This window comes from Pandoraea bronchicola (assembly GCF_902459805.1).
Taxonomy (GTDB): domain Bacteria; phylum Pseudomonadota; class Gammaproteobacteria; order Burkholderiales; family Burkholderiaceae; genus Pandoraea; species Pandoraea bronchicola.
The window spans coordinates 226037-327513 of record NZ_CABPST010000004.1; the positions used below are offsets into that span (position 1 = coordinate 226037).

78 protein-coding genes, 3 tRNA genes, 1 rRNA gene and 2 pseudogenes (1 of these 84 cut by a window edge) are annotated in these 101477 nt (G+C 62.3%); 28 read left to right on the forward strand and 56 right to left on the reverse strand.

All coding sequences use genetic code 11. From position 1 onward, the window contains the following. From PBR20603_RS11150 to PBR20603_RS11190, 9 genes are all read right to left on the reverse strand, one after another. Positions 1–996 carry the 5' portion of a FliG C-terminal domain-containing protein gene (locus PBR20603_RS11150; RefSeq protein WP_150559586.1) on the reverse strand. 24 nt of this gene lie to the left of the window's left edge, so only the first 996 of its 1020 coding nucleotides appear in the window; it begins with the start codon at positions 994–996; the stop codon falls past the left edge of the window. After that, positions 980–2623 carry a flagellar basal-body MS-ring/collar protein FliF gene (fliF, locus tag PBR20603_RS11155; RefSeq protein ID WP_150559587.1) on the reverse strand — a complete coding sequence of 548 codons (1644 nt, stop codon included), beginning with the start codon at positions 2621–2623 and terminating at the stop codon, positions 980–982. The genes PBR20603_RS11150 and fliF overlap by 17 nt, the downstream gene beginning before the upstream one ends. A 363-nt stretch (positions 2624–2986) precedes the next feature. Beyond that, complete coding sequence (gene ahpF, locus PBR20603_RS11160; protein WP_150559588.1) at positions 2987–4585, reverse strand: alkyl hydroperoxide reductase subunit F; 1599 nt, start codon at positions 4583–4585, stop codon at positions 2987–2989. A 187-nt stretch (positions 4586–4772) separates the two neighbouring features. Next, positions 4773–5336: an alkyl hydroperoxide reductase subunit C gene (ahpC, locus tag PBR20603_RS11165; RefSeq protein ID WP_150559589.1), complete on the reverse strand. Its 564-nt coding sequence runs from the start codon at positions 5334–5336 to the stop codon at positions 4773–4775. A 168-nt stretch (positions 5337–5504) separates the two neighbouring features. Beyond that, on the reverse strand, positions 5505–6173 hold the full coding sequence (locus PBR20603_RS11170) for an NHL repeat-containing protein (RefSeq protein WP_150559590.1): 669 nt from the start codon (positions 6171–6173) through the stop codon (positions 5505–5507). 44 nt (positions 6174–6217) lie between these two features. Then, positions 6218–7438: a helix-turn-helix domain-containing protein gene (locus PBR20603_RS11175; protein ID WP_150559591.1), complete on the reverse strand. Its 1221-nt coding sequence runs from the start codon at positions 7436–7438 to the stop codon at positions 6218–6220. A 144-nt stretch (positions 7439–7582) separates the two neighbouring features. Continuing rightward, positions 7583–9082: a YfcC family protein gene (locus PBR20603_RS11180; protein WP_150559592.1), complete on the reverse strand. Its 1500-nt coding sequence runs from the start codon at positions 9080–9082 to the stop codon at positions 7583–7585. Between the two features lie 116 nt (positions 9083–9198). Further along, positions 9199–9993: an IclR family transcriptional regulator gene (locus tag PBR20603_RS11185; protein WP_150559593.1), complete on the reverse strand. Its 795-nt coding sequence runs from the start codon at positions 9991–9993 to the stop codon at positions 9199–9201. Then, on the reverse strand, positions 9990–10913 hold the full coding sequence (locus PBR20603_RS11190) for an N-formylglutamate amidohydrolase (RefSeq protein WP_150559594.1): 924 nt from the start codon (positions 10911–10913) through the stop codon (positions 9990–9992). Before PBR20603_RS11190 ends, PBR20603_RS11185 begins: the two co-directional genes overlap by 4 nt. A gap of 376 nt (positions 10914–11289) precedes the next feature. Between PBR20603_RS11190 and PBR20603_RS11195 the strand changes: the two genes are divergently transcribed. Then, positions 11290–12522 carry a porin gene (locus tag PBR20603_RS11195; protein WP_150559595.1) on the forward strand — a complete coding sequence of 411 codons (1233 nt, stop codon included), beginning with the start codon at positions 11290–11292 and terminating at the stop codon, positions 12520–12522. A 45-nt stretch (positions 12523–12567) separates the two neighbouring features. On the opposite strand, the gene PBR20603_RS11200 is transcribed toward PBR20603_RS11195, so the two are convergent. Further along, on the reverse strand, positions 12568–12810 hold the full coding sequence (locus PBR20603_RS11200) for a hypothetical protein (protein WP_150559596.1): 243 nt from the start codon (positions 12808–12810) through the stop codon (positions 12568–12570). A 241-nt stretch (positions 12811–13051) separates the two neighbouring features. On the opposite strand from PBR20603_RS11200, the gene PBR20603_RS11205 reads away from it, so the two are divergent. Further along, a complete protein-coding gene (locus PBR20603_RS11205; RefSeq protein WP_150559597.1) occupies positions 13052–13489 on the forward strand; it encodes a MarR family winged helix-turn-helix transcriptional regulator in 438 nt (145 codons plus the stop codon). Positions 13490–13541: 52 nt separating this feature from the next. Beyond that, on the forward strand, positions 13542–15326 hold the full coding sequence (locus tag PBR20603_RS11210; RefSeq protein WP_150559676.1) for a chloride channel protein: 1785 nt from the start codon (positions 13542–13544) through the stop codon (positions 15324–15326). A gap of 91 nt (positions 15327–15417) precedes the next feature. Here the strand turns inward: PBR20603_RS11210 and PBR20603_RS11215 are convergent, their stop codons facing one another. Both PBR20603_RS11215 and pobA read right to left on the reverse strand, forming a co-directional pair. After that, on the reverse strand, positions 15418–16794 hold the full coding sequence (locus PBR20603_RS11215) for an MFS transporter (RefSeq protein WP_150559598.1): 1377 nt from the start codon (positions 16792–16794) through the stop codon (positions 15418–15420). 282 nt (positions 16795–17076) lie between these two features. Further along, the gene (gene pobA, locus PBR20603_RS11220; protein ID WP_150559599.1) at positions 17077–18255 is read right to left on the reverse strand and encodes a 4-hydroxybenzoate 3-monooxygenase; all 1179 of its coding nucleotides are present in this window, start codon (positions 18253–18255) and stop codon (positions 17077–17079) included. 280 nt (positions 18256–18535) lie between these two features. Here pobA and PBR20603_RS11225 point away from each other — a divergent pair, with 280 nt between their 5' ends. Next, positions 18536–19462, forward strand: coding sequence for a helix-turn-helix domain-containing protein (locus PBR20603_RS11225; RefSeq protein WP_174977883.1), 927 nt, complete (start codon positions 18536–18538; stop codon positions 19460–19462). A 68-nt stretch (positions 19463–19530) separates the two neighbouring features. Here the strand turns inward: PBR20603_RS11225 and pcaD are convergent, their stop codons facing one another. From pcaD to pcaH, 5 genes are all read right to left on the reverse strand, one after another. Further along, a complete protein-coding gene (gene pcaD / locus PBR20603_RS11230) occupies positions 19531–20337 on the reverse strand; it encodes a 3-oxoadipate enol-lactonase (RefSeq protein ID WP_150559601.1) in 807 nt (268 codons plus the stop codon). Between the two features lie 13 nt (positions 20338–20350). Continuing rightward, positions 20351–20776 carry a 4-carboxymuconolactone decarboxylase gene (pcaC, locus tag PBR20603_RS11235; RefSeq protein WP_150559602.1) on the reverse strand — a complete coding sequence of 142 codons (426 nt, stop codon included), beginning with the start codon at positions 20774–20776 and terminating at the stop codon, positions 20351–20353. Further along, positions 20773–22149: a 3-carboxy-cis,cis-muconate cycloisomerase gene (locus tag PBR20603_RS11240; RefSeq protein ID WP_150559603.1), complete on the reverse strand. Its 1377-nt coding sequence runs from the start codon at positions 22147–22149 to the stop codon at positions 20773–20775. The genes pcaC and PBR20603_RS11240 overlap by 4 nt, the downstream gene beginning before the upstream one ends. Before the next feature lie 155 nt (positions 22150–22304). After that, positions 22305–22895: a protocatechuate 3,4-dioxygenase subunit alpha gene (gene pcaG, locus PBR20603_RS11245; RefSeq protein WP_150559604.1), complete on the reverse strand. Its 591-nt coding sequence runs from the start codon at positions 22893–22895 to the stop codon at positions 22305–22307. Positions 22896–22898: 3 nt separating this feature from the next. Then, positions 22899–23609, reverse strand: a complete 711-nt coding sequence (gene pcaH, locus PBR20603_RS11250; protein ID WP_150559605.1) for a protocatechuate 3,4-dioxygenase subunit beta — start codon at positions 23607–23609, stop codon at positions 22899–22901. A gap of 119 nt (positions 23610–23728) precedes the next feature. Between pcaH and pcaQ the strand changes: the two genes are divergently transcribed. After that, positions 23729–24676: a pca operon transcription factor PcaQ gene (gene pcaQ, locus PBR20603_RS11255; RefSeq protein ID WP_150559606.1), complete on the forward strand. Its 948-nt coding sequence runs from the start codon at positions 23729–23731 to the stop codon at positions 24674–24676. A gap of 12 nt (positions 24677–24688) precedes the next feature. On the opposite strand, the gene PBR20603_RS11260 is transcribed toward pcaQ, so the two are convergent. The 19 genes from PBR20603_RS11260 to PBR20603_RS11350 form a co-directional block, all read right to left on the reverse strand. Next, positions 24689–25609: an amidohydrolase family protein gene (locus PBR20603_RS11260; protein WP_150559607.1), complete on the reverse strand. Its 921-nt coding sequence runs from the start codon at positions 25607–25609 to the stop codon at positions 24689–24691. Further along, the gene (locus PBR20603_RS11265) at positions 25606–27354 is read right to left on the reverse strand and encodes an acyl-CoA dehydrogenase family protein (RefSeq protein ID WP_150559608.1); all 1749 of its coding nucleotides are present in this window, start codon (positions 27352–27354) and stop codon (positions 25606–25608) included. The genes PBR20603_RS11260 and PBR20603_RS11265 overlap by 4 nt, the downstream gene beginning before the upstream one ends. A gap of 1 nt (position 27355) precedes the next feature. Continuing rightward, a complete protein-coding gene (locus tag PBR20603_RS11270) occupies positions 27356–29215 on the reverse strand; it encodes a feruloyl-CoA synthase (RefSeq protein ID WP_150559677.1) in 1860 nt (619 codons plus the stop codon). Between the two features lie 103 nt (positions 29216–29318). Then, positions 29319–30770 (reverse strand): aldehyde dehydrogenase, encoded by a 1452-nt coding sequence (locus PBR20603_RS11275; protein WP_150559609.1) that lies wholly within the window; start codon positions 30768–30770, stop codon positions 29319–29321. Between the two features lie 47 nt (positions 30771–30817). Continuing rightward, positions 30818–31648 carry a p-hydroxycinnamoyl CoA hydratase/lyase gene (locus PBR20603_RS11280; RefSeq protein ID WP_010804527.1) on the reverse strand — a complete coding sequence of 277 codons (831 nt, stop codon included), beginning with the start codon at positions 31646–31648 and terminating at the stop codon, positions 30818–30820. A gap of 139 nt (positions 31649–31787) precedes the next feature. After that, entirely contained in the window at positions 31788–32930 is a 1143-nt protein-coding gene (locus PBR20603_RS11285; RefSeq protein WP_150559610.1) for a porin, read from the reverse strand. A gap of 156 nt (positions 32931–33086) precedes the next feature. Beyond that, positions 33087–34343, reverse strand: coding sequence for a 3-(3-hydroxy-phenyl)propionate transporter MhpT (gene mhpT, locus PBR20603_RS11290; protein WP_246174545.1), 1257 nt, complete (start codon positions 34341–34343; stop codon positions 33087–33089). Positions 34344–34646: 303 nt separating this feature from the next. Beyond that, positions 34647–35189: a MarR family winged helix-turn-helix transcriptional regulator gene (locus PBR20603_RS11295; protein WP_150559611.1), complete on the reverse strand. Its 543-nt coding sequence runs from the start codon at positions 35187–35189 to the stop codon at positions 34647–34649. 188 nt (positions 35190–35377) lie between these two features. Further along, on the reverse strand, positions 35378–35743 hold the full coding sequence (locus PBR20603_RS11300) for a response regulator (RefSeq protein ID WP_039372237.1): 366 nt from the start codon (positions 35741–35743) through the stop codon (positions 35378–35380). A gap of 47 nt (positions 35744–35790) precedes the next feature. Then, positions 35791–36432: a chemotaxis protein CheX gene (locus tag PBR20603_RS11305; RefSeq protein ID WP_150559612.1), complete on the reverse strand. Its 642-nt coding sequence runs from the start codon at positions 36430–36432 to the stop codon at positions 35791–35793. 29 nt (positions 36433–36461) lie between these two features. Then, a complete protein-coding gene (locus tag PBR20603_RS11310; protein WP_150559613.1) occupies positions 36462–37043 on the reverse strand; it encodes a hypothetical protein in 582 nt (193 codons plus the stop codon). Between the two features lie 16 nt (positions 37044–37059). After that, the gene (locus PBR20603_RS11315) at positions 37060–37788 is read right to left on the reverse strand and encodes a methyl-accepting chemotaxis protein (RefSeq protein WP_150559614.1); all 729 of its coding nucleotides are present in this window, start codon (positions 37786–37788) and stop codon (positions 37060–37062) included. 98 nt (positions 37789–37886) lie between these two features. Beyond that, entirely contained in the window at positions 37887–40310 is a 2424-nt protein-coding gene (locus PBR20603_RS11320) for an MCP four helix bundle domain-containing protein (protein ID WP_150559615.1), read from the reverse strand. A gap of 317 nt (positions 40311–40627) precedes the next feature. Beyond that, a complete protein-coding gene (locus PBR20603_RS11325; protein WP_150559616.1) occupies positions 40628–42265 on the reverse strand; it encodes a gamma-glutamyltransferase family protein in 1638 nt (545 codons plus the stop codon). An 85-nt stretch (positions 42266–42350) separates the two neighbouring features. Continuing rightward, positions 42351–43274, reverse strand: coding sequence for an ABC transporter permease (locus tag PBR20603_RS11330; RefSeq protein WP_217425954.1), 924 nt, complete (start codon positions 43272–43274; stop codon positions 42351–42353). 13 nt (positions 43275–43287) lie between these two features. Continuing rightward, positions 43288–44232: an ABC transporter permease gene (locus PBR20603_RS11335; protein ID WP_150559617.1), complete on the reverse strand. Its 945-nt coding sequence runs from the start codon at positions 44230–44232 to the stop codon at positions 43288–43290. A 24-nt stretch (positions 44233–44256) separates the two neighbouring features. Further along, entirely contained in the window at positions 44257–45759 is a 1503-nt protein-coding gene (locus PBR20603_RS11340) for an ABC transporter substrate-binding protein (protein ID WP_174977884.1), read from the reverse strand. A gap of 68 nt (positions 45760–45827) precedes the next feature. Beyond that, the gene (locus tag PBR20603_RS11345) at positions 45828–46916 is read right to left on the reverse strand and encodes an ABC transporter ATP-binding protein (RefSeq protein WP_150559618.1); all 1089 of its coding nucleotides are present in this window, start codon (positions 46914–46916) and stop codon (positions 45828–45830) included. Continuing rightward, positions 46913–47938: an ABC transporter ATP-binding protein gene (locus PBR20603_RS11350; protein ID WP_217425959.1), complete on the reverse strand. Its 1026-nt coding sequence runs from the start codon at positions 47936–47938 to the stop codon at positions 46913–46915. The genes PBR20603_RS11345 and PBR20603_RS11350 overlap by 4 nt, the downstream gene beginning before the upstream one ends. 150 nt (positions 47939–48088) lie before the next feature. On the opposite strand from PBR20603_RS11350, the gene PBR20603_RS11355 reads away from it, so the two are divergent. Beyond that, positions 48089–48958 carry a LysR substrate-binding domain-containing protein gene (locus PBR20603_RS11355; protein WP_150559619.1) on the forward strand — a complete coding sequence of 290 codons (870 nt, stop codon included), beginning with the start codon at positions 48089–48091 and terminating at the stop codon, positions 48956–48958. 71 nt (positions 48959–49029) lie between these two features. Here PBR20603_RS11355 and PBR20603_RS11360 read toward each other — a convergent pair whose 3' ends face one another. Beyond that, on the reverse strand, positions 49030–50364 hold the full coding sequence (locus PBR20603_RS11360; protein WP_246174546.1) for an MFS transporter: 1335 nt from the start codon (positions 50362–50364) through the stop codon (positions 49030–49032). A 160-nt stretch (positions 50365–50524) separates the two neighbouring features. Here PBR20603_RS11360 and cyoA point away from each other — a divergent pair, with 160 nt between their 5' ends. From cyoA to PBR20603_RS11385, 5 genes are all read left to right on the forward strand, one after another. Then, positions 50525–51559 (forward strand): ubiquinol oxidase subunit II, encoded by a 1035-nt coding sequence (cyoA, locus tag PBR20603_RS11365; protein WP_150559621.1) that lies wholly within the window; start codon positions 50525–50527, stop codon positions 51557–51559. Positions 51560–51624: 65 nt separating this feature from the next. Beyond that, the gene (gene cyoB, locus PBR20603_RS11370) at positions 51625–53616 is read left to right on the forward strand and encodes a cytochrome o ubiquinol oxidase subunit I (RefSeq protein ID WP_150559622.1); all 1992 of its coding nucleotides are present in this window, start codon (positions 51625–51627) and stop codon (positions 53614–53616) included. Then, a complete protein-coding gene (gene cyoC, locus PBR20603_RS11375; RefSeq protein ID WP_150559623.1) occupies positions 53609–54277 on the forward strand; it encodes a cytochrome o ubiquinol oxidase subunit III in 669 nt (222 codons plus the stop codon). Before cyoB ends, cyoC begins: the two co-directional genes overlap by 8 nt. Further along, complete coding sequence (gene cyoD, locus PBR20603_RS11380) at positions 54274–54675, forward strand: cytochrome o ubiquinol oxidase subunit IV (RefSeq protein WP_150559624.1); 402 nt, start codon at positions 54274–54276, stop codon at positions 54673–54675. Before cyoC ends, cyoD begins: the two co-directional genes overlap by 4 nt. Positions 54676–54813: 138 nt before the next feature. After that, on the forward strand, positions 54814–55536 hold the full coding sequence (locus PBR20603_RS11385; protein WP_343041927.1) for an SURF1 family protein: 723 nt from the start codon (positions 54814–54816) through the stop codon (positions 55534–55536). 19 nt (positions 55537–55555) lie between these two features. Here PBR20603_RS11385 and pdxR read toward each other — a convergent pair whose 3' ends face one another. After that, complete coding sequence (gene pdxR, locus PBR20603_RS11390) at positions 55556–56995, reverse strand: MocR-like pyridoxine biosynthesis transcription factor PdxR (RefSeq protein WP_150559625.1); 1440 nt, start codon at positions 56993–56995, stop codon at positions 55556–55558. Between the two features lie 207 nt (positions 56996–57202). Between pdxR and PBR20603_RS11395 the strand changes: the two genes are divergently transcribed. Next, a complete protein-coding gene (locus PBR20603_RS11395) occupies positions 57203–57862 on the forward strand; it encodes a M24 family metallopeptidase (RefSeq protein WP_150559626.1) in 660 nt (219 codons plus the stop codon). A 633-nt stretch (positions 57863–58495) separates the two neighbouring features. Continuing rightward, positions 58496–60118: a gamma-glutamyltransferase gene (gene ggt / locus PBR20603_RS11400; protein ID WP_246174574.1), complete on the forward strand. Its 1623-nt coding sequence runs from the start codon at positions 58496–58498 to the stop codon at positions 60116–60118. A 116-nt stretch (positions 60119–60234) separates the two neighbouring features. Here the strand turns inward: ggt and PBR20603_RS11405 are convergent, their stop codons facing one another. The 3 genes and pseudogenes from PBR20603_RS11405 to PBR20603_RS11415 form a co-directional block, all read right to left on the reverse strand. Beyond that, positions 60235–60879, reverse strand: coding sequence for a methionine ABC transporter permease (locus tag PBR20603_RS11405; RefSeq protein ID WP_150559628.1), 645 nt, complete (start codon positions 60877–60879; stop codon positions 60235–60237). A 79-nt stretch (positions 60880–60958) separates the two neighbouring features. Further along, positions 60959–61705 (reverse strand): annotated as a pseudogene (locus tag PBR20603_RS11410) (methionine ABC transporter ATP-binding protein); the annotation flags it as partial. Between the two features lie 118 nt (positions 61706–61823). Continuing rightward, the gene (locus PBR20603_RS11415; protein ID WP_150559630.1) at positions 61824–62645 is read right to left on the reverse strand and encodes a MetQ/NlpA family ABC transporter substrate-binding protein; all 822 of its coding nucleotides are present in this window, start codon (positions 62643–62645) and stop codon (positions 61824–61826) included. Positions 62646–62968: 323 nt separating this feature from the next. Between PBR20603_RS11415 and PBR20603_RS11420 the strand changes: the two genes are divergently transcribed. Beyond that, a complete protein-coding gene (locus tag PBR20603_RS11420; protein ID WP_246174549.1) occupies positions 62969–64222 on the forward strand; it encodes a serine hydrolase in 1254 nt (417 codons plus the stop codon). 43 nt (positions 64223–64265) lie between these two features. Here PBR20603_RS11420 and PBR20603_RS11425 read toward each other — a convergent pair whose 3' ends face one another. Then, a complete protein-coding gene (locus tag PBR20603_RS11425; protein WP_150559631.1) occupies positions 64266–65777 on the reverse strand; it encodes an MFS transporter in 1512 nt (503 codons plus the stop codon). 322 nt (positions 65778–66099) lie between these two features. Between PBR20603_RS11425 and PBR20603_RS11430 the strand changes: the two genes are divergently transcribed. Next, positions 66100–68175, forward strand: coding sequence for an OPT family oligopeptide transporter (locus PBR20603_RS11430; protein WP_150559632.1), 2076 nt, complete (start codon positions 66100–66102; stop codon positions 68173–68175). An 836-nt stretch (positions 68176–69011) separates the two neighbouring features. On the opposite strand, the gene tssE is transcribed toward PBR20603_RS11430, so the two are convergent. The 6 genes from tssE to tssK all read right to left on the reverse strand — a co-directional run bounded on the left by tssE (position 69012) and on the right by tssK (position 76674). Beyond that, positions 69012–69443, reverse strand: a complete 432-nt coding sequence (gene tssE / locus PBR20603_RS11440; protein ID WP_150559633.1) for a type VI secretion system baseplate subunit TssE — start codon at positions 69441–69443, stop codon at positions 69012–69014. Then, positions 69440–72181, reverse strand: coding sequence for a type VI secretion system ATPase TssH (tssH, locus tag PBR20603_RS11445; RefSeq protein WP_150559634.1), 2742 nt, complete (start codon positions 72179–72181; stop codon positions 69440–69442). The genes tssE and tssH overlap by 4 nt, the downstream gene beginning before the upstream one ends. A 96-nt stretch (positions 72182–72277) precedes the next feature. Beyond that, positions 72278–72775, reverse strand: coding sequence for a type VI secretion system tube protein TssD (gene tssD, locus PBR20603_RS11450; protein WP_150559635.1), 498 nt, complete (start codon positions 72773–72775; stop codon positions 72278–72280). A gap of 100 nt (positions 72776–72875) precedes the next feature. Next, positions 72876–74540 (reverse strand): OmpA family protein, encoded by a 1665-nt coding sequence (locus PBR20603_RS11455; RefSeq protein ID WP_246174551.1) that lies wholly within the window; start codon positions 74538–74540, stop codon positions 72876–72878. 14 nt (positions 74541–74554) lie between these two features. Next, positions 74555–75316 carry a DotU family type IV/VI secretion system protein gene (locus PBR20603_RS11460; RefSeq protein WP_150559636.1) on the reverse strand — a complete coding sequence of 254 codons (762 nt, stop codon included), beginning with the start codon at positions 75314–75316 and terminating at the stop codon, positions 74555–74557. Beyond that, the gene (tssK, locus tag PBR20603_RS11465) at positions 75313–76674 is read right to left on the reverse strand and encodes a type VI secretion system baseplate subunit TssK (protein WP_150559637.1); all 1362 of its coding nucleotides are present in this window, start codon (positions 76672–76674) and stop codon (positions 75313–75315) included. The genes PBR20603_RS11460 and tssK overlap by 4 nt, the downstream gene beginning before the upstream one ends. A gap of 434 nt (positions 76675–77108) precedes the next feature. Between tssK and tssB the strand changes: the two genes are divergently transcribed. The 6 genes from tssB to PBR20603_RS11495 all read left to right on the forward strand — a co-directional run bounded on the left by tssB (position 77109) and on the right by PBR20603_RS11495 (position 85527). Then, a complete protein-coding gene (gene tssB, locus PBR20603_RS11470) occupies positions 77109–77621 on the forward strand; it encodes a type VI secretion system contractile sheath small subunit (RefSeq protein ID WP_150559685.1) in 513 nt (170 codons plus the stop codon). Positions 77622–77694: 73 nt separating this feature from the next. Continuing rightward, a complete protein-coding gene (tssC, locus tag PBR20603_RS11475) occupies positions 77695–79251 on the forward strand; it encodes a type VI secretion system contractile sheath large subunit (protein ID WP_150559638.1) in 1557 nt (518 codons plus the stop codon). An 82-nt stretch (positions 79252–79333) separates the two neighbouring features. Then, complete coding sequence (locus PBR20603_RS11480) at positions 79334–81664, forward strand: type VI secretion system Vgr family protein (RefSeq protein WP_150559639.1); 2331 nt, start codon at positions 79334–79336, stop codon at positions 81662–81664. 9 nt (positions 81665–81673) lie between these two features. Then, positions 81674–84439 carry a glycoside hydrolase family 19 protein gene (locus tag PBR20603_RS11485; RefSeq protein WP_150559640.1) on the forward strand — a complete coding sequence of 922 codons (2766 nt, stop codon included), beginning with the start codon at positions 81674–81676 and terminating at the stop codon, positions 84437–84439. A gap of 24 nt (positions 84440–84463) precedes the next feature. Then, positions 84464–85222, forward strand: coding sequence for a hypothetical protein (locus PBR20603_RS11490; RefSeq protein WP_150559641.1), 759 nt, complete (start codon positions 84464–84466; stop codon positions 85220–85222). A 68-nt stretch (positions 85223–85290) separates the two neighbouring features. Next, entirely contained in the window at positions 85291–85527 is a 237-nt protein-coding gene (locus tag PBR20603_RS11495; protein WP_174977885.1) for a hypothetical protein, read from the forward strand. 1082 nt (positions 85528–86609) lie between these two features. On the opposite strand, the gene PBR20603_RS11500 is transcribed toward PBR20603_RS11495, so the two are convergent. Next, the gene (locus PBR20603_RS11500) at positions 86610–86855 is read right to left on the reverse strand and encodes a hypothetical protein (protein WP_150559642.1); all 246 of its coding nucleotides are present in this window, start codon (positions 86853–86855) and stop codon (positions 86610–86612) included. A 429-nt stretch (positions 86856–87284) separates the two neighbouring features. Between PBR20603_RS11500 and PBR20603_RS11505 the strand changes: the two genes are divergently transcribed. From PBR20603_RS11505 to tssJ, 7 genes are all read left to right on the forward strand, one after another. Continuing rightward, positions 87285–87542, forward strand: coding sequence for a PAAR domain-containing protein (locus PBR20603_RS11505; RefSeq protein ID WP_150559643.1), 258 nt, complete (start codon positions 87285–87287; stop codon positions 87540–87542). Positions 87543–87545: 3 nt separating this feature from the next. Then, positions 87546–88775, forward strand: coding sequence for a hypothetical protein (locus PBR20603_RS11510; protein WP_150559644.1), 1230 nt, complete (start codon positions 87546–87548; stop codon positions 88773–88775). Positions 88776–88873: 98 nt separating this feature from the next. Beyond that, positions 88874–92224 carry an ImcF-related family protein gene (locus PBR20603_RS11515; RefSeq protein WP_343041928.1) on the forward strand — a complete coding sequence of 1117 codons (3351 nt, stop codon included), beginning with the start codon at positions 88874–88876 and terminating at the stop codon, positions 92222–92224. Then, positions 92221–93825: a type VI secretion system protein TssA gene (tssA, locus tag PBR20603_RS11520; RefSeq protein ID WP_174977886.1), complete on the forward strand. Its 1605-nt coding sequence runs from the start codon at positions 92221–92223 to the stop codon at positions 93823–93825. The genes PBR20603_RS11515 and tssA overlap by 4 nt, the downstream gene beginning before the upstream one ends. Then, positions 93825–95642 (forward strand): type VI secretion system baseplate subunit TssF, encoded by a 1818-nt coding sequence (gene tssF, locus PBR20603_RS11525; RefSeq protein WP_150559646.1) that lies wholly within the window; start codon positions 93825–93827, stop codon positions 95640–95642. The genes tssA and tssF overlap by 1 nt, the downstream gene beginning before the upstream one ends. A gap of 62 nt (positions 95643–95704) precedes the next feature. Next, the gene (tssG, locus tag PBR20603_RS11530) at positions 95705–96715 is read left to right on the forward strand and encodes a type VI secretion system baseplate subunit TssG (protein WP_150559687.1); all 1011 of its coding nucleotides are present in this window, start codon (positions 95705–95707) and stop codon (positions 96713–96715) included. A gap of 11 nt (positions 96716–96726) precedes the next feature. Beyond that, positions 96727–97272, forward strand: a complete 546-nt coding sequence (gene tssJ / locus PBR20603_RS11535) for a type VI secretion system lipoprotein TssJ (RefSeq protein ID WP_246174559.1) — start codon at positions 96727–96729, stop codon at positions 97270–97272. A gap of 194 nt (positions 97273–97466) precedes the next feature. On the opposite strand, the gene PBR20603_RS11540 is transcribed toward tssJ, so the two are convergent. The 7 genes and pseudogenes from PBR20603_RS11540 to rrf all read right to left on the reverse strand — a co-directional run bounded on the left by PBR20603_RS11540 (position 97467) and on the right by rrf (position 101282). Further along, on the reverse strand, positions 97467–98282 hold the full coding sequence (locus tag PBR20603_RS11540) for a lysozyme inhibitor LprI family protein (protein ID WP_150559648.1): 816 nt from the start codon (positions 98280–98282) through the stop codon (positions 97467–97469). A 205-nt stretch (positions 98283–98487) separates the two neighbouring features. Next, on the reverse strand, positions 98488–99585 hold the full coding sequence (locus tag PBR20603_RS11545; protein WP_150559649.1) for an alpha/beta hydrolase: 1098 nt from the start codon (positions 99583–99585) through the stop codon (positions 98488–98490). 162 nt (positions 99586–99747) lie between these two features. Beyond that, positions 99748–99837: transfer RNA gene (locus PBR20603_RS11550), tRNA-Leu, on the reverse strand. Positions 99838–99840: 3 nt separating this feature from the next. Then, positions 99841–99919 (reverse strand) — tRNA-Ile (locus PBR20603_RS11555). Between the two features lie 3 nt (positions 99920–99922). After that, positions 99923–99998: transfer RNA gene (locus tag PBR20603_RS11560), tRNA-Arg, on the reverse strand. A 474-nt stretch (positions 99999–100472) separates the two neighbouring features. Next, positions 100473–100927, reverse strand: a pseudogene (locus tag PBR20603_RS11565) (DDE-type integrase/transposase/recombinase); the annotation flags it as partial. Positions 100928–101169: 242 nt separating this feature from the next. Further along, positions 101170–101282: ribosomal RNA gene (rrf, locus tag PBR20603_RS11570) — 5S ribosomal RNA — on the reverse strand. Positions 101283–101477: the final 195 nt, after the last annotated feature.

Sequence of the window (101477 nt, forward strand, 5' to 3'; positions counted from 1 at the left end):
GAGACGCAGAACCATATCGGCCTCACGCGCCCGTGCACGCAACACCGCCATGATTTCGCTGCGCGCGGCTTCCACGCGTGCTGCCGACATGGCCCCCAGACGCTGCATCGCTTGCATGAGCGCGTCTTCCTGAAGACGAGACATGCGCTCGCGCACGACTTGCCGCATACGGGCGTCAGTGCCCTTGAGCGCGACGGCCCACATGTCGGTCGGCACTTCGGCCACGGCCAGATCGATGACTTCCGGCGCCTGATAAGCCAGGATGTCGAAGCCATACATGCTTGCCTCAACGGACTCCGCGAGCGATGAATCATGCGCGCGCAACGCGTCCATGAGCCGCTTCTGCTCGTCTGGCACATGCCCGATGATCTGGGCCGCGAGCCGGGTGCCCGGGACATCGGTGCTCTCGGCCGACAGCCCCGCGAGGCAACGGTCCGCGATCAACTCCAGATCGGCCAGCAGTTCGCGGTCGACCCGCGTGAGTTGCGCCGTCTCCAGCAGCAGCGCTTCCTGCTGCGATTCCGGCAACGCGCGAAGCAATTGCCCTCCCAGGTCGGCAGGCAGGTAGGCAAGCAACAGCGCCTGCATACGGTGATGTTCGCGCGAGAGCACGTCGGCGAGCCGCGCCACACTCACCCACTGCAGACGCGCCAGCTTCGGACGAATCCGGTCGCCATAGATGCCGTCGAGCACGTTGCTGGCGATGCCCTCGCCAAGGGCGGCCGCGAGCGAGCGCTCCAGATAGGCGCGCGGTGCGGCATTCGCTCCGCCATGCTGCGTGCAGGCGTCGAGGAACTTATCGACGATGGCATGCACGTCGTGCTTTTTTACGCTGCCGGCGCGCGACATGGCGTGCGCTACGCGCAGCAGTTCGGCGGGCGCGAGCTGCGCCATGACACCGGCGGCAGCCTTCTCCCCCATGCAAAGCAACAGAACGGCGGCGCGGTCAACGCCATTGATCTCGGTCAGAGCGGAAGTGTCAGCGGGCAGAAGCATGCGTACCGATCCATTGTTTGATGATCTGGGCGACCCGCTCGGGCTCGCCGTCGGCCAGTGTTGTCAGGCGTTCGAGCTTCGTGTCGAACGAGGCGTCCGCGTTGGGCGGCATGTCGTTGGCGAATGCCGGCAACGCGGCCTGCTGCGCAGCGCTCTCGGCTTCGCGGCGGCTGCGCTCACGCGCTTCGGCCTCCGCAACCCGGGCCGCCTTGCGCCGGCGCGCACGCCGGGCCAGTGCCGCCCACGCAATAAGGGCGATCAACAGCGTTGCGGCAGCGGCAATGGCGGCGTATTGCTTTTGCGCGGCGGTAAGCGTCGGTCCCTCGGCGGGGGTGTCCGCCGTGTCGAAGGTGAGAGCGCCGTCGGCAGCCACGAAAGGCATCGTGCTCACGACAAGCGTGTCGCCGCGATCGATCTGAATTCCGGCGCTGGCGCGCAACGTGCGCTCCAGCTCGGCGATGGTTTCGGCCGTCCAGCCGTTGCCGCCCGGTGCCGCCTGCGTGTCGACCATGACCGCGACGTGCATTTGGCGCACGCGCGGGCGGTGGCGCTTCGTCTGCGTGATCGAGCGGTCATAGGCGAACTGACGCGTGGCCGAGGTGGTGCGCATCGCACCGCCCTCGCCGCCGAGCAACGGCGCCGCATCGACCGGGCGATTCGCCATCGCCCCCGGCACCCCACCCACGACCGCATCGTCGTCACGCGCTTCACGCACGGCTTCCTGCATCACGCGAGGATCGGCGCCGAGCGCTTCGGTGGTGTTGGACACCAGATCCTCGTCCAGATCGATGCTGACGCTCGCCCGATAGCGATCGGGACCGAGAATGCCGTCGAGCAGCCCCCGCACGTTACGAAGCGCTTCGTCGCGCGAGCGCATACGTGCTTCCGCATTGCCGTATGTCGCGTCGTCCAGATCAAGATTCGCGGTCAGCGGCGTGCCGTGCTGGTCGATGACGGAAACACTCTGCGCTGCCAGCCCGTTCACGCTGCCGGCAACGAGCTTGACGATGGCGCTCACCTGCTGTGGCGCGAGCTTTTGCCCAGGGCGCACGGAGATCAGCACCGACGCGCTGGCCGACGCCTTGGTGTGCGTGACGAATGATGTCTGCGGCGCAAGGGCGATGTGGACGCGAGCGGCGTCCACGGCATCGATCGACATGATGGTGCGCGCAAGCTCGCCTTCCAGCCCGCGGCGAAAACGCACGTCCTGTACGAACTGGCGTACGCCCAGACGCTCGTCCCGATCGACCAGCTCCAGTCCCGGCGGCAGCTCAGGCGTGACCCCCTTGGCAGCCAGCGCGAGGCGCGCACGTCCGAGCCGGTCATGCGGCACGAGGATCGCGCCGGTGTCCGGATGCATGCGGAACGGGATCTGCTCCGCTTCGAGCACACCTGTGGCTTGCGCGATCGGAATGCGCTGGTTCTGCCCGAAAAGCGGCGCATAACCGGTGTCGTGTGAATACCAGGCGAGCGTGGCTGCGGTGATGGCACCGGCAGCCACGACCAATGGCAACGCGCTGCGCAGTTGTCCGGCAAAGCTCGATGGCTGGGCACGCCACTTCAGCCATCGCTCACGCGATCGCGAACCAGCGCTGCCCAGCGCACGAAAGATATTGTCGATTCCCATATGTCGGTTCACTTGCCTCGTGGTTGAGCGACCGGATCGCAATCCGATATCCGTGGCTCGTCTAAGGCGTGACGCATAAGACTCACGCGTCGGGTGTCAATTTGAAGGAGCACATAGTGACAACGAATCCGTCAATTAACGAAAATCTGCGTAGTCTTTGGGCATCGGCTGTACCCCAGCGAGAAATTTGGTGCGTTTTCCCATTAACGCGAGCGTCGATCCCCCATGGGCCAACGCCGGGCGAGCCAATCGTCGCAAGCGATCCGGTCATTGCTGGGCGCAAAAAAGAAAAAACCCTCACGCGCGATACGCGTGAGGGTTTAGCCGTCATGGGTTTGCGGCGCGAAGCCGCTTCGGCGAAGCTCAGGCAGCGATCTTCTCGGGGGTTGCCGCCTCGTCTTCCACCGAACTGAGCATCAGGTGCTCGAACGCGCCCAGGGAGGCCTTCGCCCCTTCGCCGACGGCGATCACGATCTGCTTGAACGGCACGGTCGTGACATCACCCGCAGCGAACACGCCGGGCACCGATGTCGTGCCCTTGGCATCGACTTCGATCTCACCGTGACGCGAGAGTGCCACCGTGCCCTTGAGCCATTCGGTGTTGGGCACCAGACCGATCTGCACGAACACCCCTTCGAGAGCCATCGTGGCCGTCTCGCCCGAAACACGGTCGCGGTAAGCGAGGCCGTTCACTTTCTGGCCGTCGCCGTGAATCTCTGTCGTTTGTGCGTTCATCAGCACGCGCACGTTCGGCAGGCTGCGCAGCTTGCGCTGAAGGACTTCGTCCGCGCGCAATTGCGCACCGTATTCAATCAGCGTGACTTCCTTGACGATGCCGGCCAGATCGATCGCGGCTTCCACGCCCGAGTTGCCGCCGCCCACGACCGCAACACGCTTGCCCTTGAAAAGCGGGCCGTCGCAGTGCGGGCAGTACGCCACGCCACGGTTACGGTATTCGCGCTCGCCCGGCACGCCGATTTCACGCCAGCGAGCCCCGGTGGCCAGCACCACTGCACGCGCCTTGAGCACGGCGCCACTGGCCAGATGCACTTCGTGGATCTTGCCGGGAATCAGCGCTTCGGCGCGTTGGGTGTCGATCACGTCGACGTCGTATGTCTTGACGTGCTGTTCCAGCGCGGTGGCGAACTTCGGCCCTTCAGTGTGTGTCACCGAGACGAAATTCTCGATGGCCATCGTGTCGAGCACCTGACCGCCGAAACGCTCGGCGACCACGCCCGTTGCAATGCCCTTGCGAGCCGCGTAGATCGCTGCCGCGGCACCGGCTGGGCCGCCGCCCACGATCAGCATGTCGTAGACCGGCTTGTTTTCGAGGGCCTTCGCAGCACGTGCGCTCGCACCGGTGTCGAGCTTCGCGAGCAGTTCCTTCACGCTGGTGCGGCCCTGCGTGAACGACTCGCCGTTGAGAAACACCGTCGGCACCGCCATCACCTGACGTGCTTCGACTTCGCTCTGGAACAACGCGCCGTCGATGGTGACCTGCTGAATGCGCGGATTGATGAGCGCCATGACGTTCAGGGCCTGCACGACTTCCGGGCAGTTCTGGCACGACAGCGAGATGTAGGTCTCGAAACGGAAATCACCGTCGAGCGCACGGATCTGCGCGATGGTGTCGTCGTCGAGCTTGACCGGATGGCCGCCCACTTGCAGCAGCGCAAGCACCAGCGACGTGAACTCGTGGCCCATGGGCAGCCCGGCGAAACGAATGCGCGGCGCCTCACCCGGCGTGCCGATGGCGAACGACGGACGGCGCTCGCCGGCATCCTGATCGACGTCGTGATGGGCCACGACTGCGATGTGCGGCGAGAGCGGAGCAATCTCGTCCACCAAGGCCTTCATCTCGGCCGCCTTGGGGCTATCGTCGAGCCACACGGCGATCTCGATCGGGCGCGTGACTTTCTGGAGGTACGTTTGCAACTGGGCTTTGAGGTTCGCGTCCAACATGGCGTTTTTCCGTCTCGATAGGGTGATAGGGCGAGCAGAGGCCACCGCGTCGGCCGGAGGCGGGCGCAGGTAAGCGTCGGGAATTCGGGATTGGGTGCCAGCGCGGCAGGTTTAGGGGGGCCGCCGCGCCGGCGGGACGCCGCCCTGTGACAAGAGCGGCGCTTGCTGCGGTGATAGCGCGTGGCGCTTAGATCTTGCCGATCAGGTCGAGCGACGGGCTCAACGTTTCAGCACCCGGCGTCCACTTCGCGGGGCAGACCTCGCCCGGGTGTGCGGCGATGTACTGGGCTGCCTGCACCTTGCGCAGCAGTTCCTTGGCGTCACGGCCAATGCCGTTGTCGTGGATTTCGCACAGCTTGATCTCGCCTTCCGGGTTGATCACGAACGTGCCGCGCAGTGCCAGACCTTCCTCTTCGATCAGCACGTCGAAGTTGCGCGAGATCGCGAGCGTCGGGTCGGCCACCATCGGGTACTGGATCTTCCGGATCGTGTCCGACGTGTCGTGCCAGGCCTTGTGCGTGAAGTGAGTGTCGGTCGAGACGCTGTAGATTTCGACGCCCAGCTTCTTGAACGCTTCGTAATGGTCGGCCAGATCGCCCAGCTCGGTCGGGCACACGAAGGTGAAGTCGGCCGGGTAGAACACCACCACCGACCACTTGCCCTTCAGGGTTTCGTCGGTCACGGTGATGAAATCGCCGTTTTGGTAGGCGTTGGCTTTGAACGGCTTGATCTGGCTGTTGATGATCGGCATGTCGTTGTCTCTCTGACGGGGTGGAAAGTGTTGTCAGTATGCCAAACGCTATCGATCAAGTTAAATTGATTATTAAAATCTATTCAATTAAGACAGGCTATCGGGGCCGATAGCCTGCCCGCTATGGCGATGACTGCGCGCTGGCCGCCCTCGCGGTGAGAGTCCCCGTCAGTCCTTGGGGTAGCGAACCGCGCGCACCTTGCCGCTCGCGCCGCCACCGCAATAAAAGACGCCTTGGCCGTCATACTCCAGACCGCTTACGCCAATGCCGCCGGGCATCTGCACACGTTTGAGCACGTCGCCGCCGGCGGGATCGACTTGCCGCAACTCGCTCTCGTCGTTTTCCCATGTGCCGTGCCACAGCTCGTCGCCCACCCACGTGACGCCCGTCACGAACCGGTCGGATTCGATGCGGCGCAGCACCCTGCCCGTTGCCGGGTCCACTTGCAGAATGCCGCGGCCGCGGTACTGCCCGACCCAAAGGCTGCCTTCGGCCCATGTCAGTCCCGAATTGCTGCCGCTGTCCGGTGCAGGAATCGAATGCACGACGCGACCGGTCGACGGTTCGATCTTGTCGATGCGGTCTTCACCGATCTGATAGAGATAGGTGCCATCGAAGGTGGTGCCGGCGTCGCTCGGGGCGTCGATGGCTCGGCGGACTTCACCGCTGACCGGATCGATGGCCAACAGCTTTTCCCCCGTGGCAGCCCACACCTGCTGTCCATCGAAGGTCACGCCGTGGATGCTCTCAGTGCCCGGGAAGGGGCCGTATTCGCAGGTGATGTCGGCTGCGCTCACGGCGGTCGTGCGAAAGTCTCGTTGCGGTTTGCTCGTCATATCAGGCTCCGGTTGTTACGCCGCGTTCGGCGTGCAAGTCCACTCTAGCCAAATGACCATCCAGCAGGGAGTAACAAGATCGTCGTGAATTCGGTGAGCGGAGGTGCCGTCCAGCGCTGCGCTCTGGCGCGACCGATTGCCCGTACACGGCCTTGCGATTCGAGTTCGCCGAGGGCGCGCTGAACCGTGCGCTGGCTGGCGCCGAGTGCAAGCGCCAGCGCCGAGGTCGACCACGCTGCGCCGTCTGCCAGCAATGCGATCAGCGATGCCCGGTCGCCGTCGATGGGCGGCAGCAACACGGTGAGCGCGTTGGCAGCCGTCGTTCGCAACGCGAAGCCGCGCGGGGTTGCGTCGATCTCGGCGATGCCCTTGAGCAAGGCCCGCAGACGTCCCACTTCAACGCGCAGGCGCACGCGATGCGTCTCGTCCGGATGCCGTAGCCGGAAGGCTTCCGCAATCAGCGTCTGCCTGTCAACGTCGCCCGGCCACGCGCGCGCCAATTGCAGCGCCAGTGTGAAGAGCACTGGCCGCTTTGCCAGCGGACGCCACGTATTGCCGAGGCTAACGCCACGACGACAGGCATCGATCACCAGGGCGTCCGAGCGAAGCAGTGACGTCACCTCGTCGAGGCTCAGTGTGCATTCGCCGTCCGCTCGCCATTGCCGTGCGGCGGGACGTCCCAACGCTTCGTTCAGGTTGTCGATTTCGGCACTGAGCGCGGGCACACCTGCAGCGAGCGCAGCGGTCTGCGCGCGGCCGAGCGCGTCGCGGGCATCGGCAATCCGAAGTGTGCGCAGGGCTAACTCCGCCGCGATCAGGGCATGAACGGCGACGTGACGCGCCGGCACGTTTGGCAGTGATACGTCGTGCAGGGCCTGCGCGGCCGCATCGAGTTTGCCGAGAAGCAGCAGGCGGCGAGCGATGAGCAGCCGCGCGAGCATGGCATTGGGGAAGTCGTCGCGTGCAGCAAGAACGGACGCCGCGTCTTGCAGCGTGCGTGAGGTACCGCCAAGATCGCGCATGGCGAGGGCGACTTCGGCATCGGCGACAACGCATCGCGCGCGGGCAAGCGCTTCATGAGCACCGAAGCCGCGCGCGGCGCGCTTTAGCAATTCGCGTGCACGCGGGTAATCGCCAAGCTGCGCCATCGCGATACCGCGCAGCGCGAGCGCCGGCGCATCGTCGCGAAGCGCGACACGACGCAGCGCACCAAGCGGATCGCCAGCGGCCAATGCGCGAGCGGAAGCGGCAATGAGGGAGTCCATCGCGCGATATTACCGCGTGAGGGCGGCACTACCTCGACACGCGTCAGCACTGCGATTCTGAGTGCGTTATGAAGGAAGCGTAAAGACGGCATTGCTTGAGGCGGGCTACAGGGAGGGCGCGCGAGGAGGTTACGCCACGACGCGTCAGTACCCGCTAAGCACCGCGAACGCCAGAGCGCCACCCGACAGCACCAGCAAGACGACGAACAACGGAAGGATGAACTTCAACCACTGACCGAAGCCAACGCGCGCCGTCGCGAGATACGCCAGCAACATGCCGGACGTCGGTGTGATCATGTTCGTCAACCCGCCACCGAGCAGGAACGCGAGCACCGAGGTCTGCGCGCTCACGCCAGAGAGCTGCGCAATCGGCCCGATGATCGGCATGCTGACCGCCGCCTTGCCAGAGACGGATGGAATGAAAACGTCCAGCGCCATCTGCACGCCCATCAGCCCATTGGCGACGGCCACCGCCGACTGGCCGCGCACCCCGCGTGTGAAGTCGTTGATGAGCGTGTCAAGCACATAACTCCCATGCAGAATGATCTCGACCGACGCCGCCAGCCCGATCAGCAATCCCGCCAGCATCATGCCCTTGAGCCCTTCCACGAACGCGTCGGCTGCCGTGCGCGAATCGAGGCGACCGACCACGGCCGTCACCAGACTCGTCAACACGTAGAAGGCCGATAGCTCCAGATTGCCCCACTTCAGCTCCCGCGTGCCGTAGACGAGCATGGCCGCTGCCAGCGCCAGCACGAGCAGCGTGGCCTTGTGACGTCGCGACAGGCGTGCATGCAGATGTGCCGCCATGGCCATCTGCGCCCGCGCATCGGCCAATCGGTAGTCGCTTCGATAGACGTGCCACAGAAAGTAAGCGATGCCCAGCGCAAGGAACACCACGAACACCGCAATGCGAAGCCCGATGCCCGAGAATAGCGGCAGGCCGACGAGCGGTTGTGCAACCGCGAGCGCCAGCGGATTCGTCACCGATGCGATGTACCCGATCTTCGCTGCAATCGCGACCAGCGCCACCGCGAACAGGTTCGACAACCCCAGACGGCGCGTGAGCACCATCACCATGGGAATGACGACGAGATACTCGGAAATGAAGCCGAGCAACGTGCTGCCCAGTGCAATCAGCACCATGAGCAGCGGCGCGAGCACATACATGTTGCCGGACGTCAGTTGCAGCAGCCGGTCGATGCCGGCATCGATGGCGCCCGTCTTGCGCATCACCCCGAACATGCCGCCGACGAACATCACCATGAAGATGAGCGGGGCGTTCTTCACCAACCCTTGGGGCACCGCGAGAAACGCCGACACGACGTTGGCCGGTTGCGCCTGTTCTGGCGTGCTGTGCGCGGCCTTCGGCGCAACGAGTATGCCGATGTCTTGCGTCTTCGGCACCACCTGATAGGTGCCCGGCACCACGAGCTTGCCGTCGCGCTCGAAGCGACCGGCATCGACCCACCATGTCATCGCTACCGCCACGATTAGCACCCAGAGCATCATGACGATGGGGTGCAACATCTTGCCGTGCGGCTTTTCGGTCTTGCCGGACTCGCCATCGCCGTGCCCGCCGGAGGCACGCGCGAGTTCGGAATGGGAATGCCCGTCGACGGGCGTCGGCGCAAGCGCTGTCATATCAGTCCTGCCTGTTGTCTCTTTTGTGTTTGTGAAATGACGTTGCGCTGCGCCCTGCCCCGGCCGGCCGATGCAATGCGCTCATTCGCTCGCCGGGGCCGGGGGATGACACCGGACTACGCCACCTTGTTGGCTTGCGCCTCGTTCGGCGCGTGCCCGCCAGCGGCGCCCGCATACCCCAGTTCGGCAGAAATCTGCCGGCTGCATGCCTGCAAACGCTCAAGATAATCGGGAATCTCGATGCGGCTGATGCGTGCTTCCGGACCGGAAATGGAGAGCGCCGCCACGACGTCGCCGGACACGTCGCGCACCGGCACCGCAATGGCAACGGCGCCGCTCGTGACTTCGCCCGCGCTCATGGCATACCCCTTGCGCGCCACGGCCGCCAGTTCGTCGGCAAATGCCATCGGCTCAGCGGCCACCGGCAAGTGCTTCATGCGCGCGAAGAACTCATTGCGAATGGCGTCCTGAGAGAACGCGAGCAACAACTTGCCCGACGCCCCCGAGCTGAGCGGCCGCCGATTGCCGACCGAGCCCACCGAGCGCACCTGATGTGTGGTTTCGCAGCGCGCCACACACACCGTCTCCAGGCCTTCGCGCACGCGCAGCACGATCGTCTCGTTGATCGCCTGATTGAGCGCGAGCATGTGCTTCTGCGCGGCGCGCACGAGAATGTTCTGCTGCGACGCCGCTACGCCGATGACAAACGCCTGCGGCCCCAGCGAATACGTGGTGGTGCGCTCGTCCTGCAACACGAAGCGGTTGTGTTCCAGCGTGCACAGCATGCGATACGTGCGCGACTTGTTGATGCCCAGACGATTGGACAGCTCCGTCACCCCGAGCCCCGGATGCTCCGCGACCAGCGAGAGCAGTTTCAGGGCGCTGTCGACGGAATCGACGATGTAATTCATGGGATTTCCTTCGGGCTTGACTGCGCGCGCACCCAACGGGCGAGCGCGGCCGTGAACGTTTCCAGGTTGCGCCCGAGCGTATCAAATCCTGCGTGCTTCACAAAGCGCGCCTCGTCCATATACAACGCGCGATTGATTTCGATCTGCAAGCTGTTGCGCCGACGGCCCGGATCGCTCACGGCAGTCAGCAAATCGCCCCCCTGATACGGCGTGTTGACCTGGACGCGGTATCCCAGATCACGCAAGGCGTCGGCGGCCCACTGGGTGAAGGCCGGGTCCGAGGTGGTCCCGAGCCGGTCGCTCACGACCATGTCCGGACGCGACTCGCCGTCGTCCACATTCATGGCATTCCCGCGCGATTTCATCGAATGACAGTCGACGTGCCACAGCGCCCCATGCCGGGCGTACGCGGTGTCGGCTGCCACGCGCAACGCCTGGCGATACGGCAGATAGTAGGCATCGATGCGATGGCGCACCTCGGCCACCGTCAGCTTGCGGTCGTACATCGGCATGCCCGGCAACGCGTAACGACGCAGCAGGCCCATGCCACGCACCGAGTATTTTTCCGGCGCGATGGGGCCCGGCCACGGCGCGTCGAGCATCTCGGCGTCGATGTCCGTCACGGCGCGATTGGCGTCGATATAGGCTCGCGGGAAGTTCGCGGCGAGCAGCGTGCCGCCATGACGCGGCACGCTTGCCCAGAGTTCGTCGACGAACGCGTCCCAGCCTGTGAGCAGCGCTTCGCGCGGCGCGACCGTGTCGAAGTCGTCCGGCATGTCGAAGCCGCTGTGCGGCGAGTCGAACACGATCGGCAGCGACGGCTCGCACGGCAGCATGACCATGCAGATGTCGCGGCGCATCGCCTCACCCGCCATGGGCGCGCCAGGCAAAGCCGTCGTGTTGTTTTCTTGCGTCACCATCAAAAATTTTTCCAACGTACCGGAGGCCATTCGACAGGCCGAAATCGCGGCGTTACATGCCGCCGAATCCTCGATGTCTTATTGATTAAAACAACGTATTAAAAATTAAGCCTCAAAAATTTGAGGCGGTCAAGTGAGGAATCTGTAATTCGAACAAGCACCGCCACCCTCTTCTCTCAAATTCCTGCCAGACAGGCAGAATTTCGGCTGTTTCAATCATTAAAATCCGTCGCACCCCGCATCTCAATCACTTTCACGCCGACGATTTTTTATCGACCGTTGACGCCTCCATTCTCCTGAATCGATAATTTTCAAAACGTTGTTTTATTCATTAAGACATCAGCAACAAAGCATTCAACACACCCGGAGGGGGGATATGAAGCAGAAGGTATGGCCAGGTGCTCGCGTGGCCGCAATGGGGATGGGGGTCGCGGCGCTGTCGGTGTTCAGCACGTCAGTCCGCGCACAATCGAACGTCACGCTTTACGGCCTGATCGACAGCGGCGTGACGTACGTGAGCAAGGTGGCGGTCCCGGGCAGCACGACCACGGGCAACCGCTTCAGCGTCGATAGCGGCGACCTTCAGCAATCGCGCTGGGGGATGAAGGGAACGGAGGATCTCGGCGGCGGCATGAAAGCGCTGTTCATCCTCGAAGGCGGTTTCTCGGTCGCCAACGGCACCGCCGGGCAGGGTGGCCTGCCCTTGGGCCGCACGTCGGTCGTCGGCCTTTCGAGCCCCTACGGTACAGTGCAGATCGGTCGCCGCAAGGACTACATCGACGAAATCGCGACCTGGTATTCGAGCGTCTATAACTTCGGCGTCTTCATCAATGGCGTGCACGACAACAACCTCGACCGCGTCGGTGGCAACCGCGCCAACAACTCGATCCGTTACGACTCGCCCGACTACCGCGGCCTGACAGCCAACGTCACGTATGGGTTCGGCAGCACAGCCGGCTCGATGGCGACGGGCCAGTCACTCGGCTTTGGCGCAAACTACAAATACGGCGGGTTCGGCGTCGGCTTCGGTTACTGGCAATCGCGACTGGGCACCGGCACGGCGGCCACGAACACATCGAGCGACGTGGGCGCGAGTTCGGGCGCAGGTTGCGATCCGGCGTTCGGGCAGGCAGGCGACGTGTGCATCCGCACGTGGATGGTCGGCACGAGCTACAAGTGGGACAAGGCACGCGTCTACGCATCGTGGTCACGCACGCTGCAACCGCTCGCGCGCTTCGGCGGCACGGCCGCACCGCTGGCCACCACGTTCACAAGCGCCGCGAGCAGCGGTGCATTCGCCGCCGCGGGGTCGAACAACAACGCGACGAACGTATTCGACGTGGGCGTGAACTATTGGGTACTGCCCAATCTTGAGCTGATCGGTGCGGTACTGCATTCGCGCTACTCGTTCGTCGGCGCACCGGCGACGGGGCGGCTGCTCCAGTTCAACGTCGGCGTGGATTACTTCCTGTCCAAGCGCACCGACATCTACTCGTACTTCGCGAACCTGCGGGCGTGGAATATGTATAACCCCGGCATTACCGGAGGCGCCCCGGGCCGCGATGCGACCCAGAACGCCATGACGATCGGTCTGCGTCACGTGTTCTAAGCGGGAGTGCCGCACCCTGCAACGGGGTGCGGTATCGAAACGGACTCAGTGCGCCTGGGACGTCGACGCCTCGCGGCAATCGGCCCCCGGACAAGCCGACGGCGAGCCGCGCGCATGCGCGGCCTGTCCGGACGACGTGCCCTGACGTCCGAATCCAATCTGTTCGAAGACACCGCCGCCCAGCTCGAAGCCGGTGGCGTAGTGATAGGCGGCCACTGTGGAGCCGAGTGCCACCGACAGCAACAACAACGTTCCCGTACGCCAGCGGCGTCGGACCGTGGAAGCCATGTCTCCTCCCTGTCAGAGGTCGGCCCGCTCGAACGACGCTCGTCACCAACCTACGGCAACCAAACGCCGGCATCTCGGCGGGGATCGAGTTTCAGTCAACGGCTGAGTCTCGTTTTTTCGCGATTCTGCACGCAGCGGGCCTCATTTGTCATCCCGGGTATCCCTAAGACCGCCGGATATATCGTGTTGTGATATATATTTCGGCTTTTGAACCTTCCTGCGCCCCTCGCCCACCCGACTGATGTCTGAGCCCACCTCCCCCGGTTCACCGATCACCGCCGATGCGCTGACCAAGAGCGATTTTGAAGCGCTTTCGGAGTTCCGCTATCGCCTGCGCCGCTTCCTCAATTTCAGTGAGGCGGCTGCGCGTGAGGGCGGTATCACGCCCCAGCAATATTTATTGCTGCTGCATGTGAAAGGTATACCGGGGCGCGACTGGGCGTCCATCGGTGAATTGGCCGAGCGCCTGCAAGCCGTGCATCACAGTGCGGTGGCGCTCGTCGCTCGTTGCGAGAAAGCCGGGCTCGTCACCCGCCGTCAGAATGAGAGCGACCGTCGCGTGGTGGAAGTGCATCTGTCGGCGGCGGGCGACGCGTGTCTCGCGAATCTCGCTGCCCAGCACCGCAACGAGTTGAGCACCTTCGCAGACATCTTCCACATTCGTGGCGTTCATCTGTAATCACGACACTGTCATGGCTTCCGTTCCGCATACCTTTTCGCCGCATCCGCCCATGGCAGCCCCCGCGCATGCACGCGACTTCACGCGCGCACCAGGACTGCCGCGACTCATTGCACTGGCCGCCGTCATTGGCTTTTGCGGTGTTCCGGCGGCATGGCTGCTGTTGCACCTGATTCAGGGCTTCACCAATCTCTTCTTCTATCAGACGCTTTCGTTTGCCCCCCGCTCGCCTGCCCATCACACGCTGGGTGCCGGGGTCATCGTGCTGCCGGTCATCGGCGGGCTGATTGTCGGAGCGATGGCGCGCTTCGGCAGCGACAAGATTCGCGGCCACGGCATTCCGGAAGCCATCGAAGCGATTCTGTTCGGCAAGAGCAAGATGTCGCCGCGTGTTGCCGTTCTCAAACCGCTGTCGTCGGGCATTGTGATTGGCAGCGGCGGCCCATTCGGCGCCGAGGGTCCGATCATCATGACGGGCGGCGCCATCGGCTCGCTCATCGCCCAGTACTTTCACCTGAGCGCCGCCGAGCGCAAGGCATTGCTTGTAGCGGGGGCGGCCGCCGGCATGACGGCCGTGTTCGGCACGCCGGTCGCTGCGGTCCTGCTCGCGGTGGAGCTCCTGCTTTTCGAATGGCGTCCGCGCAGCCTGCTGCCGGTGATCGTGGCCTGCGCCGTCGCCGGATTTGCCCGGCCACTGATGCTCGACGCCGGCCCGCTGTTTCCCATGACGACGCCCGGCGTCGCCCCCATCGCGCTGTTCTCGTGTCTGATCGCGGGGGGGTGCGCGGGCATCCTTTCGGCAGGCATGTCGCGCGCGCTCTACGCCATCGAAGACGGCTTCCATCACCTGCCGGTGCACTGGATGTGGTGGCCCGCCATCGGCGGCCTGGCTGTCGGCATTGGCGGCTACTTCCAGCCGCGCGCACTCGGCGTCGGCTATGACGTCATCGCAGACCTGCTCGCCGGGCATTTCACGATGCACGCCGCGCTGGCGCTGCTGCTCGTCAAGGCGATCATCTGGGCGATTGCCCTGGGCTCGTGTACGTCGGGCGGTGTGCTCGCCCCGCTGCTCATGATCGGCGCAGGGCTCGGCACGCTGCTCGCGCCGGTGCTGCCCGGCGGCGACGTCTCGCTATGGGCGCTCGTGTGCATGGCCGCCACGCTCGCGGGCGTGCTCGGCGCACCGCTGACCGCGATCGTCTTCGCCCTCGGTCTCACGCACGATGTGAATGCGTTACTGCCGCTGCTGCTCACTTGCGGTGTGGCATATGGCGTCACCCTCTGGATCATGCCGCGCTCGATCATGACGGAGAAGATCGCGCGACGCGGCCGTCACATCCATCGGGAGTATGGCGTCGACCCGCTGGAGCGCCTGCACGTTGGCGAACTGATGACGCGCGAGCCAGTGGCACTCAACGACGTCATGTCGATCGACGATGCGGCGAAGGAAGCATTCGGTGCGGGCCAGCGTCATCGCGCCTACCCCGTGGTCGACGCGTCGCACACCTTGCTCGGCATGGTTGACCGGCCAACGCTGATGCGCGCCCAAGCGCAGGGACTGCCGACCCTCGGCGACTTGTATGGTGCCAATCCGCCGCTCGTCGCACTGCCTTCGGAGACGGGACGGATCGTATCGGCACGCTTCGCCGCGCATCAACTGGAACGTCTGCCGGTCGTGAGCGACGCTACGTCGCGCAAGCTCATCGGCATCATCAGCCGAAGCGATCTGGTCAAACCGGCCGAGCACTGGCGCTCCGAAGAAGAGGTGCGTGAGCGCATGCTTCATCTCGGGCGCCGACGAAAGCCTTCGACGCAGAGGACTTCGAGCATTTCCTGAGCTTGCTGGCCGCGACGCCGCATGAAAAAGCGGCGCCCAGGGCGCCGCGTCCGGTATTGCCGTGGCTACGGATCAATCGACCCGGCGAACGTCAGTGCATCGCGGCGGAGTTACGTGCATCGTTTGAAGACGCCGGACGATCACCGGTGGCTCGCTCCCACGCGTTCTTCGCGAGTAGTGCGACGGTGGCGATCACCGCCGGGATGGCCAGCAGCGAGAACGTCGCCGAGAAGCCCAGATGACGGCGCATCAGCTCGGCCCCGAGCAAAGCGCCGGCAATGCCGCCGAAGCGCCCGATGCCGAGCATCCATGCCACGCCGGTGGCGCGGCCATGCGTCGGATAGAACATGGCGGCAAGCGACGGCATCGACGACTGCGCACCGTTCATTGCCGTGCCCGCAAGGAAGATCAGCGCAACCAGCAAGCCGATGTTGCCCATCGCCTGCCCGACCGCATACACCAGTACGGCGGTGAGCGCGTACCCGACGGCCACCACTTTCTGGGCGTTGAACTTGTCCATCAGCCAGCCCGACAGAATCGTGCCGATGCCCCCGCCCAACGGGAACAGGGCCGTGATGAGCGCGGCGCGTTCGATGGTGAAGCCCGCGTCCTTGAACAGGATCGGCATCCAGCTTGTGAGCAGATAGAAAATCACGAGGCCCATGAAGTACGTGAGCCACAGCATCACCGAACCGAAACCGTACTGCTTCGAGAGCACCACGCTGATGGCCGAACCGGCACGCTTCGGCGCCGCCTCGTTGACGGTGAACGTACCGACATCGCCGAGCGATTCGCCCGAGATGCGCGACAGAATGCGGCGCACGCGCTCCACCGGCTTTTGCCGGACCACGAGAAACTTCACCGACTCGGGCAGACACAGGATGAGCAGCACCGAGAGCACCAGCGGCAGCACGCCGCCGAGGACCAGCACGCTATGCCAGCCGAAGTGCGGAATCAGCCACGAGGCGACGAAACCGCCGACCGACGCGCCGAGCGGGAAGCCGCAGAACATGGTGTTGACGATGACTGCGCGACGCGACTCCGGCGCGTACTCGGAGATCAGCGTCACGGCGTTGGGCATCGCGGCCCCCAGCCCCAGTCCCGTGAGAAAGCGCAGTGCGGTCAGCGTCTCCAGATCCTGAGCGAAGGCGGTGGCAAGACTCGCCACACCGAAGAAGATGACGGAGAGCACCAGCAGTGTCTTGCGTCCCAGCTTGTCGGCGAGCGGTCCGGCGAAGATCGCGCCGCCAGCCAGACCGAAGAGCGCCGCCGAGAGCACCGGGCCGAGGGAGCCCCGGTCGATGTGCCATTGCTGCACGAGCGACGGTGCGATATAGCCGATGGCCGCCGTATCGAAACCATCGATGGCGACCACGAAGAAACACAGGATCAGCACCAGCCACTGATAGCGGGAAAACCGTTGTGCGTTGATATAGGCGGGCACGTCCACCGTGCGCATTTGATTCATGCAACTGTCTCCTCGGAGCGTGGCCGCCCCGTTTGTCATCCCATTATTATTTTGAAGTCACCGCCATCCACGCGCGCCCGTTTCCCTTGGGGGTGTCGCGCCCGTCAGTGCATTGCAGCACCGATGCAGCGATGCTGCGGCGTCAATTTGTGCCGCTACTCTACGTCTTTCGACTGCCCGCCAAAATGATCTTTCGTCAGAGCATCCATAACGAACGGTTATGCACGCGGCCACCGCTGGCGGTTATAGCACACCGGTGGCCAAGTCTCGCCGCAGCGCTTCTCAGGCGAGCGGCAACCCGACGTAGTTCTCGGCCAGCACGAGCGACGCCGCGCGCGAACTGACGACGTATTCCAGTTCCGAGCGCTGCATCTGCTGCTCGAACGGCGAGGCGTCGTCGAGACGATGCAGCATGCGCGTCATCCAGTACGAGAAATGCTCGGCGCGCCAGATCCGCTTGAGCGCCGCTTCGGAGTAGCCCTGAAGCCCTGTCTCGGTGTCTCGATGAAAGAAGTCGTCGAGCGCACGCGCAAGACGCCAGACGTCGGCCACGGCCAGATTCATACCCTTGGCTCCTGTCGGTGGCACGATGTGCGCGGCGTCGCCCGCGAGGAACAGGCGGCCGTACTGCATCGGCGTGGCGACGAAGCTGCGCATGGCGACCACGTTCTTCTGGAAGATCGGGCCCTCCTTGAGACGCCAGCCATCATGGCTCTCGGTGCGCGTATGCAGCTCATGCCAGACGCGCTCGTCGCTCCATTCCTCGGCACGCTCGTTCGGATCGCACTGGAAATACATGCGCTGCACGGTGGGCGAGCGCGTGCTGATCAGAGCGAAGCCACGCTCGTGCGCAGCGTAAATCAGTTCGTCGGACGACGGTGGCGCCTCGACCAGCACACCGAACCAGCCGAACGGATACACGCGCTGATATTCCTTGCGCACCGACGCGGGTATCGCCGGACGGCACACCCCATGGAAACCATCGCAGCCCGCGACGAAGTCGCACGTCAGACGCCGCGTCTGACCGTCCACCGTGAACTGCACACTTGGCTGCGTGCTATCCACGTCGTGCACCGCGACGTCCGACACGTCGAACAGAATTTCGCCGTGTACCGCCTCGCGCGCCGCAATCAGATCCTTGATGACCTCATGCTGCGCGTAGACGGTAATGGCGCGGCCCGTCAGTTCGGTGAGCGCGATGCGATGGCGCTGTCCGTCGAATGCCAGCTCAACGCCGTGATGCACCGCCCCTTCACGACGCATACGCTCGCCCACGCCCGTCTCGTTGAGGATGTCCATCGTGCCCTGCTCCAGCACGCCAGCGCGAATGGTCGATTCCACCGCGGCGCGCGAGCGCGATTCGAGCACGATCGACTCGATACCTTTGAGGTGCAGCAGATGGGAAAGCAGCAGGCCGGAAGGACCAGCGCCAACGATGACGACGGGGTAATGGGTACGCATGAATTGTCTCCTGAGATTGGCACCGCCCTCGTCCGGCACGTCAGGGCCGGGGCATTTCGCGACAGGAAAACGGCATACGTGCGGATTGCATTTCTTGGTTGCCTTGCGCACGTTGCACCAACTTAGGACTGCGCGTAAACGAGCATGTCGAAAGATTCGTTCACGCCTTGTCACGAGGGGCGAATGCGTCATATCTTATGGAGCGCGCGCGCCGCGTTGAATGGATGAATCGACGACTTTCTTGTACTTTTTTGACAACTTCTCCCAAGGGAAAACCAGTATGTCAGGCGTGCCATCCCGGCTGCGTGCGGCTCGCGAAACGATTCCGGAATTTTCGCTATACGGCGAATTGACGGAAACCGACAGCGCCGATTTCGTCCACATCGAATGGATTGAGACACGCAGCCGCCTCTACGACTGGCATATCGACACCCATCGGCATCTGGGGCTCTTTCAGGTGCTGGCGATTTTCGAGGGAAAGGTCGAAGCAAACGTCGACGACGCAACATGGGAAGTCGAAGGCCCGGCTGTCATCACGGTGCATCCGTCCGCCGTGCACAACTTTCGCTTCTCGCGCGGCGCACACGGCTTCGTGCTCACGATGGCGCAAAGCGTGCCTTTCGACGCGGCTATCGGCGCCGACGCCGATATGGAATCGCTGCTGAGCAAGCCGTGGCTCTTCGCGCTGGGCGATGCACCGCAAACACGCGATCGCCTTTACACGCTGCTGGGCCTGATCATGGATGAGTTTTCGCGCCCGCAACTGGGGCACGCGGAGATGGTTGGCTGGCTCACGCGCAGCGTGCTGCTTCTGCTCGCGAGGCTGCATGCGCATCATGATTCCGCGACACGCTCCGCACGCACGGAACTGGACCTGTTCGCCCGCTTTCGCGCGCTTGTGGAGACGCACTACACCGAAGCCTGGGCCATGCCGGCGTATGCCGAACGGCTGCATGTGACCGAGAGCAAGCTCAATCGCCTATGCCGGCGCATCGCCGGCAAATCGGCGTTCGATCTGGTGCAGGACCGGCTGATGCTCGAAGCGCGCCGCAAGCTCATCTATATTCCCGCGCCCGTCTCGCACGTCGCCTACGAACTCGGCTTTCAAGACCCTGCGTATTTCTGTCGCGTCTTCAAGCGGCATGTCGGCGTCACGCCATCGGCGTTCCGGCGCACGGCACAAAACACGCATCTGGGCGACGACTGACGTCAGCCGGGCGGGCAGGCGAGGTGGCGCCATCGAGCCCCCCCCCGCCCCGCCACCACACGCAGTGCTTACGCACTCGCCAGTGTCTTCCCTCGCAAGAAGCTCAGAAGCGCCTCGGTAACTGCCGGTGCGCACTCGATGTTCGACAGGTGTGCGCCCGGCACGATGACCTGTGCCGCCCCCGGGATTCGCTCGACCATCGCACTCGACATGGCTGGGGGCGTTGCCAGATCCCCCGAGCCGGTAATCACCAGGGTCGGCGCCGTGATCGAGGCGATCTCGTCAAGCTGGTTCATATCGCGCACGGCCGCACACGCCGCAGCGTAGCCATCTGCCGAGAGCGACCGGAACATCGTCTTCATGCGCTCGATAACGGCAGGCTCGCGCTGCGCGAATTCGGGCGTGAACCAGCGCGACACCACGGCGTCGGCCACAGCGTTCATGCCATCGGCCTGCACGGTGCGAATGCGGGCATTCCAACCATCCTCGCCACCGATATGTGCCGACGAGCAGACAATCGCAAGACGCTCGAGCCGGTGCGGCGCATGAATGCCCAGCCACATGCCCGTCATGCCGCCCATCGAGACGCCGGCCAGACTCGCGCGCTCGATACGCAATGCGTCGAGCAATGCGATCACGTCGCGTCCCAGTTGGTCGATGACGTACGGCCCCGGTGTCACTGACGAGCCGCCATGCCCACGTGTGTCGTAACGGATCACGCGGAATTCACGCGCGAGCGCGCTCACCTGTGGCGCCCACATGTCCAGCGTCGTGCCCAGCGAATTGGACAGCACGAGTGCCGGGGCGCGGTCGTCGCCGTCGACCGCCACACGCAGCGTGGCGTCGCCGATGTCGATAAGGCATTCCATCGTCATTCAGTCTGTCTCCTCAGCCTTGGGCGTCATCACGCACGCGAGTAGTCGAACCGGGCTCGGCGGCTTCCATCTCCGCGAAGACCTTCTCCGCGTCGTGGATCGCCTGATTGGCCGCGGGCAGACCGCAATAAAGCGCGGCGTGCATGAACAACTCCTTCATTTCGTCACGCGTCACGCCGTTGTTGAACGCGGCGCGCACGTGCATGCGGAACTCGTCGCCGCGATTGAGCGCGATGAGCAGCGACAGCGTAATCATGCTGCGCATATGACGCGTGAGGCCCGGACGTGTCCACACATCGCCCCAGGCAAAGCGCGTGATGAAGTTCTGAAAGTCGTCGTTGAATTCGTTGCGGCGCGTGAGCGTGCGATCCACGTGCGCGTCGCCGAGGACAGCGCGGCGCACCTGCATACCGTTGTCGTAGCGTTCCTGATCGTTCATTTGGATTTCCTGCCAGGTTGGGAGATGGGCACTACGGCGTCGGCAAGCGCGAGAACCCGGCTCACGAACGTTTCGGCGGCACCCAGATAGTGTTGCGGGTCCATCAGGCGCTCAAGAGCATCGCCGGACAGCACACGTGCGATCTCGTCGTCGTCACGCAGCACGTCGCGCAGATGGCGCCGCTGAGCAAGCGCGTCGCGGCAACAGGACTCGACGCGCCGGTGCGCTTCGAGACGCCCCATCGCCTCGCCAAGCGCCATCGTCACAGCTTCGGCCATGATGAGCCCGTGCGTCATCTCGAGATTCGCTCGCATGCGCGTCGTATCGACTGTCCAGTCGTCGACGAGTGTGCTCGCCGTGGCCAGCGCGCCGCCGCACAGCATGAGCAGTTCAGGCAGTGTCTCCCACTCGGCATGCCAGGTGCCCAGACCGCGCTCATGGTCCTGCTGCATCGCAGCGAACAGCGTGGCGGCCAGTTGCGGGGTTCGGGCGGCGGCGGCCAGCATCGCGGCGCATCCGACCGGGTTGCGTTTGTGCGGCATGGTGGATGAACCGCCGCGCCCCGGGCCGGAAGCCTCGGCAATCTCGCCCACTTCGGTTTGCGTCAGCATGGCCGTGTCGCGCGCGAATTTACCGAGCGAGCCGGTCAACGACGCCGCCCAGCCGCCGACGCGCACAATGCGATCGCGCTGGCCGTGCCACGGCATGGGCGCATCCGGCAAGCCAAGGTGCCGGGCCAGCGCTGCTGCGACCGCAGGCCCTTCTGTGCCGAGCGATGCCAGCGTGCCCGAAGCACCGCCAAACTGCACACACAGCGCCTGCTCACGCACGCTCGCGAGATCGGCGCGCGCGCGCAGCAAGGCGTCGAGCGTGCCCGCGAGCTTGAGCCCGAATGTGATCGGCAACGCATGTTGCAGCCACGTGCGGCCAACCATGACCGTCGCGCGATGCTGTCGCACCTGTGCGGCGAGTTGGTGGATGAGACCGTCGAGATCGGCCCCCATATCGTCGAGGGCGCCGCGCACTTGCAGGACGAGACCGGTATCGATGGCATCCTGACTGGTAGCCCCCCAATGCACGAAGCGGGCGGCGTCGGCATCGAGCGCCTTCACGCGAGCCGTCAGTTGCTTGACCAGAGGAATGGCGAGGTTGCCCGCAAAGGCCGCGTCATCGCGCAGGGCGGTCCAGTCGAGGTCGTTGGCGCGGGCCGCCGCGGTAATGGGGGCAACAGCAGCGGCCGGAATCACACCGGCCTCGGCTTCGGCGGCAGCCAGCGCCACTTCGAAGTCGAGCATGCCCTGGAGCGTGGCCTCGCGCGAGAAACGCGCCGTCACGGCAGCGCCGCGCAGCAAGGAATCAAGCAGTTCCGTCATCGGAGAATCGATGGTGGTTAAGGTCTGCTCACGCAAGTTCCAGACGCGTGGTCAAACCCTTGTACATTGCAAAAATGCAGATACGGCCACGGGCCGCCGGCACTTTCATGCCAGCAGCCCGAAGCCGCGCCAGTTTCAGCCTTGCACGACCGACTTCACAGATCGAGGAAAACCGTCTCCTCGTCGCCCTGCATGCGGATGTCGAACCGGTACGTCACACGGCCGCCGCTCACTTCGCGGCGTGCGATCAGCGTGTGGCGACGCTCGGCCGGCACTTGTTGCAGCACCGGGTCGAGCGCATTGGCCTTTGCCTCGTCGTCGAAATAGATACGCGTAAACAGATGATTGAGCAAGCCCCGCATCGTCAGAATCACATCGATGCGCGGCGCCTCACCCGGCGACGTTGCGCCCGGCTTGATCGTCTCGATGACGAAGCGGTTCTCGGCGTCCGTACCGGTGCCGCAACGGCCTGCGCCGGCAAAGCCGGTACGCTCGATCTCGTCGGCGTTCTGCACGTAGCGGCCATGAGCGTCGGCCTGCACGACCTCGATCAGGGCGTCGTTGATCGGATGGCCTGCGCCATCGAGCACTTGTCCGATCAGACGGATGGCTTCACCTTCGGCGCGATCGAGCGCCACGACAGGCGTGAAAGCGCTCTTGAAGTCGTAACGGTACTGCTCCGGCGAGAGGCCATAGGCGAAGTAGGGACCGACGGTCTGCGACGGCGTTTGCTGATAATCGGACATGGCTCAGGACTCCATCGGCGTTTGGTCGGCACCGCGCAGCACGATGTCGAATTCATAACCCAGTGCGTACTCGGGCTCGGTGATGTCCATCGAGAAGCGCGCGATCAGACGGTCGCGGGCATGCGCCGGTGTGGCCTGGAAAATCGGATCGTAAGCCAGCAGCGGATCGCCCGGGAAATACATCTGCGTGACGAGCCGCGTCGCGAAGTACTGACCGAACACCGAAAAGTGCAAATGCTGCGGACGCCAAGCGTTGTGGTGATTCTTCCACGGATAGGCGCCGGGCTTGATGGTCAGGAATTTGTAGCGGCCCTGTGCGTCGGTCAGGGCACGGCCGGCCCCGAGGAAGTTCGCGTCGAGCGGTGCATCGTGCTGGTCGACCTTATGCACATAGCGGCCACACGCGTTGGCCTGCCACAGCTCCACGAGCGTGTTCGGCACCGGACGGCCGCCTTCGTCGAGCACACGGCCCGTCACGATCATGCGCTCCCCCAGCGGCTCGCCGTTGCGAACCGCGTTACGCGTGAGATCGCTGTCGAGCTCACCGATGAGGCCGTGACCGTAGACCGGCGAGCGCAGGTTCGCGAGGTTCTGCTTGACCGGTACGAGCAATTGTTTGGGGCCGCGCAGCGCCGTGGACTTATACCCGCTGTCGATGAGCTTGGGATGAGAATCCCAGTCGCGGGGGCGCAGGACGGTGGTCGTTTCCGACATGGTCTCACTCCATTTTGTGTTGACGGATCTGGCTTGCCGCCAGCTTGTTTTCGACACTATATCCATAATCAATGGATATATTTATTGACATTTTATTAGGTTTTTCATAACTTTTCGGCATGGAAAGACACCGACTCGACGGGCGAATCAAGCTGCGTCATCTGCAATGCCTGCTGGCCGTGGCACAGCACGGCAGCCTTCAGCGCGCGGCCGAAGCGCTGTCCATCACGCAACCGGCGGTCAGCAAGACGATTGCCGAACTGGAAGGACTGCTCGGGGTGCGGTTGTTCGATCGCGGACGCAATGGCGCGCGGCCGACCGCGCAGGCCGAGTTGTTCTTGCGGCATGCGGGGGCAAGCGTGAGCGCGCTGCGTCAGGGCATCGACGTGCTCTCGCGTGCCGTCGGCCAGACCGGCGGGGTGATCGAGATCGCCGTGCTCCCCACGCTGGCCGCCGCCATGATGCCCGGCGTGCTCGAAACCTTCCGGCGGGAATGGCCGGGCATCGTGGTGCAGGTCCACACCGGCGCGAACCAGCAGTTGCTCACGCAGTTGAAATCCGGCGAGATGACGCTCGCACTCGGCCGGATGTCCGACCCAGAGAGCATGGCTGGACTCACGTTCGAGCATCTGTGCGCGACACCGCTCTGCGTGGTCGTGCGCCCGGAGCACCCGCTGGTGCAGCAGCGCAGCGTGTCGATGGCCGATCTGGCGGAGCATCATGTGATCCTGCCGCCGCACGGCACGATCCTGCGTCATACGGCCGACAGCTTCCTGCGTGCGCACGGCGTAGGCACGCTCGACGACTATTCGGAACTGCTGTCGATGTCGCTCGCGCGCGCCATGACCCTGCGTGACGACGTCGTCTGGATCGCCTCGGAAATCACCGTGCAAGACGATCTCGCCGACGGCGTGCTGTGCGCGCTGCCCTTTGCGACGAAAGGCACCGAAGAATCCATCGGCATTTTGTGGCGCAATGATACGGTGCCGACCCCGCCGGAGCAGACCCTCATCAGCGCGATGCGCGAAGCCGCACGCGTGCGCTACGGCGCTCAGGGTCTGCGCTGAGAACGCCATGGGTCACGCCTGTGCCGCTATCGCACCGGACACAACGTGGGTCTGTGCGGGCGCGAGCCCAAGCATCCTCACCGCATTGTCCTTGAGCACCAGCGGTTTGACGTCATCCCGAAATCCCGCCGTCTCGAAGTCGCGCAGCCACCGATCCGGCGCGATGAGCGGGAAGTCCGATCCGAACAGCATCTTCTCGCGCAACAGCGAGTTGGCGTACTGAATCAGCTCCGGCGAGAAATACTTGGGCGACCAGCCGGAAAGATCGATGTAGACATTCGGCTTGTGCAGCGCGATCGACAGGGCCTGCGATTGCCACGGCCACGACGGATGGGCAATCACGATGTTCATGTCCGGGAAATCGGTCGCGACGTCGTCCAGATGGATCGGCTCGGAGAACTTGAGCCGCAGCCCGCCGCCCCCCGGCATCCCTGAGCCAATGCCCGAATGCCCGCTGTGGAACACGGCCGTGAGCTTGTACTCCGCAATCAGTTCGTACATCGGATACGCCATGCGGTCGTTGGCGAAGAACCCCTGCATGGTGGGATGGAACTTGAAGCCGCGCACGCCGAATTCCTCGACGAGCCGCCGCGCCTCGCGCACGCCCATGCGCCCTTTGTGCGGATCGATGCTCGCGAACGCGATCATGATGTCCGCGTTCTCCTGTGCGAAGCCCGCAATCTCCTCGTTCGGAATACGGCGACGGCCGATGTTCGCCTCGCAATCGACCGTGAACATCACGAAGCCGATATTGCGCTCGCGGTAGTGTTCGATGGTCTCCGGGATCGTCGGCCGGCGATTCTGCCTGAGGACCGTGCCGAAGTACTTGTCGGCGGCATCGTCGAAAGCTTTGCCGAAGAGATCCGGCGGCTGGCAGCACGACACTTCGGCGTGTACATGCGTATCGATGGCGACGAGGGGGTCGAGATTCATTCAGCCGTCTCCGGATCGTGAATTTGTGCCTCAACGATCGCCATCGCGCAGCGCGTCCGGGGCAGCTCGAACTTCAGCCAGTAGCGCGCGGCACGGCGCTTGTGATCTTGCACGGCGTCGTTCGTCGTCGCCGCACGAAGCTCGGCCTGCGCCGCCTGTGCCCACAGACCGGCCATCGATAGCCCATGCACCACGCGCATCACCTCCCCAGCCACACACAGCGCCGCACGCGGCGACGCTTGCGCCAATGCAATGACCGACGGCAGCAACGAAACCCATGCATCGAGCGTCGTGAGCACGGCATCGAACGCCTTGAGCGAAGCATGAGCCCGCACGTCATTTACTTGCACGCGCACCCAGGCGAGCCATTGCAGCAACGTCGCCCCGTCGTCGCGGACAATCTTGCGCAACATCAGATCGATGGACTGAATCTCGTTGGTCCCCTCATAAATCATCGGGATTCGCGCGTCACGCAGATATTGCGAGATGCCGGTCTCTTCGACATAGCCGTAGCCGCCGAAGACCTGCAACGCGGCGCTCGCGCCTTCGAATGCCTGCTCGGTGAGCATCGCCTTGACGACCGGCGTGAGCAGTGCTGCCAGCGCATCGGCCTTCGTGCGCGCATCGGGGGTGTCTGCGTGATGTGCCTCGTCGACGGCGAGCGCGGCGCGATACAACAACAACCGCGCACCTTCGACCGCGACCCGTTGCCCTTCGAGCAAACGCCACACCGCCGGATGCTGCGCGATGGGTGCCCCCGCAGCGGCGCCAGGCACGCGCGACTGAACGCGCTCTCCGGCATGCCTTACCGCCATCGCATAGGCGTTCTGTGCCAGTCCGACCGCGGACGCCCCCACGTGCAGACGCGCCGAGTTCATCATCGCAAACATGGCTTCGAGTCCGCGATGCGGCTGACCGATGAGATATCCCGTCGCGCCCTCAAACGCCATTGAACATGTGGCGCTGCCGCGAATTCCCATCTTGTGCTCGATGCCGGTGCAGCGCACCGCATTGCGCTCGCCATTGGCAAGTCGCTTCGGCACGAGAAACAGCGACAAGCCGCCGCTTCCGGCAGGTGCGTCCGGCGTGCGCGCGAGCACGAGATGCACGATGTTCGGTGTCAGATCCTGCTCGCCGCCGGAGATGAAAATCTTCTCGCCGGTCACGCTGACCGTGTCGTTCGTGCCATCGACCCACTCGGCGCGCGTGCGAATCTGCCCCAGATCGCTGCCCGCGCCCGGCTCGGTCAACGCCATCGTGGCAAGCCAATCGCCACTCACGAGCGGCCCTAGCCAGGCATCGCGCAACGCGTCGCTGCCGAACCGATGCACGCATTCATACGCGCCGTGCAGAATGCCGGGATACATCGTCCATGCCAGATTCGCACCAGCCGTCAGCTCCTGCACCGCCACTTGCGCGACGACCGGCAGTCCCTGGCCACCCAGCGACGGATCGCACGGCAGCGACGGCCAGCCAGCCTCTCGATACTGACGATAGGCGTCGGCAAATCCAGCGGGCGTGCGGACCTCGCCGTCGCGCCATGTGCAGCCTTCGCGGTCGCCGACAGCATTCAGCGGCGCGAGCACTTCACGCGAGAAGCGCGCCGCCTCGTCGACCACCTGCACCAGCGTTGCCGTATCGAACTCGCGGAACGGCGCGAGACGCGTCAGCGCCTCACCGACCCCGAGCTTGTCCAACACGAACGCGATATCGTCTGCCGCACTTTGCCACTCCGTATGGCCCATGTCAGCACCTTGCCGGAGCGAGAATGATGTGGGGGCCTTCCGTCTGCGCTGCGTGCAACGCATCGACCGTTACCGCGCGATGGTCCTGCACGGCGCGCTGGTTGATCGACCCCTTGTCGGTCACTTCGCCCCGGTCGAGCGAGGGTGGCGAATCGAGCAGCATGAGGCGTGCGACGTAAGTGGCGCTGCCGCCCGCCGAGGCATTGAGCTTCTTCAGCAATGCCGCGAACGCTTCGCGCACCGGCTCGGCGGCGAGCACGTCTGCCAGCGGTGCGTCCTTCGCCAGACCGCTCAGACGGCGGCAGTCCTCGACGCGCGGGAAAACCATCAACCCGATGTCGTCGCGATTGATGCCCGTGACCACGGCGTCTTGCACATACGGTGCGCCTTCCGAAATCACCCGGGCGCGCAACGGCCCAACGCTCACGAACGTGCCCGAACTCAGCTTGAAGTCCTCGGTGATGCGCCCGTCGAACTGAAGGCCGATCTCCGGCTGTTGCGGGTCGACGAACGTCGCGGCGTCGCCCGTGCAGTAATAACCCTCTTCGTCGAACACCGGATCACTGGCCTCGTGACGCCAATATCCCGCCATGACGTTCGGGCCGCGAAACCGGACTTCCAGCTTGCCGCCCACCGGGGCCAGCTTCACCTCGCAGCCCGGCGCGGGCAGGCCGATGTAGCCCGCTCGCATGATGGGCCCGGTGGTGAACATGCAGCTCGGCGACGTCTCGGTCATGCCGAGTCCGGACATGATCCGGATGCGCTCGCCGCAGTGCTGCTCAGTCACGCGCTCAAGCCGGTCCCAGGCCGCCTGCGACAACCCCGCACCGCCGAAGAAATAGAGATTCACGCGCGCGAAGAAGCGCTCGCGCAACGCGGCGTCGTTCTCGAGCGCGATGGCGAGATCTTCCCATCCCTTCGGCACGTTGAAGTACACCGTCGGGGAAATCTCGCGCAGATTGCGCAGCGTCTCCTCGAACTTTCCGGCCACCGGCTTGCCATCGTCGATATAGAGCGTGCCGCCGTTGTACAACGCGATGCCCACGTTGTGGCTGCCGCCGTAGGTGTGATTCCACGGCAACCAGTCCACCAGCACCGGCGGCGCCTCGCCGAAGGTCGGGAACGTTTGCAGCAGCATCTGCTGGTTGCTGCACAGCATGCGCTGCGTAGTCGGCACGGCTTTCGGCTGGCGTGTCGAGCCGGACGTGAACAGGATCTTGGCGATGGTATCGCCGTTGATCTGCGCATGCGTCGCGTCGATATCGCGCGGCACAGTGTCGAGCAACGTGTCGAACGCCAGCGCGCCGCCATCGCCGCTGGCGGTCACGCGAATCACGTCATCGCCCAGCACGGCATCCATGGCGCGTCCGTAGGCATTGACGTCGGTCGCATAGACAAGGCCCGGGCGCAGCACGCCAAGCGTGTGGCGCAGCTTGCCGAAGTCCGTCGACACGATGGAGTAGGCTGGCGAGATCGGCGCGAACGGCACGCCTGCGTACATCGCGCCGAGCGCCAGTTGGAAGTGCTCCAGATCGTTGCCGGACAGAATCGCAATCGGACGATCTGCCGACAGTCCGCGATCACGCAGGGCCTGGCCGATGGCGCGCGCACGCAGCAGCATCTGCGCATACGTGATACCGACCCACGCGCCGTCGGGACCGCGCCGCGCGATCAGCAACCGGTCCGGATGCCGGGCCGCGCCCGACACGAGCCTGTCGGTCAGCCGCTCGGGAAAGTCGCCGAGCGCTTCACGTGAGCGCAAATACCAAAACTCGCCGTCGCGCAGCACCTCTACGCCGGGATTGCCGATGGTCACCGCACGGTAGCGATGCGCCGCGATGTCCGACATCTCTGCCGGCATCGTGTTGTTACCTTGATTCAAAACGCTGTCTCCTGCTTCAATCCCGCCGAGGCGCGCTCTGGGTCGCGTTCGCGTGCGGGTGCATCCTCATCCCGTGGGGCCGTCAGATCGGGTAGTGACGCGGGGTCGTTTGCACCGTGATCCAGCGAAGCTCCGTGAACTCGCCGATGGACGCCTTGCTGCCGAAGCGACCGTAACCGCTCGCCTTCACGCCGCCGAACGGCATCTGCGCTTCGTCGTGAACCGTGGGGCCATTGATGTGGCAGATGCCCGACTCGATGCGTCTGGCCAACTGCATGGCACGCGACACGTCGCGACTGAAGATCGCCGCCGACAGGCCAAACTCGCTGTCATTGGCCACCGACACGGCTTCGTCATCGCCCTGCACGCGCTGGATCGTCACCACCGGGCCGAACGATTCTTCGCGATACAGACGCATCGCCGGCGTAATGCCATCGACAATTGCTGCCTGCATGATCGCGCCGTCGACGCGACAGCCGAGCGGCAAACGCGCGCCATGCTCGCGAGCATCCTCGACGAGCGCCGCCACGCGCGACGCCGCCTGCGCACTCACCATCGCGCCGAGCACGCTGCCGGGCGACGTTGGCGGCCCGGCGTGCAGCTTGGCTGCCTTGGCGGTGAGCTTCTCGACAAAGGTGTCGGCAATGCGCGCGTCGACGATGACCCGCTCCGTCGACATGCAGATTTGCCCCTGATTGAAGAAGGCGCCGAATGCAATGCCGTCGACCGCAGCGTCCAGATCCGCATCGTCGAGCACGAGTACCGGTGCCTTGCCGCCCAGTTCCAGCAACGCCGGTTTGAGATGCTCCGCGGCAAGGCGCGCGATGATGCGGCCCACATGAGTCGAACCGGTGAAGTTCACACGGCGCACGGCCGGATGCGCTATCAGACGCGCCACGATCTCGCCGGCATCCTCCGGCGCATTCGTGACGACGTTGACCACCCCATCGCCAAGCCCGGCCTCGTGCAGACAGGCGCCGATCAGCGCATGCACGCCCGGACATTGTTCCGACGCCTTGAGCACGACCGTGTTGCCACACGCGAGCGGCATGGCCAGCGCACGCGTGGCCAGAATGACCGGGGCATTCCACGGCGCGATACCCAGCACCACGCCCACCGGCGAGCGCACGGCCAGCGCGAGGCTGCCGGGGACGTCGCTGGGAATGACGCTACCGTCGATCTGCGTGGTCATGGCCGCCGCTTCGCGCAGCATATTGGCCGCGAGCATGACGTTGAAGCCATACCAGTTGGCCATCGCCCCTGTCTCGGCAGCGCCAATGGCAATGAACTCGGCCGCGCGGCTGTCCATACGTTCCGCAGCCGCGAGCAAACGCTGGCGACGCGCCGTGGGCGAGAGTGCCGCCCATGCGGGAAATGCCGCTTGCGCCGCGTCGACTGCCGCGTCGGCATCCGCCAGCGTGGCCGCCGGTGCGCGCGTGGCGACCTCGCCCGTCACCGGGTCGATTCGCTCGAATGTCGCCCCGCCCTGTGCGCCACGCCACTGGCCGCCGATCAGCATTTGCACTTCATGCATTGCGCGATTCCTCTTTCGTCTGTTCGGTCACGGAGAATTGCCGCGCTTCAGCGCTTGTAGGCTTGCAGACCCGGCTTGATCGACTTGTCGTCGAGGAACTGCTTGAGACCCTGCTCGCGGCCATGCTCCGGGTCACGCAGTTGCGCCTGATCGAGCTTGGCGTACAGATAGTCTTCGCTTTGCTCCCACGTAAGTTCGCGCGCGCGCTTGAAGCCGTGCTTCGCGGCACGCAGCACCACCGGGTTCTTTTCGAGCAGCTTGGCAGCGAGCGCCAGCGTGGCGTCGCGCAGTTGGGCGAGCGGCACGCTCTGGTTGACCAGCCCCATGTCGGCCGCTTCCACGCCAGTGAACGTGTCGCCGGTCATAATGTAGTGCAGTGCACGACGGTGGCCGACCGTGTCGGCCATCGCCTTGCTCACCAGGTTCCCCGGCGGAATGCCCCAGTTGATTTCCGACAGACCGAAGACGGCCTCATCGGCGGCAATCGCCAGATCGCAGGCCACCAGCGGAGAAAAACCGCCGCCGAAGCACCAGCCGTTGACCATGGCAATCGTCGGCTTCGAGTACATGCGCAGACGGCGCCACTGCCAGTCCGACGCGTCGCGGCGCACACGCTCCTGAACGATCTCCGGTCCGCCGTCGATCTCGCGGAAGTACTCCTTCAGATCCATGCCGGCCGTCCACGCCGAACCCGCGCCCGTCAGCACGACCACCTTGATGTCGCCGTCGAGTTCGACGGCATCGAGCACCTGATTCATTTCGGTGTTGAGCGTCGGGCTCATCGCATTGCGTTTCTCCGGGCGATTGAAGATGACCCAGCCAATACCGCCCTCGACCTTCACGTCAACCGTTTTCCAGCGTCCTTCGTATGCATTCATTTGCGTAATTCCCAAGTGTGCGGGGCAACTTGCGCCGCGCGCCGGGAGTGGCGCGCGGTGTTGCCAACACACACATTTAATATCAGGCAACCTTACATTGCAAGGATTGCTTTTTCAGTGGAAACCCTTACCTGAGGTGTCAGAACGTATGACGCATGCCAAGCATCACGCCGGCCTGGCCTTCGCCTGCGGGCGGCGTGGTGCCGCCACCGCCGCCACTGACCGAGTACGCGGCACGGGCGCTGTTGAAGAGGTATGCCCCTTGCGCGTAGACAGCCGTGCGCACCGAAAGCGAATACGTGGCGCGCAGCGTGGTCATGGTGCCACGCGTGTCGTGATCGCTGTTGATGATGCGATAGACCTCTGCGTCTACCAGCCAGGCAGGCGTGACGTTGTATGCGGCGCCGAGATAGAACAGATTCGAGTGCGTGTTGACGGCAGACGTCGAGACACGACGGCCGAGCCATCCACCGCCGACCTTTAACGCACCGTATTTGTAGTACGCGCCGAGGGTCGTGCGCGTGTCTTTGTCGCCGCTGCTGGCGAACGCCGAAGTCGCCTGCCCGTCGAAGAAGTTGGCCGCCGCATTGGCGCCGCCGCGCTGTTCTTCATACGACGCGGCTACGCCGAAATTGCTCGCGTCGTACTTGAGCATCACCGACCAGTCGCGGCACTGCACCGACTGGCCCGGCACCTGCCCCGCGCACGTGCCCTGCCCCGGCGAGTTGCCCGTGCCGGCGGAATCGCGGCCGAACGAATAGCCTGCGCCGAAGCTCAGCCCCTGCCAGCCGACCTGATATGTGATCGAGTTGTCGGTGCGCGCGTTGGGAATATAGGCATCGAACGAGCCCATGCCGTAGATGTCCGGGCCGAGTATGTCGGAGCCCAGCAGCGCGTAGTACGTCATGGTGTATTGGCGGCCAAACGCCAGCGTACCGTACGGCCCCTTTACGCCCACGAAAGCCTGACGGCCGAACATTCGCCCGCCCTGGCCGAGATCGCCGCCGCGAATGTTGAAGCCGCTCTCCAACTGAAAGATCGCCGCAAGGCCGCCGCCGAGATCTTCCGTGCCGCGCAGCCCCCAGCGCGACGGCAGTTCGCCCGTCACCCCAGGCATGCGCAAGACAGCGCCATTCGGGCTCGCATGAGAGACGTACTCGATACCGGTGTCGACAATGCCGTACAGCGTGATATTCGATTGCGCGCCAGCGATGCCGGGGGCAGCCAGCGCAGCGGCTGCACCCAGGGTTGCGAGCGCACGAGTGCGAGAGGGAAATGCCATGCGAGTCTCCAGAATATTAATGTCGTTATGTATGCAAGCTAGCTTCGGCGGGTGCTCGCGACGAGCGCAGATTGCGCAGCGCGTGCAAGAAAAAACGCGACGGGGCAGCCGAATGCCGTCCGTCGCGTGCAAGCGAGGCCAACCGGTTGATGCAGGTCAGTCAGCCGCGCGGGGACGACGGATGAGCGTGAGTGCGGCCAGTGCGGCCACGATCGTCACGGGAATGCTGGCGCCGATCACCACGGCTGCGCTGCTGCCCACCGCCAGCAGCATGCCGGCGGCGAGCGGCCCGACCACCGAGCCGATACGCCCGATGGCCACGGCCGCGCCCACACCGGTGCCACGCATGGCGGTCGGGTAGTAGGCGGCAGCGAGCGCATAGAGCACCGACTGGCCGCCGATGATGAACATGCCCGCGAAGAACGCCGCCGTGGCCAGCACGCCGAAGCCTTGCGCTGCGGCCAGGCCCACGAGCGACGCGATCATGCCCAGATACATACCGCCGATCACCAGCGACATGCGAGCGCGATCCATCAGATAGCCAAGTGCAAGCACGCCGACGGCGCTTCCCACGTTGAAGAGAATCTGCACCCAGCCGATTTCGCCGCGCGCCAGACCACGCGATCCCATGAGCGAAGGCAGCCAGTTGAGCAGGAAGTACAGCACGATGAGCGTGCAGAAGTAGGACAGCCAGAGCTGGACGGTCGAGACGCCGCGCCCCTCGGAGAACAGCACCGACGTCATCGGCGCCGGCGTGGCGCGCTGGCCTTGCACGGTCGAAGCGGCAAACGCGCGCGACTCGGGCAGGCACCACGCCAGCACCGGCAGCAGCAGCAGCGGCCCAACGCCCCCCACATAAAAGATGTGCCGCCAGTCCGCATCGCTCACCGCCAGCATGCCGATCGTGGCTGCGATACCGCCCCCCAGCGGAATGCCGCAATACATGATGCTCACGGCCGTGCCCCGCAAGCGCGGCGCCACGGCTTCCGACGACAGCGCAATCAGGTTCGGCATCGCCCCGCCCAGCCCGATACCCGTAAGCACCCGCACGATCACGAGCATCCAGAAGTCCGACACGAAGGCGGTAGCGATCGACAGTACGCCGAACAGCGCCGCCGAGAGCATCAGCACGCGCTTGCGGCCGATGCTGTCGGCCAGCCGCCCGCCCACCATTGCGCCGGGCAGCAGACCGAACGTGCCCGCCGAGAACGCAATCCCCATTTGCGCAACGCTCAGACCGAACTCTTTCGCCATGCCACGCGCCGCGACGCCAACGGACTGAAGGTCGAGACCTTCGAGCAACGCCACGGCAAAGCACAACGCCAGCGTCAGCACGACCGGACTGGCGCCGCTCGCCGTGCCCTCCGCGCCTAAAGGCAACGCTCGTGCGCCGCCGTCCCGATTCGATTCCATGGTGTCTCCTGTGATCTTCTTGATGGACGTCGGTCACCACCCTGCGGGGCAGCGCCTGATACGAAATCAGTCGACACCGGCGACAACACACGCAGGCATACGTCAGCACGGCCCATTTGATCAGGAAACCTGATATTAAAGGCGCAGGTGCGACGGATACGGCGATGCCGCGAGCGCGGCTCGTCGCTGTCGTCTTACCGTGTCACTGGGATTCGGTCGCGCGTATCTTCGCGTCGACGGACTCCATTTAATATCAAGCTACCTGACAATACAAGCAATCGGCAGGTCAGGACAAACCCGGAGTCAGTCGCGCAGATTTCGCACGAACATTTCGAGATGGCGTTGCACGGCTGCCGCGTCTTCGCGGCTCACGTCGGCACGCATGCGCGTGTCGATTTCCTTGGCCACGGCCTCGCACTGCGCAAGCACGCGACGGCCCTCGTCGGTCAGTTGCAGCAATACAATGCGGCCGTGATTGGGGTCGGGCTCGCGCGTGATCCATTGGCGTTGCGCCATGATGCTCACGACCTCGTTGGCCGATTGCGGGGTAATGAACGAGCGTTGCGCGAGCTGCGCGTTGGAGAGCTTGCCCCGTGCGTCGAGTACCGAAAGCGCGGTGAACTGTGCCAGCGTGAGGCCGAGCGGCGCGAGCGCTTCCGACATGTGGCGGCGCAACAAGCGGTCAAGGCTGGCAATGACATACGTGAGTCGCAGTTTGGAGCGGCGCGGGCGCGCATCGGCTGAGCCCGACGCTTCCTCGAGCGCTTCGCTGCCGGTTTCCGGCGCGACGAGGTCGCGGGAAACGGCCGCTGCGGCGGACTTCTTTTTCTGGGGTACGACGCTCATGATGAGAAGGCGATGAAGCGCAACAGGTGTGCGCAGACTTTCGCGTAGTGCGGGAAAGTCAGCAGTGTAACGCCGCCGTCGCGCGGTGGCGACGGTCGGCCTGCGATTCACCCCGACGATGAGCGCCGCTGCCGGCCCGGCTCGCCCGTCCTCCCCAACCGAGAAGGCCGGGCGTGCGGCAGGTGATGTTAGCTGGCGAGCTTGCGGAACGTCTCGAGCACGGCGTCGCCCTTGAACGGCTTGACGATCCAGCCCTTCACGCCCGCTGCCTTGCCGCGCTCCTTCATGGCCGGGCTGCTTTCGGTGGTGAGCATCACCACGTTGACGGTCTTGTTGGCGAGTTCGCCGCGAATCTTCTCGACCATCGTCAGGCCGTCCATATTCGGCATGTTCACGTCGCTGATGACGAGCTTCACGCCCGGGCTCGCCTTGATCTTGGCCAGGCCGTCCTTGCCGTCGACGGCCGTGTCCACATCCAGGCCGTTCTTGCGCAGGAAGCCCGCGACTTCGTCGCGCACGGTGCTCGAGTCATCGACCACGAGAATCTTCGACATGGTGTTGTCCTTGTGTGTAAGAGAGAGTAGGTAGCCGAGCCGGGATCTCAGAACAATTCCAGCGCCCCGGTCTCGACGGGCTCGGTGACCGCCTGCGCAGCTTCGCGAAATGCTTCGGGCGACCAGTTCAGACTGAAAACGAAATGCTGATGCAACGTCACGATCTGTCCGTTGACGGGATCGGTAAGTCGATAGACGAAGCACAACTGCGGATTGTCGGTGCCGAACGAGATGTACTTCTGCTTGTGGTTGATGAGTAGCGGTACTTGCACCTGCGCGCGGTCGACCGCCAACGGATCGCCCATGTAGCGGTTCTTGAACGCGCCCCAGATCAGATTCGTCAACTCGCCAAGCATGCCGTTGAGTTCGCGAAAGCCCGCACGGCCTTCGCAACGGCCGGTGTGCTCGAGCAGTTGCATGAACGGCACCTGTTCGGCCTGCATCATCATGTAGCCCCGGCACCAGGCACTCTCGAGCGGTATCAGGCTGAAGACTTCGCCAAAAATGATGCGATCGCGCTCCACGCTCGGCGGCTCGCAGCGCATGGCGATCTCACCGAACAGGCCACGGAACACGCCATCGGTGATATCGATCATGCCGCGCACAAGCGCTTCAGGGTATTCATGCTCGACACTGTCTTCGAGGATCAGGAACTGGCTGACCGACTCGCGGGGGGTGCTTCGGTTCATTGTCGTAATTTCCTATGGCGTACGCCGATTCAAAACAGTTCCAGTTCGCCGCTGCTGTCTTGCGTTTCGCTGACCTCGGCAGTGAAGTCGAGCGGCGCATGGGCGCAGATGCACAGCGTGGCAGCCAGGCGCACCGAGCCTTCGAGCGTGATGTCCCATGACGCCAGATGATTCGGCTTGAGCTGCACGAGGTGAGGCACGCATCGCGCGCTCAGTACGTAAGGGGTCGACATACCCAGATCGGGGAAGTCGCTGAGCAGTTCCTGATTGATCGCCCCGCAGCAGAGATTGCTGATTTCGAGGAAGATTTCGCGAAACGGCTTGTCCTGATCGTCACCCGCGAAATACCGCGTGGTGACGTCATCCTCGTCGAAATGCAGCGCCAGCAGCATGCGAAAGCCGATGGATGAGATCGTGAGCACGACCACGTTGGCGTGACGCGCCACCAGATCGACATCGGCATCGGTATCGGTATCGGATGCGGCCGAGTCTGTCTGGCGGACCTTGAGCGGCACGATGTCGCACGAGGCGCCTGGCGTGCGCGCCAGCCGCGTGCGTACCGCCTTGTGCAGAATGCGTTCGAAACTGTCGCGTGCGTGAGCGCTGATCACAACGAAACCTGCCTGCTTAGTGAAGACGGGAATGCAACTGCTGCGCCAACGACTCGACGCTCGAGAGCGATGCCGCAATCATCTTGCCGCCCGCCTGAATGTCCTGAAACGTCGCCGTGGTCGTCACATCGTTGCGATGCAGGCTGTCGCGATAGCTCTTCGAGAGTTCTTCGGAGCGGGTCGCGAGCGCACGCACTTCGCCGGCGACGATGCCGAAGCCTCGTCCGGCCGTGCCTGCACGCGCTGCTTCGATAGACGCATTGAGCGACACGATCAGCACGTGCCGGACAATCGACGCCAGCTCGTGGTTCTTGGCGTGCATGTCCTGGTTCTGCGTCATGAGCGAGATCATCTGCTCGTGCCAGCGCTCGAACGTCGCCGCCAGTCCGCGCAGCCGCGCGGCTTCTCCGGCAATGCGCTCCGCCTCGGCTTGCCAGAGGCCCTTCGCCTCGAGCACGGCCGCTTCCGACTTGCGTGCCGCCTGCAAGTCCAGCTCGGCTTGCGCCAGGCTCGCCTGCTGCGCGGCAAGTGCCTCGCCGTATGCCTGCGCCGCGTCCTCTTGGCTTGCGACGGCCAGGCGCTCACGTTCGAGCGCCTGCTCCAGCGCTTCGTCGTGCGTCCCGGTCAGCGCGCGCCAGTGCGCCGTGGCCTGCGCCATGCGCCAGCGGTGCGCGAAAAACGCCACAGCACTTGTGCCGAGCGCGCCGGCAAGCGCACCTGCCAACAGCCATTCCACTGCGTCCATACTCCATTCGTCTCCGAAAGCGGCGTGGCGGCCGCAGCCCCGCAGGGTCTGCGCCGCCTTGCCCATCGTGCTCACTGCGTCAACGATCTGGCTGCGCCTCAGACCTTGTCCGCGGGCGAGAGGTCGTCGCGCGAGGCTGCGCGCTCCCCTGCATCGATCGCGGGCAGGTCGATGGCATCGGCCGCCACACTGTTCAGGTCGAAGCCATCGACCACGAGGTTGTCGGGCAGGCACACCACTGTCTGGAACTGACGGAATTCAGCGCCCTTGCGCTCGTCAGTGAAGCGAAGTTCGATGCGGCCGTGTTCGCGGCGCACGAAGTCCTGCACGGCATCCATGCCCACGCCACGCCCCGATACCTCGGTGACTTGCGCTGCCGTCGAGAAACCCGGACGGAAGATGAACTGGGCAATCTGCTCGTCCGTCACATACGTCTCGGCGGTAATCCAGCCACGCTGCACGGCGATGTTACGGATGCGGTGCAGCGCCAGTCCGCGGCCATCGTCGGTGAGCGTGACTTGCAGCATGTTGTGATCGAGGCCGACTTCAATGTCGATGGTGCCGGCCGCCGGCTTGCCCTTCGCACGACGCTCCTCTGCACTCTCCAGCCCGTGGTCCATCGAATTGCGCAGCAAGTGCATGAAGACGTCGCGCAGAATCCGCACCGCCGGCGAGCGCAGGCGGTAGCCGTTGTCGTCGATACGCACGGCCGGGGCCGGCTTGCCCAGCTCGCTTGCAAGCGACGGCAGCGAATCGAGCACACCGCCCAGCGCTTCGCCCACGCCCTCGGTGCCCAACAGACGCAGCGTCTGGTGAACGGCGTCGCGCATGGCAACGAGTTGCAGCGGATCGTTGGGGTCGGCCGCTTCCAGCATGCGCAGACTGGCACGGATGTGTGCACGGTCGACGACCATCGACTGTTCGTCGGCGGTTCTGCCCGGCCCCTTGCGGCCAAGGCTCATTTCGTTGATGTGCGCGTAGGTATCGACCGCTTCCCGCACGCGCTCGAGTTCGCGCATCAGACCATCCTGATCCCACAGCCGGGCCACGTCGGGCTGGCGCAGCTCGTGATAGCGCTGCTCGGTCTCGTGTACGACATTCGTCAGATACTGCAGGTTGTACGTGCGCGCGTTGCCCTTGATCGTGTGCATATTGCGGAACAGCTCCGCAATCGCCGCGCTGTCGGCTTGCGAGTGCTTGCGGATAATGCGTTCGTTCTCGCGAATGAAGCCGGTCGAGCTTTCGATGAAGTGATGGAACTTCTCCTGGCTCACCGCCAGAATCTCGCCGATCATCTCCAGACGCTGCTTTTGCTCGTTGGCTTCGGCCGCGAGTTCGCGCAACTCCGTCACGTCGCGCACGCACAGCATCAGGCGCAGGATCGTGTCGCTCTCGTCGGTGATCGCCGACCACGTCAGATCCAGTTGCTTGATGCGGCCGTCGGGCATGCGCTTGCCGATCTCGCCGACGAGCAGGTGTTCGTTGAAGGCGAAGTTGATGGCATCCTGCCCGATACAGGCATCGACGGCGGCTTCGACCTGCGAGAGCGCATCCGAACCCAGATCGCTGTCGCCGAAGACCAGTTCCATGACGGGACGCCCGGCAATGTCCTGCGTCTCGAAGATCGCTTCGAGGTAGGCCGAGTATTCGCCGTGTACCTTGGAGCCATCGACGACCGTCAGAATGCCCTGCTGCATGTTCTGCAACATCGCCTGAATATCGGCCGTCTTCTGCTTGAGCTGTGCCGAGCGCTCCTGAATCTTCTCGATCATGCCGTTGAACGCCACGATCGAATGCCCAATCTCGTCCATGCGGCCGACCGGCACGCGACGGGTGAAGTCCTGACTGTTCGCGATCTCGCTCATCATCGCCTGCATGCGCGAGAGCGGACGCGTGATCTGGCGATACAGCAGCGCACCGATGGCGGTGAGCAGCACGATCGCCAGCCCGGTGACAAGGGCGATGGCCGTCGTGGTGGTCGAGAGCGTGTCGTTGAGCGTGGCAATGGCCGAGTCCTTCTGGCGATTCTTCTCGACACGCAGCGTGTTGACCACGCCTTCCAGTTCGTCGCGATACTGCGCAACCATCGCGAACAGGAAGGCCTGCGCCATTTCGGTCTTGCCGGCTTGCTTGAGCTTGGCGGTGTCGTTAATGGCGTTGAAGTAGTTCTCGACACTCTCGCGGGCCTGCGTCACCAGCCCCTTTTGTGCATCGCTCGCAGCGCCTTGCGCCTGGCGGGCGAGCGACTGGTCGATTTCGCCGTGCAGTTTCTTGAGATTGTCGAGCGCCTGTTCGACGACGGTGTCGTCCGGCGCGTAGACCAGCGTCATGGTGGCGATCTGGACCGCCTTGACCTGCGAGACGAGATCGGCGGAAGCCAGCGCGCTTGGCACCACACCTTCCGTGACTTGCCGCACCTTCTGAGCGCTGGCGCGGGTCTGATAGACCGCGTAGCCACCAATGATCGAGAGCGCGACAAACGTCAGGATCACCAATAGCGTTATTCGATGACGGATTGTCATTGCGTCATTTCCCCGGGTCGCACCGGCGCCCGGTGCCACGCGCGAATTGACGCAGTAGATCGGCCGCCGAATTAGTTTGTAGATTCCTCGTGCGACGTGATTATTGCGGGTGAACTGTGACGATTCGATGAATCAACAGAAGCTTCACGTATCCTCGATCCGGTAGTGCCGTGTAGGAATCCGAGACGAGTGAGCGCATACCAACACCGCAGCGCGCCTCGCTCAAGTCCTCACAACGTCCCCCACAAACGACAACAGCGCCGGTGGCGCGGTGCAAGACACACCGCGTCACCGGCGCTGCCGGCAAAGCCGCTCGCTCAGAAGCCTGCGGCCAGACCGTCGCGACGGCTATCGCTGGCGGCGACGTAGCCGCGATCCGGGTCGTTGCGATCCAGACGCCAGATGTACTGGCCCGAGCCGAAGTCCATGTACGGGTCGTCAATGGACTTCAACTGATGGCCCATCGCCACCAGTCCGGCGACCGTTTCGCGGTCGAGCGTCGATTCGATATCGACAGTGAAGTCTCGATTGACCTTCCAGCGCGGGGCGTCGCACGCCGCCTGCGGCTGCTGGCCGTAGTCGATCATCCGCACGACCGATTGCAGATGGCCTTGCGGCTGCATGTCGCCTCCCATCACGCCGAAGCTCATCACCGCCTCGTGCCTGCCGTTCACTTTCTGCGTCAGGAACGCCGGAATGATCGTGTGGAACGGACGCTTGCCGCCCTCGACCACGTTGGCCGACTTCGGATCCATCGAGAAACCGCAGCCACGGTTTTGCAGCGCGATGCCCAGGTCGGGCACCACGACGCCGGAACCGAAACCCATGTAGTTCGACTGGATGAAGCTCACCATCATGCCCTGCTCGTCGGCCGACGTCAGATAGATGGTGCCGCCGGACTTCGGCATGCCAAAGTCGAAATGCGATGCGCGCTCGGGGTTGATGAGTTTCGCACGCGCGGTAAGGTAAGCGTCGTCGAGCATCTGCTCAGGCGTGACTTCCATCGAACGCGGATCGGCAACGTATTTGTAAAGATCGGCGAACGCGAGCTTCATCGCCTCGATCTGCAAATGCTGCGAATGCACCCGGTCGACCGCCAGACGCGACACGTCGAACTTTTCGAGAATGCCCAACGCCATGAGTGCCGCGATCCCCTGCCCGTTCGGCGGGATTTCATGCACGGTGTAGCCGCGATAGTCCTTCTCGATGGGCTTGACCCAGTCTGCGCGGTAGTTGCGCAGATCGTCGGTGGTCATCGCCCCGCCGTGCTCCGCCGACCATGCGGCAATGCGCGCCGCGATTTCGCCTTCGTAGTAGGCGCGCGGCCCTTCCTTCGCCAACATGCGCAGCGTGCGCGCATGGCCCGGCATGCGGATCATCTCGCTCGTCGTCGGCGCGCGGCCGTTCGGCATAAACGTCTGCGCGTAGCCCGGAAGGTCCTTCAGCTCCGGCACCGCCGCCGCCCATTTACGCGCGACGATATGCGCCACGGCATGCCCGCGCTCGGCAATCTCGATCGCCGGGGCCATGAGATCCGCAAACGGCAGCTTGCCGAACTTCGCGTGCAACGCTTCCCAGCCCGCGATCACCCCGGGCACGGTCGTGGTGTCGACACCGCGCATCGGTTGTTTCGCGATGCCATGCTGCTCGCCGTACTTCTTGCGGAAATAGTCGACGTTCCACGCGGCCGGGGCGACGCCCGACGCGTTCAGGCCGTGCAGTTCCTTGCCGTCCCAGATCAGCGCGAAACAGTCGCCGCCAAGGCCGTTGGAAACCGGCTCAACGACGGTCATGCATGCGGCGGCGGCAATGGCGGCGTCGACGGCATTGCCGCCCTGCCACAGAATGCGCAGACCGGCCTGCGCAGCAAGCGGGTGCGACGTCGACACGATATTGCGGGCGAACACCGGCATGCGCGGCGTCGGGTACGGATTCTGCCAATTGAATTGCGTCATGGGACTCGCTCTTGACCTCTGTCTCGAAGGGTTGGAATGCATCTGCCGGGCGGCGATGTGGACGATTATCGCGTCTCTCGTCTCGCTATTGCTCTCGCGGATCGAGCGCGTCGCGCAAGCCGTCGCCCAGCAGATTGAAGCCGAGTACCGTCAGGAAAATGGCGATACCGGGGAAAATGGACATCCAGGGCGCCTGCTCGACAAAGTCCTTGGCCGTATTGAGCATCGAGCCCCAAGACGGCAACGGCGGCAATTGCCCCAGCCCCAGAAACGATAGACTCGCCTCGGCAATGATGGCGGTCGCCACCGTCAGGCTCGCCTGCACGATGATCGGCGGCAGCACATTGGGCAGGATGTAGCGCACGATGATGCGCGTATCGGTCAGGCCGATGGCCCGCGCACCTTCCACATATTCTTCTGCCTTGACGGTGAGCGCCTGCGCGCGCGCGAGTCGCACGAACCGCGGCATGGCGGATACCCCGATGGCGATCATCGCGTTCGTGAGGCTCGCGCCGAGAAACGCGGCCATGGCAATCGCGAGGATCAGAAACGGGATGGACAACAGCGCGTCGGCCAGACGCGAGATGATGGCGTCGATCCAGCGGCCGAAGTAGCCTGCGAGCAAGCCCAGCGGCACGCCGACGATCACCGCAATGCCGACCGACACCACGCCCGCCGCCAGCGACGCACGTGCACCGAAGATCATGCGAGCGAGCACGTCGCGACCCAGCTCGTCCGTGCCAAACCAGTGCAGCGCGCTCGGGGCCTGACGCACCGTCATGAAACTCGTGGCGATCGGGTCGTACGGCGACAGCCACGGCGCGAAGATGGCGACGATCACGGCGAACGCCACGATGACGGCCCCCGCGACGGCCGCCCGGTTACGCGCGAACTTGCACAGCCCGCGATGACGGCGTCGCGGCAGGCGCTCGGCGCCGGCCACGGCCGTGACGGGACGCCCCCCTTCTGGAGTCGGTGATGCGGAAGATGTCGTTGGCAATGCGGCCATGTTCGAAGAGGTCTCAGGCGCGACGCAGGCGCGGGTTGAGCAGGACGTAGAGCACGTCGGCCAGCAGGTTCAGCACGATGAAGCCGGCCGCCGTCACCAGTACAACGCCCTGCACCACCGCGTAGTCGCGATTGAACACGGCGTCGACGATCAGCTTGCCGAATCCCGGGATCGTGAAGACTTGTTCGGTGAGCACGGCACCGGCGAGCAACTCGCCAAAGAGCAGCGCGAGCACCGTCACGATGGGAATCAAGGCGTTACGCAGCGCGTGTTTGAGCACGACGGTGCCACGCAGCAACCCCTTCGCGCGTGCCGTGCGGATATAGTCGGTACGCAGCACACCGAGCATGGCGCTGCGCGTATGGCGCATCAATTGCGCGCCCAGCGCCGCCCCAAGCACGAACGCGGGCATGATCATCGTCTTGAAGCTCATCCACAGATCTTCACCCGGCGGCACATAGCCCGACGAGGGCAATAACTGCCAACGCACCGAGACGAGAAAGATCAGCAGAATGCCGAGCCAGAAGTTGGGGATCGACATGCCCGACAGGGCCAGCACGTTCGCGCCGTAATCGACCGCCTTGCCGCGATTGGCGGCCGACAGAATGCCCAGCGGAATACCGATCCCGATGGCGATCACCAGACCGAACATCGCCAGTTGCAACGTCACGGGCAGCTTCTGCGCAATGAGCGTCGTCACCGGCTCCCCCGTGCGCAGCGATGTGCCGAGGTTGCCGTGCAGCACATCGCCGATCCAGAGCGCGTACTGCGTGGGCAACGGCTTGTCGAGGTGATACTTCTCGCGCAGTGCGGCGATGACCTGCGGGTTCTGGTCCTCGCCGGCCATCGCGAGCACGGGATCGCCGGGCAACATCTTCTGAAGCCCGAAGATCATCATCGACACGATGATGAGCGTGGGGATCGCAACCAGCGCACGATGAACGACGAGGCGCAGCATGGCGGCTCCTTCTCCTTTTTCCGGTTATCCCTTGAGGCTCACGCCGCGCAGGCGAATCAGCCCGTCGGGATACGCGACGAACCCTTGCACCTTCTTGCTGAGCACGTACGGCCACGGCTGCACGTAGAGATAAAGGATCGGATCCTCGTCCGCCAGGATCTTGTTGGCAGCGTCATACAGCGGCTTGCGCTCCGCCACGCTGGACTTCACGCGTGCCTCGTTGAGCAACTTGTCGACGTCGGCATTGCAGTACTGACCGTAATTGAGGTTGCCTTTGCAGGTGACGAACTGATGCAGATTGCCGTCCGGGTCGACGCGCCCCGACCAGCCGTTGTAGAGCACGTCGAAGTCGCCGCGATGGGCCGCGTCGAGCGCGGCAGCGTAGTCCATCGGACGCAGCTTCAGCGTAATGCCCGCCTCGGCGAGCATCGCCTGCAGCATCTGTGCCATCTGGTTCGACACCGTGTTGTTGCCGAAGCTCAGCGTCACGTCGACCTTCTCGAAGCCCGCAGATTTCAGCAACGCCTTCGCCTTGGCGACGTCGCGCCGGGTCGTCTTGATCGACGCGTCGTAGTACTGGCCCGAGCGCGGCAGTGCCTGGTTGGCCGGCGTGAAGATGCCACCGCCGATCACCTGATTGATGGCGTCGCGATCGATCGCCAGATCGAACGCCTGACGCACGCGCTTGTCGCGCAGCGCCTTGGGTGCATTCGCCGCCACGTTGAACGTCAGGCCGTAATAGCCCAGCCCGTCGATGGAGACGAAATTCAGGTTGGCATCGCGCTTGACCGACTTCACATCGGACGGCGAGAGACGCTCGAGCATGTCGAGCGATCCCGAGCGCACATTGGCCAAACGCACGGTCGTGTCGGGAATCGGCAGGAAGATGACCTTGTGCATCGGATACTTGTCGGCGTCCCAGAACCCCGCGAATTTCTCCAGCACCACGCGATCGTTCTGTACGCGCCGCACGAACTTGTACGGACCGGAACATACGGGGCGGGCCTGCACCGAAGCGTCATCGGTCAACGTCTTGGGCGCGAGCATCATGCCCGCGCGGTCGGACAGTGTGGCGAGCAGCGCGGAATCCGGCGCCTTGAGCACGATGTTCACTGTCGTGTCGTCGACGGCGTCGACATGATCGATGGAGGACAGCTCGCTCTTGCGATTGCTGGCAGGCAGGCTGCGCGCTCGGTCGAGATTGGCCTTCACGGCACGGGCGTTGAACGGCTCGTCATCGTGGAACTTGACCCCCTGACGCAGCTTGAACGTCCACGTCTTCCCGTCGGCGCTGACGCTCCACGACGTGGCCAGCATCGGCACGAACTTCAGATCGGGGCTGATATCGACCAGCGAGCTGCACAGCGAACGCAGCACCATGCGATCGACGACCTGCGAACTGCGGGCCGGATCGAGCGAACCGATGTCCTCCTGCAAACCGATGCGAAGGGTCGATTGCGCCATCGCAGAAGCTGCGCCGGTCGTCAGAGACGCCGCCAGAACAAGATCGAGCAAAACGTTGCGCATGCGTGAGATCCCTTGTGGATGATGGTGGGGTGAAAGGTTGGTTATCCGGCTTATCCGGCTTATCCGGCTTATCCGGCGATCGCCGCGTCGGCCTGGGCCTGCCGGGCGCGATACAGCGCAAGACGCGCTCCCAGCTTCTCGCTGGGGGCCGCCGCGCGCGCAGGGCTGGCACCCGCGTTCTGAATCTCTCGCCAGAAATGGCAGGCGACCTGCCGCCCGTCGGGCAGCACCTCGTCGATGGGCCTTTGCTCACGGCACGCAGCCTTCGCATGCGGACACCGGGGATGGAAACGGCAGCCGGGCGGCGGTGCCGTCGGGCTCGGCAATTCACCGCCAAGCGGCGCACGCTCGCGTCGCAGGTGCGGTCGGCTCGCCGGAATCGCTTGCAAGAGCGCCTGGGTATACGGGTGCAGCGGGTTATCGAAAAGCGCGTCGGCACTCGCCAATTCCACGATCTCACCGAGATACATCACGGCCACACGGTCGCTCATGTGACGAATCACCGCCAGATCGTGGGCAACCATGATGAGCGTGAGGCCGAAGTCGTGCTTGAGCCGCTCCAGCAGATTGATGACCTGTGCCTGCACGGAGACGTCGAGCGCCGAGACCGGTTCGTCACCGATGATCACGCGCGGCTCCCCGGCCAACGCGCGTGCGATGCCGATGCGCTGACGCTGGCCGCCCGAGAACTCATGTGGGAAGCGCTGTGCGTAGTCGGGTTGAAGCCCCACGGTGCGCAACAGTTCGGCGACGCGTTCGTCGCGGGCGCGGCCGTGTGCGAGCCCATGCAGTGCAATGGGTTCGCCAATCAGTCCGCCCACGGTCATGCTCGGATTGAGCGAGGCGAACGGATCCTGAAAAATGATTTGCAGTTCCCGCCGCAGACGCCGCATCGCACCGGCCCCCAGCGTCATGATGTCTTCGCCCTGATAGCGTACTTCGCCGCGCGTGGCGTCGAGCAGACGAAGCAGCAGCCGTCCCAACGTGGATTTACCGCAGCCGGACTCACCCACGATAGCGAACGTCTCGCCCGCCTGCACGGCAAACGAGACGCCGTTCACGGCATACACCGTGGGCGCACGGGAAAAGCCGACGCGGTGTCCGCCAAAGTGCTTGGTCAGATCGCGCGCTTCGAGCAACGGCGTAGGGACATTCATACGGCGGCCTCTTCCAATGGCATGGCAGGCGGAGTCAGGGCTTCGACCGGCGCCAGCCAGCAGGCGACGCGATGCGCGCCGGACAGCGTGCGCTCGGCAGGCGCTTCGCGCGTGCAACGGGCTTCGGCGAACGGGCAACGCGGCGCAAAGCGGCAACCGGCGGGCATACGTTCCGGCGACGGCACTGCCCCGCGAATGGTGGCGAGCGTGCCCTCGCGCTTGCCGATCGAGGGAATCGCCCCCATCAGGCCAATGGTGTAAGGGTGTTGCGGGTCGTCGAAGATCTCGTCGACCGTTCCATATTCGACGATGCGCCCCGCGTACATCACGGCGACGTCGTCGGCGACCTCGGCCACCACACCCAGGTCGTGCGTAATGAGCACAACGGCGGTACCGGTTTCACGCTGCAAGGTCTGAATGAGCGTGAGCACCTGCGCCTGAATCGTCACGTCGAGCGCCGTGGTCGGCTCGTCGGCGATCAGCAGCGCGGGCCGGTTGGCGAGCGCCATCGCGATCATCACGCGCTGTCGCATGCCGCCGGAGAGTTCGTGCGGATAGTTGTCGAGCCGGGTCTCGGGGGCGGGAATGCGCACCCGTTTGAGCATGTCGAGCGCCTCGGCACGCGCGGCGCGCCGGTCCAGCCCCCGGTGACGGCGAATGCCTTCCTCGATCTGATGCCCGATGGTGAACGCCGGATTCAGCGAAGTCATCGGCTCCTGAAAGATCATGGCGAGCCGATTGCCGCGCAGGTCAGCGAACTCGCGCTCACCCAGCGACAGCAGATCCCTGCCTTCGAACATCGCCCGGCCCCCCACGACATTGGCTGGCGGCGTCGGCAACAACCCCATGAGCGCGAGCGACGTCACGCTCTTGCCACACCCCGATTCGCCGACGATGCACAACGTCTTGCCGGGATGCACGGCAAATGAAACACCATCGATCAGGTTCGGTGCGTCAGGCGCCTTGGAGAATTTCAGCGATAGTCCGGTGACATCGAGCACCGGCCCAGCGTTTGCGGGCATGGTCATGGGCGCGTTATGTGGGTCGGTCTTCTCGCCCTGCGTTCCGGCGAGCCGGTCACGAGGGATGTGCATGACACGATTATGTCCCCCACGCCATCAAAGGAAATATTAATATTTCTTTTTCATTCGTAAATTATTCTTAACTTCCAGATGCTGACATTACGGATGTTGAAGACCTTCCGGCTGGTGGCACAGACCGGCTCGTTTGCGGCGGCGGCCGAACGTGCGGCACTCACACAGGCAGCCGTCAGCCTGCAGATGCGCGGGCTGGAAGACGCCGTCGGCCAACGGCTGTTCGATCGACGCGGCCGGCAGATCACGCTCACTCGTCAGGGACGTGACCTGTTTCCCCGCGTGGAACAGATTCTGGCACTCGCAGCCGAGCTGACCGCTACCCCTATCGATGCCATGCAAGGCCCCGTCACGATCGGCGCGGTGGTGTCGGTCATCGGCGCCCTCTCGCTCGTGGTCGCAGAGCTCAAGATGGCACACCCTCGACTCGACGTGCGGCTCACGTCGGCACGTTCGGACGAACTCACCGAGCTCGTCGAACAGGGCGAAGTCGATATCGCCGCCGTGGTCGCACGCGCCGACGATGCCCGTGCCGACGGACTGGTGTGGACGCCCCTCTATACCGAACCGATGGTCATGGTCGTAAATCGCGACGTCACCGAGCCGGAGCCCCAGCGCATTCTCGACCAGCACGCATTTCTGCGCTTCGACCGGCGCGTTCGTACTGGGATGGTGGTCGAGCAGGCGTTGCGCGCGGCGAAGCTCGGCGTGACCGAATATCTCGAGCTGAACTCCATCGAGACGATTGTCGCGCTCGTGCGCAAAAACGTCGGCGTGTCAGTGCTGCCGCTGTTGCATCGCGGCGACTGGCAATCCGATCCGCTGCTGCGCATCGTGCCGATCGCCCAGCCGCCGTTGCTGCGCACGGTCGGCATGATTCATCGCGAACACGATTCGCGCACGCACAACATCACGGCCGCCATTGCCGGCATGCTGCAAGACGTGTGAATTCCCCCTTAGACGCAAAAAACGGCGCGAACCTGTCGCGCCGTTCTCAAGGCACCCTGTGATGTGCTCCGTCAGTCGCGCGTCTCGAAGGCTTTGTTGATGCGCAATGCCAGTAGCGTGCAGACCGTGCCCGAGAGCAGATAGGCGCTCACAGCGACCAACCCGAACTCGGACGACAATCCCAGCGCCACGAGCGGCGCGAACGCCGCACCGAACAGCCACGCGAAGTCGGTCGTCAGCGCCGCACCGGTGTAGCGGAAGCGTTGCTCGAAGTTCGACGTCACCGTTCCCGCCGCCTGTCCGTACGACAACCCGAGCAGCGCAAAGCCCACCAGAATGAAAATGTCCTGCCGTGTCGAGCCGCCGCCCATCAGGAATGGCGCGAACAGCGCGAACACCCCGATGAAGATGGCGAAAAGACCCAGCGTGGTACGTCGGCCGATGCGATCGGCGATGCGCCCCGAAATGACCGTGCACACAATGGCAATCGCTGCACCGCACAGTTGCACGATCAACACACTGTCCAGATCCTGCGTGTTTTGCAGGGCAATCCACGACAACGGAAACACCGTCACCAGGTGGAAAAGCGCGTAGCTGGCAAGCGCAGCAAACGCGCCCAGGAAGATGTTGTAGCCCTGCGAGCGCACCATCTCGCGCGTACTGATCGGCTCGAGTTGGCCCTCCTCCAGCATCTCCGTGTATTCGTGCGTGACCACCAGACGCAGCCGTGCGAACAGCGCGACCACGTTCACGGCGAATGCCACGTAGAACGGGTAGCGCCAGCCCCACGAGAGGAAGTCGTCAGACTCGAGGCTCCAGTGCAGGAACAGGAACAGCGACGCCGCGATGATGAAGCCGATCGGCGCGCCCAACTGTCCCATCATCGAATACCACCCGCGCCGTTGCGGCGGGGCGTTTATCGCGAGCAACGACGGCAAGCCGTCCCACGAGCCGCCGAAGCCGATCCCCTGCACCAGACGGAAGAAGGCCAGCAGCCAGATCGAGCGCTCACCCAACACCCCGTATCCCGGCAGGAAAGCCATGCCGGCGGTCGCCGTACCAAGCACGAACAGCGCGGCCGTGAGCTTCACACTGCGCCCCCAGCGGCGCTGCACGTTCATGAACAGCGCGGTGCCAAACGGTCGCGAGATAAAGGCGAAAGAGAAAATCGTGAACGCGTACAGCAGGCCGTGCAGACTGTCGGCAAAGGGGAAGAAAACGTGGGGAAAGACGAGGACGGCGGCAATGCCGAACACAAAGAAGTCGAAGTACTCGGAGGTACGTCCGACGACCACACCGACCGCGATTTCCTCTGGCGCAATGCGGGACTTGCTCCCATGATCGTGCGCCGTCGTCGCAACGGTAACGCCCTGCGGCGTCGGCGATTGATGAGCACTGCTTGACATTATCGGACCCCCTTGCGGATCGGGATGACCATGACACTCGTGCCAGAAAAGCATCGCAGGTATCGCGAATCCACGCTATAGGGTTTACCCTAAATTGATGCATCCGGAAGTGGAGTCCATGATGGGTCTGGTCTGAGGCTACGGTTCCATCGATCGCAGCATGACTTCCCCCAAGTTCCTTCGCGGGGTACTTTTGCTCCCCGCCGCCGCGCTGCTGTCCGGATGCAATACCGTATTGATGTCGCCTTCCGGCGATCTCGCGGTAAGGCAGCGGGACATCATCATCGTTTCCACTGTCTTGATGTTGCTGATCATCGTTCCGGTGATCGTGCTGACATTGCTCTTTGCGTGGCGCTACCGTGCCTCGAACAAGAACGCCGTCTACACCCCCGAGTGGGATCATTCGACGCTGCTCGAACTGCTCATCTGGGCCGCGCCGCTGCTGATCATCATCGCGCTGGGCGCGCTCACCTGGGTGAGCACCCACAAGCTCGACCCGTACCGGCCACTCGAGCGCATCGACGCCAAACGCGAGCTCCCGCCCGACACGCGCCCACTCACGGTGCAAGTGGTCGCGATGGACTGGAAGTGGCTGTTCTTCTATCCCGACCAGGGGATTGCGACCGTCAACGAACTGGCAGCGCCGGTGGATCGGCCGATCCGCTTCGAGATCACGTCGACCACGATGATGAACTCGTTCTTCGTGCCCGCCCTGGCCGGCCAGATCTACGCGATGCCGGGCATGGAAACGAAGCTCCACGCAGTCATCAACAAGCCCGGCATCTATGACGGCTTCTCCGCGAACTACAGCGGCGCGGGCTTCTCGGGCATGCGCTTCAAGTTCCACGGCCTCTCGGCAGACGATTTCGACGCGTGGGTGAAGCAGGTCAAGGCGAAGGGCGAAAACCTCACGCGCGACAAGTACACGGCGCTCGCGCAGCCCAGCGAATGGGTGCCGGTGCATTACTACGGCGATGTGGCCCCCGATCTTTACGACGCGATTCTGAACCGCTGCGTGCAGCCCGGGCAGCCCTGCCTGAAGGACATGATGGATCAGCCCAATCACCAGCACGCGGGCAGAGCGCGCGCAGGCAAGACCGACGCGTTGCTTGCCGATGCAATGTGTACGGCGAAGAACACCGTGCAGTTTGCAACCGGCATGCAGCGCCCCCCCGGTGAAGGGCTCACGCAGTGATGCACACCGCGCGCAACCCTCGACAATGATGCGCCTCGCGCGCGAATGATCCCAGGCTCGAGCTTATGGACATCGTCAAGCTGATCTTCGGCCGCCTCACGCTCGAGGCGATCCCGTACCACGAACCGATCCTGCTCGCGACGTTTGCGGGTGTGGCGATCGGCGGCATCGTCGTACTGGGGGCCATCACGTACTTCAAGTTGTGGGGCTACTTGTGGCGAGAGTGGTTCACGAGCATCGATCACAAGAAGATCGGCATCATGTACGTGATCCTCGGCATCATCATGTTGCTTCGCGGCTTTGCCGACGCGGCGATGATGCGCATGCAGCAGGCGATCTCGTTCGGCGACAACATGGGGTATCTGCCGCCGCATCACTACGATCAGATCTTCACCGCGCACGGCGTGATCATGATCTTCTTCGTGGCGATGCCGCTCGTGACCGGCCTCATGAACTTCGTGGTGCCCCTGCAAATCGGCGCACGCGACGTGGCGTTCCCGTTCCTCAACAACTTCAGCTTCTGGATGACGACGAGCGGCGCCGTGCTCGTGATGATGTCGCTGTTCGTCGGCGAATTCGCCCGCACCGGCTGGCTGGCGTATCCCCCGTTATCGGGGGTGCTGCAAAGTCCTGACGTAGGGGTCGACTACTACATCTGGGCACTGCAGATCGCCGGGATAGGCACCCTGCTCTCGGGAATCAACTTGCTCGTGACCATCGTGAAGATGCGCGCGCCGGGCATGTCGATGATGCGCATGCCGGTCTTCACCTGCACCTCGCTGTGCACGAACGTGCTGATCGTGGCCGCCTTCCCGGTGCTGACCGCCGTGCTCGCCCTGCTCGCGCTGGACCGTTACGCAGGCACCAACTTCTTCACGAACGATCTCGGCGGCAACGCCATGATGTACGTGAACCTGATCTGGATCTGGGGCCATCCCGAGGTCTATATTCTCGTGCTGCCGGTGTTCGGCGTGTTCTCCGAAGTCGTGGCCACCTTCGCCGGCAAGCGGCTGTTCGGCTATGCGTCGATGGTCTATGCAACGGTCGTGATTACCGTGCTGTCATATCTCGTGTGGCTGCACCACTTCTTCACGATGGGCTCCGGCGCGAGTGTGAACTCGTTCTTCGGTATCACCACGATGATCATCTCGATACCGACCGGGGCGAAGATCTTCAACTGGCTGTTCACCATGTACCGCGGGCGAATCCACTTCGAAGTGCCAATGCTGTGGACGGTCGGCTTCATGGTGACGTTCGTCATCGGCGGCATGACCGGCGTGCTGCTCGCCGTGCCGCCGGCGGACTTCTCGCTGCATAACGGCCTGTTCCTGATCGCTCACTTCCACAACGTGATCATCGGCGGCGTGATCTTCGGGATCATGGCGGCGATCACCTACTGGTTCCCCAAGGCCTTCGGCTATCGTCTCGATCCGTTCTGGGGCAAGTGCTCGTTCTGGTTCTGGTTCATCGGCTTCTACGTCGCCTTCATGCCGCTGTATCTGCTCGGCCTGATGGGGGTGACGCGCCGCGTGAGCCACTTCGACGACATGTCGCTGCAAATCTGGTTTCAGGTCGCCGCCGTGGGCGCCCTGCTCATCGCCATCGGCATCGGGTGCTTCATCATCCAGCTCGTGGTGAGCTACATGCGCCGCGAGCAACTGCGCGACGACACGGGCGATCCGTGGAATGGCCGCACGCTGGAATGGTCGACGTCCTCGCCGCCACCGGTCTACAACTTCGCGTTCACGCCGATCGTTCACGACAACGACGCCTGGTGGCAGATGAAGCAGCACGGCTTCCAGCGGCCGGAGAACGGCTTCATTCCGATTCACATGCCGAAGAACACCGGCGCAGGCATCATCCTCGCGGGGCTTGCGACGGTGTGCGGCTTCGGGCTCATCTGGCACATGTGGCTGGTGGTGATCGTGGCGTTCGTCACGCTGCTGGCGGTTGCGATCGGTCACACGTTCAACTATCACCGCGAGTACTTCATCCCGGCCGATCAGGTCGAACACACGGAGGCAGCGCGCACGCGACTGCTCGCCCAGAATGTCTGATACGACCGCAACCTTCCCGCCTGGGGGCGCCCCGCTCGGGGCCCATACCCCGAGCCCGCCGCGCGACGGCGAGCTGAAGTTCATGATGACGAGCGACTACCACCCGCCGGGCGGGACGTTGCTCGGCTTCTGGGTCTACCTGATGAGCGACTGTCTCGTCTTCGCCTGTCTGTTTGCGGCGTATGGCGTGCTCGGGCGCAACTACGCGGGCGGGCCGACCGGTGCTGAGTTGTTCGAACTGCCGCTCGTAGCGCTGAATACGACCTTCCTCCTGCTCTCGTCGATCACCTACGGTTTTGCGATGCTCGAGATGCAGAAGCGCCGCCAGAGCGCCGTGCTCGGCTGGCTGGCCGTCACCGGCGTGCTGGGGGCCGCGTTTCTCTCGCTGGAATTGTATGAGTTCGCAACCCTGATTCACGAGGGCGCCGGTCCGTGGCGCAGCGCGTTCCTGTCCTCGTTCTTCACGCTGGTGAGCACGCACGGGCTGCACGTCACGTTCGGCATCATCTGGCTCATCACCCTGATGGTGCAGGTCGGCAAGCACGGCCTCACCGCGCCCAACCGCCGCCGCCTGATGTGCCTGTCGATGTTCTGGCACTTTCTCGACGTCGTGTGGATCGGCGTCTTCACGTTTGTCTATCTGATGGGAGTGCTGCCGTGAGCACCCACGACTCGACGATGCACGATGCCGACGGGCACGACCACGACCAAGATCATGGCGACGAAGGACCGCACAGCACCCTGCGCGGCTATGCGACCGGCTTCCTCCTGTCGGTCGTGCTCACCGCCATTCCGTTCTGGTTCGTCATGGGCGGCGTGTTCGAGAAATCGAGCACCACCGCGATCATGATTCTGTTTCTGGGCGCGATTCAGATCGTCGTGCACATGATCTACTTCCTGCACATGAACGGGAAATCCGAGGGCGGCTGGAACCTGTTGTCGCTGATCTTCACGATCGTGCTGGTCGTGATCACGCTCTCAGGCTCGCTATGGGTGATGTATCACCTGAACCAGAACATGATGCCGGGTATGATGCAGGATACGAAAAACCTTCCTTGAACGGCATTCCCCTTGAGCAGCAATCGACTTCATGACTCGGGGGACGCACAGCGTCCCCCGCGCGCTTCCGGCGCGCCTTCCCGCCCCTCTTCGCTTCGGCTGGTCATCCTCGGCGTCATCACGCTGGTGCTAATCTCCGTGTTCGCGTCCCTGGGTACCTGGCAGCTCCAGCGTCGCGCCTGGAAGCTCGATCTGATCGAGCGTGTGAATTCCCGCGTTCACGCGCCACCTGCCCCGGCGCCCGTGCGCTCGCAGTGGGCTGCCGTCAACGCCACCGATGACGAATATCGTCACGTTTCACTCACCGGCACCTATCAGTTCGACAAGGACACACTCGTGCAAGCCGTCACCGATCTGGGCGGCGGCTACTGGGTGCTTACACCGCTGCGCACGGCAGACGGCGGCGAGGTGTTGATCAACCGAGGCTTTGTGCCGCCCGGCTGGAAAGAAGCGGTGCCGCCCGCGCCGGCTGGCGACGTCACCGTCACCGGTCTGCTGCGCATGCCCGAACCGGGCGGCGGATTCCTGCGAAAGAACGCACCGGCGGAAAACCTCTGGTATTCGCGAGACGTCGCAGCCATTGCCGCTGCACGCGGACTGACGGCAACCGACGTGGCCCCCTATTTCATCGATGCTGACGGCAAACCGGGCGCAGACGCCGGCACCCATGCCGTCAAAGGCGATGCCGAAGCCGTGACCGGTAACGCCCCGGCACGCGACTATCCCGTGGGTGGACTCACCGTGGTGCAGTTCCCGAACAACCACATGAGCTATCTGCTGACGTGGTACGCGTTGGCCATCATGTCAGCTGTGGCCGGCTGGTTCGTCATCCGGCTCGAAATGCGCAAGCGCGCCGAGTAAGACGCAGGACGACGCGGATTCACGCCGCTGCAATGGCGTCGGCAATCCGCGTCGCAATCTCTGGCAGCCGCGCGTCGTCGAGCGCGGCGTAGCCGAGTACCAGCCCGGGGGCTATGGCCTGCGACCGGGTGAACTCCTCCAGCCCCTCCACGAATACGCCCTGCGCACGCAGCGTCGCGACGAGCGCCGCCTCTTCGACATGCGGCGGCAGCCAAAGCACGAGGTGAAAACCTGCGTGCTCACCGGTAATACGGCAAGGCACGGGCATGCGGGTGCGAAGCGCATCGAGCAACAGATTGCGGCGGCGCAAATAGACGCTGCGCGACGCGCGCAAGTGCCGCGCGAAATCGCCCGCATCGATATAGCTCGCCAATGCCATCTGCTCGATGAGACTGTTGGCCCGCCCCGACGCCGAGCGCTGTCCGGCAATGCGCACCAGCAACGCCGGAGGGGCTAGCAGATAACCGATGCGCAGCGATGGAAACAGCGACTTGTTGAAGCTGCTGCAGTGAATCACGCGAGCGTGGGTATCGATGGCCTTGAGCGCGGGCAATGGCGCACTGCCGTAGCTGAATTCACTGTCGTAGTCGTCCTCGACGATCCACACGTCGCGCGCAGCCGCCCATTCCAGCAGTTGCACGCGACGGTTGATCGACATCGTGGTGCCCAACGGCGCCTGATGCGCGGGCGTGACGTAAGCGATGCCCGGACGCCCCTTCCCAGCGCGATCCGCCACCTCAACGACAAAGCCCTCGTCGTCGACCGGCACACTCACGCAGCGCTGCGGCGGTGCTTTCAGCAGCGACGCCAGATTCTTGTAGCCGGGATCTTCGAGATAGAACTCGGTGCTGTCGTTCGCAAGGACATCGGTGACGAGATCGATGGCATGACGGATGCCCGTGGTCACGACGATCTCGGCAGCATCGCAGGCAATACCCCGGGTCATGCGCACGTAGCGAGCGATGCTCTCGCGCAGCGGCAGATAGCCACGGGGATCGGTGTCGGCCAGCAACTCGGGGGTGACCGCGCGCAGCGCGCGATTCATGTGTCTGCGCCAGGCGGGCAGCGAAAACAGGGCAGCGTCGACCGAACGCCCGGTCTTGAGCGCAATCGACGCCGCGTTTTCCGGCAATGGTACGGCAGGCATCCCGGCATCCGGCGTGGCGTGAGGTGACGCCACCGGTGCACACAGATCGGCCACCACCTCCGTGCCCGCGCCGACGCGGCTCGCCACGTAGCCCTCAAGCGTCAGTTGCTCGAACGCCAGCTCGACAATGCCCCGCGACACCCCCCATCGTTCGGCCAGCGTACGCGTGGACGGCAACCGGTCGCCTCGCCGCAACGCCCCCGCCACGATGCGCTCGCGCACGCAGCGGTACACCCACGCCTGACGCGTCTCCTTCTCGTGACGGTCCGCCAGCGGCAATTCGAGCGATGGACTGAGGTGGCGTCGGCGCATGGCGATCCGTGAACGGTAGGAGGGAAGCAGGGCTGAAAAGGTGGACAGCGTCGCGCCGCAAACTCAAAGTGGCCCAATCCATAGCACGACAAATGGCGCTTCGAATTATACAAGTTAGACCTTATTCTTATCTCCACGACGCTTGTTCCGTTAATTGCAACGCGGCAAGTGATCCCCCCAAGTCATGAAGATCAGCGGAGAGATTCGATGGAGTTGGCTCAAAGAGAAGCGGTCGGGGCAAAGTTCAGCGCCGCCGCCATGCAACGCGCGCAGGCCCTCACGTGGGAAGCGACCGAGAAGATCGCCGCCCTCATCAAGCCAGGCATGCGGGAATCGGAAGCCATTACCGCGAGCAAGACACTGCTCGGCACGCTCGGCATGGATCGCATCTGGCATCCGGTGCTGATTCGCTTCGGCGAGAACACGCTGCGCACCTTCAGTGAGCGCAGCGACAACGATCCGGTACTCGGCGACGACGACATCTACTTCATCGATATCGGCGTGGTGTTCGACGCGCACGAGGGCGACTGCGGCGTCACGCGCACGACCGGCGCCGACCCAGAAATGCAGCGCTGCGCCGACGACGCGAAGCGCTTGTTCGGCATCGTGCAGGATCATTGGCGCACGCAGGGGGTGAGCGGTCAGGCCCTGTACGCGTTCGCAAAGGCGCAGGCCGAGACGATGGGCTGGGTGCTCAACCTCGACATGAAGGGCCACCGCGTCAGCGACTTCCCTCACGCTATCTACAAGGCCGGCAAACTGGCCGACCTGACCGATACGCCCAACGGCGGCCTGTGGATTCTGGAGATCCAGATCGCACATCCGACGCGTGCGTTCGGCGCGTTCTACGAAGATCTGCTGGTCTGATTCGCCTGACGAGCGGCAGCATCCAACGTTGCCGCTCAACACCGCGTTGACTCTGGCTCCGTCTTCGCTCCGAAAGTGCCAGCCTCGCTGGCGCTACGCGAAGCCCGTGACAGCGTGGTGACAGCACAACAGCCTCAGCGGAGAATCGCATCGATTCGCGCCGTTTCGGGTCACGATCTCCCCCGTTTCGGCGGCCAATCCCCCGATTTCCATCTGGCCCTAAATATCGCTCAACGCTTGCCGGTGAAGGCGTTAGCGCATATGCAGGAAATGTCCAGCGCCCCCCCGATATGGCGTCGTGGCCCGCCACCCGGACTTTTGGCGCATCTTTCCCCAATTACCCGTTATGCGTTAACGTTCGCTAGTCGACGGAACTTTTACGCACGTCACTCACACGGCAGCGGAGACGTCGCCCCGGAGCAGTACCGGCCTCAGGTACTGTGCGCGGGCGAGTTGCCGGTCGTGCGTCCGTCGCCAGCGCCGTTGAAGTTCCACCTATCTCGCTCAGACAAGAACCATAGAAAAACGATGAAAAATCCAACCTTCACCAAAGCGCTTCTGGCGACAGCACTGAGCTGTGCGCTATTCAACGTCCACGCGGCCTCGCAGGCACCGGTCGGTGCCGAGAACGGCATGGTCGTCACGGCCCAGCACATTGCGTCGAAAGTCGGCGTGGACGTGCTCAAGGCTGGCGGTAACGCCATCGACGCCGCCGTTGCCGTGGGTTATGCCCTCGCCGTGGTGTATCCGGCAGCCGGCAACATCGGCGGCGGCGGCTTCATGACGATTCAGCTCGCCGATGGCCGCAAGACCTTCCTCGACTTCCGCGAGAAGGCCCCGCTGGCGGCCACCGCCAACATGTATCTCGACAAGGACGGCAACGTCATCAAGGGGGCCTCGACCACCGGCTATCTGGCCGTAGGCGTGCCGGGCACCGTGTCGGGCATGGAATACGCCCGCGAGAAGTACGGCACGAAGACACGTCAGCAACTGCTCGCCCCGGCCGTCACGCTGGCGGACAAGGGCTTCGTGCTCGATCAGGGCGACGTCGACATGCTGTGGACCTCGACCAAGGATTTCGAGAAGGACCGTGCCAACTCCGGCGCCATCTTCCTGAACAAGGGAAAGCCGTTCCAGCCGGGCGAGCGTCTGGTGCAGAAAGATCTCGCGCGCACGCTCAAGCTGATCAGCGCCAAAGGCACCGACGGCTTCTACAAGGGTGAAGTCGCCGACAAGCTCGTGGCGTCGATGAAGGCAGGCGGCGGCATCATCACGCACGCCGACCTCGACCAGTACAAGACGCGCGAACTGGCCCCGGTGGAATGCGACTATCGCGGCTATCACGTGGTGTCGGCCCCGCCTCCCAGCTCGGGCGGCGTGGTGATCTGCGAGATCATGAACATCCTCGAGGGCTACCCGATGAAGGAACTGGGATACCACTCGGCACAGAGCGTGCAATACACCATCGAGGCAATGCGTCACGCGTACGTCGACCGCAACAGCTATCTGGGTGACCCGGACTTCGTGAAGAACCCGATCGCGCAGTTGCTCGACAAGAACTACGCCGCCAAGATTCGCGCCGCCATCAACCCGCAGAAGGCCGGTATCTCGCAAGAGATCAAGCCGGGCGTGCCGCCGCATGAAGGCAGCAACACCACGCACTACTCGATCATCGACAAAGACGGCAACGCCGTATCGGTCACCTACACGCTCAACGACTGGTTCGGCGCGAAGGTCATGGCCAACGGCACGGGCGTGCTGCTCAACGACGAAATGGACGACTTCACCGCCAAGGTGGGCGTGCCGAACCTGTACGGTCTGATCCAGGGTGAAGCGAACGCCATCGGCCCGGGCCGCCGTCCGCTGTCGTCGATGAGCCCGACCATCGTCACGAAGGATGGCAAGCCGGTCATGGTCGTGGGTACGCCGGGCGGTAGCCGCATCATCACCGCGACGCTGCTCACGATGCTCAACGTCATCGACTACGGCATGAATCTGCAGGAAGCCGTCGATGCACCGCGCTTCCACCAGCAGTGGATGCCGGAAGCCACCAACATCGAGCCGTTCGCGCTGAGCCCGGACACGCAGAAGATCCTCGAGAGCTGGGGCCAGAAGTTTGCCGGTCCGCAGCCGGCGAATCACATCGCCGCCATTCTCGTCGGTGCGCCGTCGCTCGGCGGTAAGCCGATCGGCAAAAACCGTTACTACGGTGCAAACGATCCGCGCCGCAACACGGGTCTCGCACTCGGGTATTGAGGTTATGAGGTCATGAGGTCATGACGTGATCACGGGATCCGGACGGTATTCACCGCCGTTCGGAACCGGTCAGCCGATGGGGCCGCGCAAGCGGCCCCATTTGTTTTGCGGCGATGTCAGCGACGGTGATCGACGTGGCGTGCCAGCCGCTCACCGGTGAACTGCACGAGCGTGACGAGTGCGACAAGCATCGCGATCACGTTGAACATGACGCTCGTCTCATAGCGCTCGTAACCGTAGCGCACAGCCAGGTCGCCCAGACCGCCCGCACCGACGGCGCCCGCCATCGCCGATGCACCGACCATCGCAATGACCGTCACCGTCGCGCCGCCGAGAATCGCGGGCAATGCCTCGGGCAGCAACACATGCCGCACGATATGCCAGCGACGGCAGCCCATCGCACGCGCCGCCTCGATCAGCCCCGGCTCGATCTCGCGCAGGCCGACCTGCGTCACACGGGCAAAGAAGGGAATCAGGTGTACCGCCAGCGGCACCACGGCAGCCCATGTCCCCATCGTCGTGCCGACGATCCAGCGCGTGACGGGCAGCAGTGCCACCAAAAGAATGATGAACGGCACGGCGCGAAACAGGTTCACGACGACCGACAGCGCACGGTTCAGACGCGGTCGCGGCGCCAGGCCGCCCGGTGCGGTCACGACCAGCACCACAGCCAGCAACATCCCCACCGCGAAGACGATGGCGCAAGCGCTCGTCACCATCAGCAGGGTTTCGCCAAGCGCGCGCAGATATTTATCGATCATGGTGTTTCCGGGAAATTCAGAGGGCGTGAACCTGCGCCTGGGGGAGTGTTGCCGACGACGCGAAACGCCCTTGCCATGCGTGTTGGAGCGGACGCAGCAACGCACGTGTCGCATCTGCCTGTGGATTCGCGAAGACGTCGTCGACCGGACCCAACTCGGCAATACGTCCCTGATCGAGGACCAGCACGCGGTCGCAAGCCTGATGAATCACGCCCATGTCGTGGGTGATGAGCACGACCGTCAGCCCGAACTCGCGCTGCACGTCGCCGAGCAGCGTGAGGATCGCATCGGTCGTCTCGGGGTCGAGTGCCGAGGTTGCCTCGTCGCACAGCAGAATCTCGGGGCGATGCACCAGCGCCCGCGCAATGCCGACACGTTGCTTCTGACCACCCGAGAGCATCGCGGGATAGGCCTCGGCTTTGCCCGCCAGCCCCACGAGCGAGAGCAGTTCACTCACGCGCGGGGCGATCTGTGTCTTGGGCACGCCCGCCACACGCAATGGCAACGCCACGTTCTCGAAGACCGTTTTCGCCGAGAGCAGATTGAAGTGCTGGAAGATCATGCCGATGCGGCAGCGCAGGCCCACAAGGGCATCTTCGCCGAGTGTCGCGACATCGATGCCATCGACCTTGACATGCCCGGTGCTGGGCAGCTCCAGCGCATTGATCGTGCGCAGCAGCGTGGATTTCCCTGCGCCGCTGCGGCCGATGATGCCGAAACTCTCGCCACGTTGCACCGCGAACGAGATGTCCTGCAGCGCGGCACTCGATGCGCCCGGGTAAATCTTGCCGAGCCCATCGAAGGTGATGTGCGCGACCTCGCGCATTGCCGCTGTGGGCAGTCGGGTGACGGGGGCCGTCGAAGTGTGTCGGGTAGCCATCGCATGTTCCTCGCTGGTGACGGGGGGTATCGGACGGGCGACGCACGTCGCGCCGCGTCTCGCCTCAGAACGCCGGGACAACCGAACCCTGATACTTCGTCTCGATGAACTTGCGCACTTCGTCAGACTGATATGCCTTGACCAGCGGTGCGACCCACGCCGCGTGCTTGTCCTTCTCGCGCACGGCAATGATGTTCACGTAGGGATTGTTCTCGCGCTTTTCCACGGCGATGCCGTCGCGCGTAGCGATGAGGCCGACCTGATAGGCGAAGCTGTTGACGATGGCCGAAGCATCGACGTCAGGCAGCGAGCGCGCCAGCACGACCGAGGCGCTCTCGATGAAGTCGAGCTTGCGCGGATTGGCCGTCACGTCGGCAAGTGTGGCCGTGCCGGTGAACGGATCGAAGCCGTCGCGCAGTTTGATCAGACCGTGGTCGCGCAAAATCACGAGTGCGCGGGTCTGATTGCTCGGATCGTTCGGCAGACCGATCTTCGCGCCGGTCGGCAACGCTTCGAGCGACTTGTACTTCTTCGAGTAGAAGGCGATAGGCGAAATCAACGTGTCGGCCACCGCCACGATCTTGTAGCCGCGCTGCTTGACCTGATCGCGCAGGAACGGAATGTGCTGGAACGAGTTCGCATCGAGATCGCCGTTATTGAGCGCTTCGTTCGGGCTCGCGGTACCGGTGATCACCACCGGTTCGACGTTCAGGCCACGCGATTTCGCGACCTTCGTGACGACTTCCCATATCTCCTCGTCGACACCGCCACGCACGCCAACTTTGAGCGGCTTGTCGGCAGCATGCGCGCCCATCGCCCCCAGCGAGCCGATGGCCAGTGCGAGCGAGAGACTGCCGAGCAGGCGAAACAATTGGCGGCGTTGCATGGAGGGTTCCTTTTGATTTGGGTCGGGAGGGGGCCGGTTCAGGCGAAGGCACAGTCTAGGAAACCGCCCCGGTTGCCGTCCAATAACAAATCGCGCAAAGCAAATACGGCACGCGACGCAGAGCATTCGTACGCCGAAGGTTCGATATAGGTAACTTTTGGTAATACGCCGCGCCCAAACTCAGGAACTCCTCGTTGACGTGCCGTCCAACAGGTTTCCCCGTGTATTGCGCCTGTGTCCTGCGTGGCGGCCGCCGCCGCGCGAGGCTGTTCTTTTGCATGCACGCGTCGACCGTCACCCTCTCACTACGGAATCGCGCGAAGATGTCTGCCCTGTGGTATCCGCTGATCAGCCCCTGCCTGCCCCGTCTCTATCGTCTGCCGCCACGCGCCATCGCGCTCGCGCGTCTCGTGCTCTTCGGCGTGATCTTGCTTATCGCAGGACTGCCTGTCAGCGATGCGCTCGCCGCCACGGCCCATCACTCGAGCACAGGCAAGCGCCGTGACGAAGCCGTCAAGAAGAAGAAAGCGGCGGCAAAAAAGCCGTCGAAGACCACGCACCGAAAGGCGGCGGCAGCGAGTCCATCGCGCAAACGGGCGGCGAGTCGTCAGGCAAAAGCGCCCTCTGGCCACAAGGCTGCGAAACCACCGCGTCAGGCGAAAGCGGCGGTGAAACATTCCTCAGTGGCAGCAAAGCGCGGTTCCGCCGCGGTTGCCCGTGCGGCCGCAGCCGCCACCGCTGCATCAACCCAGATTGCCAAAGCGGCCCCCGCCAAGGTCAGTACCGACGCGAAACCCCGGTTGCTCGCACGCTGCGGCTTCACCCCGGCCTCACGCAAGCATTTGTTCTCGCGGGCCGTCTATATCGTCGATGAGAAAACGAACACGCCACTCTTTGCGCGTAATGCGGATCAGGTACGGCCGATTGCGTCGCTGTCCAAGCTGATGACGGCCATGGTCTGGCTCGATAGCGCTCCGGCGATGCGCACGCCGCTCGCCGTAACGAGCGCGGATCTCGATACGCTCAAGTTCACGCGCTCGCGCCTCGCGGTGGGCTCGACACTCTCGCGCGCCGACATGTTGCACATCTCTTTGATGGCGTCGGAGAACCGTGCGGCCGCGGCGTTGAGCCGCGACTATCCGGGCGGACGCACCGCCTTCATCTCCGCCATGAACGCCAAGGCTCGTGCCCTGAACATGCCCAACACACGTTTCGAAAACGCGACCGGGTTGTCGCCGCGCAATGTGTCGACGGCGCGCGAGCTGGCGCATCTGGTGCGTGCGTCGAACCGCTATGCGCTCATCCGCCGCTATTCGATCGATCATCAGCAACGCGTGCGCACGGGCAAAGGGCAATTGCAGTACGTCAATACGAATCGCCTGGTGCGCTACGGGAAAGTGAATGCGAGTGTGCAGAAGACGGGATTCATCAACGAATCGGGGCACAACATGGTGATGCGCGTGATGGTGCACAAGCGTCGTCCCGTCATCGTGACGATGCTCGGCAGCGACACCCCTGAAGGCTCTCGCCTGGATGGCGTGCGCATCGCGCATTGGTTGTCGTGTTCGCTGCAATGAAGCGCGCGCCCGGCGCAGAGCGAGCGCGCATTGGGCTTGCCGGTCAGCGCGTGCGCGCGTGCCAGCAGCACCAGACGGCCGTCGCGAAGAGCAGCAACGCCCCCGCGCCGATCACGGCGTTGAACCCGTCATTGAAGGCGGTATTCGCCACGGTCGTAAGTGCGTCGGCAAGCGCCGGCGGTAGGTGCTCCGCGACCCACTGAGCTTCGTCGAGACTGTCGCGCACGGTGCCGGGCAATGTCGCTGTCTGCGGCACATCCATCGAGCGGCCGTAGACAAACGTCAGCAGGCTGCCCATGAACGTCACCCCCAGCGCGCCGCCGAGTTCGTAGGACACCTCTTCGACCGACGCCGCCATGCCGGCGCGCTCAGGCGGTGCACTCTGCATGATGGTGCTCGATGCGGCAGTCATCGTTGCGCCGACGCCAAGGCCGAGCGTCGCCAGCGAGAGCGCCGACAACACGAGGCCCATATCGCGAAGCACCAGGTAGCCGGCCATACCGGCCGCCGACGTCAGCAGTGCAATCGGCAGCATCCGTGCGCCCATGCGCGGCAGCAGGCGCCCGGCAATCGGGCCTGCCACGAAAGCGGCCAGTGACAGCGGCAGGTTCGCCAATCCAGCTTCCAGCGGGGAATACCCGAGAACCAGTTGCAGACGCTGGCTGAACACCAGTTGCATGCCGATCAACGCGGCGGCCGCCACCAATGCCGCCGCCACCGCGCCAGAGAATGCCGGATTGCGGAACAGCGCGAAGTCGAGCAACGGATGTTCGCTGCGTAGCTGCCGGCGCACGAAGGCCCACAGGAAAACGGTACCCACGATCAGCGCGACGACGATCGTCGCCCCGTGCGGCGAAGGCTTGCCGGCGCTCTTGATCGCATACGTCAGACCGATCAGGCCGACCATGAAAAGCATCGATCCGAACCAGTCCCAAGGTTGCTTCGACGTTGCACCGCCCTTCGGAATCAGCCACCACGCGAGTGGCAATGCGATCAGCACGATGGGCACGTTGATCAGGAATACCGAGCCCCACCAGAAATGCTCGAGCAACGCGCCGCCGACAATGGGCCCAAACGCCGCACCGCCGGAAGCGACCGATGCCCAGATACCGATAGCGAGCGCTTGCTCATGTGCGTCGGCAAAGGTCAGGCGGATCAGCGACAACGTGGCGGGCATCATCATGGCCGCACCGACGCCGAGGAACCCGCGCGCGCCGATCAGGAAGTTGGCATTAGGCGCCAATGCCGCGGCGAGCGACGCCACGCCAAAGACCACCAGCCCGGCAAGGAAAAGACGCTTGTGGCCAAGTCGATCGCCGAGCGTGCCCATGCCGAGCAACAGGCCCGACACCACCAGTGCGTAGGCGTTCACGATCCACAGCTTGGCGGAAGCCGTCGCTGCAAGATCGTGGGTCAGACGAGGCAGTGCCGTATAGAGCACCGTCATGTCGATCACGATGAGCAGCAGCGCCACCGATACGACGGCAAGCACCCACCAACGGCGTGCGCCGCTCGACTGGATTGCCGGATGCGATGAAGTGGGCAGACTGGACATCGGAAAGCTCCTTTTACGGCGCAAGCCCCCTTTTCCCCTGAGGAGCCGCGCGTTCTCTTTTATTTATAGGGAAAACCCGCATAATCCATCAATAAATCGATTGGGAAAAGTTGGATTCCATCGAGTAAATAGATAGGCTTTCGGTGCTTTAGCCTAAACCGGTTGTCAGACGGGGTTGTGTGAGTGAGCGCCTGCTCCACGCGTCCGAAATATGCGATTCGAACGGTCGTTCCATGTCTGCCGTCAAGACTGGCGGCGCACTACGGGGGCGCATACAATTTGCGCCACATTCTCATTGGGCGAAAATCCCCCCGATTCATACATGGCATCTCTTCCGACCCGAATTCCCGACACCGTCTCGCTCCCAGAATTGACGGTGCGCGGCATGATCCTCGGCGCCCTGATCACTGTGGTGTTCACCGCTTCCAACGTCTACCTTGGCCTGAAGGTCGGGCTGACCTTCTCCTCATCGATTCCGGCGGCTGTCATTTCCATGGCCGTGTTGCGTGCGCTGCGTGGCGGGAACATTCTCGAGAACAACATGGTGCAGACGCAGGCGTCTGCGGCTGGCACCCTCTCGTCGATCATTTTCGTGTTGCCGGGCTTGTTGATGATCGGTCACTGGCAAGGCTTCCCGTTTGGCTTGACGCTCGCGATATGCGCGTCGGGTGGCATTCTTGGTGTGCTGTTCACCATCCCTTTGCGGCGTGCGATGGTCGTCGACAGCGATCTTCCGTACCCCGAAGGTGTCGCGGCAGCAGAGATTCTTCGCGTTGGCAGCGAGGGGGACGACGTGACGGCGGCCGACGGAAAGGCCTCACCGGCGCGCGCGGGTGCCAACGAAGCCAGTGGTGTGCGCGAAATCGCGTTCGGTGGTGCGATCTCGGCACTGTTCGCCTTGGCGACGGCGGGCCTGAAGGTGTTGGGTGAGAGCATTACGGTGTGGATCCCGGCCGGCGCCGCCGTGTTCCGCCTGACGACCGGCTTCTCCCTCGCGTTGATCGGTGCGGGTTATCTCATCGGGATGGTGTCGGGCATCGCGATTCTGCTTGGCATTGTCTTTAGCTGGGGCATTGCCGTGCCGGTGCTGACGTCTATTACGCCGAACACCGACGGCCAGGCGATCGCCGCGTTTGCCAACGGACTCTGGCAGCACAAGGTGCGATTCATGGGTGCCGGTGTCATTGGCGTGTCTGCGATCTGGACACTCATCACGCTCGCGAAGCCGATGGTCGATGGCGTGAAGACGTCGTTCACCGCGCTGGGACAATCGCGCGGCACACGCGGCAAGAGCGCTGCACCGGGACGCACCGAGCAAGACCTCTCGCCGTATTGGGTGATTGGGCTCACGCTCGTTTGCGTGGCCGTGTGGGTCGTGACATTCGGTGTGTTCCTTGCGCAGGCCCCCTTATCGTTCGGCGGCATTGCGACGCTGGTGGCTTGCAGTGTGGTGTTTGCGGTGGTTTTCGGCTTTCTTGTGGCGGCGGCCTGCGGCTATATGGCCGGACTGGTGGGCTCGTCGGCCAGCCCGATTTCGGGTATCGGGATCGTTGCCGTCGTGCTCGTCTCGCTGCTGATTCTCAGCGTCAGCCAGGCGAGCGGGCTGCTCGACACGAGTGAGGGCAGCAAGCTCGCGATTGCGCTGGCCTTGTTCACGACGTCGGCCGTCATCGCCATTGCGACGATTTCGAATGACAACCTGCAGGATCTGAAGACGGGTTGGCTCGTAGGTGCAACGCCGTGGCGTCAGCAGGTGGCGCTGCTCGTCGGCTGCGTGGTCGGCGCCGCGGTGATTCCCCCGGTGCTGAACCTGCTGTACAACGCCTATGGCTTTACCGATGCGTTGCCGCGTCCGGGCATGGATCCGTCGCAGGCCCTTTCCGCACCGCAGGCTATTTTGATGACAGCGATCGCTAAAGGCATCTTCACGCACAAGCTCGATTGGTCGATGCTTGGCATTGGTGCGCTGCTTGGGCTCGCACTGATCGCCGTTGACGCCGTACTGGCCAAGCGAGGCGGTGTCGCGCGACTGCCGGTGATTGCCGTGGGCATCGGCATCTATCTGCCGCCGACTATTGGTTCGGTGCTGGTGATTGGTGCGCTGTTGGGCTGGATCGCGCAACGCGTGCTGAAAGCGCGCGCGAAGGCGCAGGGCAAGGACTTTGGTCCGTTCGCCGAAGCGGCTGAACGTCGAGGCGTGTTGCTCGCGTCGGGCTTGATCGTCGGTGAGAGTCTTGTCGGTGTGGCGATGGCGATGGTGGTCGGCTTCACGGGTTCCGACTCGCCGCTGGCGATCGTCGGGAGTGGTTTTGCCCCGACATCCGAATGGCTGGCACTGGTTGTGTTCGCAGGTATCTGTGTCGTGCTGGTTCGACGCGTTCTCGCTACGACGCGGTAACGCGCAAGTCGAGCGAGTTCGATAGTGGTTAGTGTTTTGGATTTTATATCTACGCTGTGAGCCCCTGGGTCCTCGATCGGCATCGAGGGGCTCACAGTACGCCCTCTCTCGCACGCCCCCATTCCCCTGCTCAGTCGATTTAACGCAAGGCACGGTGTAGTGCCAGGCAACGGTCGACCGTCTCCTGATTCTTGCCCCGATACGATTGTCGCTATGAGCCTATCGGGCTCAATGGGTGCGGACTTCGATATCCGCGTTGACCGAACGGATGCGTGGTTCGAAATTGATCACTGTCGTCGAACTGAACTATCGGATTCAATTGGCGCCCCCGTCACGGAGGGATATGAACGAGCGATACTTCGAACTGCCCCCACCAAGCAGGATAGAAAGCATGCCTGGGCTTTGGCGGTTCAAGAGCGGCGTGGCGCAAATCGTGCGATCGTCGCAATGGCCAACAAGATGGCTCGTAACATCTGGGCCATACTCGCCTCAGGCCAGCCTTACCGTTCTGCGGAACCTTACCTCCACCGACGGTGCATTGATGATTGACAGTGGCACACCGGTCGATCCCGCGAACAGGGAACCTGATTTTTATAACGGCCCTAGAGGTCTTCGAGTTGTTGAGGCCTATTTGCTCTTCGGTGGACTTCGATTTCTTCATGCAAATCGCCCGCCCGTCAGGGCTTCAAATTTGCCAGAAATCTCCAGTTTCAGGTGCCTCGGTCTTTCGGGGGCAGGTCAATGTTCCGAGTCTCCCGCTTTAACGTCTATGCTTCTCTTATCGGATCGACGAGATCACGAAGTCTGGAGGCGGCGCAACTGGCTGGGCGCACGATTCACCGAGAATGTTGATTTGCAAATCTTCGCTGCAATCGCACTCGCCCCCGCGACTCAAAATACGTCCCAAACCGCACAAGCCCTGCTTTCTTGAGATGGCACGTCATCTCGAAACTCATGACAACACCGGGATCATCGTTCGATAGCACCTCGACGTCGACCGCCCTTATCCGCGGCTCATACGCAAGCAGTGTGGCCTCCAACTGGGCCTGCAACTGACTTGCCGACGCCGGGAGCGCACGGTAGACAAGGCTCAGGTCGGGCAGTCCATACTGTGGCAAGTGCTTTACGGCGCCGGCGCGAGTATTCAAGATCCGATGGACGTTTCGTTGCACGCTCAGGATCTCCAGCGTGCGATCGTCGTTCGCCGCAATCGGCTCACCGTCGATGTGCCCAAGCAGCATGTCGTAGAGCGATGGGCCGACCGTCATCGTGCGACTGGGGGCGTTAGCACCTCTGGTTCCGCGTGCTCGAGGGAAGCGATGTGGTCGAGAAAGTCGATGTCGAGTTGCCCTTGCGTCGATAGCGTCAATTCGATACCCGCTGGCGTGCCCCCCGTGGCCATCCGTTCGAGCAGTTCGCGCGCGATGGCCGGCAGGATCTGCTGGTGAATCATTGCATCAATGCTGCGCGCTCCCGACGCCCGCGCCTGGCATTGCGTTGCCAGCGCCATTTCCAACGTTTCGCTCGTGTTTAGCGTCACGCCGTGCTGTCTTCTCAAACGTTGCGCGACCTTGGCCATCTTCATGGCAACGATCGACCGCAACGCGTCTGTTTCGAGCGGCCGGTACACCAGCGTCTGAAAGCGTGCCAGCAACGCGGGTTGAAAGTGCTGAACCAGTTCCGGGTGAATGGTCTCGAGTAGCGCGCCGTGGTCAATCTCCGGACTGTCCGTCGTCGCCTGTTCGATTGCCGAACTGCCCAGATTGGACGTCATCAAGATCACGCAATTGCGAAAGTTGATCTCGCGCCCCTCGCCGTCCCGCATCGTCCCGCGGTCGAACACTTGATAGAACATGTCAAGCACGTCACGATGCGCTTTTTCCACCTCATCGAGCAGCACCACGCTGTACGGGCGCCGACGTACGGCTTCGGTCAGCACGCCGCCACGCCCGTAGCCCACGTAACCCGGCGGGGAACCCTTGAGCTGCGAGACCGAGTGCGCCTCCTGATACTCGGACATGTTGATCGTGGTGAGGGCCGCTTCGCCACCAAACAACACGTCCGCCAACGCCAACGCGGTTTCGGTCTTGCCCACGCCCGAGGGTCCCGCGAGCAGGAATACGCCCAGCGGCGCATGTTCTGTCATCAGCCCGGCCTTGGCGGTCCGGAGGCTCTGCGAGAGCCCCTGCAGGGCGTCGGTCTGGCCGACCACGCGGGCGCCAAGCTGTGCTTCCAGCGTCAACAGGTTCTGTAACTCGTCGGCCAGCAGATTGCCCACCGGTACGCCGGTCCACTCTGCCACCACACGGGCAATCGCCTGTGCGTCCACATCCGCAAAGATCAGGGGCTGCGACCCTTGTGCGTCAGCCAACGCTTCGCATGCCAGCGCGAGTGCTTCGCTCCCTGTGTCTGTCGACCAGCTCTCGCGTTGCGTGTGAACCGCCGTGACCAGCTCGCGTTCGTGCTCATAGCGATGCCGCAGGTCGTCCGCCCCGGCCCTTGCCGCACGTAGTTCCGACGCAATGGCGATGAGTCGCTCCTTCGCCCCGCCAATTCCCTGTGCAACATCGGACTCGAGCGTCAGTAACTCGATCTCCAGCGCCCCCTGACGCGCCCCGGCCTCCTGAAGCGCCACCGGTGCGGACTCCAAACCCATGCGTACGCGCGCCGCTGCCGTGTCGATCAGGTCGACGGCCTTGTCCGGCAACTGCCGCGCCGGAATATAGCGTCGCGAGAGCTTGACTGCAGCGACCAGCGCTTCGTCCCGAATGTGGACACGGTGGAACGTTGCGTAGTACTCCTTGAGTCCGCGCAGCATCAGGCAAGCGGCCTCATCATCGGGCTCGTCGACTTTGATCATCTGGAAACGCCGCTCAAGCGCTGCGTCCCGTTCGAAGAACTCCTTATACTCGGCCCATGTCGTCGCTGCGATCGTACGCAGCTCGCCGCGCGCCAGAGCAGGCTTGAGCAGATTGGCCGCATCAGTTCCACCCGCAGCATTACCTGCGCCAATGAGCGTATGCGCCTCGTCGATGAACAGCAACACCGGCACGCTTGATGCCTGCACCTCGTCGATCACCGTCTTGAGACGTTGCTCAAACTCGCCTTTCACGCCGGCACCGGCCTGCAGTAACCCAAGGTCGAGCGTGAGCACTCGCACGTTGCGAATGACGCTCGGCACGTCGCCGGTCGCCACGCGCAGCGCGAGCCCTTCGACCAGCGCCGTTTTGCCAACCCCGGGTTCTCCCACCAAAATCGGATTGTTCTTTCGGCGTCTGGCCAACACGTCGACCATCTGCTGAATTTCGCGATCGCGCCCGAAGACGGGATCAATTTCTCCGTTTCGTGCCTTTTCCGTCAGATCAATCGCGTAACGGGCAAGTGCGTTTGACTGTGCCGCCAGCCCCGCGCCGTTGGCCGCGACTCCGGCGTGCGATGGCGCTTTCAGTGCAACATCATGCTTGAGCGCCTCCCTGGACGTTGCTTCGGCTTGGCCTCGGACCGCTGCCGAAGATGCGTCGAGGGCTGGCTGCGTTTCGCATGTCCGAGGGCCAAGCCGCGAGAGAAGCCGACCGATCTGGGCGCTGCCGAAGCTTAGCAACGGCCAGGCGTGGCGCGCGCGCAGTACGTGCGGTGCATCTACGATAGCCTGGAGCAAGTTGGCAGAACGGATAGGCCACTGGGCATCTTCCGCGCAGGCATGGGGCCAGGCATCCGAAAGCACGGCAGCCAACTGGGGGGATAACGAGGGCTTTCCTCGCAGGTTGCGCGGCAGTCGGTCGATGGTGGACATCAAAGCGTCCCAAACCGCATCCGCATCGATGCTGTAATGGCACAAAATGGCGGGGATATCGCCGTCACCGGCCTCAAGGAGCTTCAGCAGCCAGTGCTCGACGGTGATTTCGTCCGCGAGCCGCATCCTGCAAAGACTCGCGGCGGCCTCGAGGGCCGTCGCGCAGTGAGTATTGAGGTGTTGCAGCAGGTAAGTGGTATCGCGAGAGGTCATGTCAGACAGGAAGGAATTCCGAGAGGCCGGGGATCGCTGCCGACGCCGGGTGCCACGGCACACCGGCTATCGGCAAGTCGTTATCGTGGCAATGCGTCAGGCGGCTTTACCGCCGCGCTCGTTCCACGAATCCTTGTGCTGGATGTTGCCGTCGGCATACTTCCACTGGATGGTTTCGTAGCGCAGTTCCACTTCTTCGAGGTGGTTGTGCTTCTCGAAGCTGGGATCCTTGATGTCCAGCATCTTGGCCTTGATGCGAACAACCTTCACGTTCTCCATCACCGTCGTGAAGTACTCTTCCTCTTTGCCGGCACTGTCAATGGCGTATTCGCGGATCGTCACCGTCTGCAGCGTCTTGCCCGACGTCAGCGCTTTGTACAACTCAGGCGTAGAACGGTCCTTGGCCTTGGTGAGCAGGTACGGCTTGTGCACGCGCGTGCCCGTCAGTTTGCCCGTGTTTCCGTCGGTCGGAATATAGACGTCGTGGTCATAAGCGACGAGTTCGACGCTACCCTCGCGACCCTTGACGGTCACCGAACCGTCGATTTTTTTGCCGGCGTCGTCAGACAGAAACATATAGCCAGGAATTGCCATGCGTTGCTCCTAGATTACTACTGCAACAAGTGCCCGCAGGATGTACCCGCGGGCGGTTGAATCCCGAAACCCACGGTTCCGGGGACATAAGGCGAGGACGTCAAGCCCCGAAGTCAGGCACCAACGTAATTTCGACACGGCGGTTTTTGGCACGCCCCGCATCGGTGCCGTTGCTCGCGATCGGCCGCGTATCGCCGTAGCCCTGAATCGCGAACTGCGTGGAAGCGATGCCAGACGCTTCGGCGAGCCAGTCCCGCACCGCCTCGGCGCGCGCTTTTGAGAGCTTCAGGTTGAAATCCGAGGTACCGACGTTATCGGTGTAACCGGCGACGAGCACGCGCTTGTCCGCATGTGCCTTGATCATTTCCACTGCATCGACCATCAGCTTCGTGGAACCTGGCTTGAGCGTTGCTTTACCGCTGTCGAAGAGCGACATGCTGTCGAGGGTGATGACCGAGGGCGGGGCTTCTGGTGGAACGTACGAGGCGATGGCCTTGTCCAGAGGATCCATTAAGTACGCCCCGCGGTACATACCGAACGAGAGGCGCAGCGGCACGCCCAGGCGCGCGTAGCGGTCCAACTGGTTGCGATCGCTCACCAGCGTCTGGAGCGCGTCGCGCTTTGCGACGTCGTGGCCCGGCTCCACCGCCGCGTATCGCGCGAGATGGCCCTGAACCCGGCTAAGCAGTGACTCGTTGTTCTTGCCTGCCGCCCAAAAGGCGAAAGTGCTGGCGCAGGCGAGGAGCGTGAGCGCGTGCACGACCGTGCGCGAGAGCGCGGATAAATGCGGACGACGGTGGATCGCGGCAAGGAAGGGATGCGGCAACGGCCATGGCTGCGTCGAAGCCTGAGCGCTGGCGGGCCGCACGCGCGTGTGAACGGCGACGCCCCGCTCCCACGAGTGTTGCCAATTCGTTGCCGGGCCGCAATCGATCCACGCCACACCCTGTACGCGCACAGGGGATGCTGACAGATCGGCATCGGTGAGACTGGCCAGCAGGATGCGCGCCGACCACGGCACGATCGACGCCAACGCCGCTGCGCGAGCAAGCGCCGTGACCTCACCGCCGGCGCGCTGCGCGGCCTGTTCGGCAGACGTCACGACGCCCTCCAACTGGCGGGATTCAATGGCAGCCCGTTCAGACGCCACGCCGAACCACTCAGGAGTGCTGGCGGAATCACCGGGCGAGAGACGCTGATAAACGGCCACGTACCCCGGTAGCTTTTCGCCGACCGACCTGGCAACGCCGGCCAACGCTTGCCGCACGCCGCGCAACATCCGCTCCAGGCTATCGGCGTGTACGTGAAGACCGGGTGACACGGTAATCACCGCGCCCTCCGGCGGGATTCCATTGCGCCATTGTTTTACAGCGAACGCGAGCTGTGGCAGATCGGCGGGATTGTCGACTCGAAGCCAGATCGCACCGGCTCTGTGATGGACAAGGCTGTCGTGCCCGGCGCGGTCAAATATGGACGGCAAGCCGTCGCCCACCGCCAAGAGCACCGGCATGCGCGCGAGCTGCTCGGCCGGGATGTCGCCCAGCGTCGCGTGCATTGCGGCACAGATTGCCGCCACGCCCTCACTCGGCTGGACGGCCGCCCGCCCGCCGCCCAGCCAAACGGCAAGCAGCGCCAACGCAGCGATGACCATCGTCAGCAAGATCGCCACGTCCGTTGCCACCGGGCTTACCAGCCAGAGCACGGCAAGCGCCAGCGCAGCGGCCAGTGCGACCATCGTTCGGCGAGGATAGGTGAAGGTTTGCACGGAGCACCCGGCCTTCACGGGCGTGCCGCTGCGGCGTGGGGTGCAGCTACGCTTTTGGCGGGAACGATGTGAGAGAGCTGGACACTGAGCGCCGTATGCCAAACGCCCCATACCAGCGCGGCGATCACGCACGCAAGTCCTGCCATGGCCCACGGAGACAGCCGGCAGAACCAATCGGACAGTCGCCGGTTTGTCCGCTCGATGACAAACGGCGGCTCGACTTGCGGTCGAAGTGCTGCGATCCGGTTATCCAAATCCGCGATGAGCTCGCGCCGTTTGGCGTCACCCAACAAAGCGTATCGGCCCACGAAGCCCAACCCCAGTATGGCGCTGTAGAACTCAAGGACGTCCGCGCTCGTGGCCGACGTGGCTAGGTGGGTGTCCAGTCGGGCAAACACTCGCTCCCCAGCGTCATGAACGCCAAATCGTTCTACCTGCAATGGGGCGAATTCCCACCCCGCGCGGTCGTTGTCGCTCAGATAACGTAATGCGGTCTCGTCAAGCAAGGCGCACAGTGCCACACTCGCATCTGCCTTGACCTCTGCGCCGATGCCGCCCCGCGCTAGCGCAGCGTCGAACTCATCAAGCAACTCCTGGCTGCGCGCTCGCAGCGCGGCAGAATCCGGAACGGTTCCCCCGCCCGCAAGCGTTGCGACGAGCAGGGCAACATCGCGCATAAAAGGACGAATGGGCGTCACCGATGCTGCAGCGTTCGTGGACGGTGCCATAGTGTCGGTCGTGGCCGATGCGGCAGTTTCAATGGCAACGGCATTCATGAGCGAAGCACCGCGTAGAGTTCCACCGACGCATCGGCAAGCGACACCGGCAGGTAGATTTGGCAAGCGCGCGCCGCCAGCATGCGCGTGAGCGCGTCGCTTGCGCCGTCGAGTGCGAAATATTGGTTATCCAGGCGCACCGGGATGGCCGATGGCACACGCTGCACCGCCGTCACGGGGATGCCCAGCAACGCCGAGTTGACGATGCGCTCCACATCGTCCGGGGCGCCGATCTTGCACAGCCGCGGGAACTGCACAGCCAATTCCGTGGCCGGCACCGGTGCGCTGACCGAGACGTACCAGTCCACGGCCCCCTCCACAATCCGCTCGTCGAGGATCTGCCCTGCCCACGTTGTCGCAGACTTTCGCTGCAGCCCGATCGGCACGACACGGGACGGAATGATTGCGTCAAGCAGTTCCCGAATGGTGGACTCAAGCGCAGCAAATACCTCGTCAGCTCTCTGGTGGTCATACTCGGGGATATCGGCAAGCTGCGCTTGCGTGGAGAACGTCATCAACATGCTGGCCAACTGTGCCAGCGTGACGTACAGAAACTCGGGCGGCCGATTCGGATAGCGCGCAAAGTGCCGCAACTGTGGCCATGCCTGATGAATGCAATGCAGCAACCAGAAGAGCTGCACGTCGGCCACACCATACTCAGTCACCTGTGCCGCCTGATCGAGCCGCTCGCTGCGTCGCGTACCGAGGGCCAGACTCTTCGCATGGAGAATGTCCGCCATGCGACCGATTCGTTCGATGTGACGCGCGTGGCCGGCGAGCGCCAGGCAGGGCGGCACGAATTCGCGATCAACGCGGAAGCGCCCGTTGGCCGCACGGGACAGGCGAGCGATGACGCACACGGTGTCATCGGCATGCGGCTCGAAGTCGAACAGCAGCCGCACCGCGTGCCGCTCGGCTGCAATCTCGACCGATTCGGTGCCGTACTGATCAATGACTTTTACGTAATCACGGTACGACCGGTGCGGACGTGAAGCGGGCGTCGCATCAAGCCGGCAATTCGAGCCGTTTGCGTCAGGCAGCGCCAGGGCGGCAAGCACCGTGAGCGACTGCACATCGGGCGCCAACCCTTGCGTGAGATCACGCGCGGCGGGCAATGCGTCGACGAGTGTCGTGTCGATCGGTGTGCCATCGGGAAATCGCAGCTTGAGACGGCTGAGCTTGAGGCGCCCTGCCTCGAGCGCCTGCTCGTCCACTTCGACATCGAGCGTTCCCCACGGACTCGACAGCACACTGCCGGTGATCTGTTGCAGAGAAAATCCGGTCCAACGATCCTGCTGCTGAAAATGCTGGGGAGAGAGAATCAGCCCTTCCTGCCAAAGCGGTTTGTCAATGCGCATAAGAGTTGCCATAAACCGAGCACACAAGGCGCCGGATTCTACACGCACATTTCAGGTAAATACCTGCGTTAAATCAATCCACCATGCCTCGCATCACGGAAATGAAAAATACAAAAATGAGGTATTCCCCATATTCTTTTCGATTCACTTTTGATAATGAAATGAAAAAAAGAAGTGCACCACGAATATCGCGAAAACCTTCGTCATTACTGGAGTCCCGGGGAAAAACTTATATTTTTGATTCACAACTTACAATTCCACGTCAATGAGACGATTCTTAAATAGTGATCACTTAGGCTATTTCCACTAACGCCCTCGGATTTTGACTGCGCCGAAAAAGGCGTGTTATATAGGCACCCTTTCACGTTCTCAGTCGCGCAGCATGCGCTGCTGAGTGGCGGTCTTCTTTAAAACCGAAAGGGAAAGTGAGCAAATTGGACAGCTTCCAGAGAGAAATTCCGAAGAATCGCATTTCAATCACACTCGACCTGCATACTGGTGGCGCCCAGAAAAAGGTCGAGCTGCCGCTCAAGATGCTGGTGGCGGGCGACTTCAGCGCCGGGCGCGAGCAGGCCCCCCTCGCCGAACGTGCCAAAGTCAACGTCGACAAGAACAACTTCGACGCGGTGCTAGCCGACTACGCTCCTGACCTCAAGTTCGCCGCGCCCAACCTGCTCGCAGGTGACGATTCGGATATGCCGGTCAATTTGCAGTTCCGCTCGATGAAAGACTTTGAGCCGGAGCAAGTCGCCCGCCAGATCCCCGAGCTGCAAGCGCTGCTCGCGATGCGCAACCTGTTGCGCGACCTCAAATCGAACCTATTGGACAACACCGGTTTCCGCCGCGAGTTCGAGAAGGTACTCAAGGACAAGCGTTTGTCGGACAAGCTGCGCGGGGAACTGGCACAGATCGCCACGGCCGCCACGCAAGCCGAAGGCCATGCCTGAGCGTGGGAAGCCCAAACAGGCTTTCACCGCATTCCACAATCAAGTCACTCCACGAACCCAGGCGGAAACCGAAATGAAGTCGAAAGAAGCGCAACAAGGCGCGGCTCAGGCCGTAGTGCTGGACGCAAAAGACAAGTCGAAGGCAGCCATCGACAGCGTGTACGCATCGCTGTGCAGCAAGATCAATCTCCAACCCGTGACCGAAGCCCGTCCGATCGAGGCCTTCCGCGATAACGACATGTTGGCAGAAGCATCCGCCGACGAGCGCATCGCACGTGGCATGGGCGCATTCCTCGAGTTGGTGTCGAAGTCGAGTCAGGCGGTCGACCGACTGGACAAGTCGCTGCTGGACTTCCACATCGGCCAGTTGGATCGCCAGATTAGCCGCCAGTTGGACGCGGTGATGCATTCGCAGGAATTCCAGGCGCTCGAGGGCCGTTGGCGAGGCCTGAAGATGCTCGTCTCGCGCACGGACTTTCGCAAGAACGTCAAGATCGAGGTGCTCGACGTCTCGAAGGCCGCGTTGCAGCAGGACTTTGACGACGCCCCCGAGTTGATCCAAAGCGGGCTGTATCGCAAGACGTACGTTGACGAATACGATACGCCGGGCGGCGAACCGATCGGTGCCATGATCAGCGACTTCGAGTTCGAAAACTCGCCGATGGACATGGCCCTGCTGCGCAACATCTCGAAGGTCGCGGCCGCAGCCCATATGCCGTTCATCGGTTCGGTGGGGGCAGCGTTCTTCGGCAAGCAGTCGATGGAAGAGGTTGCGGCCATTCAGGACATCGGTAATTACCTCGACCGCGCTGAGTACATCAAGTGGAAGAGCTTCCGTGAGACGGACGACTCTCGGTACGTCGGTTTGACGATGCCACGCGTGCTGGGTCGTCTGCCGTATGGCAAGGACACCACGCCGGTTCGCGCGTTCAACTACGAGGAAGCCGTCAAAGGCCCGGATCATGACAAGTACCTGTGGGTCAACGCGTCGTTTGCGTTTGCGGCCAATATGGTGCGCAGCTTCATGAGCAACGGCTGGTGCGTGCAGATCCGTGGTCCGCAGGCTGGCGGTCGTGTGGATGACCTGCCGGTGCACCTGTATGACCTCGGAACCGGCGTACAGCCGAAGATCCCGACCGAAGTGCTGATTCCGGAGACGCGCGAATTCGACTTTGCCAATCTGGGCTTCATTCCGCTATCGTTCTACAAGAACCACGACTTCGCGTGCTTCTTCTCGGCAAGCTCCACGCAAAAGCCGGCGCTCTATGAGACGAAGGAAGCCACGGCCAACAGCCGCATCAATGCGCGTCTGCCGTACATCTTCCTGCTCTCGCGCATCGCGCACTACCTCAAGCTGATTCAGCGCGAGAACATCGGCATGACCAAGGATCGCCGCGTGCTCGAGCTGGAGATGAATAGCTGGATCAAGGGACTGGTCACGGAGATGAACGACCCGAGCGACGCGCTGCAGGCGTCGCACCCGCTGCGTGAGGCAAAGGTGATCGTAGAAGACATCGACGACAACCCGGGCTTTTTCCGCACCAAACTCTTCATCGTGCCGCACTTCCAGGTCGAAGGCATGGACATCGGGCTCTCGCTCGTGTCGCAGCTGCCCAAAGCCAAGGGCTAACCTCTGTTTGATCGCATAGGCCCCTCGGCGCGCTGCCTGGCGTGCCGAGGGGCTGCTGTGCCTGCGTTTGCAAGGAATACACGTGTCGACGATTGTGCCTTCCCAGGCTTATGAATTGAAACTGGCGCCACATCCAGCGCCGTTCTCGGTGTTGAAGTTCTCGGGAACTGACCGCGTCAGTCAGCTTTACCGCTACGAGATTGAATTCACAAGCCCCCAGGCGGGTATCTCAATGGAATCGGTGCTGGGGCGGCCGGCACGCTTCAGTATCGAGCCGATCGTGCCCAGCAAACGCTGGAAAACGCTCGCGCAGACTACGGCAAACGGGCAGTCCCCCGCGTACACCGTTCACGGCATCATCACGCAGTTCGATGAGTTTGAGACAAGCGCAGACCAGACACGCTATCGCGTCGTCCTGGAGCCCAAGCTCGCCGACCTGAACCGGGCGGTGACCAGCCGGCTATTCCAGAAGCAAACGCTGGAAGAAATCATCACCTCGATCCTGCGGCACGAAGGGTATGCCGCAGGTGTCGACTTCATCTTCAAGCTGCGTGACCAGAACTACAAGCGACGGGAATACGTCACCCAGTATCACGAGACGACCATCGCTTTCATTCAGCGCCTTTGCGCACAAGAAGGCGTGTGGTTCCGTTTCGAGCAGCAGAAAGATCGCGCCGCCGTTGTATTCGGTGACGACGTGGATGCCTACGCGCGCAAGCAACGTATGCTGCCTTACCGGCGCGACGGTGGTTTGGAATCGAGTGGCGCGGAAGCCGTCACAACGCTGCAGAAGCGTACGCGCCGCGTGCCGGAAGCGGTTCGCCTGCATGAATACAACCATCGCGCCGCCGATACGCCCCTACTCGTCGAGCAAAGTGCGGTACGTGATGATGTCACCACCAATGCCGTCGACTACCACTGGGGCGAGCATTACGAAACGCCGGAAGAAGGTGAGCGAATTGCTCGCATTCGACACGAAGCGCATCTTGCACGGCAACTGACGCTCTCGGGCGCTGGCAATCCGTTCTGGGTCGAAGCGGGGGAGGTGCTCGGCGTCGAGCCAGCCCCCAGCGATGCCCCCCACGGCATCTTTGTGACCTCGATCACCTCGCGCGGCAGTCGCACCGAGGCGTTCTGGATCGAATTCGAGGGGATTCCGTCGAGCCGCATATGGCGCACGCCCCTTGACACGATCTCGCGCCCGGTCGTCGACGGGATATTGCCCGCGCGCGTCATCTCCCCCAGCAACTACAAGTACGCCTACCTCGACGAGCATGGCCGCTATGTGGTGAAGCTCCCCTTCGATCTGGACGAGTGGAGCCCTGGCGGCAGCAGCCGCCCCGTGCGTATGGCTAAGCCCTACAGCGGCGGCAAGTACGGACACCACTTCCCGCTCATTGACGGCACCGAAGTTGCGCTGATCTTCACCAACGGAAATCCTGACCGCCCCGTCATCGTGGGGGCGATGCACAACAGCGAGCAGCCTGATCTTGTCACCAGCGAGAACAAGACCCGCAACCTGATTGTCACCGCCGCCGGCAATGTGCAACGCATGGAGGATTTGCAAGGCTCGGAGCATGTTCACCTTGCAACGCCCTATCAGGCCAGCGAGTTGAATCTTGGGCATATGGTCGACCGCGAAGCCAAAGCTCGCGGCACCGGTGCCGAGCTTCGCACGGACGGGCACGCCGCAGCGCGTGGAGCCAAGGGGCTGCTGCTGTCTGCGGAGGTACAACCCGGAGGCACAGGACAACATCTGGCGATGCCGAGTGCCGACCAAACGCTTCGGCAGGCACAACAGATCCTCGGTTCGCTAAACACCGTGGCATCCGCCGCGAAGGCAGTCCTGGCCGACGTCGATGCGCAGCGCGTGTTGATTGAACAGCATTTGAACAAGCTGCAGCGGCCAGCCATCGTCGCGACCGCACCGGAAGGAATCGGTATCGCCAGCGGTCAGGACATGCAGATCGCGGCGCAAAAGCAGATGTTCGTGACTGCCGGCGAAGGGCTCGACGTCGGCGTCATGAAGCGGATCACCGTGGCCGCCGGCGAGACACTGTCCTTTCTGGCCGGAAAGCTCGGCATACGCCTGTTCGCGGCCAAGGGCAAAGTTCAGATAGAAGCTCAGGCGGATGGCATGGAACTGCTGTCCATGCATGACATGTCGATCAGCTCGGCTGACGGCCAGATCACGGTGACAGGCAAGCAGGGCGTGACGATCGGCGACGGCTCCGGCGCATACCTCAAGTTGTCTGGCGGGAAAGTGGTGCTGGGAAGTCCTGCTGGGGAAGTCGAGCTACACGGGGATCTGAGCGTCCTGTCACCGCAAGGCGGATCGTTCAAGTTCCCGTCGTGGGCTGATTCGCAACTCTCGCTGCAAAAGGCCCATGTCAACTTCAGTGTTTCCGAATGACGTCCCCGTATGAGCACTAATTCCTCACCGCACCCAGCCAGTCCCACACCGGCCACAGACACGAAAGTCAAACGCCCGTCGTTTGGTTTTCCCTTCCTGAAAAAGGGAAATGGTCAAAACGCCTCCTCGAGCCAGTTCGCCGACGAGCACGAGATCTATCAAGGACTGGCAAATAGCGAATCCGCAGGCGCGTACCTGGTCGGCAGACTCGGCTTGTGGCACGGGGGCGTTCACGTCACGGCGGCGGGTTTTGGTCGTCACATCGATCTCGCCGCCGGTGTGCGCTGCATCGCCGATGGCGAAGTCGTGGCATACCGAATCAACCATAGCAACCTGAAAAGCGATCGGCCTGATAGCGGCGGGACCGATACGACAGCAGCGGAATACAGTACCGGCTTTGCGCTCGTGCGGCACACGATGGAGTTCCCGAAGGGAAAGACGCTGACGTTCTTCAGCCTCTACATGCACTTGATGTCCCACGATGATTACCAGAAGCCGGAACATTCGTCTTGGACCAAGCCTGCCTATTGGCCGCAGCAGTGGGAGGTCACGCAATACGCGCGGGATGTGCCCGCGAAGGGACGCCTCGGGCAGACCGCCGATGCATCGCAGCGTGGCCTCCGGGTGCGCACCCAAGCCAATGGCCACATTCTTGCCATTTTGCCCCAGGGCGCGCGCGTCACGCTGGATCCCATTAAGCATGGGTGGGGCAAGCTCAAGACGCTGGACCTCAATGGCAAATCGCTCATTCCCGGTCACGCCGACGGTTACGCCGACTCGGCATCGATCAACAATGGATGGATATCGGTGGGCCATGAGCACGGCGGCTCGCTCGTTCAGGAGATCGTGCCCGGCGACGTCTTCGAGACGGTGCAGGTGCCCGGCACGCCCATCCCGATAAAAATGGGAGATCTGGTCGGGCACCTCGGGCGTTACGACAAGCTGGAACCAGGTTCAGGACCCAATCGCCAGGTCCATCTCGAGACGTTTACCGGCGACGATATCGACGGATTCATCGAGACATGCTGCGATTGGGTTACCCAACATGGTGCGCACAAGGAAGACTGGGCACCCCTTGGGCTGCCGTCCGAACCGACGATCCTGCGCATTGCGGCCGGCACAACGCTCTATGAACGCCCCGGAAGCGGCATGCCCAGGGGCGTGGAACCGCAGGTTGGCAAGACGGGAGTCGTTCAGTCATACGCCATGGCTGCGCTCGCACGCGACACCGATCGCACCTACACCGAGCCCCAGGTCGATCAAAGTGCCGACCGGAAGGTCACCTGGTGGCGGGTCGAAAGCGCAGATTTGCGTGGCAACCCGATCAAAGGCTGGGTGCGTGACTTCAACCATACCCCTGGGCGGGTGACGCGTGAATTCCCACAGAAATGGGTCGACTTCAAGTGCATTTCTGACGACCACGACCCCGCTCACACGATTTTTGCTGACCCGGCAAGTTGGGGCGAATTCGCGAAAGCACCGGACGCGTCGGGCGTTGCCTCACGAGGCAAGCTAAGCCCGCTGATGCAACAGGTCTACGATCTCCTTTTCACCGAGGGCAATGGCGAACAAGCCGCAATTCAAGTGCGGGATATGTCGACCGTGAGCGGCAACGGCTACCCGTGGCGTATGCAGGCGGCATCACGTCTTATCGTCAAGCACGAGAGCGAGTGGGCAGCGCCATCGAAATGGGCGGAACTGTTCGCTGCGCTCGAAGCGCAAACCGGTCCGTCGGCCAAGCACAATGAAGAGAAGAAGCGCATTGAGAAATTGGTTTGGTGGGAAGACGTTAGCAAGAAGATTCCGGGGTTTCCCGCAAATGCGGTGTTCCACGTCAATCCGATTGCATTGATAGCGAACTTCTTGGGCGCGTCAGATACCTGTGCATGTGGCTGCTGTCACGGTACTAACTTCAAAGTCACTCGAATGCTCCCCAACTACGGCCCCGTCTATTGGGGAACCAAGCCAATGGAGCAATCGGAAGCGTTGAACGCAATGTTAGCCGTAGGCGACATATCGGAAAATGAACGTCGAATCCTTGTGGCAATGTCAAAAAACGAGGGGAAACTCGACGCCGTTCAGTCATACGACAGCGAAATCTTGACAGCCGGGGCAATGCAAAAAACCATTAACCCAATGGGATACGGAGAATTCCCAACTCAAGTTGCAAAATTCAAAGCATCAGACGAATCTGACTATCGAAAATTTTTTGAGCAATGCGGTTGGTCCGTCGAAGGCTCAGGGAGGTCATCAATGATGTATTACTCCCATCCGAGACTCACAGATGGGATGAAGAAGACTGGGATCGACCTGAAGGAAATTCTTCGAAAAGATTGTTCTGAAAATAATTTTGGTAAAGAAATAGAGAATGCGCCACTTTCAGCAATTGTTCACGCCATTTCCAGTGAATCATATGAAAAACGTCAGTTGATGGACTTCATCGATAGATTGCGGATCGACGTCTTGCCAATTGTCCCGAACGGCTACACTCACCCTGTTAGCGCCTATTTCCTTTCCGACCTGGGACGTGCGACTGCCCTGGATCAAAGCGTGAATCGCCCGGCTTATGTTGGGCGCGATATCGGCAGGGCATTGGATAGATTTTTCGAGAATCATCCGTCAATATCAAAGAATCCTAATGACTGGGGTGAAAATCGATCGGCGTTTGAGTCCGAAGTTCTGGAAATATATGGCCCGTCTAGGGAAATGGCGAAAGTTCGAGGCATCAGTGTCGCTGGAGATAGGTATGCTTCCCTAAAAGGCAGTGTCACGTAATACTTTGTCCGGAGCTTTAACATCATGCGCCCCCTTGTCACCAAATTCTTTCTTTTAGCAATAATTCTTGGCTCAACAATCTGTTGGGCAAAGGGAAATCGGATCTCGTTTCCAGGAAATAATTCACTTCTATTTTCTTCATTTCCCACAGATGATGAGAAAAATACATTTGGCTCAGGGTGGAAAATAGCAACTTATAAAAACAAAAATGGTGAAAGCTGGGATCTTTTCAAATCGGACGCACTGACCCCGATCGGAGGAGTGCTATTTGATGATGCATACCCGCCCGAAGTGTCGCCATCCGGCAAATACGCAACATTTCTCATTCAGAGAGTTGGAGTCGTCGACCCGGGGCCAAGCGGGCAAGCGGAGGCTCAAAGCAGAGAATATTGCCCAGTCCTAGAGACATCGACAGGTTGCATTCTAAGCAATCAAACTGGAGAGGTGTGTGGGGGGGCATGGAGCAACCATGGGGATCGTTGGATGATCCATGGGATGACCGAGGATGTAAGCGCATCCATGCTTCACTATCAATTCTCGGATGCAAATTCCATCTGGAAGAAATTTTCGTCTGCCGACCATAAGGTCGCGGGAAATTTTATCCAATCGTTAGTTTCCGAAAGCCTGGGAATTGAAAATCTATTGGCCTGCGCTCCTCCCGACGAAAATAATATCGAATCTTACGGGAAGATTGCCGCGGAATTTAAATCGATCGGGAACATTCATGATGCGCAAATTATTATCAATAAAATAAAAAATTTTATTGATAATAAACACAACTAAGGAAATTCAATCATTCCCAACAAGGCTCTCTTGTTTGACGAGCCAAACCAAGAGACCAAGACAGGAATGTGACTGATGGCGAAGTCGATTTCGAGGCCAACCCAGAACTTCTCGTACAGCCGAAATACGCAGCACGATCCGCCGCCTATTTTTTGGTCGCAAATCGGTTACCAGAAATCGCCGATCAAGGAGAAACCGAGGTGCAGGTTAACGCAATTACAGCCGTCGTGAACAAACACACAGACAGCTACGAAGAAAGAACCAAAAACTTCGAAACGATACAGAAAAATGGGTGGCTTAAATGATAAAATCTTCGTCAAAACTAATCTCAGGGTCACTGATCTCCGTTTTCATGCTCGTCTTCTGTAGCCCAGCTTTTGCCGAGGAAACCACACTCTGCCACTCCTTCGAGGAGATATATTTTAGTTGTCACATCAACAACAACATCATCTCCCTATGTGCCAGCGGCAATTTATCCCCCGAAAGAGGCTATGTTCAATATCGATACGGAAAAATCGAGAATATCGAATTTCAGCATCCCAAAAATCCAGCCCCCCCCCCCAAGAAACGCATCGAAATTAGTGAAATAACCATCGGACACATTGATTTCACAAATATAAAATTCCGATCCGACTCGTACGCTTACGAAATTTACCAAGGTTTTCCGAGTGGTTTGTACGTGAAGCACGATGGGAAACTAATTTTCAATCACCAGTGTGATGTCGGAATTTACCAACAATTGAATCAACGAATTTTTAGGGGCCTAGAAACGGTGGCGCCAGACTCAAATATCGATGATTAGATAACCGATTTCTCTACGTCGAACGTGCGAGTTGGCTAATGAGCGGCCCCCTAGCACGACGCAATCGAACGCATCGACCTCGCTGTCACAGTCGCACGTCCCGTCGCCGATCACACCTCGATTGCTTCGGTATCTCAGGACCCAAAGGATCCAAAAAGTACAAGGAGGTTGATGGAGATGCTGTTTGCTCCTTCTGGAGACTCCGATAGAAGCCATGGATGGAATCCCAAAAAATATTCAAACAACCCAGAGAATCTCGCAAATTATGTATATGCGAGTCGATATGAAAATGGCGATGAAGATTCCGGCGATGGGTACAAATATCGTGGCCGATTGTTAATTCAGACTACGTTTAAGAGCAATTATAGAGTTTTGACCGAATAGCACAACCATCGATTTCCGAATGAACCGTGCGACTTCGTAGCGAACCCCGATCTCGTACTAAGCAACATAGAATATGGGATCGAGTCCGCTTTCGTTTATTGATCAGTAACCCGAGACGTTAACAGCATTGCAGATTTCGGAAACGTTCGTGACGTGACTGAAAAAGTGAACGGTGGCCTCAACGGTTACGCGCAGCGAAAGTCAGCGTTCAACAAGCTGGCTGATATTCTTGGACTTAAAAAATATGAATAGAAAAAAATTCTCATGTGCAATCCTTGCATCATCCACTTTCCCATTGGCAATTGCTCTTTCATTTTTGCCGAGAGAGGCTGTTGCCGCATGCCAAGAAATAAACAAATCAAACGTCTTCGATTCCCACCAACTCATTGATGACTCAAGAATTTCAATTGAGCCAAATGACACTTCGAATGCACTGTCACTGAACATCTATACCAACTGCAAACTCGGTGATAAGAAAGTCGAGTTTGCAACATTCCAAACAGAAGGTTCCGCGCCGCACGTCGAGAGCATCTTCTTTCAAAAGGTTCGTGGACGTGAAAACGCTTTTGCCATTGTCTCGTAGAAGATAAATAGCCGAGGTGATGGAACATATGGAACATATTACGAAGTTCATGCGTATCAAGAGGGTCCAGATGGAACTATCTCAGAGAACTCCGTTGTGAGCGAAAATCAATATATGTCAGGAATAGATGGGTACCAGATGGGGCAGGAGAGTACCTTCGCATACAAGACAGCAACCGACGTCAGAAGGTTCTGGAGCAAGAAGCGCTAGCGCTTATTTTCTGAACTATAGAAGGCAACCAGCTTTAGATTTTCATTGTATTTTTTTCATAACATCTCTGTCGGGCATTTCGAATGAAGAGTCTCGCATACGAAGGCGATGCCACCAGCCACGGCGGAAAGGTACTGTGCGGCACGGATCGCATCAAAGTTAATGGTCGTCGAGCCGCTCACGTCGGCGCCAAGGTCTCGTGTCCAATCCACGGCGACAACGAGATCGTCGAGGGGACCAGCCGCATGAAATTCGGCTCGACCGCCCTCTCCCGCGAGGGAGACCAAACGCGATGCGGCGCGCACCTCATCGCGTCCGCGGGCGGTGCGAAGGTCCTCTAAGCCATGCCCGTCGACTTCAATCGCGTGCCTGCACGAAAGCCCGTCCCGAAGCAGGCGTCGCTATCCGTAGTAACGGCCATCATCCTGTTGGTCGCGATGCTGTGCATCGGTGCAGGTCTCACGATGACTCTGTGGCCCGATGGCTCATCGACAGACGCTATCTCGTTTTGGGCATGTGCGTTAGGGCTGTCCGTAGCGACATGGGCTGTCACCTGCTGTTCGCGGCTGGGATATGCCGACGTCAAGCGCAGCAGTGTCATTGCCCACAATCGTGCTTGCGATGACGTGGAACTGGCGTGCCATGCGGCCGCAAGTGTGCCTCTAGCCGTTCTTGGCCACGCCTGGTGCTTCTCCTCTGAGCCGACCGAGAACCAGAGTACCAGCGTATTCGACGGCACGGTCAAGGCGGCAGTTCGACCGAGTGCTGCGCAAGCCGATCTTGAGGTCAATGCTCGGTGGATCGACATCCCTGGACACCCCTACGGGGCAGGTAACGAGGGGAATGAGCTGGCCCGACATAGGGTGCTCATTGCATGGCTGTACGGGCAGCTTCTCGAGCGCATTGTTGGCGCATTGCGCGCTCTGCCGGCGAATAGCCGCCTTGATGTCGCCGCACACGTCTCGTCATCGGTCAAACTCGAATGGGCTACTGAGAGGCTCGAAGAACATATCCGCGCTCTTCGGTCGGACCTGGAGCTATCGGTGACGCCTTTTCGAGAGGGCATCCCACTTTTTCAGATTGACTCGTGGTTGGACGAGGCCACCTCGCCATCGGCAAAGCTCATCGTCAGTCTTCATCTGGTCAATGCGATCAGTCAAGCGCTCTCGGATGGCGCAGCCGAAGCAGGCGTCGCGATTCTGTTCGGCCCAGGTCAAGTCAAGCCGCGGGCCCCCGCGCTTCTTGTTCATCGACCTGCGGCAGGGACTTTGCAGGAAGCGGCCACCGTCATTCCACTTGCCGCCCGGTGGGGGGCGTGCGATCCGGAAACACCCGCTTCGGTTTTGACGCACGGTGTCACGCAAAGTCAAAAGACAGTCATCAATCAGCAGTGCTTTCCTAATCCCGTCGAATGGCATTCGATGGAGGATTCAGTCGGTAACAGCGCGGCAACCGGGCCGTGGCTTGCGCTCGCCTTGGCCATGGAGAGCACGGGCGCAGGTGCGCCACCACAACTTGTCCTGTGCACCGACAACGACAAGCTCGTCGCATCAGTCTGTAGAGAACATGTATGAACGAACGAAAAGCACGACCAGCAGGCCTCTTTATTGGGCTCGCCGTGGCCATTATCTTTTTGGCGTTTGCCATCATGCTTTGGATACGAGGCCCGCACTTGGGATGGTCCGCGGAGCAACGTATCATCGTCGAGCTGGCGGTGCTGTCCGGGTTTCTCGTGAGCATGCTGCTGATTAAGTATCTGGAGTTAGTAATCACGTGGGTGGCTTCGCTGGGCGTCATGATGAAGACCCGCCATTACGACGCGAACGCATCCAAAGCCCCGTCGGCCACTGGCACCGCAGCCACCGCTGCAATGACCATCTCCAGGCATGAAGCACTACGCGACGCGTTACGCGACCGTCACGGCTGGCGTTGGCGCTATCGCGAGCGCTGGATCCTCATTACCGGCACCGAGCAACTCGTAAATTGCCTGTCGCCCACGCTCGTCTCGACCAGCTTCGCGCTGACGACCGAGGCCGTTCTGCTCTATGTCTCCGACAAGCTCAGCGCTACCGATAAAGACTGGCTCTCGCAGATTCGCCGGCTGCGTCGTCGCCGCCCGATTGATTCTGTCGTCGCGCTAACGAGCGACACCGAGTCCGACCCTACGCTGCTCGCACCGGAAAGCCTGGCGCAGCGACTCACCCGCATCGGGCGCGCACTACGCTGGGCAGCGCCCGTATATCTCCTTGATCTCTCACCGCTTGAGAGCGACGCCCCTGCGCCAGACGAAGCCATCGGACTGACTTGGGCCGGCACGCGTATTCAGACGAATGGCATCAAGGCATCGCTTAGCGCACTTGCCATGAATCTTGCCGATGCCGGCGTCGTCCGTCTTGGCATCGATCCGGCCCAGCGCAGCGCCGCAGCGATCTCCCAGCACATCGTACGCATGCAGGGCGCACTATCCGCGCGGATCTGCCAAACCGCCGCTTCACAGTTCTGGCGCCACGCCGTGCATGGGATGCTCTTTGCTCCAATCGACGCAGCCGCAATGGTGCCTCATGTTGCTCCCGTTCGCACCCAGCACGCCAAGCTCTGGCAACTGGTCGCCTCGCATTGCCGCAAAGTGCATGGGCGGCGCGTGGGCTTTTCCATGTCGAGCGCTACGGCCTGGCTCGTCACGGGCGCGCTGTTTGTCTGGATCCTGGGCATGAATCTGTCCGGTCTTCACAACCGCGCTACGATCCGGTCGGCCGAGGCCGCACTCGAGCAATCCCGTCAGGCTTCCGACCGGACCGAACAGATGCTGGCTCTGAACAATCTCGGGCGCGAGATAGACACCCTCGAAGTACGAGAGCAGCAAGGCGCCCCCTGGTCGACTCGCTTCGGCGTGAATCGAGACGGTGCCATTCTCAACGCCATGTGGCCCGGTTACGTCAGTGCCGCTCAGGCGTTTCTCATGACACCGGTTCGACACGCGCTTGAAGCCAAATTGATGCACCTCGCGTCACTCTCAGACGCGGAGATCGCCGACAAAGGTAACGTCCAGGCCGACGCCGCGCACGACACGCTCGAGACGTACCTGATGCTGGCCAACCCGGCGCGCGCGAAAACCGCATTCCTTAAGGATCAACTCATGGATACGGAGGAACCTGTGCGCCCAAATCACTCCGAGCTGTCACCGGGCGCATGGGCTGACCTGCGTTCGCAAACCCTCGCTTTCATGGCGGCGCACTTGGGCACGAGTCGAGGCGGAGTATCACTGACGGCACCTGTTGATCAAAGTCTGGTCGCGTCCACCCGTCAGACGATCGTCAGCGTGCGCGGCATCCAGAACTCCACCGATGCGCTCTACGAGAAAATCCTCGACGACGCACGGGCCAAGTACCCGCCCGTCACACTCACGAGTTTGTTAGGCGACACCACCAGCCACGGGCTTTTCACCACCTCGGAAACAGTTCCCGGCGTGTTCACGCGCGCCGCATTTGAGGAGCGTATTTCCCGGGCTATCGACGACGCCAGCGCACGCCAAAACGTGACGGGCGACTGGGTGCTGTCCGACACCAAGGGGAATGAGGCAAACGCGTCGGCCCTCAAGGCAGAGCTGCGCCAGCGCTACTTCGACGATTACGCACGCGCGTGGGAGAACTTCCTCAACAGCTTACGCTGGCAACCCGCCCCGTCCTTGACCGGCACGGTCGACCAGTTGCTCTTGCTGGGCGATCCGCAGCGCTCGCCGATGGTGGCCCTCATGAATGCCATCAACTACCAGGCAAGCGCCGGTGTCACGTCGCAGTCGCTCGCCGCGGGCCTGCTCGACCGCGCCCAGCAGTTGGTCGGACATGACAAAGACCCGTCCAAGCGGGAGCAAACTACGGTGGTACCACTGGCCAGCGCGTTTGGCCCAATTCTGCGACTCACCGGCAGCGATCTGGTGGGCGCCGGCAACGGCGCCAGCGCACTACACGCGGCAGGTGGGAGTGATCTCAGTCTGTCGCGCTACCTTGAGCGGGTCACGGCGATGCGCCTGAAGCTCCAGCAAATGGTCTCGGCCCCCGACCCTGACGCGATGTCCCGCGTCGCCGCCCAGGCAGTGCTGCAGGGCAAGACCTCCGAGATCGCCGACAGCCGCGACTATGCCAGCCGCGTGGCCGCGAGCCTCGGCGGCCAATGGGCCGGCTTCGGTGCCGTACTGCAAGCCCCACTGGACCAGGCATGGCAGGTGGTGGTGCAACCTGCGGCGGCGAGCCTGAACGACATCTGGCGCGATGCGGTAGTCGTGAAATGGAACAAGGCGTTCGGCGGCCGATATCCGTTCGCCGATTCGGACAATGACGCATCGCTGCCGGAGATGGCGCGCTTCATGCGGCCTGACAGCGGTGTCATCGCCCAGTTTGTCGCCACGCAACTCGCAGGCGTCGTCGAGCGCCAAGGCGATCGCTGGGTGGCTGCGCAAGGTCCGAACCAGGGTGGACTGGCCCTGAACCCCGAGTTCGTGAACGGACTGAATCGTCTCACGTGGGCCGCGAACGTGCTGTTCCCCTCTGGCGACGCGCACGTGCGGTTCGATCTGCGCGGCGTGCCCACGCCGGGTATCACCGACGTACGGTTCGTGCTTTCCGACCGAGACTTCCACTACTTCAATCAGAAGGAAGAGTGGATGCCATTCGAGTGGCCCGGTCAGACGCTGGAGAACGTCACGCACGTGGAATGGCAGACGGCCCAAGGCGGCCTGCGCTCTGCCCTCGACGCCCGAGGCCGCTTCGGTCTGATCCGATTGCTCGAGCGCGCACAGGTCGAGCAGCAGGACAGCGCACGTTATGTGCTGACGTGGACGCCCGACCAAGCGGCCGGTACGCCCTTGCGCGTGCAGATGCGAAGCGAGGCCGGCGCTGGCCCGCTCGAGGTGCTGCAGTTGCGGCATTTCGCCCTCCCGGCGCGGATCTTCACCGCAGGATCGATGAAGCCTGCCACGGCTACGCGCGCAGCAAGTGAGCGGGCACCGCATACAGGAGCCCAATGATGCTCGCCGGTCTCCTGAATCGACTGATCCCATCCATCCGGCACGCCGAGCAGTTTGCGCGAACGCGGCTCGATGCCTGGAGCGAATGGCTACACCCCCTATCGGGCAAGTCCGGGGCTGGGCGCGATCCTGGCTATGAAGACGCATTCTTCGCCATCAAGGACGAGTCGGGCAAACTCGGCGGCATCGATGACGCCCTGATCATGACCCACTGCGAGCGGCTCACCACAGACATCGGCAAAGATCTGCGCGTGGCCGGCTACTACGCCGCCGCAAGGCTGCGCCGCGACGGCACCGCTGGCTTTGCCGACGGGCTTGAGTTGGCCGCCGCGCTCGTCGACCGATTTGGCGACGGCGTGCTGCCCGCACGTGTCGAAGCCCGCAAAGGTGCGCTGGAGATGTTGGTGACGCCACGCGTACTCGAATGCCTCTCGACATATGAGGGCTTCGCCGCAGCGGATCGGGAACGGGCACTCGCAGCGCTCGACGTGCTGCTCGCCCATATCGGCTCGTGGCCAGACAACGTGCAGCCGAATCTACAAGCACTCGTGACGTTGCTCGAAGGCAAGGACACGACCGACGCAGCGGGAAATATCGCTATCCCGGCCAAGGAGACGCCACCCACCACGCTAGCCGCACCCACACCAACCGCCATCCATTCGTCGCGCGATATGCTCGAACAGGCGCGTGTCATGGCTAACTGGCTGCGGGATCAGGACAGCGGCTACCTCAGTGCCGCTCGCATGGTTCGTAGCGTTCGATGGGACACGCTGCAGGAGCTGCCCCCGGCAGACAACACCGGCCAGACTCGCCTGGCCCCACCTCGTGCGGAACTTCGTCAGCACCTGAAACGGTTGGTGCTGCAGAAACAGTGGATAGAGGTCCTTGAGCGCGTGGAAGACGCCTACCTGGAAGGTGCCAATCACTACTGGCTCGACCTCCAGTATTTCCAACACATGGCGCTCGAGCGCGCGGGGCATCCCTACGATGGCTGGCGTGACGTACTACGTACCGACGTTGCCCTGTTTCTCGAACGACTGCCCGACATCGAACGCCTGACGTTCAACGATCGCACCCCGTTTGCGAACGATGCGACGCTCGACTGGCTCGCCACGCATGCCGTCGTGCGCAATCTTGCCGCGGGCGAGGGTCCGGCGCCTCTGCCGGTGACCGCAGGTGGCAACTGCGAGGGCGTGGGGGATTGGCCTGAGATCGAGGCCCAGGCGCGCGAGAAGGTCGCCATTGAGGGACTGGAAGCGGCCATCGCCTGGCTTGAGGCGCTGCCCGGTATGACATCCCAACGTCACCGTTTCCTCCAGCGCCTCCTGATGGCGCGCGTAGCAGAACAGGCCAGCCGCTCGGATACGGCAATTGCCCTGCTTACCGAACTTGACGCCAGTGCTCGCGCCATCTCGCTGGCTCAGTGGGAGCCCGCACTTGCGTTCGAAGTCAAGCAACAACTGGCCCGAGGTCTCAAAACTGTCGCGGCTCGCAAGGATGTCGATCGCGTCGCCCTCATCCGTCGCATGGCCGATCTTCAGGCCGAGATGACGGTACTCGATCCGGCACGCGCGCTGGCCAACTCTCAACACGCTAACTGATGACGAACGACGATCCTATCCTGCGCTATTACGAAGCGGAGATGCGTTACCTGCGCGAGGCTGGCAAGGAATTTGCCCGCGCGCACCCAGACCGCGCACGCATGCTCAACATGGACCGCGTGGGCGCGTTGGACCCCTACGTCGAGCGGCTTTATGAAGGTTTCGCCTTTCTGACCGGCCGCCTGCGCCAGAAGCTCGACGACGAATTACCCGAATTCACCGAAGGGCTGGTGAGCCTGCTGTGGCCGCACTACCTGCGCATGATCCCGTCGCTGTCGATCGTGGCGCTGCAGCCCGCAGCCGCCAAGGTGCAAAGTACCGAAGTGATCGATCCCAGTGTCGTGGTCCGCTCCTCCTCCATCGTCGTGCCGGGCACGCACGAGGGCGATGCACCGAGGAAGGTGCAATGCGAGTATCGAACGACGCAGCCGGTAGCCCTCCATCCGATCCGGATCATCCATGCAGAACCCGCAGTGCGTCAGGACGGGCGCTCGGTCATCCGTCTGGGATTCGCCATCGATGCCGCTGCGCGCCGCGACGAGACCGATCTGTCCCGCTTGCGCCTCTTTCTGAGCGCCGACTTGCCGATCGCCTTCTCGATGCACCTCGCGTTGACCCGGCAAGTCGACGCGGTGCTGTGCCGCGTTCCCGAGGTGCGCGGCGGGGAAGCGGTACCCCTCTCCGGAATCTCGGTTGCACCGGCCGGCTTCGCGACCGACGAACGACTCTGGCCCAAAGCTGAGAATGCCTTTTCGGGCTACCAGTTGCTACTCGAGTATTTTTCGTTTCGCGAAAAATTCCTGTTCGTCGACGTCTGCGGCTTCGATATCACCAGTCTGCCGGAGACGGCAAATCAGTTCGAGCTTGAGTTCGTGCTGTCTCACCCATACCCCGGCGACCAACCGTTCGATACACAGAACGTGCGTCTGTTCTGCACGCCGGCCATCAACCTTTTCTCGCTCGACGCAGAGCCCATCGAGGTCAATCACCACGATGCCGAGTACCGGGTGCGCCCGGCCGGCCACCTTGGCAACCACACCGAGATTTACTCGGTAGACGCGGTCGAGGCGTTCGAGCAGGCGTCGGCACAGCGTTACAGCTACGTGCCGTTTTCGACGTTCAAGCATCGCGGCGGCATGCTGCGTCACGAGGCCCCGGAGCGCTATTTCCACACGCGGGTACAATCTGGCGTCTCCGGCCTTCAGGAGACCTGGCTCGTGCTCGGTGGTCATGCGTGGGAGACGATGGATGCGCTACCCGAAGAGAGTCTGTCGCTGCACCTGACCGGCACGAACGGCATGCTGCCGCGCAAGTCCCTTCGCGCGGCAAATCTGTGCGAACTGGTGTCAAACACGCCGAACGTTGCCGGCGTGCAGAACCTTGTTGCACCGACGCTCCCCCTCTATCCGCCGACCGGCGATCGGTTTCAGTGGCGTGTGCTCTCGCACCTGGCGCCGAACTTCCTATCGTTGATGAATGCGGAGGTGCTTCGTGGCGCCCTCTCGCTGTATGACTGGACTGACGCAGACCAGAGCGAGCTGAACCGCAGACGTCTGGACGGCATTCGCTGGGTTTCCCAGTCGCTCGTCGAAGAGGTATCGGGCGGGTCTGTCGAGCGCGGAGCTCACATCGAGGTGACGCTCGATTCCCATGCATTTGCCGGCGAGGGAGATCTGATGCTCTTCGGCGAGCTGCTGCACCGGTTCTTCGAAATGTATGCCGAGATCAACCTGTTCACCAGGCTGAGCATAATCAGCCTGCCGTCGCAGACGCGTATCGATTGGCCACGCAGCAAGACGTACCGGGCTCCCCTGTGACCGCACGCGACTTCCCTGACTTGGAACCGTTGGTCCAGGAGCTGCTTTCGCGTGCGCCGCGCATGAGCTTTATGCAACTGTGCCGCCTGCTGGAGCTGCGCGCACCGGATGTGCCGGGCCTGGGCACTCAGAATTCCTCCGCTCACGAGGCCGTCCGGTTTCGTCCTTGGCCGCGCATGGGTTTTCCGTCCGCCGAAGTGGTGACCGTCGAGCGCGACGAGGACCTCCCCGACGCCCCGCCCGCGCTTCGCACGACGTTTATGGGGTTGTATGGCGTTGACGCCTGCGTGCCCTCCCACATGGTCGACGACATTGCGTTACGCGAAGAAGGGTTTGAGGCCGTCGCCGCGTTTCTCGATCAGTTCAACCACCGTGCCGTCGCCCTGCTCTACCGCGCGTGGAAGAAGTATCGTTACCCCGAGAGCTTTCGCGCTGCCGGGGACGACGAGCACTCGCGCAGCCTGCTTTGTCTGGCCGGCTTTGCCGACGGCGACAAGCCCCGGCGTGCAGGGCTACCGGGCGTTCGCATGCTCGCGATCCTTGGGTTGTTGATCCAGCGCACACGCACGGCCGAGGGGCTTGCCGGGGCGATTGCCGTGACGGCTCCCGGCGTTGACGTTCAGGTGGAAGCGTTCTTCCCGAAGAGGATCCGCGCCGGGACACCGAGACCGATCACATCCGCCGCAACCGAAAACACTCGCGGGCTGGGTGCGGACTATGTACTCGGTCGTCATCTAACGTACCGTTATGGTGCGGCGCAGGTACTACTGCGTCCGTCCGATCCGACACAGATCGGCAGCCTCTTGCCCGGAACCACGTTGCATGCCGACCTGATGGCGATGGTCTCGCTCTACATGGGCACGACGGCGGATGTCTACGTGCGCTTGATCGTGCCCTCTACGATGGCGCCCAAACCGCGCATCGGCGTTGCCGACGCGGCACATGCACCACGCCTGGGCTGGACAAGCGTCCTGCCAAGCCACGAGAGCCACGACATCCGCATCACGCTGGGTGTCCATCGCGCCATTCCGACACCTGAACCCAATCCCTGCCTGAGCGCTACCAGCGCATGAACCACCGACATATGCCGAACTTCACGCCCCTCACCCGCAAGGCGCTTGCCCTGTTTCTGCCCGTACTCCTCCTGTCCGCCTGCGGTGCGTGGCAAACCTTGTCCAACGGAACAGCGAACGCGTTTCATGCGGTGTTCTACAAACATGTGGAATCCGTCGACGTGGACGTGAGTGCGCGGGACGCCCTCAATCCAGACGATGCCGGCCGAGCAACGTCCGTCGCGGTGCGCGTGTATCAGTTGAAGGACCGCAAACTGTTTGACGCAGCTTCATACGACGATTTGCTCAAGCAAGATCGCAAGGTTTTAGCTGAAGAACGTCAAGCAAGCATGGCTGGCGTTCTCAATCCAGGCGCTTCATTGAGTCTTTCGCAGCCGATAGAGGACGACACAAAGTACGTGGCCGTCGTGGCATTCTTCCGCAATCCAGGCAGCCAGGGCACATGGAAATTCGTGATCCCGACTAAGAAGCTCGATGCCGATGCGCCGGTGAAGCTTCAACTGGACGCGCAGCGCATTGACCGGGTGAATGGCGAAAGACGTGACACCGACTCTTGAGCGGTGGCCCCATACTAGCCAATCGCCTGACGCCCATCGCTATTGTCGCGCTGCCCGCGCGCCTGCGGGCCTAAATCGAAAGCGGTCACGGGATGACGAAGAGAGCGCTTCTCGCAACCGCCGTTCGAGTCTCTGTGATGGCGTTCCGAGACGTAGCCACCTAGTGAGCGTAGGCTCAGCTTCTTTGCTTCGCCTTACTTTGACTCGGCCAGATGTCCATCGATTAATGTGAAGTGACGAACCTTCTCAATCGACGGCTTCTCCGCCATGGTGGCCTGTTGTGGGCGATCCAAATAGCTCACTGTGACCTTGCCCTGCGAAATCTCGATGGACTGTGGCTTGATGCGATCCCCGAGGAAAATAGCGTTCGTCCCACGGCCTTCGGGCAGCGCAACAGCGACATAGTAAAACGTGCCACTGCCGCCCGGATCATCGCTCAAAAACACTGCGGTTCCGCGAGTCCCATTGACCATCCCACTAGTCATCGGCCCGACCAACTGTGAGACACGCACTGCGGCTGACCCCGCGGCGACAGGGTGCTCCGACTTGCCATTTGAGAGGGCAATATTCTCGCCCTCGATAATGAACGTAGTGTTACGAGGATCTAGCCAAACCTCATTTGTTACGGCCGAAGCACCCGGCACCAGCGTGAGTACCTGACGTGTCAGCGAACGAAGCGCGTCAATTCGCTCTTGGTAGGCGTCACGCAGACAAGCGGTCTTTTCACCACAAGCGTCGCGCACCTGCCGCTGCCAACGATTTTGTTCAGCACGTAACCCATCACGAAATTCACGATATGCCATCCCCTCACTTGCGGGGCGCGCATCGCTGAGGATCTGGTAGTAAGTTGCCATGCGAATATCCAGCGCACCAAGCGATGGATTCCGGCAGACCCTCTTTTCAACAGCAGTGCGCGCCTTGCCGCAATCAAAACTCGCGACTTGCGCATGGGCGAAGTGACTGTTCAGCAGTGTGGCCGCGGCAATGGCGATTAGTGCAATTTCTCTCAAGACATTCTCCTTTGTTCTGCAATATCGTGAAATTATGGGGAGCGCGCCCGTAGTTCCCTCTCAACAAAACGCTGAACCCGCGAGACCTACGAACGGCTAGTCCCGGAGTCCATCGCCCCACCGAAACCTTCTGCTAGCCTTGCGACGAAGCACTCGATCCACACCAATCCCAATGAGCAGCGAGACGCGCGACTGGTTCATGCGTTCATTCGAATCGCTGTCGAATCACGTGAGCCGCGTAATCCAGCACCGCCTGTGCATAGGGCGAGATAGCACGATCCTGGTTGAAGAAATTCAGAAAGGCATGAATCAGACCTGGCGCATTCCGATATACGACGGGCACCCCGGCCTTCTCCAACCTTTCCGCGAACGCATAACCCTCATCACGAAGCGGGTCACAACCTGCAGTAACAAGCAATGTCCTCGGCATGCCCTTCAGTTCTTGCGCGAGTAGCGGGGAAGCGTAGGGATTCGCTCTGTCCAGCACATTCGGCAAGTAGAAGTCTCGAAATGACTCAACCGATCTCGTGGTCAACAGATGCCCTTCGCCAAAATCCTTGTACGACTGCGTTTCAGTACTCGATATATTTGTCGAGGGATAGAAAAGGATCTGCTGCGCGACGCGAATGCTCCCTTCGTGACGCGCTCTCATTGCCACAGCAACACTAAGATTGCCTCCCCCACTATCTCCGGTAATAGCAACGCGTGACGCATCCCCTCCAAACTCACCAATGTGTCCACCGATCCATTGAAGTGCGGCAAACGCATCGTCGAAGCCGGCAGGAAAAGGATGTTCAGGTGCGAGGCGGTAGTCAACAGATACCACAATCGCCGGTATCGCCCGGGACAGCTCGCGTGTAATGCTGTCATAAGACGTCACGCTACCCAGCGTCCATCCTCCGCCGTGAATGAACATGACCACGGGCAACTTTCCGCCTCGCGCCAGACGTACGTCTTCCGGCACATAAATGCGTACGGGGATGCGGCGCTCCTCTGACGGCACCTGCACGTCTTCGATTTTCTTGAGCTTGATCTCCCGCAACGGATGAAGAGCCGCCCGGTCACGAGACTCACGCAAATTGACAATGGATCCCGGCGTCAAGTTGTCCAGCGGATTCGGTCGACTATTCGCAGCATCGAGGAAGCGCTGAATATCAGGAAGTGGTTCGCACGTCGGGACATCGTTAAGCAGCGCTGCTTCAAGACTCTTGCCTGACGCCGGCCCTGAAAGCACGGCCGCGAGCATCGCGCTTACCAGCGCCAACGAGATAGGAATGACTCGCAAAGCACATTTGAAGGCCATTTTGAACGTTTCCTTGGTTGGTAAAGGACGAAGAACATCCGCTTACGCCGCTCGGCTGCAACAGATCACAGCCCGCCGCATGAAGATCACCGCCAATATTGGCACGCCGTTAAGATCAACCCTTGGTTACAGGGCAACAGGCGAAATGTGCGATGATGGTTTTGGTACCCGAGGCCGGAGTCGAACCGGCACGCGCCGTTTAAGCGCAGCAGATTTTAAGTCTGCGGTGTCTACCAATTTCACCACTCGGGCAGATGGTGGGCCTCCCGCGAGTCGAACGCGGCACCAACGAATTATGAGTTCGCTGCTCTAACCAAGCATGAGCTAGAGGCCCATTTGGTAAGACATGCAGGAGTTGAACCTGCGACCTACAACTTAGGAGGCTATCGCGCTATCCACTGAGCTAACGTCCCTCATTAGCTTTGGGTGGCGGAAGCGGCGAGATTCAACGCACGGATAGTTGCCCATCACCGTCTCTCAAGACCCGTACTTTAAGCCGCTCGGCCACGCGCTCCTATTGGAGCGGTGAAGGGTATCGAACCCTCGTCATAAGCTTGGAAGGCTTCTGCACTGCCATTGAGCTACACCCGTGCGCCTCTCCCGCACAACAAATGTGCGAAGCAGATCGCAAGACGGTACCCTCACTGAGTCAATATAAGCAAGCGACATTCCGTAATATCCGTCCGAAACATCGACATCTCAAAATCAATTCAACAGATTTCACAGATTTTGCGACGCTGGCGCCAGCCTCTGACCCAACGTAGGCACTTGGATACGCCTCAATCACTTGCATGTCCCAAGTGCCGAATTGACAGCATTGTTAGGATACCTAAGCATTCATGTCCCCGGGATAATCCACCCGTTTTCCAGGGGGTCATCAGTAGAAACTAAGCGGCCATGGCCAACCGCTGCTTTGGCGTGAATCCGCCCAGGATCATGCTCTGGCGGTGATGATGCAAGTCCACATCCAATCGGTCACGAAGTGCTGCACGTGGTCCAAGTCTTCCCAGTGGTACTGCGACAACCATTCGTACCGCACGGTCCGGTTCAATCGTTCGACAAACGCATTTTTCTGCGGCTTACGCGGCTGGATGTGGTCGAGCCTGATGCCGTACTGTCGGGCCCATTCGATGATCGCTGCGCTCAGGTACTCGGGCCCGTTATCGCACCGAATCGCTTCTGGCCTGCCGCGCCAACCGATGATCTGCCGCAGCGCACGGATCACGCGTTCGGACGGCAATGAGAAGTCGACCCCGATACCGAGTGCCTCGCGGTTGAAGTCGTCTATCACGTTGAACAGCCGGATGCTGCGTCCGTCAGTGGGCCGTGCATGAAGTCCATCTGACCTGACGGACTTTTTCGTACCACTGGAGTCTAGAGATTCACGGCCCCATGATCCGCGCGCCCGTTGGACATGTGCGCTTAATGAGACTCCTGTCGAGATCCATACCAAATAGAGTTGGCTAGCGTCATCACCACGCCGGTCTTAGTCAGCGCGCCGGCATTACCCCCGGTTGCGGGAGAAACGGGAGCCACAAAGCAAAAACCCCTTGCTACGCGTTGTAGCAAGGGGTTTTTAGGGGAGCCTGACGATTACCTACTTTCACACGGGTATCCGCACTATCATCGGCGTGGAGTCGTTTCACGGTCCTGTTCGGGATGGGAAGGGGTGGTTCCAACTCGCTATGGTCATCAGGCATAACTTGTATGTTCTGCTGCACTAGGGGTGCAACAAAACCAATTCAGAAGAAGCGTAGTACAACATGTCGTTTGGGTTGCGAGCGTATCAGCGCCATATGGGCACATGCGACTCATACCAGGAAAACACACTGGTTATAGGATCAAGCCTTACGGGCAATTAGTATCAGTTAGCTTAACGCATTACTGCGCTT

What these genes read in the sequence shown, in the direction of transcription:
- fliF (WP_150559587.1), bottom strand. Translation starts at nt 2,623, where the DNA reads ATGGGAATCGACAATATCTTTCGTGCGCTGGGCAGCGCTGGTTCGCGA.
- ahpF (WP_150559588.1), bottom strand. Translation starts at nt 4,585, where the DNA reads ATGTTGGACGCGAACCTCAAAGCCCAGTTGCAAACGTACCTCCAGAAA.
- ahpC (WP_150559589.1), bottom strand. Translation starts at nt 5,336, where the DNA reads ATGCCGATCATCAACAGCCAGATCAAGCCGTTCAAAGCCAACGCCTAC.
- PBR20603_RS11170 (WP_150559590.1), bottom strand. Translation starts at nt 6,173, where the DNA reads ATGACGAGCAAACCGCAACGAGACTTTCGCACGACCGCCGTGAGCGCA.
- PBR20603_RS11175 (WP_150559591.1), bottom strand. Translation starts at nt 7,438, where the DNA reads ATGGACTCCCTCATTGCCGCTTCCGCTCGCGCATTGGCCGCTGGCGAT.
- PBR20603_RS11180 (WP_150559592.1), bottom strand. Translation starts at nt 9,082, where the DNA reads ATGACAGCGCTTGCGCCGACGCCCGTCGACGGGCATTCCCATTCCGAA.
- PBR20603_RS11185 (WP_150559593.1), bottom strand. Translation starts at nt 9,993, where the DNA reads ATGAATTACATCGTCGATTCCGTCGACAGCGCCCTGAAACTGCTCTCG.
- PBR20603_RS11190 (WP_150559594.1), bottom strand. Translation starts at nt 10,913, where the DNA reads ATGGTGACGCAAGAAAACAACACGACGGCTTTGCCTGGCGCGCCCATG.
- PBR20603_RS11195 (WP_150559595.1), top strand. Translation starts at nt 11,290, where the DNA reads ATGAAGCAGAAGGTATGGCCAGGTGCTCGCGTGGCCGCAATGGGGATG.
- PBR20603_RS11200 (WP_150559596.1), bottom strand. Translation starts at nt 12,810, where the DNA reads ATGGCTTCCACGGTCCGACGCCGCTGGCGTACGGGAACGTTGTTGTTG.
- PBR20603_RS11205 (WP_150559597.1), top strand. Translation starts at nt 13,052, where the DNA reads ATGTCTGAGCCCACCTCCCCCGGTTCACCGATCACCGCCGATGCGCTG.
- PBR20603_RS11210 (WP_150559676.1), top strand. Translation starts at nt 13,542, where the DNA reads ATGGCAGCCCCCGCGCATGCACGCGACTTCACGCGCGCACCAGGACTG.
- PBR20603_RS11215 (WP_150559598.1), bottom strand. Translation starts at nt 16,794, where the DNA reads ATGAATCAAATGCGCACGGTGGACGTGCCCGCCTATATCAACGCACAA.
- pobA (WP_150559599.1), bottom strand. Translation starts at nt 18,255, where the DNA reads ATGCGTACCCATTACCCCGTCGTCATCGTTGGCGCTGGTCCTTCCGGC.
- PBR20603_RS11225 (WP_174977883.1), top strand. Translation starts at nt 18,536, where the DNA reads ATGTCAGGCGTGCCATCCCGGCTGCGTGCGGCTCGCGAAACGATTCCG.
- pcaD (WP_150559601.1), bottom strand. Translation starts at nt 20,337, where the DNA reads ATGACGATGGAATGCCTTATCGACATCGGCGACGCCACGCTGCGTGTG.
- pcaC (WP_150559602.1), bottom strand. Translation starts at nt 20,776, where the DNA reads ATGAACGATCAGGAACGCTACGACAACGGTATGCAGGTGCGCCGCGCT.
- PBR20603_RS11240 (WP_150559603.1), bottom strand. Translation starts at nt 22,149, where the DNA reads ATGACGGAACTGCTTGATTCCTTGCTGCGCGGCGCTGCCGTGACGGCG.
- pcaG (WP_150559604.1), bottom strand. Translation starts at nt 22,895, where the DNA reads ATGTCCGATTATCAGCAAACGCCGTCGCAGACCGTCGGTCCCTACTTC.
- pcaH (WP_150559605.1), bottom strand. Translation starts at nt 23,609, where the DNA reads ATGTCGGAAACGACCACCGTCCTGCGCCCCCGCGACTGGGATTCTCAT.
- pcaQ (WP_150559606.1), top strand. Translation starts at nt 23,729, where the DNA reads ATGGAAAGACACCGACTCGACGGGCGAATCAAGCTGCGTCATCTGCAA.
- PBR20603_RS11260 (WP_150559607.1), bottom strand. Translation starts at nt 25,609, where the DNA reads ATGAATCTCGACCCCCTCGTCGCCATCGATACGCATGTACACGCCGAA.
- PBR20603_RS11265 (WP_150559608.1), bottom strand. Translation starts at nt 27,354, where the DNA reads ATGGGCCATACGGAGTGGCAAAGTGCGGCAGACGATATCGCGTTCGTG.
- PBR20603_RS11270 (WP_150559677.1), bottom strand. Translation starts at nt 29,215, where the DNA reads ATGCCGGCAGAGATGTCGGACATCGCGGCGCATCGCTACCGTGCGGTG.
- PBR20603_RS11275 (WP_150559609.1), bottom strand. Translation starts at nt 30,770, where the DNA reads ATGCATGAAGTGCAAATGCTGATCGGCGGCCAGTGGCGTGGCGCACAG.
- PBR20603_RS11280 (WP_010804527.1), bottom strand. Translation starts at nt 31,648, where the DNA reads ATGAATGCATACGAAGGACGCTGGAAAACGGTTGACGTGAAGGTCGAG.
- PBR20603_RS11285 (WP_150559610.1), bottom strand. Translation starts at nt 32,930, where the DNA reads ATGGCATTTCCCTCTCGCACTCGTGCGCTCGCAACCCTGGGTGCAGCC.
- mhpT (WP_246174545.1), bottom strand. Translation starts at nt 34,343, where the DNA reads ATGGAATCGAATCGGGACGGCGGCGCACGAGCGTTGCCTTTAGGCGCG.
- PBR20603_RS11295 (WP_150559611.1), bottom strand. Translation starts at nt 35,189, where the DNA reads ATGAGCGTCGTACCCCAGAAAAAGAAGTCCGCCGCAGCGGCCGTTTCC.
- PBR20603_RS11300 (WP_039372237.1), bottom strand. Translation starts at nt 35,743, where the DNA reads ATGTCGAAGATTCTCGTGGTCGATGACTCGAGCACCGTGCGCGACGAA.
- PBR20603_RS11305 (WP_150559612.1), bottom strand. Translation starts at nt 36,432, where the DNA reads ATGAACCGAAGCACCCCCCGCGAGTCGGTCAGCCAGTTCCTGATCCTC.
- PBR20603_RS11315 (WP_150559614.1), bottom strand. Translation starts at nt 37,788, where the DNA reads ATGGACGCAGTGGAATGGCTGTTGGCAGGTGCGCTTGCCGGCGCGCTC.
- PBR20603_RS11320 (WP_150559615.1), bottom strand. Translation starts at nt 40,310, where the DNA reads ATGACAATCCGTCATCGAATAACGCTATTGGTGATCCTGACGTTTGTC.
- PBR20603_RS11325 (WP_150559616.1), bottom strand. Translation starts at nt 42,265, where the DNA reads ATGACGCAATTCAATTGGCAGAATCCGTACCCGACGCCGCGCATGCCG.
- PBR20603_RS11330 (WP_217425954.1), bottom strand. Translation starts at nt 43,274, where the DNA reads ATGGCCGCATTGCCAACGACATCTTCCGCATCACCGACTCCAGAAGGG.
- PBR20603_RS11335 (WP_150559617.1), bottom strand. Translation starts at nt 44,232, where the DNA reads ATGCTGCGCCTCGTCGTTCATCGTGCGCTGGTTGCGATCCCCACGCTC.
- PBR20603_RS11340 (WP_174977884.1), bottom strand. Translation starts at nt 45,759, where the DNA reads ATGCGCAACGTTTTGCTCGATCTTGTTCTGGCGGCGTCTCTGACGACC.
- PBR20603_RS11345 (WP_150559618.1), bottom strand. Translation starts at nt 46,916, where the DNA reads ATGAATGTCCCTACGCCGTTGCTCGAAGCGCGCGATCTGACCAAGCAC.
- PBR20603_RS11350 (WP_217425959.1), bottom strand. Translation starts at nt 47,938, where the DNA reads ATGCCCGCAAACGCTGGGCCGGTGCTCGATGTCACCGGACTATCGCTG.
- PBR20603_RS11355 (WP_150559619.1), top strand. Translation starts at nt 48,089, where the DNA reads ATGCTGACATTACGGATGTTGAAGACCTTCCGGCTGGTGGCACAGACC.
- PBR20603_RS11360 (WP_246174546.1), bottom strand. Translation starts at nt 50,364, where the DNA reads ATGTCAAGCAGTGCTCATCAATCGCCGACGCCGCAGGGCGTTACCGTT.
- cyoA (WP_150559621.1), top strand. Translation starts at nt 50,525, where the DNA reads ATGACTTCCCCCAAGTTCCTTCGCGGGGTACTTTTGCTCCCCGCCGCC.
- cyoB (WP_150559622.1), top strand. Translation starts at nt 51,625, where the DNA reads ATGGACATCGTCAAGCTGATCTTCGGCCGCCTCACGCTCGAGGCGATC.
- cyoC (WP_150559623.1), top strand. Translation starts at nt 53,609, where the DNA reads ATGTCTGATACGACCGCAACCTTCCCGCCTGGGGGCGCCCCGCTCGGG.
- pdxR (WP_150559625.1), bottom strand. Translation starts at nt 56,995, where the DNA reads ATGCGCCGACGCCACCTCAGTCCATCGCTCGAATTGCCGCTGGCGGAC.
- PBR20603_RS11395 (WP_150559626.1), top strand. Translation starts at nt 57,203, where the DNA reads ATGGAGTTGGCTCAAAGAGAAGCGGTCGGGGCAAAGTTCAGCGCCGCC.
- ggt (WP_246174574.1), top strand. Translation starts at nt 58,496, where the DNA reads ATGGTCGTCACGGCCCAGCACATTGCGTCGAAAGTCGGCGTGGACGTG.
- PBR20603_RS11405 (WP_150559628.1), bottom strand. Translation starts at nt 60,879, where the DNA reads ATGATCGATAAATATCTGCGCGCGCTTGGCGAAACCCTGCTGATGGTG.
- PBR20603_RS11415 (WP_150559630.1), bottom strand. Translation starts at nt 62,645, where the DNA reads ATGCAACGCCGCCAATTGTTTCGCCTGCTCGGCAGTCTCTCGCTCGCA.
- PBR20603_RS11420 (WP_246174549.1), top strand. Translation starts at nt 62,969, where the DNA reads ATGTCTGCCCTGTGGTATCCGCTGATCAGCCCCTGCCTGCCCCGTCTC.
- PBR20603_RS11425 (WP_150559631.1), bottom strand. Translation starts at nt 65,777, where the DNA reads ATGTCCAGTCTGCCCACTTCATCGCATCCGGCAATCCAGTCGAGCGGC.
- PBR20603_RS11430 (WP_150559632.1), top strand. Translation starts at nt 66,100, where the DNA reads ATGGCATCTCTTCCGACCCGAATTCCCGACACCGTCTCGCTCCCAGAA.
- tssE (WP_150559633.1), bottom strand. Translation starts at nt 69,443, where the DNA reads ATGACGGTCGGCCCATCGCTCTACGACATGCTGCTTGGGCACATCGAC.
- tssH (WP_150559634.1), bottom strand. Translation starts at nt 72,181, where the DNA reads ATGACCTCTCGCGATACCACTTACCTGCTGCAACACCTCAATACTCAC.
- tssD (WP_150559635.1), bottom strand. Translation starts at nt 72,775, where the DNA reads ATGGCAATTCCTGGCTATATGTTTCTGTCTGACGACGCCGGCAAAAAA.
- PBR20603_RS11460 (WP_150559636.1), bottom strand. Translation starts at nt 75,316, where the DNA reads ATGAATGCCGTTGCCATTGAAACTGCCGCATCGGCCACGACCGACACT.
- tssK (WP_150559637.1), bottom strand. Translation starts at nt 76,674, where the DNA reads ATGCGCATTGACAAACCGCTTTGGCAGGAAGGGCTGATTCTCTCTCCC.
- tssC (WP_150559638.1), top strand. Translation starts at nt 77,695, where the DNA reads ATGAAGTCGAAAGAAGCGCAACAAGGCGCGGCTCAGGCCGTAGTGCTG.
- PBR20603_RS11485 (WP_150559640.1), top strand. Translation starts at nt 81,674, where the DNA reads ATGAGCACTAATTCCTCACCGCACCCAGCCAGTCCCACACCGGCCACA.
- PBR20603_RS11490 (WP_150559641.1), top strand. Translation starts at nt 84,464, where the DNA reads ATGCGCCCCCTTGTCACCAAATTCTTTCTTTTAGCAATAATTCTTGGC.
- PBR20603_RS11500 (WP_150559642.1), bottom strand. Translation starts at nt 86,855, where the DNA reads ATGTTCAGTGACAGTGCATTCGAAGTGTCATTTGGCTCAATTGAAATT.
- PBR20603_RS11505 (WP_150559643.1), top strand. Translation starts at nt 87,285, where the DNA reads ATGAAGAGTCTCGCATACGAAGGCGATGCCACCAGCCACGGCGGAAAG.
- PBR20603_RS11510 (WP_150559644.1), top strand. Translation starts at nt 87,546, where the DNA reads ATGCCCGTCGACTTCAATCGCGTGCCTGCACGAAAGCCCGTCCCGAAG.
- tssA (WP_174977886.1), top strand. Translation starts at nt 92,221, where the DNA reads ATGATGCTCGCCGGTCTCCTGAATCGACTGATCCCATCCATCCGGCAC.
- tssF (WP_150559646.1), top strand. Translation starts at nt 93,825, where the DNA reads ATGACGAACGACGATCCTATCCTGCGCTATTACGAAGCGGAGATGCGT.
- tssG (WP_150559687.1), top strand. Translation starts at nt 95,705, where the DNA reads ATGAGCTTTATGCAACTGTGCCGCCTGCTGGAGCTGCGCGCACCGGAT.
- tssJ (WP_246174559.1), top strand. Translation starts at nt 96,727, where the DNA reads ATGCCGAACTTCACGCCCCTCACCCGCAAGGCGCTTGCCCTGTTTCTG.
- PBR20603_RS11545 (WP_150559649.1), bottom strand. Translation starts at nt 99,585, where the DNA reads ATGGCCTTCAAATGTGCTTTGCGAGTCATTCCTATCTCGTTGGCGCTG.